Source organism: Nocardia sp. NPDC004654, from assembly GCF_040609595.1.
In the GTDB taxonomy this organism is placed as follows: Bacteria; Actinomycetota; Actinomycetes; order Mycobacteriales; family Mycobacteriaceae; genus Nocardia.
In genome coordinates, this window is record NZ_JBEXKI010000009.1 from 56,515 (window position 1) to 171,857 (window position 115,343).

Below are 115,343 nucleotides of genomic sequence, written 5' to 3' on the forward strand. Positions count from 1 at the left end.
ACCCGCGCGGTGCTGGCCCTGCTGCTGGCCGCCATCGGCCGCAGCAAGGTCTACAACGAACTGCAAGTGCCCGAGCTGATCGTGCAGGTGCGCGAACCGGAAGCGGTGGCGGCCGACGGCGAAGTACTCGGCGAAGCGCGCCGCCTGCGCTTCTCGGTGGCGGGCCAGGTCGCCGCCTACCGCCGCGACGAAGACAACCCCCGCTGGGCCGCCCGCCCCCGCCCCCACCACCGCCGCCCTTTCCGCCGCTGGATTCGATCCGCAACGTAAACGAAGGCGATGCACAGCCTGGAGCAAGCGCCGACCATCGGTCCCTGCCGGAAGCCCGAGATCACCGTCGCCGATTGGGAACTCGGCTCGATCATCCCCCGAGACCGACCGTACGGGTTACGACATGCACGACGTTCTGCTGCGCGTCTTCGACGACGGTGAAGTCCACGAGACCCGTTCCGCCGCCGCGTCCAACGCGATCACCAGCTTCAGTGCGGCGAAGGACTCAGCGTCGGAGCGGTGGCCAATCGACCGATCCGTCGCCGCCCCGTGGATCGCCGCTGAACGCGGCCGGTCCGCTTTCTCCGCGACACCGAAGCAACCACAGACCCAAACCCCGCAAATACAGTCTCGCCCCCCCGTATGAACGCCCGCCGTGCGTTGGTGCAAACACCGTTCACGCACCGTGCTGACCGCGTCCTGCCACCTCGCCGCGCACGAACTGCACACTCTGCGCCGCACAACGGTGGTGACGGTGGCCCTCTGTCGATCACCCGATTGTTGACACGGCCGCGACGCGTAGGTGAAGATATCTCAGCGGCACAGCTGTGCCTTGCCCCGAAGAGGGGACATTTTCAGTGGGGGTTCCCGCCAATCGGAGCTGCTCGGCAGCTAACCCCACCCTACGTTCGCACTGTTCCGTGCATTAGCTTCCAGTTCGACCGGAACGGCGAACCCGAGCCACGGCCAGACCTCGGACGCGGATGACACCTGCCTTCCTGCGGACAGACTTCCGTCGCAAAACGCTCAAAACGAACGACAGCAGCGCCGGGACTGGATTCCGCGCTCCCGCTCTTTTGACGAGGCGGCTTGAAACTACGCCCCGGCCAATCGGCCAGACGTCTTGCGGCGCTGTCCGCTATATCGAGAGGTCCAATCATGTTAGGCCCCGAACTTCCCGACTATTCCTGGGTCGCGGAGCGAGCAGAATGGTTCAGATCAGTCAGCCTTGGTCCCGATACCGCGAGACCGCGTGAAGAAGACCGGCTTCCGAGTGCCGATACGAGGATTTACAACTACCACGGAATGACGCCGAGAACGTCCGCGCAGATGGTCGAGCGCATAGAAGCGCGGAATTCGATGATCGAGGCAGCGCGGCGCACCCTCGCCACATCCGTCCCGTCGAACCGCGCTGTCGGTATCGAGGCCACGTCGGTGCCACCGACCTCCACCAACCAACCGTCGATCCGGTTCATTGATAGTCCCCTCGATCCTCGACTACCACCCGAAGTACATCCGAAGGAACGTGCACGCCAGAACAAACTCCAAGCGGAGGAAGAGAAGCGCAAGGGCGCGCCGCCACAAGAGCCAGAGCTGGTTATACCACCCACTTCGCAGGTGCCCGTTTCCCTGCCACCGGCCTCTGCTCCCGTTGGCCTACCGTCAGCTACACCTTCAGCATCGGCCAACCCTCCGCGCGACCTGTCCGGCGGGACTGTCCTGCCCGCAACGAACCTGCCTGTTGACGGTGGCGGCCGGGATGTCCAACAACAACTCGGGCCTATTACGAATAACCGTGTTCTCCAACAGATATACAACCTCGACGGCGCTGCCACAGCCACGCCGACGCCCCAAGTAGTCAGATCCCTGCCTCATGAAAGCCCGCAGCCCGAGGACGCAGTGGCCGTTAGCCGAACTGTAATCGGCCAAGTAGTTCTAGGTCTAACGCCCGCCGGAGAAATGCAAATGCCAGCACATGATCCGAGCGTCGACCCATTGAGTATTTTGGCACCGGGCTCGACCGTTCCCTCAGGTCTGCAGCAGGGTGAGCTGGCACCCGAAGGTAGCCTGATCGACATCCTGAGCCGTGCCGGTATGGAAGCGCCCGCACATGATGCTGCCGCAGCGGAGGAAAACACCGAACCCAGCCTGGTAGGCAAGGTCTGGGGCGCAGCGACTAGCCTCGGGCGCGGCGCGATCGATTTCGTCACGTCACCCTTCGAGGGCGTCGGCACAACGTTCGATCAGGCTTCGTCGGTTCGCGCGGGCCGCGATGGAATAGGTCCGACCGCTCCGCCAAGAGACGAATCGGCGACCAGCCGGGCTGTCATCGACACCGGTACATCGGTCATCGGTTGGGTAGGTGACCTCGCGTCGGGGCTGAACCCTTACCCTGAAACTCGCGCCGCATTTGATCCCATGAATCCGACTAAACGGGCTGGATCTTTGGAAGATCAGCAACGCTTCACGGATGCGATCGACAGCGCGGCCGACTTGACAGTGGTGCCGGTCGGCCGGGCAGGCGTTGTTCTATTGGATACAGCCTACAACGGGCTGCAATTCGACAACATCATGGAAGGCTTACACACCAAGCCGGGGCCGGATGGCACTTTATATACTCCCGATTTTCAGACCCGTCCCCAGCATCATCCGCTCGAAGTCGCATTCTCAGCAGTCGTAGTGGCGTCGCTCGCATTTCCTGCCGCAAGTGCCATCGAGCGCGTCGGCGCAGCAGCGGCGGGACGTCAGGCAGTCCAAAGGGCAGCCGCCCAAGGCGCTACCCGCGAAGAAGCAATTGCGGCGGGCGAACGGGCCGTTCGAGACTACTTGCTCGGTCCGTTTTCCGCGCATCGCGGAAATCCGCTCGGCCCCCCCAACAACTCAACTCAGACGGTTGGTGAGGCTACTCTAGAAGGCGAAATTGGAGCAGTCCTAGATTTTCCGTGGTATCGAGAGAATCCGAGAACATTCGACTTTCCATCAGGGAATGTCCTGCCTGGCATGGGTGCGCCCCGGGCGCCGCTTGGACAGTCGATGGCACCAACTCGCCTACCTCAGTTCCGGCCGACTGCCAATTCGTTCGAGTTGCCCAAAGCTAGCTCATTTACCGGCGACCCTCTTCCGCTCAACGAGGTGCAGATGCGTCAGTTGGCGGCGGCGGACAGGCGCCTCCGAAATGCAGGTATGGAGGTGGACGATATCTACGGCACAGCGTGGCCCACTCATCCGGGTCGACTGCGCCTCGCGAAGGTGATGCAAGACACGCGGTTCGGTTCGAAGATCGCGCCAGTTCTGGATTCCAGGGCGTTCAGGTTCGCATTGGAAAACGGGGGATACCGTAATCCGCGTGAGTTCGCAGACCTGTTCGAATACTACTCTGCGCGCTTCCATATCGTAAAAAAAGAGGCGCAGGAAAATGCCGCCTCTTATCCAAATAGGTCTCTAGATGCGGTGGCTGTCGAGAATATGGACGACTCATTGATATCCGCCGATCTCGCTCGCGACATTGCATACGTCGAGTCGGGTGTTCGACAGCCCGCTTTTCTTTCGCCAACGCTAGACGGCGCGGCTTTGGAGAAAGCGGTCCGGCAACTAGAGTACATCGGTTTCGGTAGACCGGCAACCGCAGCATATCATCCTTACAAACACTACAAAGAGATACCGCCGGAAGATGCCCTCGGTGTGTCGATTCTCGACGAATACTTCGACAGCGCGGCAAAGACGGTGCGGGAAGGTACGCTCGGCAACCTGTACGTCCAGAGCAATGGCAGCCGTACGCTGATTTTCCAGCGCACTTTTGTGGATAGCGACGGAAACGACCGCGTCGTCCAAGCTATAGTTAATGTCGACGCCAATGGCAGGGCAATACTGGCGACCTATGGTCGAGCGAAGAGCAGGAAGTAGACTGTGATCATCAATTTTCCTTCGTCCCAGCAATGCATGGTCAACGTGCTGGCTGGCCTCCGTCGTGACCTGGAGCACTCGGCCTCTGGCGCTGCGAATGCCATACGCCGGACCGCAGGATTTGCGGACACGATGGCCGCGCTGGTCGGCGTGCACGCGGGGCTCTGTGGTGACGATGCGCCTACGCCGCAAGAATTGGCCGATTTCGAAATCGCAGTAGCAGCACTGCTCCAAGAGGACCAGCCCGCGCTCTCGCTCTACATCGGCGAAACCCTCACGGAAACGTTCCGCGCACGCAGCGGCGGTTGGTTCGAACCCAGCCTGCGGCGATCGGCGCTCCAGTTGCTGTGCGACCAATACCCGGGCGTGGCAAACCGGCTCAGCGAAGACAACAGGGAAGATCTTGCCGAGATCGACCAGACGCTTCGTGAGGTTGCCCCGGATATCGAACCTTTGGCAGAAGAAGAAATTCCAACCGGACTGCCCGAAAGTCACTGGTGGTGGCGGCTTCCCAGTGGAAACTCCGCCGACGTCGAAGAGTGGGAAATGTGGGATGAGCTCTAATAGTGCTCAGCGGCTTACGTGTTCACCGCTTCGGCGAGGCGAGGGAGTTGGCGGAGGGGGTTGTGGCGTTCGATTTCCATGCGTTGGTCGGCGTCGAAGATGTTGCTGAGGCCGGGAGCGGGGTCGTGGTCGCCGGTTTGGGGGAGGGTGGCGGCGCTGAAGGGCCAGTCGGAGCCGAAGACGATGTGGTCGCGAGTGGTGACGGTGAGAACGCTGGCCATCGCGGCGGGGTAGCCGCTCAGCGCGGTGTCGTAGTAGAAGCGCGAGATCAGGTTCTGGATGTCGAGGATGGAGGGCTTGGGCAGGTCCTGCGGCCACAGGTCACCGAGTACCGTCTGCGACGCCACGCCGATGCGGTGCGACAGGAACGGCAGGGTGCCGCCCGCGTGCGAGAGCTGGAACCGGATGTCCGGGTAGCGCTGGGTCATGCCGGTGACCATCATCATGGTCGCGGCGCGCGTGGTGTCGAAGGTGAACTCTTCCATGAAATCAGGGAGGGGGAGTTCGGGTTTCGCGTCGGCGAGGATGGCCGCGGGATGCACGAAGACGAACGCGCGGCGCTGGTTCAACGCGATCATCAGCGGTTCGTAGCGTGGGTCGCCGAGGTAGACGCCGTCATAGGCCGAGAGCAGCACCACACCGTCGAGGCGCAGGGTCTCCAGCGCGTAGATCGCCTCCTCGATGGACGCGGCGATGTCCGGCATCGGCAGTACCGCGAACGCGCCGAAGCGGGTGCGGTGGGTCTTGATCAACTGGGCGGCGTAATCGTTGCAGTAGCGGGCCAGATCGTTGGCCTCCTTGCCGTGCAGGAACGACACACCGGGATCGGAGACCGAAAGTGCCTGCGCCTGAATGCCGTAGTAGTCCATGAAGGCGAGGGCGTCCTCCGGTGACCATGTGGGCGTCGGGTAGCCGCCGATGGTGAAGTGGCCGTGCGCGAGCAGCGCCGCGCGGTAGTCCGGCGGCAGGAAATGCGCGTGCAGGTCGATGCGGTAGGTGCCGCTCGGGGCGGGCTGCCTGCGGATGGGTGCGGCTTGCGCACGCGCGGTGGAGAATTCCGGCGCGGCCCCGAGCGCGGCGACACCAAGGGTGCCCGCGGCGACGCCACCGAGCATGCGCCGACGAGACAGGGTGGACTCGGTCATGAGACTCGCTTTCTGGAGGATTGGTCAGGCGGGCGCTCGGTCATGGCGGCGCTCGAGGCCCACGGTGCGATGAAGCAGGCCGCTAGCCGCGGCCGGTGAGATCGAGGGCGATATCGATGATCATGTCTTCCTGCCCCCCGACCAGTCCGCGCCGTCCCGCCTCGGTGAGCAGGGTGCGAACGTCGATTCCATAAGCGGCGGACGCCGTTTCGGCGTGCCGCAGGAAGCTGGAGTACACCCCGGCGTAGCCGAGGGCCAGCGTTTCCCTATCGACCTGCACGGGCCGGTCCATGAGCGGACGGACGAGATCGTCGGCGGCATCGGTGAGGGCGTCGAGATCGGCGCCGTGGTTCCATCCGGTCAGGTCGGCGACCGCGACGAACGCCTCCAACGGCGTGTTGCCCGCGCCGGCGCCGAGTCCGGCCAGCGAGGCGTCGACCCGGGTGACGCCTTCCTCTACGGCGATGACGCTGTTGGCGACGGCCAGCGACAGATTCTGGTGCGCGTGGATGCCGATCTCGGTGCTCGAATCGAGCACGGCGCGGTAGGCCCGCACCCGTTGGCGCACACCGCTCATGGTGAGTCGCCCGCCGGAATCGGTGACATACACGCAGTGCGCGCCGTAGGACTCCATCAGCCGCGCCTGCTCGGCCAGCCCCGCCGGGCTGTTCATGTGGCTCATCATCAGGAATCCGGAGACGTCCATGCCGAGCTCGCGGGCGTAGCCGATGTGCTGCGCGGCGATGTCGGCCTCGGTGCAGTGGGTCGCCACCCGCACCGAGCGCACGCCGAGCTCGTAGGCGCGCCGCAGGTCCTCGATGGTGCCGATGCCGGGCAGCAGCAGCGTGGTCAGCCGAGCGGTGGTCAGCACTTCGGCCGTCGCGGCGAGCCACTCCCAGTCGGTGTTGCTGCCCGGTCCGTAGGTGAGGCTGCCGCCGGACAGGCCGTCGCCGTGCGCGACCTCGATCGCGTCGACGCCCGCCGCGTCGAGAGCGGCGGCGATGTCGGCGACGATCTGCGGGGTGATGCGGTGGCGCAGCGCGTGCATGCCGTCCCGCAAAGTGACGTCCTGGAGGAAAACCTCGGTCATCGCACTGCCTCCCTGGCTCCTCGGGCGATCTGTTCGGCGACGCGCAGCGCCGCGGAGGTCATGATGTCGAGATTCCCGGCGTACGCCGGCAGATAGTGCGCGGCGCCTTCGACTTCCAGGAACACCGACACCTGATGCGTCACCGGCCGGTCGCCGACGAGCGTGCGCACCGGGGCGTCCCGCGGCACCGGTGTGATCTGGATGTCCTGCTCGAGCCGATAGCCGGGAACGTACGCCGCGACGGATTCGATCATGGCCCGGATGGATTCGCGCACCGCGTCCCCGGCGCGCCGCGCCGGATCGTCGATGAGCGCGAGCACCGTGTCGCGCATGATCAGCGGTGGTTCGGCGGGGTTGAGCACGATGAGGGCACGACCCCGCTCGGCGCCGCCGACGGCGGTGATCGCCGCGCCGGTGGTCTCGGTGAACTCGTCGATGTTGGCGCGGGTGCCGGGACCCGCCGATTTCGAGGCGATCGCCGCGACGATCTCGGCGTACGGAACCGGCGTGACGCGCGAGATGGCCGCGACGATCGGAATGGTGGCCTGCCCGCCGCAGGTGACCATGTTGACGTTGTCCGCGTCCAGATGCGCGTCGAGGTTGACGGCGGGGACCACGAACGGACCGATCGCGGCCGGTGTCAGGTCGACGAGCCGCTTCCCATGCGGGGCAAGGGCTTCGGCATTGGCCAGGTGCGCGCGGGCCGAGGTGGCGTCGAACACGATATCGATCTCGGCGAAATCGGGCATGGCGATGAGGCCCCGCACGCCGTCCGCGGTGGTGGGCACCCCGAGCCGCGCCGCCCGCGCCAAGCCGTCGGAAGCGGGATCGATGCCGACCATCGCGGCCATTTCCAGGGTGTCCGAGAGGCGGAGCACCTTGATCATCAAGTCGGTGCCGATATTGCCCGAGCCGATCACAGCGACCTTGGTGCGGGTCATGCGGTTTCCTCCATGCTGAAGCCGACGGTTGCGAGCGTCGCTACGCCGTAACGGATTTCGGAGTGCACGCGCGCGCCGGGCCGCAGCGGCGCCATCGGGCCGAGCGCGCCGGAGAGCACGATCTCGCCCGCACGCAGCGGGTCGCCGAGGCCGCGGGCGGTGCGCGCGAGCCAAGCCAGCGCGTTGAGCGGATCGCCGAGGCAGGCGGAACCGGTTCCGGTGGAGACGATCTCGCCGTCCAGCCGCATACTCATGCTGACTTCGCGCGGCTCGAAATCCGCCAGCGACAGCCGCTGCTCCCCGAGCGCGAACCACCCGCTGGATGCGTTGTCGGCGACGGTATCGCCGAAAGTGATGTCCCAGTCCGCGATTCGGCTGTCGACGATCTCCAGCGCCGCGACGGCGTAGTCCACCGCGTGCCGCACACTGCGGGCGTCGATCTCTTCGGTGTCGAGATCGGCGGACAGCACGAAGGCCAGTTCCGCCTCGATCTTCGGTTGCAGCAGTCGCGGCCGGTCGGCCAGTGGGATGCGAATGTCCATGTCGGCGAACAGGACTCCGAAGTCCGGCTGGTCGACGCCCAGCTGCTGCTGCACGGCGGGCGAGGTGAGGCCGATCTTGCGGCCGACCACCCGCGCGCCGGATTCGACGCGCGCGCGGACACCGAGCCGCTGCACGGCGTAGGCGACGGCGACGTCGTCGCTGCCGATGAGGTCGCGCACGGGCGCGGCGGGCACGCCGGTGTCCGCGGCCTCGGCGAGCCGTTGCGCGGCGGCCAAGACCGCCGGGCTCTCGGTGACGGTCGAGGTCATCGGGACTCCTCGTAGTCGGGGGTGATCAGGTGCTCGGTGATGCGCTCGGGGAGCGGCGCGTGGCCGGTGGGCAGGCGAAGCTGCCGCGTCAATTCCGCGACGAGCGGCGCGGTTTCGCCGCGCGGCGCGACGCCGAACACGAACCGGTCGGGACGCAGCACCACCACTCCGCCGCGGCGGACTCCGGCCTTGCCGAACCAGCGCACCAGCGCGCCGGTGTGGTCTTCGATGTCGGCCACCGCGTCGCCGCCGCCCCGACCGTCGCCGGGCTTGCCCTGGGGGCGGCTGCCGAGGGGATAGACCGTGACGAAGTGACTGCCGAGCCCGTCCAGCACGGCCAGATCCTCGGCGGAGCACGCCGTGCGCGGGTCGACGCCGTAGCCGAGCACGGCGAAGCCGAGGCCGAGCACGTCGTCGAGGCGGCGATGCCTGCCGTCGTAGGTGCGCACCTCCGGTTGCGGAGCGAGGGTGCCCTCGACCCCGCGCAGCCCGCGCCGGGGCAGACCCAGGTAGGCGTCGCGGCGGAACCGGGGCTCCGGCTTCATTTTCGCCCCGCGGATCCAGCCGCCGAGCCCCGGCACCCGCAGCGCGGTGGTCAGCGCGACGTCACGGAATCGTGCAGCCACCGGGTTGTCCACCGAGACAAGGTTCTTCATCCACACCGACATGGTGATGATGGCTTTGGCGTGCGGGCGGCGCTCGGACTCGTAGCTGTCCAAGATCGCCGGGTCGGCGCCGTGGCGCAGGATCGCGGTCAGCTTCCAGGACAGGTTGTCGGCGTCGCGCACACCGGAGTTCATGCCCTGGCCGATGAACTGGGGCGTCATGTGCGCGGCGTCGCCCGCCAGCAGGATGCGCCCATCGCGCCAGCTGTCCGCCACGACGGCGTTGAAGGTGTAGACGAGCTTGCGCAGCACCTCGACCTCGTCCGGGTCGACGAACCGGGAGATGTGCGCGCGGACGTTGTCGGGGTCCTCCATCTCCTCCTTGGTCTGAGACTCGCGCAGCATGAACTCGAAACGGTGATGTCCGCCCGGCTGCGGACAGGACACGATCGGCAGCTCGGGCTCGCAGACGAAGTTGAAGTACGGCAGGTGCCGGAACGCGTCCACGCCGTCTTTGGCCTTCAGGTCCACCACGAGCCAGCGCTCCGGGAAGCTGGTGCCGGTCATGTCGATGCCCAGCTGGGTGCGCACCACGCTGCGGCCGCCGTCGCAGCCGACCAGGAACTGCGCTCGCACCCGTTCGGAGGTCCGGAGATCGGTCTCGGGTTCCCGTTTGCCGTAGCCGGTGCCCACGCAGGCGGCGTGCTCGACCCCGACACTCGTGGCGTCCTGATCGAAGCCGACGACCTCGCGGCCGCGCCGCACGGTGACGTGCGGGTAGCTGTCCAGCGCCCGCTCGAGGGAGTTCTCCAGATACGGCTGGTAGAGGAAGTTGACCACCGGCCAGCCGAGGGGACGCTCGATCTGGTTGAACTGCGCGAGCAGCGACCCGTCGGCGCGGACCCACTGGACGGTGGAGTCGATGTTCATGTCCGCGGCCAATTCGTCTGCCGCACCGGCTGTTTGGAAGATCCGCATGCCTTCGTCGTCGGTGTAGACGGCGCGGGCCAGACCGTAGTACTCCGGTTCGCGCTCCAGCACGAGCACCCGCACGCCGCGGCGGCCGAGCAGGTTGGCCAGGGTGAGCCCGGTCGGTCCGAGCCCGACGACCACGACGTCGTAGTCGAATTCGCTCATCGAGAAAGTCCTCCCGACAGTTCCGGCACCGTGATCTCCGGCGTGCGTACGGTTTCCAGGGCGCGGCGGAATTGGGCGAATTTGTCCAGCACCGTCTGCCCGACGGTGGTGTGGCCCCAGATGCTGATGCCCTGATAGGTGCTCGGTTCCCAGGTCGCCTCGCGTTCCGGCGTGATGACGATCGGGTTCCAGCCGACCTCGAGTTCGAAGCCGGACGGTGTCACGCAGTAGTAGGACAGCTCACGGTCGTTGGTGTGCTGGCCGACCGACCACGCCATCCGGAACCCGAGATCGGTGACGCGCTGGAACGACGCGAGCATGTCGTCCAACGTCGCGGACTGAATGTTGATGTGCTGCACCCGGGTTCGGATCGGGTCGATCTTCACCCCGCGCACGTTGGCGATCGCGATCGAGTGATGGCGCTCGTTGACCCGCAGGAAGCGGATCTTCATCATCAGCCCGGAGACGTTCTCGTCGATGTAATCCGACAGGCGGGAATCGAATACGGTGTGGTAGTAGCCGCGCAGCGACTCCGGCTCCCTGGACACGATCGCGACGTGACCCATACCCGCCTCGCCGGTGACCCAGCCCGAGCTGAGCATTCGCAACGGTTCGGGTGTGGTCACCAGGGCCGTGAAGATCTCGGTGGCGATACCTTTGGGCCCGGGGAAACGCCAGAGCCGCTCCACGCCGCGCAGGGCGGCTTCGTCGGCTGTGCCCTCCTCGATCGGAACCCCGCGATCGGCGACCCTGGCGATGATCCGGTCGAACGTCTCGTGATCGTCGATCTGCCAGCCGAGGGCGGTCACGTCCTCGACCGGGCCGCGCTCGATCAGGAATCGGCACGACCGGTCGTCGAGCCGGAAACGCAGGGTGTCGGCGTCGAGCCGGTCGACGTGCATGCCGATCGCCAAGGCGCCGAAGCGGTCCCAGTCGGTCAGTCGCTGGGACTGCACCGCGATGTAGCCCAGATGTACCGCTCCGAACACCGAACCGTCGGTGTTCGGGCGCAGGAAATAGTTCACGACTTCGCCTCCAGAAACGCGGTCGCGAGTGCGTTGAACATGTCCGCGCGCTCCCACTGCACCCAGTGGCCGGTCTTGGCGGCCAGGAACAGGTCGCAGTTGGGCATGCGCTCGGCGAGCATGCGGCCGCCCTCGGGTCGGTTGACCCCATCTTCGGCGCCCCAGATCACCAGCGTGCGATGGTTCACCTTGCCGAGCCGGGGGTCACGGGTGAAGTCCATCCGCCACACCGTCCGCAGCCCAGAAGGCCTGCGCAGCGGCGGATTCGCGACCACGTCGGGATCCAGGCTGGCCCGATACCGCTCGTCGATCAGCTCCTCGGTGATCGCGCTCGCGTCGTAGACCAGGTGGTCGCGCACGAACGTGGCGAGTTTCTCCCGGCTCGGGCCGTCGCCGCCGTAGTACGCGAGCAGGGACTGCAAGCCTTTCGTCGGCAGCGCACGGGTGGTGCCGACGCCGCCCGGACCCATCAGGATCAGCCTGCCGACCTTCTCGGGGCGGTCCATCGCCAACCGCAGCGCCGCGGCGCCGCCGTAGGAATTGCCGACCAGGTGCGCGCTCGGCAGGTCCAGCGCGTCGAGCAGTCCGCCGACCGAAGCGGCGAGATCGCCGAACGGGTCGGACTGATCGATCCGCTTGGTCGAGCGGCCGTAGCCGGGCATGTCCGGGACGATGACCCGGAAGCGCCGCGCCAGCGCCTCGATGTTGCGCGAGTAGTTCGAGAGCCCGGACGCGCCGGGGCCACCGCCGTGCAACAGCACCACCGCCGGGCCCGAGCCGAACTCGGTCAAGAAGATGTCGCGGTCGCCGACTCGAACCGTCCGCCCGGCGTCGACCCCCTTGTCGATGCTTGTCACAAGCCACCTCCACAGTTCAGATGATGAAATCATCAGTTGCGAGGAAACTCTTTGTCAAGAGTAAATGATGAGAACATCAGAAAAGATGGTCGGATCAACAGGATGGATCGACGTCGCGCGCACGGCTGCGCGCCGCGCCGAGAATCGTCTCTGATCGTTTCCTCAGTTACGATTCTCGGGACGATTCCGAGTGGGAGAGGGCCGATGACCACCGAACCCGTAGTGCGCAACCGCGTCGATCGGCGACGTGAGCGCACCCGCAACGCACTGCTCGGCGCGGCGCGCAAGTTCCTCTCGGAGGGGCGTTCGGCCGTCAGCATCCAGGAGATCACCGACGCCGCCGACGTCGGATTCGGTTCCTTCTATAACCATTTCGAGTCCAAGGAGCAGCTGTTCGACGAGGCGGTGCGCTCGGCGCTGCAGGTCTACAGCGAGATGCGCGACGCGATCGTGGCGCTCTACGACGACCCGGCCGAGGTGTTCGCCGTCAGCTTCCGCCTGACCGGACGGTTGCAACGGCAGATCCCCGAGATGGTGAAGGTCGTGCTGAACTCGGGTATGTCGATCATGCTGCGGGACGAGGGTCTCGCGCCGCGCGCCCGCCGCGACATCATCGCCGCACAGGAGGCGGGCCGCTTCGAACCGATGGACCCCGACCTGGCCGTGATGGCCGCGGGCGGTTCGCTGCTCGGCCTGCTGCAACTGCTCGACGCAAAGCCGGACGCCGACGCCGACGCGCTGTCGGACGAGATGGCCTTCCAAATGCTGCGCATGTTCGGCATGAACAAGCGCGCCGCGCAGAAACTCACCTCCACCGAGCTGCCGCCGCTGCCGCAGCTCTGATCGTCAGGGCCGGAAGGCGCGCAGGGTGAGGTCGACGAGCGAGTCGGCGTAGTCGGGAGTGAGCGGGCCCGAGCGGTGCAACCACCGCTGGAACAGCGGGCCGTAGAGCACCTCCAGCACCAGGTCGAGGTCGGCGTCCGTGGCTAGCTGACCGGCTTGCTGCGCGCTGCGCAGGCGGGCCTTCTTGGCGTCGTCCATCGGGCCCGCCAGCTTCTCGCGGTATTGGGCGGCGAGCTCGGGATCATTGGCGATCTCGGTGTTCAGGGCGCGGATCGGCCGCTCGAAGTCCGGATCGGCGAACTCGGCGACTGTTGCCCGCATGACCAGCTTCAGATCTGCCTCCAGGTCGCCGGTGTCGGGAAGATTCAAGCCCTGCCCGTCCGCGTCCTCGCTGAGCGCGAGGAAGGAGTCGAAGATGACGGCGCCCTTCGACGGCCACCACCGGTAGATCGTCTGCTTGCCGACGCCCGCCCGCGCCGCGATGGCCTCGATCGAGACCTTGCCGTACCCGACCTCGGAGATCAGCTCGCGGGTCGCCGCGAGGATCGCCTGGCGTGAGCGTTCGCTGCGCCGGGAACGGTCCGGCTGGGGGGCATTCGACATGCGTCGAGACTAGCAGGCCAACGAGACGGAACGGTTCGTGTTGACAGAAGGGACCCGAGCGTGCAGACTTTGAGCGAACCGAGACGTATCGTCTCGACTAGAGGAGGTGGCTTTTCCATGACGACCGCCAAAGTGTGGTTCATCACCGGCGCTTCGCGTGGCCTCGGCCGGGCGTTCACCGAGGCGGCGCTCGCGGCGGGGGATCGCGTGGTGGCCGCCGCGCGTAATATCGCGCCGCTCGACGATCTGGTCGCCGAATATCCGGACCACTTGGCTCCGCTCGTGCTGGACGTCTCCGATCGCCTAGCCGTGTTCGACGGCGTCGAGCGTGCGGTGGCGGCGTTCGGCAGGCTCGACGTGGTGGTCAACAACGCGGGCGGGCTGCTGTACGGCATGGTCGAGGAGGCCACCGAGGAGCAGATCCGCGCGCACCTCGACGTGAACTTCTTCGGCGCGGTGTGGGTGGTTCAGGCTGTGCTTCCGCACCTGCGCGCGCAGGGATCCGGGCGGATCTTGCAGATCACCTCGATGGGCAGCAGCGGCGGCATGGCGTCCGTCGGCTTCTACGGCGCGGGCAAGGTGGCGCTGGACTCGCTCAGTGAGGCGCTGGCGATGGAGGTCGAGCGGTTCGGCGTCCAGGTCGTCATCGTGGAGATGGGCGGCTACTCGACCGGGCTCTTCACCGCGGGGACCACGGCGACCGAACCCCTCCCGCACTACGAGACGTTGCGCGCCGAACTCGCCGAGATGTGGGGTGACGAATCCGGACCCGACCCGAGCAACGCGGCCCCGGTGATCATGGAACTGGCCGCCCTGCCGAATCCGCCCCGGCGACTCATCGTCGGCAGCCAGTCCTACGACCAGGTTCTGGAAATCGACCGCGCCCGCGCCGAGTTGTACCGGGAATGGGAACAGCTCAGCCGGAAGGCCGCGGGCTGAGCCCGGCGAGCCCGATACTGCCCGCGAGGTCGGCGAGGGTGGCGTCGAACAGCGCGTCGGGGTCGCTGACGGGCATCGGGTAGTTGCCGAACACTTCGAGGGTGACATGCCCGTACAGCCGCGCCCAGAGCGTCATCATCAGATAGGCCACGCCCAAGTCGAGCTTCTCGGCGGGGAACTTCTGACTCGATTCGGCGAGCATGGCGAGCAATTCGGTCTGGAAACCGATCAGATCCTCGCGCAACGCGTCGGGAATCGTGTCGGTCGGCGGGGTCACCAGGTCGTAGGTGGTGAGCAACCGGCCCGCCGCGCCCAGGAAGACGCGGCCGAACGGTTCGTCGAATTGCCTTATCCCGCCGGGGTTCTCGCCATTCGGCGAGGCGAACACGAGGGTGAACTCGTGCGGGTGGGCGAGAGCCCAGCGCCGAAAGCCCTTGCAGATGGCGAACAGTTGCACGACGCCGTCGTCAGGCAACTCGGCGACCTGCCCCGCGAGCTCGTCCGCCAAGTCCACGCAGATGTCGCGGCGCAGCGCGGCGACCAAGTCCTCGCGCGAGGCGTAATGGCGGTACAGCGCGGGCGCGGTGATGCCGAGATCGCGCGCGATGGCGCGCAGGGTCAGCGCCTCGGGCCCCTGGTCGGCCAGCACCGTCCTGGCCACCCGCCGGATGTCCGCGTCGTGTATCGCGGGCATCCGGCCCCGTCGTGCGGGTTGTGTCATTCGTATGCGACCTGCCAGCTCTTGATGCCGTTCAACCAGCCCGAGCGTAGCCGGACCGGCTCGGAGACCTCACGCAGGTTCGGCATCACATCCGCGATGGCGTTGAAGATCAGGTCGAGTTGCAGCCGCGCCAGGTTCGCGCCGACGCAGAAGTGCGTGCCGGTGCCGCCGAAACCCACGTGCGGGTTGGGGTTACGGGTGACATCGAATTCGAAGGGCTTCTCGAAGCGCTCCTCGTCGAAGTTGGCCGAGGCGTAGAACAGTCCGACGCGCTGGCCCTTGCTGATGGCCTGGCCGCCGATCTCGGTGTCCTGCAACGCCGTACGCTGGAAGGCGATCACCGGCGTCGCCCACCGGACGATCTCGTCGGGCGCGGTGCGCGGCCGCTCCGCCTTGTACAGCTCCCACTGCTCGGGGAAGTCGATGAACGCCTTCATGCCGTGCGTGGTGGCGTTGCGGGTGGTCTCGTTGCCCGCGACCGCCAAAAGGATGACGAACCAGGCGAATTCGTCCGATCCGAGCGCCTCGCCGTCGAGGTCGGCGGTGACGAGCTGGCTGACGATGTCGTCGGCCGGGCACTTGCGGCGCTCCTCGGCGAGGTTCCACGAGTAGCCCATGATCTCGGCGGTGGCCAGCTTGTGGTTGCCGTCGAAGTCCGGATCGTCGTAGCCCATCATCTGATTCGACCAGTCGAACAGCTTGCCGCGGTCGGACTGCGGCACGCCGAGCAGCTCGGCGATGGCCTGCAACGGCAGCTCGCACGCCACCTGCTGGACGAAGTCGCCGCCGCCGGTCTTCTTGGCCTCGTGGACGATTCGCTCGGCGCGTTCGTGCAGCGCGTCGCGCAGGCTTTGCACGGCGCGCGGGGTGAAGCCGCGGGAGATGATCCGCCGCAGCTTGTCGTGGATGGGCGGATCGGTGTTGACCAGCATGGCGCGCTGGATGTCGATCTCGTCCCGGGTGATGTCGCCGTTGAAGCGGATCACCGCGGTGTTGGCGTTGGTGGAGAACACCTCGGAGTTCTTGGAGATCTCCTTGATGTGGTCGAGCTTGCTGACCACCCAGTACCCGCCGTCGTCGAAGCCGCTGACGCCGTTGGGCTGGTCGACCCACCAGACCGGGGCGGTCCGGCGCAGCTCGGCCCACTCCTCGACGGGCAGACGGCTGGCGAGCAGGTCGGGATCGGTGAAATCGAAATCGTGCGAGATGGATGGCGCGGACACGGTACCTCCTTTGGAACACGTTCCACAGGAGTGAACCACACCACACTCTATTTGTGAACACCATTTAGTAAATCGGGTTCACTTGATCTTCGGATCAGTCCGACGGTGGTCCGGCGAGGATGGCGGTGACGACGTCGACGAGTTCGCTCATCACCTGCTCGGGGCTGAGCTGGACGCCGGAGATGGCGAGCAGATCTTGGGTCTGATGGACATCGCCGAGGACTTGGAAGGTCAAGGTCATGGCCTGCGCCAAGCGGAATCGGATGGTGTGGCGGGGGAGGTCGGGGAAGGCGCGGCTCAGCAGGGTCATGAAACGGCGAGCTTGGTCGGCGAACCCCTCGGCGACGGTCGACAGCGCGGGATGGCCGCTGCCGAGAACGCTCGCGATGAACTTGACCCAGGATCCGCCCTCGCCGGTCGCCATCTCCCACACCGGCAGCACGAACGCCTCCGCCAAGCCGCGGGCGCCGACGACGCCCGACTGCTCCACCTCGTCGAGCAGGGCGGCCCGCCGGGTCGCGACCGCGTCGCTGCGCTGCCGGATCAGCGCCTCGATCAAGGCTTCCTTGGACCCGAAGTGGTAGTGCACCGCGGCGACATTCGCGCCCGCGGCCGACATCACGGCGCGCAGCGACACCGCGTCGATACCGCGTTCGGCGAACAGTCGCTCGGCCGCGAGAATCAGGCGCCGGTCGGTCGGCATGGCTAGTTCTTCTTCGCTGATTCGAAGCTCGGCACGGTCCGCTGCGCTGGTCACCTGCTGCATTGTAATGACCGTTCGCCCAGCGCAGACGTTATCTCTATCAACTGATGCAATCACTTGATAGAGTGCCGTTCGTGAGTACGACCACCGTTCCCGCCCACGACTTCTCGGGACTGACCGCCCTGGTGGCGGGCGATCCATCCGACACCGTTCCGGTCGTGGAGGTCTTCACCGGAACGGTCGTCGCGCGACTGCCGCAGTCCTCGCCCGCCGATGTCGCCGCGGCGTTCGACCGCGCCCGCGCTGTCCAGGCCGAATGGGCGCGCTGGCCGGTGCGCCGCAGGCTGGCCGTCTTCGAGCGCTTCCACCGCCTGGTCCTGGAGAACCACCGGACGATCACCGATCTGATCCAGATCGAGACGGGCAAGGCGCGCCGCATGGCCTTCGAGGAGCTGTGCGACATCCCGATGGTCATCGGCCACTATCTGAAGCGCGCGCCGCGACTGTTGCGTCCCGTTCGGCATCCCGGCGCGATACCACTGGTCAGCACCTCCACCGAGATCCGCAAGCCGCGCGGGGTCGTCGGCGTGATCGCGCCGTGGAACTTCCCGTTCGCGATCGGCTACTGCGACGCGATCCCCGCGCTGATGGCCGGAAACGGAATCGTGCTCAAGCCGGACAACCGGACTCCGCTCAGTCCGGCGTTCGGTTTGCGGCTGCTGCTCGAGGCTGGGCTTCCGGAGGGACTCGTTCAGATCGTCTGCGGCGACGGGCCGGTGGTGGGTCCCGCGGTCGTGGACGGCGCGGACTTCGTGATGTTCACCGGATCGGAGGCGACCGGTCGGCTGGTGGCCAAGCAGGCGGGGGAGCGCCTCGTCGAATCGTGCCTGGAATTGGGCGGCAAGAACCCGATGATCGTCTTGGCCGACGCGGATCTGCCCGCGGCGGTGCACAGCGCGATCTCCGGGGTCTTCGACAACACCGGTCAGCTGTGTTTGCACATCGAGCGGATCTACGTGCACGAATCGGTGTATGCGGCTTTCCGCGACGAGTTCACCGCGCGCGTCGCGGCGCTGCGGGTCGGGCCCGGCTACGACTTCGACATCGAGATGGGCGCTTTGGTCTCGGCCGATCAGTGCGCCCGCGTGGCGGAGCAGGTCGAGCAGGCGAAAGCCGGTGGCGCGCGGGCGCTCACCGGCGGTCACGTCATGCCGGAGCTCGGGCCGACGTTCTACGCGCCGACGGTGCTCGAGGGCGTCACCGCGGAGATGGACGTCTTCGGGGCGGAGACCTTCGGTCCTGTCGTCGCGCTGTATCCGTTCTCGTCCGTCGACGAGGCGGTCGAGCTCGCGAACGACACACGGTACGGGTTGAGCGCGAGCGTCTGGGGGCGCGATCTGTCGGCGGCGCGCGCGGTCGGTGCGCGGCTGGCGGCCGGACACGTGAATGTCAACGACTCCGCCGCGCTCGCCTACGCCGGAAAGAGCGCGCCCTCAGGCGGATTCAAGGCGTCGGGGATGGGAGTCCGCAACGGCGACGCCGGTCTGCTGAAATTCACCGAGTCGACGAACGTGGCGACGCTCAAGCGGCAGGTGCTCGGCCCGCGACCGGATCAGTCGTACGACGCCTACCTCGACCGCACCCTCACGACGCTGTCGCTGCTGCGCCGCTACCGCATCCGCTGACAGGCGAAACCGGCTGTCCGCCAGCCGGTTTCGCCTTGTTCGTCAGAGGTCGAGCCGCTCCGCGGCCAGGGCGCGCACGGCCTTCTTGTCGGGCTTGCCGAGACCGGTGAGCGGCAGCTCGTCGATGACGAGGACGTGCTTGGGCACCTGCACCGAACCCTTGCGCTGCCGGACGGTCTCCTGAATCTCCGCGATCATCGTCTCCACGGCGGTCGCGTCGTTCGGCGCGGCGGGATCGAGCACGACGACCGCGGTGACCGCCTCACCCCAGCGCGGATCGGGCACCCCGACGACCGCGACGTGCGAGACCGACGGATGCTCGGCGACGACATCTTCGACCTCGCGGGGAAAGACGTTGAAACCGCCGGTGACCACCATGTCCTTGCTGCGGCCGACGATGTGCAGGAACCCGTCTTCGTCCTGGCGGGCCAGATCGCCGGTGCGCAGCCAGCCGTCGCGGAAGGTCTCCGCGGTGGCCTCCGGCTTGTTCAGGTAACCCGCCGCGACCAGCGGTCCGGAGACGCAGATCTCGCCGACCTCGCCGGGCGCGGCGACCTTGTCGTCGGTATCCAGCAGCGCGACGCGCAGCGCCGCCGAGGGACGACCGCACGAGGTGAGCCGCGCCGAATCGTGTTCGCGCTTACCGAGATAGCTGATGGCCATCGGCGCCTCCGACTGCCCGAAGTACTGCGCGAAGATCGGCCCGAAACGCTCGATCGCCTGGGTCAACCGGGTCGGGTCGATGGCCGAGGCGCCGTAGTACACCGTCTCCAGCGACGACACGTCGCGGGTCGCGAGATCCGGGTGGTCGAGCAGGGCGTAGAGCATCGACGGCACCAGCATGGTCGCGGTGATCTTGTGCTCCTCGATGGCGCGCAGCACCTCGCCCGGTTCGAAGCGGGGAAGCACCACGCACTGACCGCCGAGCAGGACGACCGGGAGGAAGAAGGCCGCGCCCGCGTGCGAGAGCGGCGTGCAGATCAGGAATCTCGGCCGCTGCGGCCATTCCCATTCCGACAGCTGGATCTGGGTCATCGTCGCCATGGTGCTCGCGGTTCCGATGACGCCCTTGGGTTTTCCCGTGGTGCCGCCGGTGTAGCTGATCGAGATGACGGCGTCGGGCGGCAGGTCGGTGGCCTCGATCGGCTCCGCGTCGAACGCCGCAGCGGCGGCCGTCAGATCGACGCCGACATCGGCCAGTTCCGGCGGCACGGCGCCGAGCACGAGGACCCGCTTCAGCTCCGGCACCCGGTCGACCAGTTCGCGGGCTCGCTGCACGAAGGCGGGCACCGGGTCGAGCACCAGGGTGGTGATGCCCGCGTCGGCGAGCACGTAGGCGTGATCGTCCAGCCCGCCCATCGGGTGCAGCGCGGTGCGCCGATGACCGCGCACCTGCCCGGCGCCGATGGTGAACAGCACCTCGGGCCGGTTGAGCGCGAGGACGCCGACCGGCGTGCCGGTGTCGACTCCGTTGGCCGCGAACGCGGCGACGTAGCGGCTGATCGCCTCCAGCACATCGGCGCCGGTGAGGACCGTGTCACCGAGGGTGAGCACCGGATCGTGGCGGTGCCTGCGCAGCCCGGCGAGCAGGCTGTGACCGTTGTGCACCGGCAGGCGCAGGTGGGCGTCGAGATCGATTGTCGTCATAGGTGTTTCAGCTCCGAGCACTCGTCGTTGACCGTCGTTGGGCACGTGGGTGCCTGCGCCTCGCTGACGCTCGGCTCCGGCATGCGCGAAGCGCGCTGCAACACGATTCGCTCACTCCGTTCGCTCATGCCTGCGCCTCGCTGACGCTCGGCTCCGGCATGCGCGAAGCGCGCTGCGACACGATTCGCTCACTACGTTCGCTCATGACGGCCCCGCGTACAGTGTGACGACGCAAGCGCCGCCGAGGCCGAGATTGTGCGCCAAAGCGATGCGCGCGTCCGGCACTTGCCGATCCGCGGCGAGCCCGCGCAGCTGCCAGCAGAGTTCGGCCGTCTGCGCGAGTCCGGTAGCGCCGAGCGGGTGACCCTTCGAGATCAGTCCGCCGGACGGGTTGACCACCCAAGCGCCGCCGTAGGTGGTGGCGCCGGACTCCACCAGCGCACCCGATTCGCCCTCCCCGCACAGACCGAGCGCCTCGTAGGTGATTAGCTCGTTGATCGAGAAGCAGTCGTGCAGTTCGATCACGTCGACCTGGTCGATGGTGATCCCCGCGGCCTCGAGGGCGCGACCGGACGCGGCGCGGGTCATCGGCGCTCCGACGACATCGATCATCGACCCCGTGGCGAACGCGGACTCGTCGTCGGTGACCAGCTCCTGGGCCAGGATCTCCACGGCCTGCCCCTCCAGACCGAGTTCGCGCACCACGTCCTCGCTCACCAGCACGGCGGCCGCGGCGCCGTCCGACATGGGCGAGCACTGCGAGCGGGTCAGCGGACCGTGCACCGGCACATCGGCGAGCACCTGCTCCAGCGTGTAGGCATTCTGAAACTGCGCCAAGGGATTACGCGTCGAGTGTTCGTGGTTCTTCACCGCGACGGCGGCCAGTTGTTCGGGCGTCGTGCCATAGCGCTTGCCGTGCTCGAGCGCGGCGTTGCCGAAGAACTGGGTGGTCATCGGCGCGGCGCCGAAGTCGTAGTGCGCGGACATGACTCGCAGGTGCCCGTCGACGGTGGTCGTCTTCGGCGGTGTCGCGGGGCCTGCCATGGCTTGCTTGGTCATCTGCTCGAACCCGACCGCCAGCGCCACGTCCGCGAGACCGGCGCCGATCCACTCGCGCGCCAGCACGAGCGCGGTGGAGCCGGTGGCGCAGTTGTTGTTGACGTTGACCACCGGAATGCCGGTCATGCCGACGTCGTACAGCGCGCGTTGCCCGGCCGCCGAGGGCTGGAAGACATAGCCGACCGCGGCACGCTGGACCCGGTCGTAGCCGATCCCCGCGTCGCCCAGCGCGCCGCGCACCGCCTCGCCGACCATCTCCGGGTAGGTCCACGGCTTGGACCCGATCTTGACGAACGGCGTCATCCCGACACCGACGACGTGCACCCGCCGCATCTTCGAACTCCTGTCTCGGTTCATCCCCGCCCTCGCACCGGCTCCGCGCGCCTCGCAGTGGTGGTGTCCCGTGCGAGGCGGGCGGAAGATCCGCGGGGAGCTGGCCTCACGTGTTCGGCCGTTCGTCGCCGACGACCCAGAGGGCGTGGAATTGGGATGCGCCGCCCATGGCGTGGCCGATGGCTCGGCGCGCGCCGGGGACTTGGTGCTCGCCCGCCATGCCGCGGACCTGTAGCGCGGCCTCTAGGAAGCGGACCAAGCCGGTGGCTCCGGTCGGATTGCCGGACAGCACGCCGCCGGACGGGTTGATCGGCAGCGACCCGCCGAATCGCGTCGTCCCGTCGTCGACCAGTTTCCAGCCTTGGTGCAGCGGAGCGAGGCCGATGTTCTCCAGCCACATCGGTTCGTACCAGCTGTACGGGATGTACAGCTCCGCCACGTCGACTTCCCTTGCCGGATCGACGATTCCGGCCTGCCGGTAGGCATCGGCGGCGCACTCCGCGCCCGCGCGCGGGTTGACCTCGTCGCGTCCGGCGAAGTGGCCGGTCTCGGTGCGGAACGACATGCCGTGGATCCAGGCGGGCGGGCGCGCTGTCTTCCCGACCTGCGCGGCCGCCGACAACACGATCGCGGCGGCGCCGTCGGAGGACGGGCACGATTCGAGGTAGCGGATCGGGTCCCACAGCATGCGGGACTCCTTGACCTTCTCGACGGTGATGTCGGGCATGTGCACGTGCGCGTACGGATTGCGCAGCGCGTTGAGCCGGTGATTGACCGCCACCTGCCAGCCGATGTGTTCCGGTGCGCCGGAGCGGCGGATGTACTCGCGGATGACCGGCGCGAAATGGCCGCCCGCGCCCGCGCCGAGTTTGGCGCTGAAGGGCAGTCCGCGGGAGAGCGCCCAGGTGAAATTGCCCTCGGACTCTTTGGAATACGCCGCGACGAGCACGCGCCGCGCCAACCCCGCCTCGATGAGGTGCGCGCCGTAGATGGCCGCGTGCCCGCCGACGCTGCCGCCGGTGAAGACTCGCGTCACCGGAAGCCCGCGGGCGCCGAGCGCGTCGGCGAGGTAGAGCTCCGGGTTCATCACCCCGTCGAACAGGTCCGGGGTCTTCGACAGCACGATCGCGTCGACCTCGCCCAGCTCCAGCTCGGCGTCGGCCATCGCGGCCGCGACCGCTTCGCGCACCATCGCGCCGATGGTCGTCTCGCGGCGCTTGGCCTGCTTGCCCTGACCGATGCCGATGACGGCGACGGGTTCAGTCATGCCGGGTCTCCTTCCAGCAGGCAGACCAGATTCTGTTGCAGCGCTTGGCCGTTGGTGGCGTGCGCGAGGGCTCGGCGGGCTCGGCCCGACCGAATGCCCTTGGCCGCCTCGGCGATACGGATCAGACCGGTCGCGGTGGTCGGCCTACCCGCCAGCGGCCCGCCCGACGGATTGATCGCCGTCGCCGCGCCGAGCCCGAGTTCGCGAACCAGAAGCGGTTCCTGCGCGGAGTATTCGACGTGCAGTTCGGCGATGTCGACCTCGCTCGCGGCGAAGCCCGCGGTCGCCGACGCCCGCGCGGCGGCGAGGTTCGCGGAGGGCGCCCTGGTCAGATCGCGCGACCCCGGGTAGTGCCCGTCCATCCGGTGGTCGATGCCGCGGATCCAGGCGGGACGTTCGCACAGCGATCTGGCCACGTCACCGGCGGCGAGCACGACGACGCTCGCGGCATCGCCGACCGGCGACACGTCGTGGCCACGCAAGGGCGCGGCCACATAGGGCGCGGCGAGCAGTTCGTCGACCTCGTACTCGCCCGCCATCTGTGCGTGCGGGTTGGCCTTGGCGTCCGCCAGGCTGCGCGCGACGATCCGCGCCATCTCGCGCTCCGTGGTCACCTCGGACTGGAGCAGCGCGCAGGCCTGAACGCCCGCGATCGCGTCGCGATGCGGGCGCAGCGGCGTGAGGTAGTAGGGGTCCAGCTGGGTGGGCACGACCTGGTCGAGGTCACGCGGCAGCGAACCGCGGCCGATCCCGTACACCAGCGCGATGTCGCCGTGCCCCAATTGCAGCCACGACCACGCCTCGTAGAACGCCCAGGCGGCGTCCATCTCCACGTGCGACTCCGCGATCGGCGGCCAGGCGCCGACGGCGTCGAGCGAGTCGATGTAGGCGAAGGTGCGTCCCTCGTGGAAGTCGTGACTGCCCGAACACACGAAATCGACTCGGTCGCGGTCGAGTTGGATGCCGGAGAGCGCTTCCCGGATCACCGGGAGCAGGATGCCCGCCATGTCGTCGCGGCGGTTCGCGGCGAGGCAGGCGGACTGTGCGGAGCCGACGACGGCGATCTCACGCATGCCGAACCTCCTCGGTCGCGACGGGGCGATAGTGGCGGATGCTCATCCACGACGGCTCGAGCTCGGCGCCCTCCTGCCAGACCGGCTCGACCTCCATGCCGATGTGCACCTCGGCGATGTCGACCTCGCGGATCAGGTGCATCAGCCGGGTGTCCGCGCCGTGCGGCTGGATGTAGGCCACCACGTACGGCGGCTCGATCTCCTGACCGGGGAACGGGAAGCTGACGACACAGAAGGTGGAAACGATTCCGCGCCCGTCGAGTTCGGTCGGCTCGTCGAGTTCGACGAGGCAGCGTGCGCAGAACTCCGGCGCGGGCAGATACACGTGGCGGCACGACGGGCAGGTGCTCGCCAGCAGGCGGCGCTCGGACAGGCCGCGCAGGAATCGCGAGCGACCGACACCGGCGACGAACGTGAACTCCATCCGCAGCGGCGTCGGCATCAGCGAAACCGGTTCCGGCAGTGTCCTATTCATCGTCGCCCTCCGGCTCGAAACAGCGGAGGTCGAACATCTCGCCGCGGCGTTCTTCCGCCCAGCGCGCCCGCACCCGCAGGCCTCGCCGAATCCGCGCCGGGTCGCCGCCGACGTCGAGGGCGTGGAAGAAGGTGCCCTCCGTACCGTCGACGGCGATGAGCGCCCACGCGAAATCGCCGTCGACCGGATCGCCCGGGCGGTGCCGAACCCAGGTCCAGGACTCGACGGCGCCGACCGGCTTCAGCTCGACCAGCTCGCTCAGCTCCTTGCCGGTCACCGGATCGAACTCGGGCGGCGGGCACACCACGGTGCCGCGCTCGGTCCGCGCGCCGAACAGCCGCTTCTCGCGCAGCCCGGCGAGGAACGTCCCGACGACCGGTCCCACCGTGCGCTCGAACGGGAACTCGATCTCATAGGGGGCCTGTAGGCCCTCGTCGACATCAGCGGACATCGGCAGCTCCTTTCACGGTCGGAGTCTGCCTCAATCACTTGATTGAATCAAGTGCTTGAGCCCGCGTGCGCGGGTCTCGTGCTGTCAGCGTCCGCGCGCGAGCAGCTCCGCCGCGCCGGAGCAGAGCTCGTCGATCACCTGCGCCACCGGGGTGACCGCGGTGATCATGCCGACCCCTTGCCCCGCGTCCACCGGCGCGGTTCGCGGATCGTCGGCGGCGATCGCGGCGGTCAACGCGGCCTGCGCCGCCTCGTCCGTGCGCAGCGCGTCCTCGTGACCCGTCCACCGGGCCGCGAAGTCGTTGCGCAGCACCCGGGCGGGAAACCTTGTCGGCCAAGGCAATCGCATCGCCACGTCGAACGCCGTGGTGGCGAGGGTTTCGGTGCCGTCGGCCGCGATCATCGCGCGGCGACTCGCCTCCGACAGCGACGACTCCGCGCACGCGGCGAGGTGCGTGCCGAGCCACGCCCCGCTGGCGCCCGCGGCGAGAACGGCCGCGAGACTCGCGGGTGACCCGATGCCGCCCGCGGCGAGCACCGGCACTGTCACGGCGTCGAGCACCGCGTCCAGCAGCGGCAGCGTCCCCATCTCCACCGCGCCGTGGCCGCCGCCCTCCGCGCCCCGCGCGACCAGGACATCGATACCGGCGTCCTCGGCCCGCCGCGCCTCGGTCGCGTTGTATACCTGTGTGGCCGTGCGTATTCCGTTGGATCGCACGCGTTCGATCCAGGATGGATCCGTCCCGAAGCTCACCGCGATCAGCGTCGGCGCCGCGGCGATGGCCACGTCGAGCAGTTCCGGTTCGGCGGCGACGACCCAGTCCACGACACCGATGCCGAACCGCCCGCCGAGGGACGTCGTGTGCGGAAGTTCCCGGCGCAGCGCGGCCGCGGATCCGGCGCTGCCCATACCGATCATCCCCAGCCCACCCGCCGCGGTGACCGCCGCGGCCATCCGCCCGCCCGCGACGCCACCCATCGGCGCGTTCACCACCGGCACGCGCAGGCCCATCGCCCGCGACCACTCCGTGGTCAGGAGCGGTCGATCTTCCGAAGAATGCGGTTCCCGTTGCGACACAGCCATCCCTCCATGCCAGCACAGCGGCGGGATTGAAGCGCGGCGGGGTGGGTAGACCGAAGCGACGACGAAGGAGGCCCCCATGTCACGCGCGAAAGACACCGACGACGAGAACAACGACAAGTCCAAGAGCGACAAGCCACCAGGCCCGACCGACCAGGGCCGCGACGCCGGAATGGCGACCAGGGAGGTCGCCCCGGAAATGGCCGCCACCGAGAACGCCCAGGAACCGCCGGACTGATCCCTCAGCGGCTCACCGCGCCGGGAGCTGACCCGCAGCACCGGTCAGCTCCCGCAACCTGACTTCCAATCCGTCGAGGACACGCTCGAGCGCGTAGCGGCAGTACTCCCGATGCGCGGTCTCGCGCGCCGCGTCGTCATCGATCGCGGCGGCGGAGGCGAGATCGCGCATCTGGTCCAGTCCGTCCGACGGTCGCGATTCGAGCATCCGCGCCAAGCCCGCCATGCCGGATTCCGCTGCGGCACCATGTCTTTCATCGCCGATGGCAGGCTTCTGGTCCCCGAGGGCGATCAGGCCGAGGCAGGTGTTGAACGCGACCGAATAGGCGTGCGCGGCTTCGTCCCCGAAGCCCGCGTCGACCATCCGGCGCATTCCCGCCTCCATGGTCGGCAGTAGTCGCTCGGTCTGCGGGCCGTTGCGCAACAGCCAGGCCGCGACGCCGGGATAGCGCACCAGATGGTCGATCATCGCGGACAAGATGTCGTACAGCCAACGCCGCCAATCGCTTTCGTCGAGCGACAACGACATCTCGGCGAAGATCTCGTCGATCACCGCGGCGTGCACACGGCCGCGATCGCCGACGTGGTGGTAGATCACCGACAGCGAGGTGTCGAGCCGCGCGGTGAGTTCGCGCATGCTCCACCCGTCGAGCCCACGCTCGGCGGTCAGTGCGACGGCCGCCTCGGTGATCGCCTGCCGTGAGAGCCCGGTGTGATACTCCCGCCTCGAACCTCTGGACACCGTGCCGACCCTACCGGTAGCCTCCGAAATTAGAACACTGATCTAAAATTGGGGTTGGTTATGACATCCGTTCTGGACCCTGTGCTTCCCGAGGTCGCGCCGCCGGTTCCGAAGAAATCGGGATTGGGTGTCTTGCTATCGCCCGTGCGCGGTCGGCTGGTGGTAGCGGGCGCGCTCCAGCTGCTCGGGGCGCTGGCCGCGCTCGCCCCGTACGTCGCCGTGGTCGAGATCGGCCGCGAACTCCTCGGCGGCGGCCCGGCCGACCGTGGCGCGGTCTGGCTGTGGGTCGCGCTCGGCGGCATCGGATTCGCCTCGCGCACAGCGTGTTCGGCGGCCGCGTACACGCTGAGCCACATCGCGGACGCCGATGTCGGCCTGTTGATTCGGCGCCGGATGGCAGACCGGTTGGGGCGGGTGCCACTGGGTTGGTTCACCGAGCGCAGCTCCGGACGGGTGAAGCGGGTGCTGTCCGACGACGTCGCGGCGGTCCATCACGCGGTCGCGCACGCGATCAACGATCTGGTGGCGGCGGTCGTCGTGCCCGTGGTGGCGCTGGGCTATCTGTTCGTCCTCGACTGGCGGCTGACGCTGATCTGTCTGGCGCCGATCGTCCTGTGGTTCGCCGCGGTGGCATGGATGATGCGCGACGGGTCCGCACGGATGACGCAGTGGAGCGCCGAACTGGACCGTGTCAACGCTGCCGTCGTCGAATTCGTCGACGGCATCGCGGTCGTGAAGGCTTTCGGGCAGGCGGGGCGCGCACGGGATCGCTACCGCCGCGCGGCCGACGATCTGGCGCGGTTCCTGAGCGAGTGGGCGGGTCCGATGCGGCGCATGGAAGCGCTGTCCACCGCCCTCGTCTCGCCGCCGGTCCTGCTGCTCGTGGCGCTCGGTGGTGGCGTCCTGCTCGCTGTGGAACCCGCCGAGCTCATCGCGTTCGTGATGCTGGCGGTCGGGCTCGGCGCGCCGATTCTGGCGCTCGGTTTCGGCGCGCAGGCGATGCAGGTGGCGACCGAGGCGGCGGGCCGCATCGCCGATCTGCTCGCCACTTCCGAGCTGGGCCGCGCCGCCGACCCGGTGGCGCCTGTCGACGGGCGGGTCGAATTCGACAGTGTGCGTTTCTCTTACGATGGGCAGACGACCGTGCTCGACGGCGTGGACATCGTGATGGCGCCGGGCACGGTCACCGCCCTGGTCGGCGCCTCCGGTTCCGGCAAGTCCACGCTGGCGCGGCTGCTCCCGCGCTTCTGGGACGTCGAGGGCGGCGCCGTGCGGATCGGCGGCGTCGACGTCCGCCGCATGTCCGAGCGCGAGCTGTACCGCCGTGTCGGCTTCGTCTTCCAAGAAACGGCGTTGCTGCGCACCAGCATTCGCGACAACATCGCCCTCGGCCGCCCCGACGCAAACGCGGCGGAGGTGGCTGCCGCGGCGCGGGCCGCCCAGATCCACGAACGCGTCGAGGCGCTGCCGCGCGGCTACGACAGCGTCGTCGGCGCGGACGCGCTCCTGTCCGGTGGTGAGGCACAGCGTATTTCGATCGCCCGCGCACTGCTGAGCGATACGCCCGTCCTGGTGCTCGATGAGGCGACGGCGTTCGCCGATCCCGAATCCGAGGCGGCGGTGCAGGACGCGTTGTCGCGGTTGGTGGCGGGGCGGACGCTGCTGGTGATCGCCCACCGCCTGCACACCATCCGGCACGCCGACCGCATCGTGGTCCTTTCTCGCGGCCGGGTCGTCGAGGCGGGCGGGCACGAGGAACTGGTCGCCGCCGACGGCGAGTACGCGCGAATGTGGCGGTCGCAGGTTGTCGTTCGGAAGGAAGCACGATGATACGCATGCTTTTTCGCATCGTGGACCCGGCGCATCGGACCAGGTTCACGCGGTGGATCGGGTTGATCGTCGCCTTCTCGGTGCTACAGGGCATCTGTGTGCTGCTGGTGGTTCCCGTGCTGCGCCCGCTGCTGGACGGCGATCGGGACGCCGCGATGCCCTGGCTCGCCGCACTCGCGATCGTCACGGCCGCGACTTCGGTGGTCTACTACGCGCAGGCGATGCACGGTCAGCAGATCGCCGACGACCTGTTGCTCGGCATGCACCATCGAGTCGGGGACCATCTTGCCCGGGTGCCGCTCGGCTGGTTCGGCGCCGATCGCACCGGCAGGCTGACGCATTCGATGTCGCAGGGCACGACGAACATCGTCAGCGTGCCCGCGCACCTGATGCAGCCGGTGATCAGTGGCGCGGTGACGCCCGCCGTCGTGGCCGCGGGCATGTTCTTGTTCGATCCGCGGCTCGGGGCGGCGCTGTTGATCGCGGGAGCGATGCTCCTCGCGACGCACCGCTGGGCTCAGGACGCCATCGCGCGCAGCTTCGGCGCGATCGATCGCGCCGCCGTCGAATCGGCGAGCCGGGTGGTGGAATTCGCGCAGCGCCAGCAGGTGCTGCGCGCGTTCGGCCGCATCGGCGAAGGCAACCGGCTGCTCGACGACGCCCTCGTGAGGCAGCGGCGCGCCTACGGCGAGATGAACCGGAACGCCGTTGCTGCGCTGGTCGCGTTCTCGGCCGCCGTGCAGGCCACGTTCGTCGCGCTGATCGCGATCGGTGTCGCGCTGGCGCTCGGCGGTTCACTCGACGCCGCCGAGTTGATCGCGCTGCTGGTGCTGGTCACGCGCTTCGCGGGACCGCTGATCGAGCTGGTGGACCACGCGGCCGGGTTGCGCATGGCCGCCGAGGACATCGACCGGATCGACGAGGTTCTCGCCGTTCGTCCGCTTCCCGAGGGCGACAAGCCCGTCACCTCGCCGGGCGCGGTGTCTTTCGAGAAGGTCGCCTTCGGCTACGGCGGAGCGCCGATCCTGCGGGACATCGGGTTCGACGCCCGGCCCGGCACCCTCACCGCGATCGTCGGACCGTCCGGGTCCGGGAAGACGACGCTGCTGCGCCTGATCGCGCGGTTCTGGGACGTGGACGCGGGCGCGGTGCGAGTCGGCGGCGTCGACGTGCGCGACCAGTCCACCGACACATTGATGAGCCAGGTGGCCATGGTGTTCCAGGACGTGTACCTGTTCGATGACACCATCGAAGCCAACATCCGGCTCGGCCGCCCCGACGCCACCGCCGAAGAGGTCCGTGCGGCTGCCCGATCGGCGCGCGTCGACGAGATCGTCGACCGGTTGCCCGACGGCTGGTACACGCGGGTAGGCGAAGGGGGAGTGAGCCTGTCCGGTGGTGAGCGCCAACGGGTCTCGATCGCGCGGGCGCTGCTGAAGCAGGCGCCGATCGTGCTCTTGGACGAAGCGACAGCCGCACTCGACCCGGACAACGAATCGGCGATCGCCGCGGCGCTGCGGGCGCTCGCGCGGCAGCGGACGGTGATCGTCGTCGCTCATCGGCTGCACACCGTCGCGTCCGCCGACCAGATTCTGGTGCTCGACGGCGGGCGCATCGCGCAGCGCGGCACGCACGAGGAACTGATCGACCAGCCGGGGAGATACCAGGACTTCTGGCGGGAGCGTGAGCGGGCGCGGGGCTGGCGGTTGACGGGCTGAGTTCAACGGAGATGTCTTACTACAGGTCGAGGTCCAAGGCGGGGTCGAGGTCCAGGGCGTGGCGGGTGCGCCAGGGTGGGGGAGTGAGCATGGCGGTGAGTTGGGGGCGGGTGAGTTGGGTGCGGAGGGCGGGGTTGGTGCGCAGGTGAGTCATGGTGGAGTACAGGGAGTTCGGGCGGACGCCCCACATGATCGGGGCGATCTTCCACGGGCCGTCCGGGCTGTCGGCGGGTGGGCGCAGGTGGGTTGGGGTCTTCCTCTGGGTCCGGCGGGTGGTCACCGCGTGGCGGGGACATCGGATCTCGATCGTCTCGGCGCCCTTGGGGTCGAAGCCCGCCGCGAAGTGCGCCGCGTCCCAGGGGAATTCCCAGTCGAAGTTGCGCGTGGTGATCCGGATGGCGTCCGGGGAGAAGGAAAGTCGTGCGGTGCGTCGGTAGGAGAGGGTCAAACCCGCCAAGAGGAGGAGCGCGACGAGGAGCGCGATCCCGCACAGCGTCGGCTCGAGCTCGCCTGTGACGATGCCGAGCCACAGCGCCGCCACCGCCACCGCGGCGAGCCCGGCGAGCACGGGAGCCAGGCGAACCGGAAGATAGCGCAGCACGAAGGTGTTCTCCGCATCGCCCGCGCGCACCTTGGGGCGATCCTCGATGCCCATGACGAAATAGGTGATCGCGGCGATCCCGCCGAGCAATAGCAGAAGCCCGCCGATCCCCACGACAGACCGGTCGCCGAACACCATTCCCACGACCGAACCCGCCGCCCCGCCGACCAGCGCGGCCAAGGACGCCACCGACCACCCGATGGCCCGAGACTCGGGCCACACGCACCGCCACGTATACCCGGGCGGCGCGCCGGGATGGCCGGGAACTGTAGGTATGCTCATCGCTTTCCGTTCAGGGATCGTCGTCGCACCGAACCCCGTCGTCCGGCACCGCCCTGAAAGTAGCCGGAGTCGCCGACCAACCCGAACACCAACACGGCCCGCGTCGGTCCGACATCGGTCGCGCCGGACATGAGCCCGGTCAGCGGCCACGCGTCGGCGCCGGAAGTTGTGCGCCGCTGTCGCAACAGCACTCGGTGATGGAAGTCGCGGGTATATCCACCGGCAATACATCCGGGCCATCGATCTTGAATTCGAGCGGGTTATATCGCTGGTGCGGCGCGTCCGCCGGCCCGCCGTAAGCGTTTTCTCGGCATTCTGAAAACACGCGCGCGAAGCTACGGGTAGACCGGTCGGTATCTGGCAAAGTGCCTGTGTATGAGTGATCAGGACACCGAACTGATCTACCTCGTAGAGATATCGCGACCCGGCCGGACGGAGGAGCTGTGGTGGCGGGTCGGCAACGTGGGCACACCGGCGCAGACGTCGGCGGCGCTCGCCGAACTCGCCAGGCGCGTCTGCCGGGATCTGCTCTCGCCCGAGCCGCGGCGATGCGATCGTGCGCGCCGCTGCTGGTATCACTGCCGAGTTTCCTGGCCGGACGGGGTGGTTCTGGATGAAGTCGAGGGACGCGTGCAGGCATTCTTGCTCGCCGTCGAGTTGTGGCGAGCCTCGGCGATAGCGGGATCCGCGATCAAAGACGTGGACACCTAGATCCCGAGCGTCCGATCCGACTTTTCGATTTTCGCGCACGCGCTACCGCGCACCCCTATCCTTGATGGGTCAGTTTCTCCAACACGGCTCGAAACCTGTCCTGTCGGAGCGGCAGCCGCCGCCCCGCCTAGAAGCTGGGAGAGAACCGAATGGATATTCAGGACATTCACGAGAAGTTCGACATGCTGGACATCGACGGCGACGGCTACATCGACCGCGAGGAATTCATCCAGCACTACGAGCGCCGGGGCCAGGACATCGACATCCTGATGACCCGCTTCGACGAAGTCGACATCGACGGCGACGGCCGGATCAGCAGGGAAGAATTCCTGTCCGCCGCTCGCGCGCCGCTCTGAATCGGCCTCGCTGGAGCGTCTTCGCTCCGAGCCGAAGAAGAGCGTTGCCGATCCATCGTTCCACCGGAACGAGCGAGGGCCCCTCCGCCGAGGGGCCCTCGTGTTCCCTTCCACCGCCGCCGGTTTCGTAGCGGCGGCGCATTCGCCGAGCGTTCACTCGGCGACTCCGAGGGCGCGCCATGTCGCGGCAAGAACCTGCCGACGGCGGGCGGGCGGCCACGGCGCGCCCTCGTCGAACCCGCCGACGACGAGGCCGTCCACGACGACGTTCAGCAGATCCGCGGCGCGCTCCAGCTCCGTGATTCCCGCCTGCGCCAACAGGTTTTCGAGCGCGGCGTCCCACCACTCGTTGAACGCGTCGAGCTCCGCGCGCAGGACCGGCTCGGTGGGCGCGCCGAGTACCAGCGCGAGCCAGAACCGGTGGGTCGCTTCGTCGGCGGTCAGCACGGCCCATTCGATCAGCGCGCGCAACCCGATCGCGCCGCGGCGGCTTGCCATGGCGTCCTCGGCTTGCGCGCGCCGCGCGTCGACCTCGCGTCGAACCGCCATGCGCAGCATCTCGTCTCGGCTGCCGACGTAGTGCGTCACCACCGAGGTCGACGCGCCGACGCGTTCGGCTACCGAACGGATGGTCACGGCGGCGAAACCGGTCTCCGTGGCGAGGCCGACGACGGCGTCGCTGACGGCCGTGAGGCGGGCGGTGCGATCGACGGTGCGCGGCATGGCCACAGCCTAGCATTTATGCAACACTTGTTTTACAACAAGCGTTGCATAAAGGAGCTGGCGATGGAACGAACGACGGTCGCGGTCATCGGCGCGGGATTCGCGGGACTCACCGCGGCCCGTGCCCTACGCGCGCACGGCATCGACGTACTCGTCCTGGAAGCGGCCGACCGCGTCGGCGGCCGCACCAGGACCGAGCGCTCGGCCGCGGACACCCCGGTGGATCTCGGCGGCCAGTGGATCGGCCACGACCACGCCCGGATGACCGCGCTCGCAGGCGAATTCGGTATGACACTGTTCCCGACGCCCAGCGTGGGCAAAGGCCTCGTGCTCGACGGCGGGCGACGCGTGCGGATCGGCCCGCTCACCGCCGCGGCAGCCGGATCGGCGCTGCTGCGGCTGGAGTTGCTGGCGCGCATGGGGGCGCGCCGCCGGTGGGACGAGGTGACGGTGTCGAACTGGGTCGGCCGGATCCCCGGGTCGCGAGCACGCCGGTTGGTCGAGGTGGTCCTGTCGGAAGCGCTGGCTTGCGATCTCGACGGTGTCTCCGTAGCGGCGCTCGCCGTGGGCATTCGCTCGGCGGGCGGTCTGCGCGTCATGCTCGGCACCGCGGGCGGTGCGCAGGAATCGCTGCTCTCGGGCGGAGCCGGTGCGCTGGCCGAAGCGCTCGCCGCCGAACTGGGCGACGCGGTGCATCTCACGCGGCCGGTCACCGCGATCACGCGATCGGCCGAGGGTGTCACCCTCACCACCCCCGCCGGTTCGGTGCACGCCGCGCGCGTGATCGTCACCGTCCCCGCGCCCGTCGCGGCGGAGATCCGGCACGATCCGCGCCTGCCCGCCGAACGCCGACGCCTCCAGGACAACCTCCGCATGGGCACGATCTACAAGGCGATCGCCGTCTACGACAGGCCGTTCTGGCGTGAGCGCGGACTCAGCGGCGAGATCGTCGCCTTGGACGGTCCGGTGCCCGCCTCGTTCGACATCTCACCGCCGACCGGCCCCGGCCACCTCTGTGTGCTCGTCCCAGGACGGGATGCCAGGGAACTGGATCGGCTCACCCCCGCCGACCGTCGGGACACCGTGCTGTCCGCCTTGGCCGATCATCTCGGTCCGGCCGTGCGGAACCCGCTCAGCTGGCACGAGAAGTCCTGGCATCACGATCCGTTCGTCGGCGGCGGGTACTCCGGGGTCCCACTTCCCGGCACGCTCGACGTCTTCACCGACGCCGCGAAGCCGAGCGGCCCGATCCACTGGGCGGGTACGGAGACCGCGCCGCGCTGGACCGGTTACCTCGAAGGCGCGGTCGTCTCCGGTGAGCGCGCCGCCGACGAGGTCGTGACGTCGTTGCGCTCGACTTGCCTTGGAGCGCACTCCAAGTCGTAGCGTTGTGGTCACGGGCTTGCCGATACACGAGGAGACCACACCATGGAACTCGGCTTTCACATTCCGATCTTCGACATCGACGGTGGACCCACCGCCATCGCGGGCGAACTGGCCAGGGTCGGCGCCGCGGCCGAAGCATCGGGTGCGACCTGGTTGTCCTTCATGGATCACTACTTCCAGATCGAGCCGACCGGCCTTCCCGCGGAAGCCAACATGCTGGAGGGCTACACCACGCTCGGCTTCCTCGCCGCGCACACCTCGACGATCGAGCTCGGCTTGCTCGTCACCGGCGTGACGTACCGGCATCCGGGTCTGCTCGCGAAGATCGTCACCACGCTCGACATCCTGTCGGGCGGGCGGGCCGCGCTCGGTATCGGCGCCGCGTGGTTCGAGCGCGAGCACCGGGGGCTCGGCGTGGAATACCCCTCGGTCGCCGAACGCTTCGAGCGACTCGAAGAGGCCTTGCGAATCTGCGAGCAGATGTGGGACCCGCAGAACAACGGACCGTTCGAGGGCAAGCACTACCAGTTGGCCGAGACGTTGTGTTCACCGCAGCCGATCCACCGCCCCAAGGTGCTGATCGGTGGCGGCGGGGAACGCAAGACGCTGCGGTTGGTCGCGCAGTACGGCGACGCGTGCAACCTGTTCGGCACCTCGCCGCAGGACGTCGAACACAAGCTCGACGTCCTGCGCAGGCACTGCGACGATCTCGGCCGCGACTACGACCGGATTCGCAAGACGATCATCGCGAACAACCCGCGCCCGACGCCGGACACCCGCGACGAATTCGTCCGTGAGATGGCCGATTACGCGAAGCTCGGCGTGCACACCGTCATCGTCGTGCCGACCACCGGTTCGCCTGCCGCATGGATCGACGGGCTCGCACCGGCCGTCCCGCAGCTCGCCGACCTCGGTTGACGACCGCCCCCGTTCTGATGGGGCGGGTCGAGGGCGGCTGCGTCGTTGACAACCCCACATCCCACTGTGGAATATGGTGGAACCAATCGGCGGTCCGCCGCCACCCCTCTGATCGAAAGAGCGGTCTATGCCCACGCTTCCGTGGACGACAGTCGGCATGCCAACTAAGCCCGAGGTCCAATGTATGGCCTCGCGCCTCGAGGTCGAGTCGCTGCGCAGCGCACCCGGCTTCCTGATCGCCTCGCTGGCGCTGTGGTGGCAGGCCCGCCGCTCGCCGGGAGTGCTGGGCGTGGCTTTGAAGGCAGAGATGCTGAAGGGCACATTCTGGACCTATTCGGCTTGGGAGGACAAGGCAGCCATCTACGCCTACGCGGGCTCCGAGCCGCACAAGTCGACTGTCGAGCGCAAGCGAAAGGTCATGCGAGACGCCACCTTCGTGTTCTTCAGCGCACCGGTGGACGAGTTGCCTTTGTCGTGGGGCGAGATCCGCCGCCGGATCGCCGAGCAACGCGACTCGACGCAATCAGGCCACCGGGCCGCCCAGTGACCGATTTCGACGTACCTCAGCTCGATCGGCGGAGGCGACGCCGGCGCTGAGCGGTGCGTCTGGAATCCGAACACCCGTCCACGCCAATCCGATCGGAGGCCGATGGGCTCCGCTCATGGCGCCTCGCGCTTCCGGCGCATCCAACACCGATGCGCCGGAAGCTGCTCACCGTGGCATCACGACGTCGGCGCGGGGCTGAACACGCAGAAGAAGTTGCCGGAGGTGTCGAGCAGGTCGGCCGACACCAGTCCGTCGTTGCTGGTGACCGGCGGCGTCACCACTTTGGCTCCCAATGCTTCGGCCGCCGCCAGCGTGGCCGCGACGTCCTCGACGACCACCAGGAAGGTGGCGTGGTTGGCCGAGGCCTCCGCGGTGTGCGCGATCCCGCCGCTCGGGCCCTCGCTGCCGGGGTAGTGGATCAGTTCGTAGCCCTGGTCACCGCTCGGGTACGGGCTGAAGGTCCAGCCGAACAGCTCGCCGTAGAACTTCTTCACCAGTTCGGGCTTGTCGCTGCCGACCTGGAACCAGGCGACGGTGTTGTAGGCGGGAGTGGTCATTCGATTTCGCTCCGGAATCTCGGGGTCGTTGACTTGCCGGATCACGATCTCCCGCCGTGGCGACAACCCCCTGTCGGTGTTTTCGAATCCGTTCAGAGCGCGACGATTCGGAGCCGATCGTCGGGGATGTCGAACGCGGGACCGTCGAACGCGCGGTGCGGCGCGGGCTGTTCGGTCGCGGCCGCCGAGGCGATCCGATCCAACCGGAAGCAGCGCGGATTGCCGCGTAGCCTGCACCATGCCGCCAGGTACCAGCCGTTCGTCCCGCTCACCAACGCGAACGGTTCGACGTAGCGTTCGGTACGCGCGCCGAACCGGTCGAGATAGCCGATCCGCAACACCCGCCCGACCTCGATGGCCCGTTCGATCACCGCGGGAATCTCGTTGATCTGTTGCGCGTCGAGCGGATCCATCACACGGATGCGCCCGGCGAGCTCGCGCGCGGCGGCCGCGTTGCGTTCCGGCAGCACCGCCAAGATCTTGCGCAGCGCGCTGTGACCCGCCTGCTCGAACGGGCCGCCGCGATGGCGGGCCAGCGCGACCGCCAGCGCGACGGTCTCCGCGGGCGTGAAGTTCAACGGCGGCAGGGACATGCTCTTCTCCAGCGCGTACCCCCCGCGCCTGCCCACGTCGGCGTAGATGGGGATACCGGCCTGCTGCAGCGCGGCGATGTCGCGTTCGATGGTCCGGACGCTCACCTCGTACCGCTGCGCCAACTCCCGCGCGGTGCGCAGCCGCGGGGAGATCGCCCGCAACTCCTCGACTATCGCGTACAGCCGATCCGTCCGGTTCACGCCGCCACCGTAGCGCCGCCCACCGACAATTCTCCGGGACGGAATCCCGGGCCATCGGCGCGAATTCGACAGGCGGTCAGACCCAGGTCGCCGTGGCGGGATCGATGCCGTTGGCGCGCGCGTTGGCGTCGATGATGTCGCGAATCCAGGCGCTCAGGCCGGTCTCGATGCCGTCGTAGAAGGCGGCGAATCCCGGGTCGGTGGCGTACTTGCGACCCAGGCAGACGTGCATCGAATGGGTGCAGTCGAAATACGCGCCGAGCGAGGCGCGGTGCCGCTCGGCCAGCGCGTTGGCCCGATCGCTTCCTGGAAGCACCGCGTCGCGATGGGCCGCGGCCAGTTCCGCGTTGAGCGCCTCGACGCTCTCGGCGATCTGTCGCCAGTGCTCGGCGGTCCGGCCCGCGGCGCGCTCGGCGTACTGCGCCCACTGGGCGGTGTCACCCCAGCGATCGCGTGCTTCCTCGGCCCAGGACGGCTGCCAGTGCTGGCCGAAGATCGCCACCTGTTCCTCGGCGGACAGCAGAATGCCGGATTCTCTCGCCTCGATCATGCGGTCGAGCGCGTCGCCCATCCGGCGCAGGTGGGCGACGCGCTCGCGCAACTGGTCCCGCTGTTCGCGCAGCGACGCGAGCGCGTCGGCCGCCCGCGCGTCCAGCAGCGCCGCGATGTCGCCGAGCGGCACGCCGAGTTCGCGGTAGACCAGCACCCGGTGAATGCGGGCCAGATCCGCCGCGGTGTAGCGCCGATAGCCCGCGGCGGTGCGCTCGGACGGGTGGACGAGCCCGATCGAATCCCAGTGGTGCAGCGTCCGGATCGTGACGCCCACCAGCGACGCGACGGCGCCGACGGTGCGACCGCCGTCTTCGTCCAAGGCTTGATTCGTCACGCCGACCAGTCTGGCAGTCGCGTCTCCGTCACCCTCGGGGCGGTTCGATCCCGATGGCGCGGAGCTGCTCGGCCTCCGGGCTGTCCGGATCGTACGGTCGGGCGGCGGTCATGATCACCCGGGTGTTCTCCGGTGTGCGAATCTCGAGTTCCACCGAATTCCACGGCATCTGTCGCGGCCCTGTCGTGCAGCCGGGCAGCAATTCGGTGCACTTGGCCTCGATCTGGTCGAGCTGGCTGAGCACGCAAGCGAAGCTCACGGTCAGCGGCGGTGCGTCGGCGGGCCGCTCGCCTTGCACGAGCAGGACGTCCTGGAACGCCCAGCGGCGCAGGTGGGTGAGCTGGCCGGGGATCGAGAACAGGTCGAAGAACCCGAGGCCACGGCTCCAGAAGTCGACCGACGCGGCCAGATCCGGCGTCGGCGCCGTGACGAACATCGGCATGCCGTACAGGCCGCGGAAGAGCTCCGGGGGTGTGGCGTCCAAGGCGGGAATGGGAACGGGGCTGATGTCGAAGGCGGGATATGTCTCGGTCATGACTTCATCGTCGAGCCTCACGCGACGTGAGGGTCAAGTCGTGCGCCGTCGTGCCTCGACGACCACCGAGGCACGACGGGGCGTTCGCTAGGCGATCGTGACGGTTTCCAGGTCGAGGTCGCGGAAGGGCGTGACGGTCACGTTCCGCAGCCGTTCCGACCAGCCCGTCTGCACGCCGGGGACCACCAGCGGCACCGCGGGCATGTCCTGGATGACCAGCCGTTCGGCCTGCTGGTAGAGGCTCCAGGACTCCTGTTCGTTCGCCGTGGCGTCGGCGCGCGCGAGCAGCGCGTCGACCTGCGGGTTGCTGTAGCGGCCGGTGTTGGACGAACCGCCGGTGCGGTAGAGCGGGTTCAGGAAGTTCTCGATCGACGGGTAATCGGCGACCCAGCCGGTGCGGTAGATCGTCCGCATCTGGTGAGCGTTGATCTGGCGACGGAACTCGCCGAGCGTCGAGACGGGCTGGAACCGGCATTCGCGGCCGAGCGCGGCGGTGATCGACGAGCACACCGCGGTCAGCCACTTCTCGTTGGCCGAATCGACGTTGGACGCGATCTCGATCGGACCCTGGAATCCCGTGCTGTCGAACAGTTCTCGCGCCTGCTGCGGTCGATGTTCGCACAGTGCCCCGCACTGGCCCTCGGTCGCGCCGCGCACGGTGGATGGCACGAGTCCCGGGGCCGGGATGCGATCACCGGTGAACACCGTATCGATGACGTGCTGTCGATCGATCGACATCGAAATCGCCTGGCGCACCCGGGGATCGGCGAAGCGTGGGTCGTAGAGCGGGAACGTGATCGACTGCAAACCCGTTCCGGCGCGGGTGAAGTGGCGGCCCGCGAGATCCTGCTTGTAGCGTCCGCCGACGAGCGCGTCGCCGGGCAGCACCTCGAGGAAGTCGAGGCGGTTGGCGACGACGTCGGCGTAGGCCGCCTCCAGCGTCTTGTTGAAGCGGAACTCCGCGCGTTCGATGGCGGGCTTCTGCTGGCCGGAGTAGTCGTCGTTGCGCTGGATGGTCAAGCTGGAACCCGCTGCGTGCGAGACGAACTCGAAGGGGCCGTTGCCGACCGGGTGCGCCAGATAACCCGCCCGGTCGGTGAAGAACTGCTTCGGCAGCGGCGCGTAGGCGAGGTAGCCGAGGCGGTTGACGAAGCTCGGCAGCGGCGCGGCGAGCGTGATGGTGAACCGGTGCTCGTCGACGACACGCAGTCCGCTCATCGTGCGCGCCGCGGGGCTGCCGGAACTCGCCGCGGGTGTGCCGCTCGGGTCGGGCGCGTTCACCGCGTCGAAACCCTCGATCACGGAAAGGAATCCGGCGCCCTGCTGCTGGTTGGGCGCATACGCGGTGTAGTTCCACGCGTCGACGAAGCTGTGCGCGGTCACCGGTGTGCCGTCGTGGAAGGTCCAGCCGCGCTTCAGTGTGACGGTGAAGACTCGGGAGTCGGAGGTCTCGATGGATTCGGCGACGGCGTTGCGCGGCGCGGCCGTCTTCGGGTCGTAGTCGACCAGACCCTTGAACAGGGTACGAAGGATTTTCGAGCCACCGGCGTCGGTGGTGTCGCCGGGCACCAGGGGGTTCTCCGGCTCGGTCGTGTTGAGGGTGAGGTTCGCCGCTTGGGCGGGAGGGTTCGTGTCCGCGCCACAGCCGACCGCACCGAGGGCCGTGATACAGGCGGTGAGAACGCTGAGCGCTAGTCGAGATTTTCGCATCGGGTGCTGCCTTTCCTGCGTGATGCCGGGCGCGTCCGGCCGCGACGAGGATGTGGCCGGATGCCCCCCGAACCAGTGCAGCAGTGCCGTGCGTTGACCGTAATACGTTGAACGCCAGGACAATCAAAACCGGTCAATTGATCAGGACTGCGTCGCGGTGAAGCCGATCCACATCGCCGCCCACCAACAACTCTGGGAGACGAGAGCCGTCACGACGCCACGCAACACGAGCGGAAGGCCGAGGTGGGTCCCCGCCGCGGCCATCCGCCGTTCGAGCGCCATCGCCTGGACTCCGTTGACCATCAGAATCGCGACCAGCGCCAACTTCACGCGCGTGGCGAGGACCTCGAATTCGGGTTCGAGCAGCATCCCGCTGCCCACCAACCCCGCGAGGCCGACCCAGATTGGCAGGTGCAACCGGCCGATGTCGTGCAGCAGCTGTGCCGTCGTCACCCGCCTCGTCAGCCAGAGCAGCGCCGCGTAGTCGCCGACCAACACCGCGCCGAGGCCGACCACCAGCGCCGCCAGGTGGACGAACAGCGCGACGCGGTGCAGTTCCTCGCTCACGTCCAGGCGGCTGGACACCCAGATCGCTATCGCGAGAAACCCGCCCGCCGAAAGCGCCGCGAGCGCGGGCACGACCGTGCCGCCACGAGTTGCCGGTGTCACCTTCGCGACGTCGATGGACATGACGCCTCGTCCTCTCCCTGGGGCGGATCCCATGCGACTGCCAGTGGACCAGGCGCGCGCGTTGACCTCCGCTTGTTCGGTCAACCGTCCATCAATCGACCCGGCGCCAGCCCTGCACTTCCGCACCCGCGGAGGAGACCGCCGGCGGACTTCCGGACCTCGCCGGCGTCCATCGGTAGCTCTCGGTTCGCCACGGATTCGGCGCCGGAGGATTCGCCCGCTCGGTGCGGGGTACGCGGCGAAGATGGATGCCTCGAACACCCGGACCGGCATCACCCTCCGCGTCGATGGTGAACAGCGGTCTCTTCGGGTCGACAACCGCACCACGCTGCTCGACGCGCTGCGCGAGCAGCTCGGCGTGACGTCGCCGAAGAAAGGTTGCGATCACGGACAGTGCGGGTCGTGCACCGTGCTGCTGGACGGTCGCCGAGCCACCACCTGCCTCACCTTCGCCGTCGCCCAGGACGGCGCCGATATCGTCACCGCGGCTGGGCTGGGCGAGGGTGACGAGCTGCACCCGATGCAGGAAGCGTTCCTGGATCGCGACGGGTTCCAGTGCGGCTACTGCACGCCTGGGCAGGTGTGTTCCGCCGTCGGGATGCTCGACGAAGCGAAGGCCGGTCACCCCAGCCACGTCACCGCCGATCTCACCGCGGAGCCGGAACTGACCGACGACGAGATCAGGGAACGGATGAGCGGCAACCTCTGCCGCTGCGCCGCCTACCCCAACATCCTCGCCGCGATCCGAGCGGCGGCGGCGCCGTGATCCCGTTCGAGTACCGCCGCGCCGCCACCGCCGAGGATGCCGTGGCGACGGTGTCGGCTCGCCCGGATGCCGCGTACCTGGGCGGCGGGACGAACCTCGTCGATCACATGAAGCTGGGCGTGCGCGAGCCGCGCCTGCTGGTGGACGTCAGCAGGCTCCCGCTCGCCGAGGTCGAGGAGACCGCCGACGGCGGTCTGCGGATCGGCGCGGCCGTGCGCAACAGCGATCTCGCCGCGCACCCGCTCGTGCGCACTCGCTATCCCGCGCTGTCCAGGGCGCTGCTCGCCGGCGCGTCCGGGCAGTTGCGCAACTTGGCGACCACGGCGGGAAATCTGTTGCAGCGCACCCGTTGTCCGTACTTCCAGGACGTCACCACGCCGTGCAACAAACGTGAACCGGGCGCCGGATGTTCGGCGATCGGCGGATACGTCCGCTACCACGCCATTCTCGGCGCCTCACAGCAGTGCGTGGCGACGCACCCGTCGGATATGGCGGTGGCAATGACCATGCTCGACGCCCGCGTGGTGGTGCAGGACGTCGACGGAACGAAACGGATCCCGGTCGCGGATTTCTATCGCCTGCCGGGCGATCGGCCCGATCTGGACACCGTGCTGAGTCACGGGCAACTGATCACCGCTGTCGAGCTGCCCGCACCGCCTTCCGGTGCGCGCTCGACCTACCGCAAGGTGCGCGATCGCGCCTCCTACGCCTTCGCGCTCGTTTCGATCGCCGCCGAGATCGTCCTCGAATCCGGCGGGATCGCTTCCGCGCGAATAGCTCTCGGTGGCGTCGCGCACAAGCCGTGGCGGGCCAGGCAGGCGGAAGCGGCGCTGGAAGGCGCCGAGGCGGACGTCGAGTCGTTCGGCCGCGCGGCACAGGCCGAACTGGCGCAGGCACGGCCGCTCGACGGCAACGAGTTCAAAGTCGAACTGGCCCAACGAACTCTGGTCGCGACCTTGCGCACCCTCACTGAAGAGGCGCGGCGATGACACTGATTCCAGCGAAATCGATGGGTGCGCCGCTCACTCGGCTCGACGGTCCCGCGAAGGTGACCGGCAGGGCGCCTTACGCATTCGAGCACCGAGTGGAGCGACCCACCTATCTACATCCCATTCAGGCGACCATCGCGCACGGGCGGGTCGTCGCGATGGACACCTCCGCCGCCGAGACGCTGGACGGTGTGGTCACCGTGTTGACCGTCTTCGACGCTCCGAAGCTCGCGGATACCTCGGACGGCGAACTGAGCATCCTGCAAGACGATCGGGTGCACTTCCGCGGACAGCTGATCGGCGCGGTCGTCGCGGAGTCGGCCGAAATCGCTCGGCAGGCCGCCGATTCGGTGCGCGTCGACTATCGAGCCGAGCCGCACGACACCGAGCTGCGCACAGACCACCCCGAGCTGTACGCGCCGGAGAAGCTGCTCGAGACCGAGCCCGCCGATACCGACGATGGCGACGTCGACGCCGCGCTGGCCGCCGCCGCGGTGACGGTCGACCAGACCTACACCACCCCGATCGAACACAACAATCCGATGGAACCGCACGCGTCCATCGCGCTGTGGGACGAGACCTCGGGGCGCACCCGGGTGACGCTCTACGACTCGACACAGGGCGTGCATCCGGTGCGCAAGACGCTCGCGCCGTTGTTCGGCCTCGAGACCGAACAATTGCGGGTCATCGCTCCGCACGTCGGCGGCGGGTTCGGTTCGAAGGGCGCCCCGCACGCCCACAATGTGCTCGCCGTCATGGCCGCGCAGCGCAGCGGTGGCCGCCCGGTGAAGTTCGCCGTCACCCGTCAGCAGATGTTCGCCCTCGTCGGCTACCGCACCCCGACGATCCAGCGGATCAGGCTCGGCGCCGACCGCGACGGCACAGTGACGGCGCTGTCGCACGAAGTCGTCGAATCGACCTCGAAGGTCAAGGAATTCGCGGAGCAGACCGCGCTGGTGTCGCGAATGATGTACGCCGCGCCGAACCGCCGGACCTCGCATCGCCTCGCGCCGCTGGACGTTCCGGTGCCGTTCTGGATGCGCGCGCCCGGCGAGTGTCCCGGGATGTTCGCCGCGGAGGTCGCGATGGACGAACTCGCGGCCGCCTGCGGCATCGACCCGATCGAATTGCGCGTGCGCAACGAACCCGATTCCGAACCCGCGTCGGGCAATCCGTGGTCGGGGCGGCATCTGATCGAATGTCTGCGCACCGGCGCAGAACGGTTCGGCTGGGCCGAACGCGTTCCGGCGCCTCGAAGCTGTCGGCAGGGCGAGTGGTTACTCGGTACCGGCGTCGCCGCCGCGACCTACCCCGCCTCGTCCATGCCGGGCAACGTCGCCCGCATCGTCTACTGCTCCGACGGCCGGTATACGGTCCAGATCGGCGCGGCCGACCTCGGCACCGGCACCTGGACCGCGCTGACCCAGATCGCCGCCGACGCGCTCGGCTGCGATACCGCGACGGTCGATCTCCAGATCGGCGACACCGACCTGCCCGCCGCCTCGGTCGCCGGTGGGTCGTCGGGCATCAGCTCATGGGGCACGGCGATCGTCGCCGCGGCGCGCGCCTTTCGCGAGGAACACGGCGAAAAGCCTTCCGCCGGAGCGCAAACCACTACGGAAATGCCGGAGAATCCCGACGCCGACAAGTTCGCCATGCATTCCTTCGGCGCCCACTTCGTCGAAGTCGCCGTCGACCGGGACACCGGCGAAATCCGCGTCCCCCGAATGCTCGGCGTCTTCTCGATCGGCCGCGCCATCAACGCCCGCACCCTGCGCTCCCAGCTGATCGGCGGAATGACCATGGGCTTGTCGATGGCGTTGCACGAGGAAAGCGTGCGCGACCACCGCTTCGGCCACGTCGTCACCCAAGACCTCGCCACCTATCACGTCAGCGCCCACGCCGACGTCCGTGACATCGATGCGATCTGGCTCGACGAAGTCGACGAACACGCCAACCCCATGGGGTCCAGGGGCGCCGGTGAGATCGGAATAGTCGGCGCCGCGGCCGCCGTCGCCAACGCCGTCTACCACGCCACCGGCGTGCGCGTCCGCGACCTCCCGATCACCCCCGACAAGCTCTTGGGCTGACCATCATCGAAAGCCCAACTCGGACAACCCAGGCCCTGGGCGCTTGTGCATGCGGCTGTTGGAAGAGATCGAGCGGTGCCGGGGCTCAGCGGTGTTGCTGGGAGGCCGCGGCGTCGGCGCTGAGGTCGGAGAGAGACAAGGGGTGGGAGGGGGGACGGTCGAGGATGAGGGTGCGGTGGATCTGGAGGTTGTGGTCGATGTGGAGGAGTTCGCCCGAGGGGAGGAGGTTCCAGTCGGGGTCGTCGTCCATCTCCTCGCTGGCCACGACGACGGTGGGGACGCGGGCCGGGTCGGTCGATCGGACTCGGACGGTGCCCGCGGTGCCGCTGTGTTCGAGGTGTTCGCCGGGTTCGCGGTCCAACACGTAGAGGTCGTGGGTGGCGGGGTAACGGAGCGCCCACAGCTCGGTGGCGGTGGTGAGCAGCATGTTGATCGCGAAGATCGGCAACCGGTCGGCGATCCAGTGCGTCGCCGCGGTGATGCCCGCGGTGACGTCCCCGTTGTGGGCGTCGATGTGTTTGGTGATCAGGGCGAAGAAACGTTCCGAATCGGTGTCGCCCTCGACCAGTTCGCGGTATCGGCCGAGTTCCTCGTCGAGGCGGGGAAGTTCCTCGATGACGCCGTTGTGCGCGAAGATTCGCCCGTCCTGGGTGAAGGGGTGGGTGTTCTTCGTGCTGAGGTCGCCGGTAGAGGCGTGCCGGATGTGGGCGAGGAATGTGGCCGACTCGCGGTGCTTGGCTTCCACGGCGAACTGCCGGTCCTCGTACGCGGCAAGCGGCTGTTTCTCGACCAGCGGCCGCCCCGCGGTGTCGAAGGTGCCGAGCCCGGTTCCGTCGGGATTCGCCTCGCTCTGGCGGTCCAGGCTGTCGGCCGCGTCCAGTAGCCAGAAGCTTGCTTTGACTCGTCGCGGAGCGGCGGTCAGTCCGAAGAGTCGACACATAGTGGCATCACCCCTGCGCCGGTCGCACCGAATGATCTTGCCCGGTCCGAGCCTATCGCGCGTTCACTCCGCGGACCGGTGACTCGGCAAAGGTCCGCGGAAACGCCGACGCGCGCCGGAATCCTATCGATTCCGGCGCGCGTCGCCGCTATACCGGTCCGCCGAAAATCGGCGGGACGCCTCCCCGAATCTGGCGATTCAGCACTCGAGCCCGACGGTTACCGCGAGCGCCGATCAACGCTGAGCGAGTCCGACCAGCCGTTGACGCAACCAGGTGAGCGGGGTCGCGCCCCCGGCGATCCGGTAGGACGGGTAGCTCTGGTGGGCGCCGGAGGCCAGGAAGTCATCGATCTGCTTCTTGCGCTCCTCGTAGGCGGAATTGTTGAGCTGGTCGTGCAGGAGTCCGAAGCCTCCCGCGGCCATGGCGTCGTTGATGAGCTCGCCCGCCTGCTGCTGATACTTGTCGAACAGGGCGGGGTCCGGGTTGGAGACCTGCGCGAAGAATCCGGCGATCCGGGCGGCGTAGTCACCGTCCGGGGTAGCGCAGTACAGGTCGCCGGGGACGCAGAACGTGAAGGTGTGCGGGCTCAGCCAGCCGAATCCACCCAGGCGCGGGCCGCCCGCTCCCGCGCCCGGCACCGGCGGGCCGATCAGGGTGTCGGTGGGGGAGCGGCGCGGGTCGGCGATCAGACCGACCAGTCCGACCCGGTCGGGCGAGACCACGCCCAGCCCGGTGCCGATCTCGGCGGCGAGATCGCCCGCGGCGTCCGCGCCTTGGCTGTAGCCGAGCAACGCGAATCGCGTCGTCGCGCAGCGCTGGGCCGTGTCCGCGATGAGCGCGCGGGCGGTGTCGATGGCTTCGCGCTTGGACCGGCCGTACACCTCGCCTTCCCAAGGGAACGCGGTCGCGGTGTAGGCGACGTAGTCGGTCCAGACGTCGCCGGGCAGGTCGTCGGCGACGGCGGCCAACATCCCCTTGCCCGGTTCGGTTTTCGAGGTCTCCCAGGTCCCCGGAACCGCCACGACGTGGACGTCGGGGCAGTGCGGTGGACTGGCGTGTGCGGGGGTGGAAGCGGCGGCGGGTGACAGGACTGCGGCGAGGGTCGCCACCGCGCAGGCGGCTGTGTTCGTCCATCGAGTAAACATCGCGTACTCCGTGTGTTCGCTGTGGGCGAGGACGACGGCTCTCGGGCGAGCGCCGGTGTCGATGTCTTTCAGGTAGGCACGAGTGCGTCGGAAATCGTCCGGGGGGACAGACAATATTGTGGCGGAAAGTTTCGTTTGTGCACGGTGATGCTCGAGGATTGCTCCACCCGTGTCGGTTCGAGCGCCTGAGCGGCGGTGCCCACCGGCGGTCGGCGGTGCTCCGGCACGGTGAGGTTTCGGGCAGACTGGGCGCGGGGATCCACCACAGCGATCCTCGGACCACGCCCGGCTGACACGATCGCGAACAGGAGTGCCCGCGATGACCGACGTGCGTATCGGCGAGCGTCCGGCGCCGGTCGTCTCCGCGCGCGGCTTGCCGCCGGTCGGCGGGTGGTCGCGGCGGGCACGCGCGGCGCTGACCTCGTCCACTCCGCGCGCCGTTGTCCTCTTGGCCTGCTGTCTCGTCGTGGCGCAGGTGGCGCTGCGCGGTTGGATCGCCGGTCGCGGCTATTTCTATTGGGACGACCTCGTTCTGGTCGGGCGCGCCGGTCGCTACGAGTTGTTGTCCGCGGACCTGCTGCTCTACGACCACGACGGTCATTTCATGCCGCTGGCCTTCGGCGCGGCGTGGCTCGTGACCAGGGCGGCGCCGCTGGAGTGGGCGGGTCCGGTGATCTCGCTGATCCTGCTGCAACTCGCGGCCTCGCTCGCGGTGCTGCGCATGCTGATCGTCGTGCTGGGCAGACGCCGGGCGATGCTGGTGCCGCTCGTGCTCTACCTGGTGTGTCCGCTGACGCTGCCCGCGTTCGCGTGGTGGGCGGCGGCGTTGAACGCGCTGCCGTTGCAGTTCGCCCTCGCCTGGGTGATCGGTGACGCGGTGTTGCTGGTGCGGACCGGGCGGCGCCGGTACGCGGTGTCCGGGATCGTCGTCTTGGTCCTGGCGCTGCTGTCCTTCGAGAAGTCGGTGGTCGTTCCGTTCGTGGCGTTCGCGGCCGCCGCCTCGACGCACCACGTGGACGGTCACACCGGTGTCATCCGGACGGTCGCCCGTCGCGGGGCGATGCTGTGGGTGGGTTGCGGTGTGGCTCTGGTGGCGTGGCTCGGCGTCTATCTCAGCGTCGTCGACGTCGCCGCCGTGCACGGCAACGGGCACGATGTCGGGGAGCTGCTGCGCACCGCCACGTCGCTGGGTGTCGTGCCCGCGTTGTCGGGCGGGCCGTGGGTGTGGGAACGGTGGTTGCCCGCCACGCCGTGGGCAGCGCCGCCGGACTGGGCGGTCGCTTTCGCTTGGGTGGTGCTCGGTCTGCTCGCTGTGGCCGCCGTCTTCCTGCGTCGGCGGGTGACGGCGGTCTTGGTGACGGTCGCGGTCTACGTCGTGGTGGCGCAGCTGCCGCTCGCGCTGATTCGCAGTGGACCGCACACCGCCACCGAGATCATGCAATCCCTCCGGTACCTGGCCGACGTCGCGGTGCTGATGGCGCTCGCCGGTGCGCTGGTGCTTCGGGCGCGTCCCCGCGAATCCGAGCTGTGGGCGCGGCTGGGCAGGCGGCGGTTCGTCGCGCCCGCCCTGGTGGGGCTCACGGCGGCGTTCGTGGTGAGCAGCCTGTGGTCCTCGTGGACCTTCGCACGCGCGTGGGCGATCGGCCCGACCCGCACCTACCTCACCAACGTCACGGCCGCGCTCGGCGAACAGGACGCGCCGCTGCTGGAACAGGAAGTGCCGTGGGCGGTCCTGGCGCCTTACGCCTATCCGCAAAACCTCGCCGAGAACGTGCTCGCACCGGTCGCGCCGCCCAGCGCGTTCGCCGACTCGACGCCGCGGTTGCGCATGATCACCGACACGGGCGAGATCGTGGACGCCGTCGTCTGGTGGAACCGGCACATCCGCCCTGGTCCCGATCCCGGCTGCGACCACCGGATCGCGGGCACGGCACCGGTCGCGGTTCCGCTGGACGGGCCGATGCTCGACAACAACTGGACCGCCCAGCTGAACTACGTCGCCGATCGGGACGGGCAGCTCACGGTCGGCCTCGAGCGCGGGCGACCGGTCGTCGTCCCGGTCCGCTCCGGGACGCACACGGTGTACGTGCGGGTGGTCGGTGGCGGATCTTTCCTTCGAATCGGTTCCTACACAACGGGTCTCACGTTGTGTGTCGGTGTGGGTCCGGTCGGCGTCGCCTCCTACGACCGCTGAGTGCTCGGGTGGTCTCCCCGCTGACTCGCACGAAGTTGCTTGAACTTTTAGCTTGCTTCGGCCATTCGACAGGAAGAATTCGCTGCGAATCTCCGAAGTTCTGTCGATCGCGCCGGTGGCCAGCGGTAAACTGGGCGGGACGCTTGCCGCGGCGCCGAAGGGGTCTGTCCTCGTTCGTCCGCCCGCGCGTTCGGACCCGTTCGAAAAGCCGTGCCGCGGACGGAAGTCGACGCCTGATGATCTCGCACCGGTCAGTTGCCGTTCCGGCACGGTGATTCGCCGCGTGGTCGTCGTAGTGGCCAAGGGTCGCAGCGCCGTGGCCCCCCGGATTCCGCGGATTTGTGAAAACGCGTGGCGGGCAACCACATAAGGGCTCGTGTGTCCCCGGATCGGTCACCGGCCACGGGCGGACGGGCCATTCAACAGCTCTGTCGTGGAGGTGGCCGATGGCCGAAAAGTTCGAGGGACGCGTCGAATTCGATATCCGCGATTCGGTGCCCGACTGGGGACCGTACGCGGAGCCGACGGCCCCGAAAAACGCGCCGAACGTGCTGTACTTGGTGTGGGACGACATCGGCATCGGGACCTGGGACTGCTACGGCGGTCTGGTCGAGATGCCGACCATGTCCCGCATCGCCGAGCGCGGCGTGCGGCTGACGCAGTTCCACACCACCGCCCTGTGCTCACCCACCCGCGCCGCGCTGTTGACCGGACGGAACGCGACCTCGGTCGGCATGGCGACCATCGAGGAGATCAGCGACGGCTTCCCCAATATGTGCGGACGGATACCCGCCGACACCGCCCTGCTGTCGGAGGCGCTGTCCGAGCGCGGGTGGAATACGTACGCGGTCGGCAAGTGGCATATGACGCCGCTGGAGGAAGAGAATTTGGCCGCGTCGAAACGGCATTGGCCGCTGGGACGTGGGTTCGAGCGGTTCTACGGATTCCTCGGCGGGGAGGCGGATCAGTGGTATCCGAATCTGGTGTACGACAATCACCAAGTCGCGCCGCCGTATTCACCCGAGGACGGGTATCACCTGTCGAAAGACCTGGCGGACAAGTCGATCGAGTTCATCCGGGACGCGAAAGTGATCGCCCCCGACAAGCCGTGGTTCCTTTATCTGTGTCCCGGCTGCGGGCATGCGCCGCATCACGTGCCGCGGGAGTGGGCCGACAGATACCGCGGACGTTTCGACATGGGCTACGAGAAGTACCGCGAGGTCGTGCTGGAGAATCAGAAGCGCATGGGTCTGCTGCCGGAAGGCACCGAGCTCTCGCCCGTCAATCCCTACGCGCACGCCACCAGCGCGGACGGCAAGCCGTGGCCCATGCTGGACACGGTACGGCCGTGGGATTCGTTGTCGGAAGACGAGAAGCGGCTGTTCCGTCGGCAGACGGAGGTGTTCGCCGGATTCCTGTCCTACACCGACGCGCAAATCGGCAGGCTGCTGGACTATCTCGAGGAGAGCGGCCAATTGGACAACACGATCATCGTCGCGTTCTCGGACAACGGAGCCAGCGGCGAAGGCGGTCCGAACGGCACGTCCAACGAGATGAAATTCTTCAACGGCTACCTCGACACGATCGAGGAGAACTTGGCCAAGCTCGACGAGCTCGGTTCGCCGAGCACCTACAACCACTACAGCATCGGTTGGGCGATGGCGTTCAACACTCCGTACAAGCTGTACAAGCGGTATGCCTCGCACGAAGGCGGCATCGCCGATCCGTGCGTGGTGTCGTGGCCCGCCGGGATGTCGGCCCGTGGTGAGTTGCGCCACCAGTACGTCAACGTCTGTGACGTCACCCCGACCATCTACGACCTGATCGGCATCGCGCCGCCGGACATCGTGAAGCATGTGCCGCAGCGACCTTTGGAGGGCAGCACTTTTCGCGCACTGCTCGACGACGCGAACGCGGATACCGGCAAACACACGCAGTTCTATTCGATGTTGGGGACGCGCGGGATCTGGCATCGCGGGTGGTTCGCCGACGCCATCCACGCGGCATGCCCCTCCGGCTGGGGACATTTCGACCAGGACCGCTGGGAACTGTTCGATCTCGAGCACGACCGCAGCCAGGTGCACGATCTCGCCGACAGTTATCCCGAGAAGCTGGAAGAGCTGAAGGCGCTGTGGTTCTCGGAGGCGGAGAAGTACCAGGGATTGCCGCTCAACGACCTCGACATCGTCTCGGCCATGACCCGATACCGTCCGACGTACGCCGCCAAGCGCGACAGGTCGGTCTACTATCCCGGCGGCGCCGAAGTGGGACCCGGTGCGGCACTGGAGATTCGGGGCCGATCCTTCGCCCTGCTCGCCGAGACGACGATCGAAAGGCCGGACGCGAAGGGCGTGTTGTTCGCCCACGGTGGACGGCTCGGCGGGCACACCCTGTTCATCGAAGACGAGCACCTGTACTACATCTACAACTTCCTCGGCGAGGAGGAACAGATGATCGTCTCCGATCGTCCGGTACCACTCGGCGACCACATCCTCGGAATCCGCTACGAACGCCACGGAACCCGCCCCGACAACTTCACCCCCACCGGCGAGGCCGTGCTGTACATCGACGAGACCCCGGTCGGCTCCCTCGGCGACATGCGCACCCAGCCGGTGACGTTCTCCGGTGTGGGCGAAGGAGTTTGCGTCGGCCGCGACAACGGCCAATCCGTCTCCACCCGCTACCCTGCACCGTTCCCCCTCACCGGCGGAACCGCACACCAGGTGGTCGCCGACGTGAGCGGAAAGCCATACCAGGATTTGGCAATCGCCGCGGCAGCGGCGTTCTCACGGGATTGAGGGGCCGAGTTGCGTTGGCATCTGGGGCTCGGTGAACTACCGGAATCGGGCTTCGGATCGAGAGCGGTAGCCGCTGGCTGATCGAGAACGAGTAGGGTCATTTGGTCGAGCTGGATCCGCAACCGCTGCTCGAGCAGCGCGGGCCAGGGTGTGAAACCGGCGGAATGCTGACCGCGAGCCTCGAGCGAACGCCGACCGGTTGGCGTCTCGAGGCACGGCAGGAAGTGCATCCTGAAATGTTTCCGGAGATCGGCGAGCTGATGCGCTGGCTGTACCGGCGGGTGGACTTCGGCATGGTCCGACTCGATGGTTCCGTCGAGCTCGGTCGGCTTCGCGGGTATGAGGACGAGAACTCGGAACCGCTCGTTGTTCGAGATGATCACGTCTTCTGGCCGAGGTAGGCGAAGCATTCGGCGTGGTCGGCGGCGTAATCGGGGTGGAGCGAGGATGATGGGGAATCGTGTCCGAGAATCAGAAGGTTTCCGATCTCAAGCCGCGTAGCCGCGACGTCACCGATGGACTGGAGAGGGCCGCCGCGCGCGGGATGTTGCGTGCGGTCGGTATGGGGGATGCGGACTGGGAGAAGCCGCAGATCGGCGTGGCCTCGTCGTGGAACGAGATCACGCCGTGCAATCTGTCGCTGGACCGGCTCGCCCAGGGATGCAAAGACGGTGTCTTCTCCGGTGGCGGTTACCCGATGCAGTTCGGCACCATCTCGGTGTCCGACGGCATTTCCATGGGACACGAGGGAATGCATTTCTCCCTGGTCTCCCGGGAGGTGATCGCCGACAGCGTCGAGACGGTGATGCAAGCCGAGCGGCTCGACGGCTCGGTGCTGCTCGCGGGCTGCGACAAGTCGCTGCCGGGGATGCTGATGGCGGCGGCCAGGCTGAATCTGTCCAGCGTGTTCCTGTACGCCGGTTCGATCCTGCCCGGCATCGCGAAACTCTCCGACGGCAGCGAGCGCGAGGTGACGATCATCGACGCGTTCGAAGCGGTCGGCGCCTGCGCGCGCGGGCTGATGAGCCGCGAGGACGTCGACGCCATCGAGCGGGCCATCTGTCCGGGTGAAGGCGCCTGCGGCGGTATGTACACCGCCAACACCATGGCCAGCGCGGCCGAGGCGCTCGGCATGTCGCTGCCGGGGAGTGCCGCGCCGCCCGCGACAGACCGCCGCCGCGACGGTTACGCCCGGCGCAGTGGCGAGGCGGTGGTGGAGTTGATCCGCCAGGGCATCACCGCCTCCGACATCCTGACCAAACCCGCGTTCGAGAACGCGATCGCGGTCGTCATGGCTTTCGGCGGTTCGACCAACGCCGTGCTGCATCTGCTCGCCATCGCGCACGAGGCGAACGTCGATCTGTCGCTGGACGATTTCGCGCGGATCGGTCGCAGGGTGCCGCACCTGGCCGACGTCAAACCCTTCGGCAAGCACGTGATGACCGACGTGGACCGCATCGGTGGCGTGCCGGTGATGATGAAGGCGCTGCTCGACGCCGGTTTGCTGAACGGCGACTGCCTGACCGTGACGGGCCGGACGGTGGCGGAGAACCTGGCCGAGATCACCCCACCCGACCCCGACGGCAAGGTGATCCGCGCGATGGCCTCGCCGATCCATCCCACCGGCGGTATCACCATCCTCACCGGGACCCTGGCGCCGGAGGGCGCCGTGGTCAAGTCGGCGGGCTTCGACTCCGATGTATTCACCGGCACGGCAAGGGTTTTCGACCGCGAGCGCGCCGCGATGGACGCACTCGAGGACGGCACGATCACCGCGGGCGACGTGGTCGTCATCCGGTACGAGGGCCCGAAGGGCGGTCCGGGGATGCGCGAGATGCTGGCCATCACCGCGGCCATCAAGGGCGCGGGCCTGGGCAAGGACGTGCTGCTGCTCACCGACGGACGGTTCTCCGGCGGCACCACCGGATTGTGCGTCGGGCACGTCGCCCCGGAAGCCGTCGACGGCGGCCCGATCGCGTTCGTGCGCGACGGCGACCGCATCCGCCTCGACGTCGCCGCGGGCAAGCTCGATGTGATGGTCGACGAAAGCGAACTCGTGCAACGCCGCGAGGGCTGGAAACCCTTGCCGCCCCGCTACACCCGCGGTGTGCTGGCCAAGTACACGAAGCTGGTCGGCTCGGCGTCCGGCGGCGCTGTCTGCGATTGACAACGCGCGCTACGAACGAGTCGCAGCCTGTAGCGCGGAGATCATCGCCTCCGTGCCCGACCTGTCGGCGACGCACCCCTGCCCGAGGCGCCGTGGCACGAGCCGGGCGCCACGCGGAGCGTGCGCCGGGTGCTTCTGCACGTCATCGTCGAGACCGCCCAGCATGCCGGGCACGCGGACATCTTGCGCGAAACGCTGGACGGGCAGAAGTCGAGCTAGAAGGAAACGGACGGTCGCGGGTCAGCCCGCGGCCGCCTCCCGGCGACACACCACGCTCGCCGCGTCCACCCGGCGAACAGTTGTCGGACCGCCAAGGCGCCGGTGCGCGTGGCCGTCACCTGGCGCAGCGAACGAGTCCACGCCGAATTCGTTGGCCCCCGGCCACTTCGGCATGCCACAGTGCCTCCCATGGGACATGACGATGCCGATGCGCTCCGTCGCATGGCGAGTCTGGCGACGCCGATGGCTCTGCGGGTCGCGGTGACCCTGGGGCTGCCGGACCGGCTCGTCGGCAACGGCGCCGACGCCGCTGAACTCGCGGTCGAACTCGACGTCGCACCGGTCCCGCTCGATCTGCTGCTGGGCCACCTCACCACACTCGGGGTCGTGGAACGGACAGCCACCGGCTACCGCACCACCGAGTTCGGAGCGAACCTGTGCGCCGACGCGGGCAACGGCTTCACCAACATCCTGCTGCGCTTGGATTCCGCTGCCGGTCGCGCCGAACTGGCCATCGTCGAACTCGCCCACAGCATCACCACCGGCCAAGCGGCCTACCCGCGCCGCTACGGACAGGACTTCTGGGCCGACCTAGCCGAAAACCACTCTCTCCGTGCGTCGTTCGATCGGCAGATGACCCTGCGCTTCCGAGAGCAGATCCCGCGACTCGTCGCCGGTTTCGATTGGTCCCGATTCACCACGATCGTCGATGTCGGTGGCGGCCGGGGAACCCTGCTCGCCGCGATCCTGAAAGCCCATCCCCGGATGCACGGCCATCTCGTCGATCTCACACCCACCGCGACCGAGGCCCGCCAAACCTTCCGCGCTCACGACCTCGACGACCGGACCGAAGTGACGGTTCGGGGCCGAGCTATTCGTACCGTCGCATCAGTTTCCATGAGCCACGCTCGTCTGCAGCGCCACCTTTTCGCCTGCCCGGCTACGACAATGTGATGGCGTCACTCGAAGGCACGCTGCCAGCGGTAAGCCTATCGATGCTGTGGGTGCGGGAGGATGGGCTCATGGGTATTTCGCTGCATCAGGCCGGGGCGGTGATCTCGGCCGCTCGTAAGGTTGCAGCCGAGTTGGGGGAGGTCGTCTCGCTTGCGGTCGTGGAGGCCGGGGGCGAACTGGTGGCCTTCACGCGTATGGACGGTGCGGCCTCGTATACGGCCGAACTCGCAAAACGCAAGGCAGATATCGCCGTTGCTCTGGGATTCGACACCGTGCACATGACCACTGCCGCGTCTCAGGGACAGCCGATCGTTGGCGGCCCGCGGCAATCGGGTACACACTCGCTGGTACCCAATGGTGGTGGCGTGATCATCCGGGTCGGCGGCGCGATCATCGGCGCGCTGGGTGTATCCGGTGCGGCCTCCTCGATCACAGACCACAAGATCGGCACAGCTGCTGTCGCCCAGGTGGATTGACCGTTCACTGACACACCACGTCGAGCGGTGTTGCCGTCCCATCGTAGGTGTGCGGCAACGCCATAACCGACCTACCGGACCGGTCTCGGGGGTGGTCGTTGTCGGGGCTATTGGCGACGGGGCGCTGACGGCGATTCGACGGTCGGGCGGGTGGCCTCCGAGGTAGTGGCGGTATCGGTGGAGACCGAAGCCGGTGCGCGCCAGCGGAACAGCCGGGATACGGGGGCCAGGACCAAAGCATCGGGTACCGCGCGGGCACTGACGTCGCGCGCGGCTGCGCGCCACCGGGAGTTGGGCATGTTGTTGCCGGTGGCTAGGCGCGACATCCACGACACTGTCCGCACCCGTCGCCGCCGCGCCTTCGAATACGCGCGCAGATCGGGCGCGTGGGCCGCGAGCGTCACCGCGTCCTCGAGGGCCATGGCGGCGCCCAGCCCGAGTTCCGGACGCATCGCGTGCGCCGAGTCACCCACCAACGCGACCTTTCCGAGGGCGAGTGTCGCGGGCACCGGCACCTCGAGGAACTCTCCCCGCAGAATCCGTGCCGGATCGGCCGCCGCGAGGATTTCGGGCACCGGAGACGCCCACTCGGCGAAATGGTCGAGACTGTCGAAGCCGGGTTGGGCGGCCGCGAAGAAGTAAGTGCGTCCACCCGGCATCGGTAGCACGCCGAATTCCGCGTGCACGCCCAATATGCCACCGGCGAAAGGTGCGGGGGTGTCGAGCACGCCTCGCCAGGCGGTGATCCCGGTGTGGCGCACGGCGGTGTCGCCCGGCCACAGGCCCTGTCGGATCGCGCTGTGCACTCCGTCGGCGCCGACGATCAGATCGTGGCGCACCGTCTCGCCGCCGACACGCAGGGTGCCATCGAGTGCGACGTCCTCGACCGTGCTGCCCGGCCGCAGGCAGTCGCTCGGCACTGCTTGGACGAGAAGCGCGATCAGGTCCGCGCGGTGCAGCACCGTGAATCCGCCCGGCAGCGGTTTCGCCCAGCGGGTGAACAGAACCCGCCCCGCGGCATTACGAATTTCACCGGGCCCCTCGCCGATCCCCGTGGCCCGGATGGCGGCGCCCAGACCGAGCGCATCCAATGCGGTGATCGCGTTGGGGAACAACGAGATTCCCGCGCCTACTTCGGTGAACTCCGGCGCCTGCTCGTAGACGGTGACCTGCCATCCGGCGCTACGCAGCGCGATCGCGGCGGCGAGCCCGCCGATCCCGCCACCCACGATTCCCGCGCTGCGTGCCTGCGAATGTGGCATGCTCTGCCCCCCTTGGCATCTCGATGGACGATCCGAACCCGTTGTTACTGGACAGTAACAACGGTTCGACAAGGTTGTCCAGAGTCGATATCGGGCACCGGATTCGGCGTGCGAACCCGACCGGTGCCGCTGTGTCCGGCCTGCTACGCCGAGCGAGACACGTTGCCGCACAACCCATCGAGGCGGAATTGATGTCACACTCGACCCGCCGGAGCAGAGCTGGTTGCACGAGCCGGTCGTCTCTGTGCTCGCATCCCCGACGGGCGTTCCCTGCTGCCTGCACGCTCTGCTATTCCTCTCCGGAGCCGGAGCCGGAGCCGGAGCCGGAGCCGGAGCCGGAGCCGGAGCCGGAGCCGGAGCCGGAGCCGGAGCCGGAGCCGGAGCCGGAGCCGGAGCCCGAGTCGGAGTCGGAGCCGGTCGTGAAGAGTTCGACGAAGGCGGGGTCGTCGTGCAGACCACGCAGGTCCCCGTCCTCGCGGATCGACGCGAAATCGACGTACCCGTGCTGCTTCGCGGCGCGTACGAATTCCAAGGCGCGCTTGTGGTCGCCGGTGCGGGCCGCGACGCAGGCGGCGTTGTGGAAGATGTGCGGGGCGCGCGGGGCGTGTTCGAGGGCGGTCGGCAGCAGAGCCTCGGCGCGGTCGAGGTGGTCGTGCCGCAGGTAGGCGTAGATCAGCCGGTTGTACGCCTCGGCGGGCGCGTCGCCCGGGAAGCCGGTGACGAACTCCAGGGCGGTGACACTCTCCGAACTCGCCGCGGGATGGGCGGCGTTGGTGAGCAGACCGAGCAGCCACGCGAAGTCGTCGGGATCGGCGCGCCACTGGTCGGCCCAGTCGCCGCCGTGTCGGCGGCTGAGCTGATCGAGAAGTTCCTCGGCCTGCTCGCGGGCGGTGGGGCCGAGGAAGCGTTGCGGGTCAACGAGACGGGTCAGCCAGGCCGATGTGGCGCGGTGGTCGGTGAAACCGCCGGGAAGCTCGTCGTAGGTCAGCTGCCAGACCTGGCCGGGTGTGGGCCACCAGGTCGACGTGTGATGCCAGCCGCCGGTCTCGAGCGGCAGCAGGTACCGGCCGATCTCGGCCAGGGCAGAAGGAAACTCACCGCGGTGCACATCGCCGAGGGAAGGGCGCTCGCCCGCCCGGATGACGACCCCGCCACCTTGCGCGCGGGTCACGGTGATGCCGGGGGTGGTGAAGGTCGGCAGTGCGGTGCCCGAGAGGTGTGTGACGAATGCGGGGCCGAGGACGGTCAGCCAGCCGGCGCCCACCACGCGTTCGGTCGCCGCTTCGAGCCAGCCGTCGACCTGTCCGACGTCGAGGGCGAAAAAGCGACGGCACCAAGAGAACACGTGCTGGTACGGGTCCTTGGCGGAGTCGCGGTCCCAGACGTACGCGCTGTATCCGCCGTGGCCCGACCGTACCGGCAGCAGCTCGGTCAACTCGGTCGCCAGCCGTGCGAGCCGCTCCGGGTCCTCGTCGACAGGGACGATGACCTCGCAGAACGAGGCGCGCGGGCGGCCGTCGTCGGTGGGCGGGATGCCGCGGACGTTGAGGGTGTAGGAGCGCTCGGCGGTGGCCCCGGCCCGCACCGAGATGCGGATGCCGAAGTGACCGCCGACATCGACGCGCATCTGCTCGGCCCACGACTCGTCGTCGGGGTGTTCGGCGTCCTCGGGAAAGCCGCCGAACGCGTTCGGCACGGCCCAGACCATGGCGCCGTCGACGGGGAAATGGCGACGGAAGGCCCGGAAGCAGCCGATCACCTCATCCGGTGCGGGATAGGAGCCGAGGTACAGCACCAGCGCGAGCATCACCGACGCCTTGGGATTCTTCTTGCCTACCCTCAGCTCGCCGGGCTCGACGGCAGCAGGCATCGGGTCGTGCGCCGGTGGCACCGCGGCAGCCGGGACCGCCGCGCGAGGTGAGGTCGCGGCACGGCGCAGTTCCTCGACGAGCCGCGCTTCCTTGGCGGCGCGATGTGCCGGGGTCCAGTCGGCGCGCGCGGCCTCCTCGCACTGCGACAGCTGCTCCAGATAGGACTCCACCGCGGCGAGCCTGTCGGCCAGGAAGGCCGCGAAGCCGGGATACCGAGCTCGCTCCTCGTACAGAAAGTCGACCACCTCGCCGGTGCCGAGCAGCAGGACCAGGGAAGGATCGTTGCCGGAGGCGCCCACGATCACGGCGTCCATCAGTTCCTCCGGCGCCTCGCAGTCCTCCAGCGTCTCCTCGTAGTACGGGTAGGTCTCGTCGTCGGTCAGCTCGCTCGTGCCGAAGAGTGTGATGCCCCAAGGGAATTCCGGCCAGCCGTCGTGCAGGTGCAGGAAGTCGAGATACTCCGGCGAGAAATCACCGCCCCGTGCCCGCCGGGCGTCGGCGACGGCGGGCGCCGACGCGGGCGGGCGCGGTCCCGGATCCGGCTCGTCCCCCTCGCGCTCGGCGATCTCGGACAGCACGGTCAGGATGCGAGAGATCGTTGCCTCGAGCATCAGCCGCGACCCCGGCCGAACCACAGACAGCCGTGCTCCCGCAGCTCGTCTGGCCCGTTCGCGGTATCGGAAAGCTGCACGTCGTTCTCCAGGTCGTTGTCGACACGGCCCCAATGGATTCGGGTGTCAACGGCATCGTAGAGGCGGCCTCCGACTGAAGAAGCGCGCCGGGCGTCGCGATGCCTGCGGGACGATCACGGTGAAGCCGGGCCAGCGGCTCAGCTATCAGCGGCATCAGCGCAGGGCCGAGCACTGGTTCATCGTGGCCGGCGAGGGCATCGTCACCCTCGACGGCATCGAGCACAAGGTTCAGGCCGTTGGTGAGGACGACATCGAGCGTCTCGCCGACGACTACGGACGCGCCGGCTGAGGCGACATGAGGTCACCGGTTGGGGGGACTCAGGCTCGGCAGAAGGGGATAGCTGGATGACCGACGGTTTGCGAGGGCCGCTCGCTAGCGGGACATGCGGTGTTCCCGGGCGAGGGACTCGAGCAGTTCGACCGGGGCGGGCAGCGGGATCGCGCCCTCTTCGCCGGGGGCGGTGAGGCGGGATTGCGCGACTCGCTCGTGCAGGTGCTCCATGCGCATGTCGAGGCGGTTCGCGGCGTCCGCGGCGTCGGTCAGTTCGGCGAGCAACTCGTCCGGGATCTCGCCGCCGTACTTGTAGTAGATCTTGTGTTCCAGGCTCGCCCAGAAGTCCATGGCGATGGTGCGGATCTGCAGTTCGGCAGGCACGTGCTCGACGCGGTCGCTCATGAAGACCGGCAGCTCGAGCAGAATGTGCAGGCTCTTGTAGCCGTTGGGCTTGGGGTTGGCGATGTAGTCGCGCACCTCGTTGACGGTGACGTCGGACTGGCTGGTCAGCATGTCCGCGATCCGGTAGGTGTCCTGGATGAAGCTGCAGGTGATGCGCACACCCGCGATGTCGACGATGTTCTTCCTGATGTCGGGCAGTGTGACCGGGATGTTCTTGCGCCGCAGCTTGTGCAGAATGCTCTCCGGCGACTTCAGGCGGGATCGGACGTGCTCGATCGGGCTGTACTTGTGGATGTAGGTGAACTCGTCCTTCAGGATGTTGATCTTGGTCATCAACTCCGAGGTGACGAACTGGTACGACATCATGAATCGGGCGAATTCGGTGCGAAAGTGTGCCAGGTCGTCGTCGCGCACGGTGTTCGGTGAATCCATCAATCTCGCTATCCCGCCAATCCGGATCTGCCGTGTCCAGCCAGTCTGCCACCGCGGGCTGAGACGTTGCTGAGGTGTCAGGCCGCGGTGCCGTCCTGGGGCGCCGCGTCGAGCGACGGCAGCGGTCGGCGGCAGATCTCGGTGGCCTCGTCGGCGGGCAGACCGAACATGCGCAGCAGGTCCTCGGCCACCTGATCGGCGGCCTCGGCGTCGTCGCGCTCGGGGTGGTCGTGCAGGAGCCTGCCGAGGCACAACGCGGCGCCCGCGACGATGGTCATCGCCAGTTCCGAGTCGCGGACCTGGAACCGTCCCGCGCGGGCCGCCGCTTCGATATCGCGACGGGCGCGGGGTGCGAGTCCTCGCTCGGAGCTCACGAGACCGAGGCCGTCGGCGAGCAGGACCTTGCTGAGCGTGGGGTTGCGGCGGTGCAGGCGGCCGGTGAGGCGGAAGCTCTGGGCGAACACCTGGGCGGGGTCGTCCAGGTCCTCGCACAGCAAATCGAGGACCGCGCCGTGTCGGTCGAGCGCTTCTTCGACCGCGGCTTGGAACAGTTCCTCCCGGCTCTGGAAGTGGTTGTAGAACGAGCCCATGCCGACGTCCGCGGCCTGGGTGATCTCCAGGATCGGCACGTTGAGCCTGCCCTCGGCCAGCAGCGACTGGGCCGCGCCCACCAGCGCGGCGCGCGTGCGCGCCTTGCGGCGCTCCAAGCGGTTGGGTTCCGAACCGGTCATCGCAGTCCACCTCTCCTGACGTCTTCGCACGTCATAGTAGCGCGCGGGTCAGTAGTGACGAATTTGTCAGAAACACTTGACTGAATACTTGGTCGTGAGTGACGATATCGTCAGTACTTCGAAAGGGAGTGGTCGATGAGCGGCCAGCACGATGTGCACAGCGGTCTGCACAGCGAGCGCGGCGCGTTGGCGGGTGAACATCCGGGCCGAGCGCGCAATCCGGTGGTGAAGGTGCTCGATCTGGCGTGGCTGGAGTTCGAGAAGCCGGATCTCGAGCGTGCCGAGACCTTCGCGCATGCTTTCGGGTTCACGACGGCGCACCGCACGGCCGACGAGGTGCGGTTGCGCGGAACCGACGTGGGCTCGCCGTGCGCGCTGATCCGCCGCGGCGCGCGGTCGCGCTTCGTCGGTCCGGCGTTCCAGGCCACCGACGCCGCCGATCTACTGAGATTGGCGTCCGCGACGGACTCGAAGGTGGTGCCGCTGCCGGAATCGCTCGGCGGGTCGACCGTCGATCTGGTCGATCCGAGCGGACTGCGCGTCCGGGTCGTCGCCGAGACGCACCGGCTTCCCGCCCTGCCCGTGCAGCAGCCGCATGTGCTGAATCTCGGACATGACGTGGTGCGCGTGAACGCCACGCAGCGGCCGCCTCGGGTGCCCGCGCGGGTGCAGCGGCTCGGGCACGTCGTGGTCCAGTCGACCAGGTATCGGGAGACGCTGGATTGGTACCTGAGCAATCTCGGCATGATCGTCAGCGACTTCCTGTACTACCCGGGCCAACGCGAGCGCGGGCCGGTGATGAGCTTCATCCGCTGCGATCTGGGTTCGACTCCGGCCGATCACCACACGCTCGCGCTGACCTTGGGGCCGTCCAACCGGTATGTGCACTCGGCGTATCAGGTCGCCGATCTGGACGCGCTGGCCGCAGGTGGTGAGTATCTGCGCGAGCGCGGTTACCACCGGTCGTGGGGGATCGGCCGCCATATCCAAGGCAGCCAGATCTTCGACTACTGGCGTGATCCGGACGGTTTCATGGTCGAGCATTTCAGCGACGGCGACATGTTCGACTGCAGTTTGGAGCCGGGCTGGGCGCCGATGAGCGCGTCGGGTCTGGCGCAGTGGGGTCCGCCCGCCACCAAGGATTTCCTTGGCATCTCGCCGGGCGCTGAGTCGCTGCGGGAGTTGCGCGCGGTCGTCGACGCGCTGCGTGAGGACAACGAATTCGATCTCCGCCGTTTGGGCGGCCTGTTGAAAGTAGCCAAGTCATGAGTGTTTCCGTTCTCCGTACCGCCGACGCTTGGTGGGTGCGCACACCCGCCGGTGCGGCCCGTATCGATACCGCCGCGACGACGACGCGGGAACTGCTGGCCGACCGTGCGGCGATCGCCGCGGCCGCTGTCAGCGCGGATGTGGTTGCGGTGGAGAGCCTTTCGCTTGTCTCGCCGGTGACCGCGCCGTGCCGGGTGGTGGCGCAGATGACGAACTTCGCCTCGCACGTGAAGGACTCGGGCATGGATCCGGAGACCGTGCCGCTGACGTTCTTCCGCAAGGCTTCCGGCTCGATCAGCGGCCCGCACGACGATGTCGTCCGGCCCGCCCACGTGAATCTGCTCGATTACGAAGTGGAGATCGGTCTGGTCTTCGGCCGCGAGATGCCGGTCGGCTCGGAGATCGACGCGGAGAACCTGGCCGACTACATCGCGGGTCTCGTCGTCACCAACGACATCTCCGCACGAGATGTGCAGTTGCCGAAAACGCAGTTCTACGAGGCGAAGTCGTATCCGACGTTCACCCCGGTCGGTCCGGCGCTGGTGCTGCTGGAAGCCGACGAGTTGAAGCGGTTCACCGATCTGCGGTTGCGGTTGTGGGTCAACGGCGAGGTGCGCCAGGACATGACGGTGGCGGACATGATCTACCGGCCGGTGCAGGCGCTGCGTGAGTTGACCCGGTTCCAGCGGATGGACGCCGGTGATCTGCTGCTCACCGGGACACCGGTGGGTACCGCGATCAGCGCCCCGCCCAAGCCGGTGGAGATCATCGGGTCGCTGTTGCCGCCGAAGGTCAAGTGGAAGATGTTCTTCAAGGGCCAGGCCAAGAATCCGAAGTACCTGAAAGACGGCGACGTGGTCGAGGCGGCGATCGGCACCGATGACGGCGTCCTGGACCTGGGTCGCCAGCGCACGGTCGTGAGGTACGCCCGGTGACCGAGACGACGCTCGCGGCCTCCGCCGAAGATCTGCTCTGGCCTCGCTACGCCGAGCCGGAGGATTTGGCCGCCATCGAATCCGTGCCCCTGGCGGCGCGCGGTCTGCCCGAATCCACCTACGCGCTGCTCGTTCGTGCCGCGGCGCGGTGGCCGCGACGCGAGGCGATCACCGTGCTGCCCGAGGCCGCGCGCTGGCGAGAACCGTTGCGCCGCAGCTACGCCGAACTGCTCGCCGATGTGCACCGGCACGCGAATCTGCTGCACGAACTCGGGGTTCGCCGCGGCGACGCGGTCGCGCTCATCGCACCCAATTGCGCCGAGTTGATCCCCGCCACCCTCGCGGCCCAGCTCGCCGGGATCGCCGCACCGATCAACGGCGGTCTCTCGCGTGATCACATCGCCAAGCTGCTGGGCCGATCCGGGGCTCGAATCCTGATCGTCGCCGGGCCCGAATTCGGCGCCGAGAGTTTGGCGTGCGCAGGTGAGCTGGCCGCGCGGGGTCTCGTGGACGCCCTGCTCGTGCTGCGCCCCACCGCCGCGGCGGAGCAAGCGCCCGAGCTGCCCGCGATCGACGGTGTGCACGTCGGCTATCTCGATGACCTTGCGGCCGACCAGGATTCGTCGCGCTTCGTCGGAGTGCCGCCCGCGGCCTCGGATCTGGCGGCCCTGTTCCACACCGGCGGCACCACCGGTGTGCCGAAGCTGGCCGCGCACCGGCATTCCGGTGAAGTGGCCAACGCGTGGATGATCGCCGCCAACTCCCTGCTCGACGAGGACGCGGTCGTCTTCGCCGCGCTGCCGCTGTTCCACGTCAACGCGCTCGTCGTCACCCTGCTCGCGCCGTTGTTCCGCGGCCAATCGGTGGTGTGGGCCGGACCGCTGGGCTACCGCGACTTCACCCTGTACGCGGAGTTCTGGAACATCGTGGCGCACTACGAGATCGCCGCGATGAGCGCGGTGCCGACCGTGTACGCCGTGCTCGCGCAAAGCCCGATCAACGCCGACATCTCCAGCCTGCGCTACGCGATGGTCGGCGCGTCACCGCTGCCGCCCGCCGTGCGCGAGAACTTCCAGACACATACCGGCGTGACCCTGGTGGAGGGCTACGGCCTCACCGAAGCGACCTGCGCGACGGCGCGCAGCTTCCCGGATCGGCCTCGACCGGGTGCGGTCGGGCAGCGCATGCCCTACCAGCGCGTCGCGGTCGTCCGCCTCGCCGGAGACGGTACGTGGGAGAGGTTGCCGGTGGGCGAGACCGGCGTCCTTATCATTAGCGGCCCAACGGTTTTCGCCGGATATGTGACAGGCCGTGCGGTGGGCGGTCACCTCGTCGACGGTCTCGGCACACTGGTCGCCGGCTGGCTGAACACCGGCGATCTGGCCCACATCGACGACGACGGCTTCATCCATCTGCACGGCCGAGCCAAGGACCTGATCATCCGCGGCGGCCACAACATCGACCCGGCCGCCATCGAAGACGCCCTGCTGGAGCACCCACGGGTCTGTGCGGCGGGCGCGGTCGGTCGCCCGGACGCGCACTCCGGCGAGGTGCCCGTGGCCTATGTCGCTTTGACCGCGGGCGCGGACATCTCCGAGGACGAGCTGGTCGCCTGGGCCGCCGAGCGGGTGCAGGAGCGCGCCGCTGCCCCGAAGACGGTCACCGTGCTCGACGCGCTGCCGGTCACCGACGTCGGCAAGCCGTACAAGCTGGGACTGCGCGCCGACGCGACCCGCCGCGAATTGCTCGAGGCCCTTGGCGGCAATGCCGGAGTGCGCGCCATCACGGCGGTGGTCGAAGACGGTGCGGTCGTCGCGACGGTCGAACTCGATCCCGCCATCGACGAGCGGGAAGTCGAGGCGATCCTCGGCCGCTACGCGATCGCCTGGAAAGTCGTGGTGGCGCAATGACAATCGTTTCGACTGTGCTCGGCGGCGTGCTGGCGGCCGTGACCGGCCTCGCCACCGCCGCGTACGTGCTCACACTGGGCGGAGCCCTCCCGTGACCACGCGCACGATCCCGGTCGTGCTCGTCGGAGCGGGCCCGGCCGGACTCACCGCGGCGACCTTGCTGGCGCAATACGGTATCGAATGCCTCGTACTGGAACGGTGGGACGGCGTCTATCCGCAGCCGCGAGCCGTCCACCTGGACGGCGAAATCCGCCGCATCCTCGGGCATCTCGGCGTCGGTGACGAGTTCGACGCCATCTCTCGCCCGGTGCTCGGTCTGCGCTTGCTCGATCCCGGCCTGCGGGTGCTCGCGCAATTCGATCGCGACCCGGTAGGCACGCGCAGCGGGCATCCGGAGGCGAACCTGTTCGACCAGCCGGAGCTGGAAGCGATCCTGCGCGCGAACCTCCCGCGACATCCCGCCGCGACCCTGCGCGGCAACGCCGAAGTCACAGCCGTGACCGAGGAGAGCGGTTGCGTCCGTGTCGATTTCACCGACCGGACGACAGGCCGCGCGGAATGCGTCCGCGCGCGATACGTCCTCGGTTGCGACGGCGCCAACAGCCTCGTCCGCGGTGCGGTGGGCGCGCGCATGCGCGATCTACGGTTCGAGCAGCGCTGGCTGGTCGTGGACATCGCCACGACCGCCGACCTCGGACACTGGGACGGGGTACACCAGGTCTGCGATCCGGCCCGGGCCGCGACCTACATGCGTATCGGAAAGACGCGGTACCGCTGGGAGTTCCGGCTTCGCTCCGGCGAGACCGCCGACGACTACCCGGATATCGCTATGCTGCGTCCACTGATCGCCCCGTGGACGGCGGACGTCCCCGACGAAGACCTCGAACTCGTGCGGGTCGCCGCGTACACCTTCCGCGCCCAGCTCGCCGACCACTGGCGCGACGGCCGGATCTTCCTGCTCGGGGACGCCGCTCACCTCACACCGCCGTTCATCGGTCAGGGCATGGGCGCGGGGTTGCGCGACGCCGCCAACCTCTCCTGGAAATTGGCCGGTGTGTTGCGCGGCGAGCTGCCCGAGCGTGTGCTCGACACTTACGAGACCGAGCGAAAGCCGCACGCGCGAGCCATGATTCGACTGGCCAAGCTCACCGGCGTGATGATGACCCAGGGTGGCGAGCTGGGCAATCGCCTGCGCGGCCTTGTCGCACCGCGGCTCCATCGCCTCCCCGGCTTCACCCGCATGCTCACCAGTGGTGAATCCCCGCCCCTGCGCCGCTCCGGTCTGGTCGACGCTTCGCTGTTTCGACGCGGTCCGGTCGGTCGGCTGACGCCGAACGATCGGCTTCCCGATGGGCGAGCGATCGACGAGATCGTCGGCGGACGGTTCGCGATCGTCACCACGGTCGACCTGGCGCCCGAGGACCGGGCGCGGGTCGAAGAACGCGGAGGTGTCGTGCTCGCCGCGGCGCCGGGAACGGACCTGCACCGCTGGCTGTGCCGCGGTCGCGTGGCCGCCGCCCTCGTCCGACCGGACGGCGCCGTGCAACGCTGCGGAAGAAACCCGTCGGTCCTCTGCGCGGCGCTGCCACGGTTCGCGCCCAGCGCCCGGCCCTCCCGCGTCGCCGAATGATTGCTGACCATTGGTGCGTTTATGAGGAAATCATCACTTGACGTGCTATCGTACGGGCATTGCGCGTTGCGTGTCGTCGCTGTGTGCTCTGGTGACTCCGTGAGAGGACCCGCATGTCTCGGTATCTGTTCGCCCTAGGCCAGGTCGTAGCCCGTCGCCGCTGGTGGGTCCTGGCGATCTGGATCGTGTTGCTCGGCGCCGCGATCGCGTTCGCCGCGGGAACCGGTGGGAAGACGAACGACAACTTCACGGTCCCCGGCACCGAATCGCAGGATGCCGTGTCGTTGCTGCAACAGCGGATGCCCGCGTTCAGCGGCGCGCAGATGCAGGTCGTCTTCGCGACGCCCGGCATGGCCGAGGTGACCGATCCGCAGGTGACCGGTGAGATCGAGCAGGTGATGGCCGGGTTGAAAGGGCTGCCGCAGGTCGCCGCGGTCGTCGATCCGTTCCAAGCCAAGGCGGTGTCGCCGGATCAGCGCGTCGCACTCGGCAGCGTGCAGTTCTCGGTGTCGGCGGGAGAGGTCGAGGAGCACACCCTCGACGAGGTGAACCGCGTCGCCGACCCGGCGCGGGAAGCGGGCCTCGATGTGGAGTTCTCCGGCGCGGTGTATCCGGGTTTCACGGCCGAGATCCCGCACACCCCTGAACTTCTCGGCGTCGCCGTGGCATTGATCATCCTGTTGATCACCTTCGGCGCGGCGGTCGCCGCGGGCCTGCCCATCGTCACGGCATTGGTCGGTGTCGGTATCGGTATCACCGGAATCCTCGGTGTCGCAGCGTTCGTCGATGTGCCGTCGGCGGCGACGTCACTGGCATTGATGCTCGGACTGTCCTGCGGCATCGACTACGCGCTGTTCGTCCTGTCCCGGCATCGGCACAACATCGTGCTGGGAATGACGGCGGCGGAATCGATTCCGCTCGCGGTCGGGACCGCGGGCAGTTCGGTGGTGTTCGCGGCGGTCACCGTGATCATCGCGTCGTGCGGCTTGGCGGTGGCGGGCATTCCGTTCCTCACCGTCATGGGTCTGACCGCGGCGGGCGCGGTGCTGGTCGCCATGCTCGTCGCGCTGACCTTGCTGCCCGCGCTGCTGGGGTTCGCCGGTGATCTGGTCGCCAAGTTCATCTCGCCGCCGCTGCACCCCGGACGACCGCAGGAGGTGGCGCGCATCGCCGCCTACGAGCCCGAACGCACCTTCGGGCACGCGTGGGGACGCTTCGTCACCCGGTTCCGGATTCCGCTGCTGATCCTCGGTATCGCGATCCTCGCGGTGCTGGCGATTCCGGCCACGCGTATGGAGCTCGGACTGCCCAGCGGGGCGACGCAGCCGGATTCGAGCACCGCCCACAAGGCCTACGACCTGGTGGAGGAGTCGTTCGGTCCCGGTTTCAACGGGCCGCTGCTCGTCGTGACCGACCTGTCCGGTGCCACCGGCCCGGACGTGGCGCAGACGGTGATGGGTCGGCTACAACAGGAACCCGACGTCGTCGCCGTGCAGCCCGCGGGCACGGGAAACGGACTGCTGCTGATTCAGGTCGTGCCCAAGACCGGACCCGACGATCCCGCGACCGCCGACCTCGTCAACCGACTGCGGGACGACCGTGAGCGCATCGTGAACGGCACCGGCGCAACGTATCTGGTCGGCGGCACCACCGCGGCCAATATCGACACCTCGCGGCGGCTCGCCGAGGCGCTGCCGATCTTCCTCGCGGTCGTCGTCGGGTTGGCGCTGGTACTGCTGACCATCGCCTTCCGCACCATCCTGGTCCCGCTGTCGTCGATCGTCGGATTCATCCTCTCGGTCTTCGCCGCGCTCGGGGCGCAGGTCGCGGTGTTCCAATGGGGATGGGGCGCCGAGCTTTTCGACGTCACGAAGGCCCAGACGCTGAGCTTCCTTCCGATCATCACCTTGGCCATCATCTTCGGCCTCTCCAGCGACTACCAGATCTTCGTCGTCTCCCGGATCAAGGAGGAGCACACCCGCACCGCCGACGCGACGGTCTCGGTGCAGAACGGTGTCGGTCACTCCGCGCGCGTCGTCACCGCCGCCGCGCTGATCATGTTCGGTGTCTTCGTCGCCTTCACCACCGTCGACAATCCGATCGTCAAACCCTTGGCGTTCACCCTCGCCGTCGGCGTCCTGCTCGACGCGTTCATCGTCCGCCTGACCTTGGTGCCCGCCGTCATGGCTCTCGTCGGCAACCGCATGTGGTACCACCCGCGCTGGTTCGCCCGCTACGTCCCCGACCTCGACATCGAGGGCGCCGAACTCGAACGCCGCATCACCCACGAGACGGAAAAAGAGGTGTCACCGGGCACCGCTCGGCCTCGAGTCGAACACGAAATCTGATTCTGGACAACGGCGTATCACCGCCAGTCCGCGAAGGCGGTCAGGGTTCGTTCGCCGCCCGGGCCGCCGTCGGTCGCGGGGACCAGCACCACCTCGTCGAGACCCGCTGCGGTGTAGGCCTTCAGCTTCTCCCGCACGAGTGCGGCGTCGCCGACCAAGCCGACCTGGTCCTCGGCGAACAGCGCACGCACCGCCGCCGCGCTCTCGGCCATCGCGCTCACGGGCCTGCTGCGCGAACGCCCGTGCACCCCTTCGACCATTCGCACGCTCGAGGTGCCCAGTGCCACCCCGACCGGTCTGCCGACCAGCGCCGCCGTCGACGCGGCCGCGCGTGCGATCGAGGCGGGGTCGCGCACCGAAACGGGAATCGGTCCCACAGTCAGCGCGGCCCGGGTGGTTCGCAGGCCGATCGCCGTGGCAAGGGCGAACGCGTCCCAGATCCACCCTTCCCCGACCCAGATGTCGCGATACCCGAGCCGGTCGGCCGCGATGCCGGTCGCCACGTCCTGCTCGGGCGAGACATTGGGGCGCGAAGCGACGACGACGCTGAGTTCCATACCTGTCCTCTCCGGGGTGGCGGGCCGAATGTCGCGGTCAACGCCTCCAATCGCCCGTGGATTCCTCGGCGGATGTCGGACGCGGAGTGGCTATCGAATTAGCCATGCGATAGCGACTTCGCTGCTCAGAGAAACAAGCCTGAGTAGTGCGGCCGCCTGTGCTCGCCTTCCACGACCGATCCGCTGTTGCCGCCCGTGCGCTGGTCTGCGGGCGATACCCTGGATCGGGGAGGTTTCGCGGAAAGGAGTCACCGTGGGGCAACTACCGCAAGGCCGCATCGCGCACATTCGCGCGATCGCCCGAGGCTGATTTCGGACCACCGATGCACGAGCCGCTCGACGTGGTCGACTCCGCCGAACGAACCCGCACGGCACTGGCCACGGCCGTCGCGTTGTTCTCCGAGGCTTGGGAGTCCGGTTCACCACCCGACCTGGCGACGTACCTACCGAGCGAACCCGCCGCGCGGCGCATGGTGCTGATCGAACTGATCAAGATCGATCTCGAATACCGGTTCCTGCGCCATCGCATCCCGAAACGACTGACCGAATACCGCGCGGAGTTCCCCGAGCTGCGCGACGGACCGATGCCCGACGAGCTCGTCTACGAGGAATTCCACGCCCTGCGCCGCAGCGCGCTCGCGGCCGGTGCGACTCCACGCACGGTCGCCGCCGACACGGCGATCACCCCCGAGACCGCCCAGGCGAGCGACTACCACAGCACGATGGTCGCCCGCCCGAACGCGCAAGTGCGGCTCGACGCCTTCGACGTCGGCGACCACGTCGACGACTTCGACCTGCTGATGCGGATCGGCGCGGGCGCGTTCGCCCAGGTGTATTTGGCGCGGCAGCAATCGATGCAGCGCCTGGTCGCGGTCAAGATCTCGCACAACCACGGCAGCGAGCCGCAGACCCTGGCCCAGTTGGACCACGAGTACATCGTGCGGATCTTCGACCAGCGACTCATCGCCGACGGCGAGCTGAAGCTGCTCTACATGCAGTACCTCCCCGGCGGAACGCTGCTCGACGTGCTGCGCTTGCGGCGCTCGACGCCCGAGGGACAGCACAGCGGGCAACTCCTGCTCGACGCGGTCGACACCGTGCTCGCCGAGAAGGGCGAGGTGCGGCCCGCCGAATCGGCGATCCGAGAACGGACCGCCGCGCTGACCTGGCCGGAGACGGTCGCCTGGCTGGGCCGCCGACTCGCGGACGCACTGCAGCACGCGTCCGAACGCGGGGTGTTGCACCGCGACATCAAACCGGCGAACGTGCTGCTCAGTGCGGAGGGAATTCCGAAGCTGGCCGATTTCAACGTCAGCTTCAGCAAGCGCGTGAAGGGCACGAGTCCGCTGGCGTACTTCGGCGGATCGCTGTCGTACATGTCGCCCGAACAGCTCGCGGCCTGTCATCCCGAGCTGCCCGCGACCGCCGCCGACCTGGACACGCGCAGCGACATCTTCGCGCTGGCCGTCATGCTGTGGGAACTGCTGACCGGGCGGCGTCCCTTCGAGGACGAGTCCTTCGCGGGCGAGTCGGAGACGTCGCTGGCCCGCATGCTCGAACTGCGCCGCCGACCCGTCGACTCGAAGTTCCTGTCCGATCTACCGCCGGACTGCCCGCCCGCCCTGTGCCGGGTCCTGCTGAAGTGCCTGTCGCCCGACCCCGCGGACCGCTACTCGAACGGTTCGGAATTGGCGCAGCAGCTCGATCTGTGCCTCGAGGCTCGGGCCCGCGACCTCGTCTATCCGCCGCCGAACAGCTGGCGGGCGCGTCTTTCGCGGTGGCCGACCCCGATCCTCTGGTTGTCGTCGCTGTTCGGCATCGGCCTTGCGACGGCCTACCTGGCTGTACACGCCCAGAAACTGATCAGGGAGCGCGTGCCCGACGCTGTCAACGCGCAGATGGACCGGGGCGTGATCGCTTGCGTCCTCGGTGTCTTGCCGTTGGCCGTCGCCATCTACGTCTACATCTCGCGCGAGATGCTCGCGGTCCTGCGCGGCTTGCGCGAGGGCAGGCGCTACGACGAGGCCACGCTCGCGCGAGTACGGTCGCGAACGCTGCTGTGGGGCGACCTGTGCGCGCTGAACACCCTGCTCGGCGCGCTGATCGCCACGGTGACGGGCGTGCTGATGGTGCGCTGGATGACCGACCTCCCGTTGCGGTTGCAGATCCATGCCGCGATGACGGTGCTGGTGGCGGGCACCATCTCCGTCGCCTACACGTTCTTTCTCTCCACTTTCTACATCGTCCGCTGCGTCTATCCGCTCCACCTGCGCCACGGCCGGAGCACCGCGCGCGACTCCGCCGGTCTGCACTCGCTGCGCCGCAGGACCACGGTCTACCTCGCGATAACGGCGTCGGTCCCGGTGCTCGGCGTCCTGGCCGGATTCAGCGCCCTCGAATCCGACGAGCTCTACCTCGTCCGCGACTCGGTCCTCGGCTTATGCGCGGGCGGCGGCCTCGCGTTCGTCGCCGCCTATTGGCTCTACCGAAAACTGGACGCCGACCTCCGCGCGCTGGACCGGGTGATCTGACGGGGCCCGTACGTCCGGGTGTTCGTGCGGCTCAGTGCAATATGTATCGGCTGGTGGGGACGACGTCGATGTCGCGGTCGGCGCCGAAAGTGGCCACGCTGGCCATCATGCTTTGGATGCGCCGGTTGAGTTCGGCGGGGTCGCCGCCGCTGCCGTAGAAGGCGTGCGGGTCGCGCAGGGCGGCCGGGGGGAACAGTTCCTCGACGACCGCGGCGATGTCCGGCGCCGTGTCGGTGACCGGCTCGAGGACGCGGTTCTGCACGTAACCGAAGGTGGCCTGGGTGGTGATGGCGACCTCGGTGTGGTGGGTGCGCCACCGGTCGAGCCATTCGTCGTACGGCAGGTCCGGCGGCCTGCGCAGGAACGCGACGTTGGCCAGGGCGGGGGTGCGCTCGCCGATCGCGACCGGTGGCGGCGTGAGCGGCGTCCTGACCTCGACTCGCCAGCCCTCGTGGCGCCCGGAAACGTGGCCGAGTGCGTCGAGCACGGCGCCGAGGTCGCAGCCGGACGGGGACGAGAGGGCGAGCACGGCTTCGATTGGTGTGTCGAAGGTCGTCAACCGCAGCATCGCGTCGGCCACGTCGGCGTCGGAGACGTTCAGCCGCACGCTTTCGGCGCCCGCCGCGACCAGCCGGTGGGCCAGTCGCGAGTCGTGCAGGTCGCCGACTCCCCAGAGCGCGAAGATCAGCTCCTCCGCCACACCGCCTCCTAGAACAGGTTCTAATACGGCGAGTCTAACCAGGGAACCGGCTGTGCGGAGGGGTCAGCGGCGCCGAAGGGTGATTCGGGCGTTGTCCGCCGGGCTGAGCCCGGTGTGGTACCGGCGCGGCGGTTCGACGGGTCCGGGGACGACGTCGATGCGGCGCTGTTCGAGGACGGTGCGGAACAGGATGCGGGCCTCGACCAAAGCGAACTGGGCGCCGAGGCAGCGGTGCGCACCCGCGCCGAAGGTCAGCCAGGTGTGGCTGTTCGGTCGCTCGTCGAGGAAGCGTTCAGGGCGGAAGACCATCGGATCCGGGTAGTGCCGCGGTGATTCGTGGATGAGCAGGATCGGGACGATGACGATGGCCCCCTTCGGAATTCGGACGCCGTTGACCACGGTGTCGCGGATCGCGCGCCGCCCGGTGAACGGGGACACCGGGCGCAGCCGCATCGTCTCGGCGACCACGGCGTCCAGGTAGGCGTCGAGCCGGGCGCCGTCGCCCGCGTCGGCGGCGGCATCCAGTTCGGCCATGGCCTCCGGGTGGGCCGCCAGCATGGCGGCGATCCAGCCGAGCGTGATCGCGGTGGTCTCGTACGCGCCCAACAGGACCCCGCGCATGTTGCGGGCGAGCGCCGCGTCGTCGTGCTGATCGAGGTCGGTGTCCACGTACCGGGACAGCACGTCTTTCCGCTGGCCTTCGCCCGGCGCGGCGCGGCGCGCGGCGATTTCCTCGAGGATGACGGCGTCGACCTCGGCCTGGCGGCGGGTGAGCGGCGGATAGGGCAGCGTGAGCCCGCCGACCAGCGGCGTGAGCAGCGTGACGGCGAGGAAACCGCGACTCTCGATCTCACCGAACCACGCGCTGATCGCCTGCTTCAGCCGTCCCCGCCGCGGCTCCGCCACATCACCGAAGACGACGCCGAGCAGCACGCCGATCGCCAAATCGTAACCGGCCTTCAGGAATTCGAACGGTTCACCGACCGGCCAGGTGGGCAGTTCGCGCTGCACCACCTCCACCATGAGCTCCTCGTAGGAACGCAGCGCCTTGCTCTGGAAGGGCGGAGCGAACAGCTTGCGCTCGCGACGGTGCTCCTCGCCGTCGAGGAAGATCAACGTCTGCTTGCCGAACATCACGTCGTGGCTGGAGAACCGGCTCAGCACCTGGCCGATCGAGAAGTCGTCGTGATTGGCGAAAAGCGCCCGCACGTCGTCCATCTCGTGGGTGACCAGCATGGTCGGAAAGCCCGGCGGCGACACGACGAATCGTTCCCCGAGTCCCAGCAGGGGCGAACGATGGGTGCCGGGGCGCATCAGTCCACCGATCTGCCCGAGGTGGCGGTTGCGGAGCCGGGGGAGTTCGCGCAGTGATATCGGGGCTTGTGACACGTGGCAATCCTCACCGCTGTCTCGACGACTCGCAAGCACGAAATGGCTGCGGCAGCAGCGTACTTCGCACGACGGCTGCCCCTATTTTTCGGGGCGCGGGACGGTTGCTCGCGTCCCGGCGAGGGGCGCGGTGGCGGCTATATTGTGGAGCGCTGTCAGTCACAACGCACGGCCTGCCACTCCTCGTGCCGCGGGGAAACCAGACCGGCTGAATCTCGGTTACCGGCAAGAGGAAGTAGTTCGTGCTCAAGTCTTTCGTCGACACACTGTTCGCTCAGGTCGAGAACCGACCCGCCGAGTTGGTGTATCGATTCTTGGCCAGTGGTGACGTCGACGGCGTCGTCCGCGAAATGTCCTACGCGGACCTGGGCGTTCGCGCCAGGGCGATCGCTGCGGCCTTGCAAGACGCGACGCCGGAACGGGCACTGTTGCTGTACCCGGCGGGACCCGAGTTCGCCGAGGCGTTCTTCGGCTGTCTGGCCGCGGGCGTGGTCGCCGTCCCGGCGCCACTGCCAGAATGGGAGAACCGGTCGCTGCGCAGGCTGCGGCGGATGGTGGCGCACGCGGAAGTCGGTGTGGTGCTGGCTCCGAGCCGGGTCGTCGCGGAGTCCGCCGCCCTGTGCGCCGAGATCCCGGAGCTGGCGGGTGTGCGCTGGCTGGCGACCGACGAGATACCCGGCGATCTCGCATCGTCGTGGCAGGAGCCGGATCTCGGACCGGATTCGGTCGCGTTCATCCAGTACACCTCCGGTTCGACGAGCGCGCCGCGCGGCGTGCTGCTCACGCACGGGAATCTGCTGCACAACCAGGACGCCATCGCCGCGGGCCTCGGTCACGACCGCGCACTGGTCGAATCCTGGGACGGCGCGCTGTTCGCCAGTTGGCTGCCGATGTACCACGACATGGGACTCATCGCGCCGCTGCTGCACACGGTCTACCTCGGCGCGCATTCGGTGCTGATGTCGCCGCTGCATTTCCTGCAGCGGCCCGAGCGCTGGCTGCAAGCGATCTCGACCTATCGCGCCCACACCAGCGGCGGTCCCAATTTCGCGTACGAGCTCTGTACCCGCCGAATCACGCCGGAACAGATCGATCGGTTCGATCTGAGCCACTGGCGGGTGGCGTTCAACGGCTCCGAACCGGTGCGGGCCGCGACGGTACGGCGGTTCACCGAGACCTTCGGCCGGGCGGGGTTCCGCGCCGAATCCCACCACCCGGTCTACGGTTTGGCCGAAGCGACCCTGATCGTGACCGCACCACCCGTCGCGGCGCCGCCGACCTTTCTGGACGTGCCGGGACGAAACGCTGTCGGAAACCGCGCTCGCGGTGCGGAGTTGGTCGGTGTCGGCGGTGCGGCCGAAGGAATGTCGATCGCGGTCGTCGATCCCGAGACCGGCGTCGAACGCGGCGACGGGGACGAAGGTGAGATCTGGGTCGCCGGAAACAGCGTGGCCACAGGCTATTTCCGAGACGAGCGGGCTACCGCCGAGATCTTCGGTGCGGCATTGCCCGACGACGATCGCCGTTTCCTCCGTACCGGTGACCTCGGATTCGTCGCCGACGGGGAGCTTTTCGTCACCGGCAGGCGCAAGGATCTGTTGATCGTCGACGGACGCAATCACTATCCACAGGACATCGAGCAGACCGTCGAGGCCGCGCACGACGGGATCCGGCCCGGATGTGTCGCGGCGTTCTCCGTGGACCTCGGGGCGGACGGCGAGCAGCCGGTCGTGGTGGCCGAGGTGCGCGGCGAGGAGCCCGGCGAGCTGGCCGAGATCGAGGGCGCGGTGCGCGCCGCGGTGGCGACCGACCACGGACTCACGCTCGCGGCGGTGCTGCTGATCCGGCCCGGCGCCATCTTCAAGACCAGCAGCGGGAAGATCCAGCGTTCGGCCTGCCGGGCGGCGTATCTGTCCGGCGAGCTGCTCGCCCTGTCGGCGGGGCCGGTTCGCTCGCCCGAAGACGAGCTGGACGACTACGAAACCGACTCGGAGAGCGCCGAATCCGCAGAGCATACCGGCGCGGAGCCGTCCGCCGCCGCGATCCGATCCTGGCTGGTGACGGCGATCGCACGGCAGGCGGCGCTGGATCCGGAACGCATCGACGTGCACCGGCCGATGGTCGAATTCGGTTTGGGCTCCGCGGATCTGGTCGAGATGGTGATCGACCTGTCGGATTTCGTCGGCCGTTTCCTCGACACCAATCTGCTGTTCGACCATCCCACGATCGACGGGGTGGCCACCGCGCTGGCCCCGACCGAAGCCGACGAGCCGGCGGTGTCCGGTGCCGAGGTTCTGGACTCGGCTCAGGACGACGAGGCCGACGACGACGCGATCGCCATCCTGTCGATGTCCTGCCGATTCCCCGGTGCGGTGGATTCACCCGAGGCGCTGTGGCGCCTCCTGGACAGCAACCGCGACGCCCTGACCGAGGTGCCCGCGGGCCGCTGGGATATCGAGGGCCTGTACGACCCCGATACCTCCGCGACCGGCAAGGCGTACACCTTCCGCGGCGGCTACGTCGACGGCATCGACCGTTTCGACGCCGCGTTCTTCGGCATCGGCCCGCGCGAGGCCGCGGTGATGGACCCGCAGCAGCGAATGATGTTGCAGCTCAGCTGGGAAGCGATCGAACGGTCGGGTCGCGATCCGCGCGCCCTGCACGGCAGCGCGACCGGTGTCTATCTCGGCGTCTACAGCACCGGCTATCTGGCCGATCCCGCGCCGGAGCAGTTGAACGGCCAGGTCGGCACCGGGTTGTCGCCGAGCGTCGCGTCCGGCCGGGTCGCCTACACGCTCGGATTGCACGGTTCGGCAGTCACTGTGGACACGGCGTGCTCCTCGTCGATCGTCGCGGTGCATCTGGCGACGCAGGCGCTGCGCGCGGGGGAGTGCGACCTCGCCTTGGCGGGCGGCGCGACGCTGCTGATGTCGCCGACCGCCCATATCGAGCTGTGCCGGTTGGGCGTGCTGTCGCCGACGGGCCGGTGCGCGCCGTTCTCGGCCGACGCCGACGGGACCGTGTGGGCCGAGGGCGCCGGTCTGCTGCTGCTGAAGCGACTCGGGGACGCGCGCCGCGATGGCGACAAGGTCCTCGCCGTCATTCGTGGTTCGGCCGTCAACCAGGACGGCCGCAGTCAGGGACTGAGTGCGCCGAACGGAGCGGCCCAGGAGCAGGTGCTGCGGTCGGCGCTGCGCGTCTCGGGTCTGGCGCCGCACGATATCGACTACGTCGAGGCGCACGGCACCGGCACGGCGCTCGGCGATCCGATCGAGGCACGCGCGCTGGGCCGGGTGTTCGGGCCCGACCGTGATCCGCGCCGGCCGCTCGGCATCGGATCGTTGAAATCCAACGTGGGCCACACCCAGGCCGCGGCGGGCGTGGGCAGCATCGTCAAGCTGGTGCTCGCGCTGCAACACGAGCGAATCCCCGCCACCCTCGGCACGAGTGAGCCGTCACCGCAGATCGACTGGGAGCGAAGCGGTTTGGTCGTGCGCTCCGAGCCGATGCCGTGGCCGAAGGGCGATCGGCCGCGCCGCGCGGGTGTGAGCGCCTTCGGTCTCAGCGGCACGAACGCGCACCTTGTCCTCGAGGAGGCCCCGGCCGAACCGACGGTGGCGCCGGACCCGACGGTCGAGGACCCGAGCGTGACGCTGCTGCCGATCTCGGCCCGCAGCCGGGAATCGCTGCACGGTCAGGCTCGACGGCTGCTGGACTTGGTGGTCGCCGATCCGCGATTGCGGCCCGGCCCGGTCTCGCGCGCGCTGGCATTGCAGCGCACCCAGTTCGAGCGTCGCGCGGTCGTGGTAGCGAGCGATCGAGACGAGATGATCGGCGCCCTGCGCGATCTGGTGGACGGACGGTCCTCGGCGAACGCCGTCGTCGGCGCCGGCCCGGTGCTCACCAACGCCAAGACCGCCTTCGTCTTCCCGGGCCAGGGCATGCAGTGGGTCGGCATGGCCCGCGACATGCTCGCCTCCTCGGCCGAGTTCCGGGCCGAATTCGCGCAGTGCGACAAGGCTTTCGGCGCGCACATCGAATGGTCGCTGGTGGACAGGCTGGCGACCATGACCGACGCCGATCTCGCCGACTTCCCGGTCGTGCAGCCGCTGCTTTTCGCGACCATGGCCGCGCTCGCGGCCACCTGGCGGGCGGCGGGCGTCACCCCGGACGCGGTCATCGGCCACAGTCAGGGCGAGATCGCCGCCGCCTACTGCGCCGGTGTCATCGAATTGGGTGACGCCGCACGGATCGTCCTCACGCGTAGCCGCCTGATGCAGGGCATCACCGAACCCGGGTCGATGGCGATGATCGGCCTGCCGGAGGCCGAGGTGAGCCAGCGGCTGGCGAAGTTCGAGGGCCGGGTGTCGATCGCGGCGGTCAATGTGCGTCGCTCGACGATCGTGGCGGGCGAGCAGGCCGCGGTGGCGGAACTGCTCGCCGAGATGGAGCGAGCGGGAATCTACACGCGGCTCGGCGCCACCGGTCCGGGCTTCGCCGGGCACTGCCGGTTGATCGAATCCATCCGCGATCCGCTGCTGGCCGAATTGGCGGACATGGCGGCGGATTCGCCGGTGACACAGTGGTATTCGACCGTCTCGGGCGACCCGATGACCGACGAACCGATCGGGCCCGACTACTGGTACCGGAACGCGCGCGAGACCGTGCGATTCGCCGCCGCGATCGAACGCATGATCGCCGACGGGTTCCGGTACTTCGTCGAACTCGGCGTGCACCCGTCGCTGACCGCGGCCGTCAAGACGGTGTCGGAGGAACTCGCGCGCGAGGTCGTGGCCGTCGGATCGCTGGTCAGGGACCAGGACGGACCGACCTGCTTGGCCAGGGCGCAGGCCGAACTGTACGTCTCGGGGCACGAACTCGACTGGACCAGGCTGGTTCCCGAATACGGCCGGGTGGATCTGCCCACCTACGCCTTCGACGAGCGGCGGTTCTGGACCGACTCCGCGAGCCGGAACACCGCCTCGCTCGGACTGACGGATGTCGCGCACCCCATCCTGGGCACCGCTGTGCCGCAGCCGGATTCGGGCGGAGTGACACTGACCGGCCGACTGTCGCGCGGGCAACAGCCGTGGGTGACCGATCACGCGGGACCGAACGCGGTGCTGTTGCCCGGTGCGGCGCTGGTCGACCTGGCGATTCGGGCCGGTGACGAGGTGGACGCTCCGGTGCTGCGCGAGCTCGTGCTGCGCGCTCCGCTGCTCGTCCCCGAGCGCGGATCCGCGCAGATCCAGACGGTGGTCGGCGGCCCGGACGCCGAGGACCGCCGGACGGTGCGCGTCTACGCTCGCGACGAACACGATCCGGATGCCCAGTGGACACTGCACGCCGAGGGTGTACTGGCCGAGGAGCCCGAACCGGCTCCCCCGCAATTGGATTCGACGGCGTGGCCGCCCGCCGGAGCGGTGCGCGTCGACGTCGAGGACCTGTACGCGAAGCTGTTCGCGCGCGGGCACCACTACGGTCCGCTGTTCCGGGCGATGCGGGCGGCATGGCGACGCGAGGACGAGATCTTCGCCGAGGTCGAGCTCCCCGAAGCCGCTCACGGTGACGCCGCGCGGTTCGGTATCCACCCGGCCTTGCTGGACGCCGCGTTGCACGCCACCGCGCTGTTCGCCGCCGACGGTGGGAACGCCCTGCTGCCCTTCGTGTGGACGGATGTCGCGCTGTGGGCCTCCGGCGCGACCGCGTTGCGCGTCCGGCTCACCAGGTCGGGCTCCGATGCCGTCACCATGTCCGCGACCGATCGGACCGGGCAGCCGGTGGTGTCCGTGGGTTCGGTCCTGTCGCGCCCGGTAGCCGCCGCGCAGTGGGACGCCGCCTCGCTCGCGCCCGCGTACCGTCGGCTGTTCCGGATGGAGTGGTCGCGGATATCGCTGTCCGTGCCGAACCGGACGATCACAGTGAGCGAGTGGAATCTCGGTGAGCCGGAGGTCGCCGACGCGATCGTTCTGCCGGTGCCCGGGGGTGATTCGCCGAGTGAGGTACACGACACGGCCCAGCGGACGCTCGCCGCGCTACAAAAGCTGTTGGCGGACAACCGCTTCGAGCAAGCCACGCTAGTGGTGCGTACCCGTGGGGCGGTGGCGCTTCCCGGTGTGGACAGCCCGAATCCGGCGGGCGCGGTCGTGTGGGGACTGGTCCGTTCGGCACAGTCGGAGAATCCGGGCCGGATCGTGCTGCTCGATACGGCCGACTCCGAAGTGGATGTCGCCGCGCTCCTGGCCGCGGGCGAACAACAGCTCGCGGTGCGCGACGGCGTGGCGTTCGTGCCGCGGCTGGTTCGGCTGCCGAAGACGGCAGGGCGCGCCCCGGAGGGCCGGGTGCCGCTGGGGGACGGAACGGTGTTGATCACCGGGGCCCCTGGTCGGCTGGGTTCGGCGCTGGCCCGTCATCTGGCCGACGCCTACGACGCCCGAGACCTGGTGCTGGTCAGCCGTCGCGGTATCGACGGACCCGGCGGCGCGGAGTTGCGCGACGACCTGGAAAGCCGTGGCGTGCGTGTGCGTTTCGCGCGTTGCGACATCACCGACCGATCCGCTCTGGCGCGATTGCTCGACGGTATGCCGCTCGCCGGTGTGGTCCACGCGGCGACGGTGCTCGAAGACAGCACACTTGGCGCGTTGACGCCCGACCGGCTCGCCGCCGCGCTGCGCCCGAAAGTCGATGCGGCACATCACCTGCACGAGCTGACGGCGGACCGGAACCTGTCGATGTTCGTGCTGTTCTCCGCGGCGGGCGGCCTGTTCGGCACACCGGGCCAAGCCAACTACGCGGCGGCCAACGCCTACCTCGACGCCCTGGCGCTGCATCGCCGGTCGCTCGGTCTGCCCGCGCAGTCGCTGGCCTGGGGCGCGTGGGAGGTCGACATGCACGACCACATGGCGCAGGCCGACATCCGGCGTATCACGCGAGCGGGCATCCGCGCGTTCTCGGTGTCCGAGGGCATGGCCTGTTTCGACGCCGCGCTGCGGCTCGGCGATCCGATGCTGGTTCCCCTGCTGCTCGACACCGACGTGCTGCGCCGCGCGTCGGCCGTCCCGCCGCTGCTGCGCGGGCTCGTGCGCCGCGCGCCCCGGCGAGCCGCAGCCGACCGCGCACCCGTCCACGCTGCGGCGGGATCACGCTTCGCCGAACAGCTTCGGGCGCTGCCGCGCGCGGAGGCGACCACCCTGGCGACGGCCGCGGTCACCGAGTGGACCGGGGAGGTGCTCGGCCACAGCGCCGCCGAAACGGTCGCGCCCGAGCAGACGTTCCAAAGCCTTGGCCTCGACTCCTTGATGGCGGTGGAACTGCGCAACAAGGTGCGCGAGCACACCGGAATCGCCGTGCCGCTCGGCACCATTCTCGCCGAGCGGAGCCTCGCCGACCTCGCCGACTATCTCGTCGAAGAAATGCTGAGCCAAGCCGATTCCGCCGGAACGGACGCGACCACCGAGGTGCCCGAGGTCGAAGTGCTACCGGTGACCAGGGACATGATGCGGCTGCTGCGGACCGAGCAACTCGGTATCCCGAGCGCCGCGCAGACCGGCGGCGTCGCCGTGCGACTGGCCACGCCGGTCACCCGGCAGGAGCTGGAGGAAGCGCTGGCGCGGCTGGCCCGCCGGCATGCCGCGCTGCGCACCACCATCCGGCCCAGCGCCGAGCACGGGCGCCAGCTCGAGGTTCATCGCGAGCCAGGGGAGCTGGCGGCGTGGCGCGATCTCGATCGACTCGACGACGCCGTACTGGAGCGGTGTTTTCGAGAACTGATGGCGCGGCCGTTCGACCTGGAGACGGGTCCGCTGTGGCGCTTCGAACTGCTGAACGCTGAAAATAGCGACCAGGCAGTGCTTTTCGGCGCGCATCACAGCATGAGCGATGTGCAGTCGATGCTGCTGGTCGCCGGTGAGCTCGCCGCGGAACTATCCGGCGTCGACCTCGGCGGCGGCGTGACGAACCGCGACATGCACCAGCTGCTGGCCGCACAGTCGAGCGGACGCGCCGACGCCGACCCCGCGATCGCTCGGTGGCGCGACGCGTTCTCCGGATCTCGCAGGCTCGAACTGACTTTCGCGCATCCGCGTTCGGCCCGGCGCAGCTACGGCGCGGAGTCGGTCGCGCTCGACATGCCCGCCGGACTGCACGACTGGGTCGCGGACCGGGCCCGAGACCTCGGCATCACCCCGGCCGCGGTCTTCCTCGGCGCGCTGACCATTCTGCTGGCACGTCGGCAGCAGGTGGATCGATTCGCGTTGGCGGTGCCGGTGGACACTCGCATGCACGCCGACGCGACCGATGCCGTCGGATATTTCGGTGTGCCCGTGCCCTTCCCGGCCTCCGCACCAGCGGGTGACCTCGTCACCGATGTGCTGCGGCGCACCGGCGAGCGGCTGCGGAACCTGCTCGCGCCCGGCGCGGGCTTCGCCGAAGTGCTCGCCGCGCTGGCCGCCGAGGGGCTGCACCGCGACAACGCGCCGATGATCGAGGTGTACTTCAACTACCTGCGCGCCAACTCGGCTGTCGCCCCCGCCGCGATCGTTCCGGTGAGCACGGGATACTCCGATCTCGATCTCATGGTCGCGGTGCTGCCCGACACCGGCCAGGTGTGGTTCACCTACAACAGCGACATCATCGACGCGCGGACCTGCGCCGAATTCGGCACGGACTATCTGGCGACGGTCGCGGCGGTCGTCACCGACCCCGGTGCGGCGGCTCGGCCGGAAATCGCTGGACAGCAGTCTGTTTCCGGCGTCCGTGCGGCGCTGGGCGCGACCTTCGCGCTCGGCAGGTTGCCCGAGCTGGTTCCCGCGGCCTCCGATGCCACGGCGATCACCGTCGTGGAGGCGCCGTATCACCATGTGCTGTCCTGCCTGCGGGACCCGTCCGGCGTTTTCGCGCAGCCGTCGACGGACTTGGGCATCGTGCTGCTACGCGCGGCCGACCTGGAACGTTTCGGCGAGATCTCCGACGACCTGCTGGCCGAACTGGCCGCCGAATACCCGGCGGCAGTCCTCGAGGTAGTCGAACGCACGCGTCGGCCGATCATCGTCGGCATCCTGCCTTCCGCCGGTTCGGCGGAGCGGTTGCTCGAATGGGAGCGGTCGGTCGCCGAACGCCTGCGCGATCGTCCCGGTGTCGCGGTGCTGGAAGCGGGCGAGTGGACGCGCCGCCACCCGGTGGACAACCCCTTCGACGGCCGGACCGAGATCCTGGCACACCTGCCCTTCACGCCCGAATTCCAGGCGGCGGTCGCGCTCACCCTGGTCGCCACCGCGACCGCCGTGACGGAGCCCGTGCCGAAGGTCATAGCGGTGGACGGTGACGACACCCTGTGGAGCGGTACAGCTGGCGAGATAGGCTCCGACGCAGTCGTTTTCGATGAACCGCGCCAAGCGCTGGCGCAGCGGTTGCTGCAATGGCGCGCCGCGGGAACACTGCTGGCGCTGGTGTCCAACAACGACGAGGACGTCGTCCGCGCGATCCTGGACCGGCCCGACAGCCCGCTGCGCCGCGAGCATTTCGCCGCCGTGTCCGCGGGCTGGGACGGCAAGCCAGAGCGGCTGGAGCGGATCGCACGCACACTGCGGCTCGGGCTCGACAGCTTCTGCTACCTCGACGACAACCCGGTCGAGGTTGCGCGGATGCGCGCGTCGCTGCCCGAGGTGCTGTCGGTGACGTGCCCGCCCGCCGCGGAACTGGAGTCGTTCCTGTCGCGACTGTGGCCGATGGTTCCGGTCGCGGCGACGGCCGAGGATCGGGCACGGGCGGACTTCTATCGGCAAGAGAACGAACGCGACAGCGCTCGCGCCGCAACGGAATTCGCGGAATTCCTCGCGGGGTTGAACCTCGAGGTCGATATCGAGCCGCTGAGCGACGCCACCCTGGCGCGTGCTCGGCAACTCGTCCTGCGGACCAATCAGTTCACCCTCGCCGAGGTGACCACCGACGATCTCGACACATGGCGCGCCGAGGGCGAGGTGTGGACGGCATCGGCGCATGACCGCTTCGGCGACTACGGCCTGATCTCGGTGCTCGCACTGCGGGCGGACACGGACGAGCTGCGGATTCGCGGCTGGCAGCTCAGCTGCCGCGCCCTCGGTCGCGGCGTCGAGGAGCGGCTGCTGGCTTGGGTGGCGGATCGGGCCGACGCCCTCGGCCGCTCGACGGTACGCATGTCCGTCGAGCACACCGCCCGGAACGAACCCGCTCGGCGGTTGGCCGCACGGCTGGTCGGAGGACCCGCCGACCAGCGGCTGGATGTGTCGGTGACTTCCCAGCGCCTGCGGGCGTTCCGGTCCTGGGAGACCGAGGCACAAGGAGAGGACGTGGCCCGGTGACCGATTCCGACGAGCCGACGACGGTCCGCAATCCGGCTGTCGATCGTCGAGTGCACGGCGAAGCACTCGAACGGGGCGCTGGCGGGCTCGATGTCGCCGCTTTGCTAGCGCGTACCGGTGCTGCATCGGTTGCCGAAACATCGAGCGACGCAGCATCTTCGATAGTCCGAAGGTCAGGGAGCACTCGCACCACCGAGGCTCTCGGCCACTCGGTCGGAGGGATCGGTGACGTACCGACGGTCGACTCCGGATCCACCGCCGCGGCTCTCGGCGACTCGGCCCAGCGGATCGGTGGTACGCCACCGGTCGAACCTGGACCCGCCACGGCGCCCACCGACTCCGCCGCGCCGCCGGCTCATGCGGACGCGGTGATCGCGGCGGTGACCGCCCTGGCGAACCGGTTCACCGCGACAACCATGGACGCCGACACCGACTTCTTCGACGCGGGCGGCACCTCCATCGCGGCGGTGGAATTCGTCGCCGCGCTGGCACGTGAGCTGGACATCCACCTCGACCTCGACACGGTGTTCTTCGACGCGCGCCCGCGCAGGCTGGCCAACCGCTGGCTGGCCGACCACCCGGAAACCGCTGTACCGCAGCGGGATACCGAAGACGAGGCCGATACCGACGATCTGGCCCAGCTCTTCGCCGATCTCGCGGGCGTCGACCGACTGCCGCTGGTGGCGCCACCGGAGCGGGTCGCGCCGCGCCACATCCTGCTGACCGGCGCGACCGGCTTCCTCGGCAGTCACTTGCTGCTGGATCTGTTGCGGCACAGCGAGGCCCACGTGGTGTGTTTGGTTCGCGCCGCCGACGATCAGGCCGCCGCCGAACGGCTGGAGCACGCCGTGCGGCGCTTCATGCTGCCGTGGTCGCGGGAAGTGCTACGCCGCGTGACACCACTCGCCGGGGATTTGCGCGAACCACGGCTCGGTCTCTCCGACGAGCGCTGGGCAACTCTCGCCGCCGAGGTGGATTCGATCGTCAACGCCGGGGCCGCGGTGGACTTCCTGCGCGGCTACCCGTCGCTGCGCCGGACCAACGTCCTCGGCCCGCTGACCCTCGCCGAACTGGCCTGCACCGGCAAGCCCAAACCGGTGCATCACATCTCCTCGCTGGCGGTGTTCAACGGAACCGACGCCACCGCGTTGGGCGAGGACGATCCGACCGCCAACGTCGCCACGTTGCCCATCGGCTACGACCGATCGAAATGGGCCGCCGAGGCCGTGCTGCGCCGGGCGGGCGAACACGGACTCGTGGTGACCGTCCTCCGGCCGGGCGGCATCGGTAGCCACCCCGAGACCGGTGCGCACAACCCGCGCGACCTCAATGCCGGAATCACCGCGGCACTGATGCGTTTCCGCACCGCACCCGGATTCCGGTACCTCAACGCCGCACCGGTGGATTGGGTCAGCCGGGTGGCCGCCGAGATCGTCGGTACGCCGAGCGCCTGGGGGCACACCTATCACCTCACCGGCGCCCCCACCTCACTCGATCGGATCGTCGCCGAAACGACGTTGGGCGGCATCGGCATTCGTGTGCAGCACTGGGAGCAGTGGTGCGACGACGTGGTCCGCCGGATCAGGGAGGAACCGGTGCCGGAGCTGGAATCGCTCGCGCAGGTGTTGCAGAGTCCGGTCGCCCGTCGGCAGCTGGCGGCTATGGTCACCGCGCCGCCCGCATCGGCCACACGCACCGAGGCCTTCGTCTCCGCGAACGGCTTGCCCGCACCCGCCACACCCGGTCCGGCGGCGCGCGGCCGGATGCTCGCGGCCATGACCGGCCTCGGGCCGCAGGCGAGCGAACAGCCTTACCTGCGGTTCAACGAGACACTCGCCGGGATGGTCGGCCCGATCGGCGAGCCCGCCGAAATCCTCTGCGACCTACGCCTGACCCTGTCCGTCGCGAGCGGCGCGCAGGTGTTCACCGCGCGAACACTCGACGTCACCGGCGAACTCACCTGCACCGGTCTGCACGACGAGCCGCTCACCGTCGAGGGCGTCGCGACGGTGCGTCCGCACGACGGACTGCCGCTGCGCCACGAAGTGCGGCACCCGATCATGCATTACCGCCTCACGCTGCGCGACGCCTCCGGCGGCGAGTGGTGGCTGGAGGGATACAAGTTCGCCGCGGCGCGCAGACGCCTCGTGCGGCAGCTCGGAACACAGGTGATCGAGCTCGGCCGCGCCGGAGAGCCCGCGTCCTACACCGGCGAGGTCGCCGTGCCGATGCACACCTACCTACCCGACCAGATCGACGGCATCCAGATCGATCCCCGGCTGCCCGAACGGCAACGGCGCCTGGCGAAAATGCTGTGGCTCAGCTGGTTCGGCGGTCAGCTCGGCAAGAGCCTGGTGGAACCGATTCTGCGGGTCGGAACCGATCTGCTCGATCTGCGCCGAGCCATGCGGAAGGAACACCGCCGATGACAGACCTACGCGCGACACCGGAACTACCTGCCGTAGAGACGTTTTCCTTTCGTACGGCAGACGGCGTCGATCTGACGTTGCGCCGCGTGGGACCGGCCGACGCGCCCGCGGTGCTGCTGGTGCACGGGCACGGAGTGTCCTCGGAGATGTTCGCGCTGCCCGAGATTCGCGATATCACCGATGTGCTGGCCGATGCGGGGTACCAATCATGGCTGCTCGACTGGCGTGGCAGTTGCCGCCTGCCCTACAACGAATCCGGTCCCGCCTACACCTTCGACGACGTCGCGCTCTACGACATCCCGGAGGCGGTCGCGCGGATCAGGGAGCGGATCGGGGACCGTCCGCTGTACGTCGTCGCGCACTGCATCGGCGCCTTGGCGCTCTCGCTGAGTATGACGGCGGGACTGCTACCGGGACTGGCGGGCGTCGTCGCGCAGGGTGTCTTTCTGACGCCGAAGGTCAGCACGTCCGCGCGGGTGCGTGTGTTGCTCGGCAGTGAATTGCTCGGTTCGCGTGTCGGCCACATCGAATCCGACTTCCGCAAGGTCGGGCTCTGGTCCAAGCGCACCCTGCTGTACGCGACATTGTCGCGCAAAGGCGACTGCCCCGACCCCACCTGCCGCATGGTGCACCACGGGTGGGGGATGGGCGCCAAACTGTTCGAGCACGACCACCTGGACCCGCGCACCCACGACAGACTGGCCGAATTGTTCGGTGCGATACCGCTGTCGGTCCTGCCGCATCTGCGGCAGATGGAGTTGGCGCACGCCGCGGTCCGATGGAACGTCGACGACGACCGTTACGGCGCGCTGCCGGAGAACGCCCTCGACCACGCCGACCGCATCGACTGTCCGGTGCTGTTGCTGTCCGGCAGCCGCAACGAGGCGTGGCTCGATTCGAACAAGTTGTGCTACGAGGTGCTGTCGGCACGGAATCCGGGAATCGATGTCCGCTACACCGAGATTCCCTCCTACGGGCACCTGGACACGTTCATCGGCCGCGGCGCCGCGCTGGACGTGTTCGGGCACATCGTCGACTTTCTCGACGAGACCTCAGCTCGGCTGGCGTAGCGGCAGACCTGCGGAGCGGTAGATGGCATCGATGACGGTCATGGTCTGCACGGCGTCGTCCGGTGCTGTCGGCACCGGCTCGCCGCGCAGCACGGCGGACGCGAAGGCGTCGAGTTGATAGTCGTAGGAAGTCCTATTGCCGAAGCGCCGCATCCGCCTGCCGCTTTCCGAGCGGACCGTGAGCAGATGCCCGAGGTGCGGCAGCACCGGATTGACGAGCCGCATCCGGCCGCGTTCGCCGATGACGGTGGCGCCGACGCGCAGCACGTCGGCCGACCATATCGAGCACCGGATGCGGCCGGTGTGTCCGGACGGGAAGCGCAGTTCGGCGGCAATGGCCCGATCGATGTAATCGTCGCGCCGCTTCGCCTGCGCCGCTACGACTTCCGGGTTCTCGCCGCCGAGGACGCGGGCCATGTGCACGGCGTAGCAGCCAGCGTCCATCAGCGCGCCGCCCGCGAGGGCGTAGTCGTAGCGGAAGTCGGAGAACTTCGGCAGGGGAAAGCAGAACGCGGCCTCCACGCGCAGCGACGTTCCCAATTCGCCGGAGGCGATGATCTTCTCGGCTGCCGCGATCAGCGGGTGGTAGCGGTAGTGAAACGCTTCCATGACGACACGATCGGAAGCGCTTGCCAGATCGGCGATCTCGCGTGCTTCGGCGGCGTTGGCCGTGAACGGTTTCTCGCACAGCACATGCTTTCCGGCTTGGACGGCGGCGCGGGTCCAGCGGCCGTGCAAGCCGTTGGGCAGCGGGATGTAGACCGCGTCGAGATCGGGGTCGTCGATCAGCGCCTGGTAGCTGTCGTAGCTCCTCGGTATGCCGTGCTTGCGGGCGAACAGCTCCGCTCGCGACCCATCCCGGGCGGCCACCGCCGTGACGACGACCTCCGGATTGCGCCCGGCCGGTTGGATCACGGCCGCGGGCGCGATGCGGGCAGCCCCGAGAATCCCGATCCGGAGCCGCGTGTCTTCGGTCATCAGCAGACACTAACATCGGCATCGCGCCGCGGCCGGGCCGCTTCGAGGGCCGGACGAACACTCAGCGCGGGCGTATCTCGCCTGTGGACGAACAACGAATGGAAGTCGAGAGTATGCGAATCGCGTTGCTGACGGCGGGAACCCGGGGCGATCATCAGCCGTATCTCGCACTGGCCGACGAATTCGGTTCGCGCGGCCACCATGTCGAGATGACCGCCACCGAGAACTACGCCGACGTGGTGCGGCGCGCGGGGCTCGACCCGCACGTCATCCCGTTCAACTCCGCGGAACTGCTGGAATCGCCCGCGGCCAAGCGCGCGCTCTCCTCGGGGAAGACGCTGCCGTTCGTCCGGATCATGCTCGACACGGTCAAGATCATGGCGGGCGAGCGCGGCGATCGGATGCACGAAGTGCTCAGCGGCGCTTGCGAATCGGCCGACGTGATCGTCTCGTGCGCGTCGACGCTGCCCTGGGCGATGGAGCGCGCGGAGAAGACAGGTCAGACCGTCGTGGGCTGTCTGCCGTATCCGCTGGAGCGTACCGGCGAATTCCCGTCATCGTTCATGGTCAAGCGGATGATCTCCGCGCGGCGACTACGGCTGGCCAGCTACTCGGCCTTCGAAATGGCGTACGGCCTGGCGTATCACCGGGTGGACCGGCGGGTGCGCGAGCTGATGGAGTTGCCGGGGAAGCCGCGAAACCCGTTCCGGCGCATACGTGAGGACGGTATTCCGCTGGTGCACATGGTGAGTCCGGTGCTCCTGCCGAAACCGGCCGACTGGCCCGACCGCTCGACTGTCGTCGGCGCGCCGATCATGCCCGCGCGGATGCGCGAGGCATGGGGCGAGGCGGTGGTCGATCCGGCGCTGACCGAATGGCTCGACGAGGGCGAGCCGCCGATCTACTTCTGCATGACCGGAATGCCGATCCTCGATCCCGCCGGTTGCTGCGAACTCATCGCCGCCGTCTGCCGCAGGCTGGGCGCTCGCGCCCTGGTGACCGTGCGCGGCGACGGGTTCCCCCGTGGGGTCGGGTACGACCGAAAGCTGTTCGTCCTGGATTCGTTCGATTACGACCGGGTCCTACCGCGGTGTCGCGCGGTCGTCCATCACGGCGGCAGCGGCAACACCCACGACGTGCTGCGCGCCGGTATGCCCGCGGTGGTCATCGGCGTGCACAGCGACCAGTTCTTCTACGGCTGGCGGATATCGGAGCTGGGCATCGGGGCCGACTTCCCGTATCCGTCGCTGACCGAGGACCGGCTGCACGACGCCTTGGTTCGGACGCTGACACCCGAGGCGAGCAGGCGGGCGAAGGAACTCGGCCGCGCCGTCTCCGCCGAGAACGGCGTCCGTGCCACGGCCGACGCGGTGGAGCGTCTCGTCGTCTCGGCGTCGGCCTGAGCCGTGGTCGATTCCGTGCACGTCGCGATCTTCACCGACTTCCACCCGGACACCCTGGGCGGCGTCCAGACCGCGATGCGGTCGCTGTGTGACGGCCTGCGGCGGCTCGGCCATCGGGTGACCGTATTCTGCGCTCCCGCACCGGGAGACACGACGCCCGACGCCGATACGGTGATTCTGCGCGCGGTGCCGGTCTCGATGTCCAACGGGCTGCCCGTCGTGCTGCCGACCCGCGCCAACCGGCGCCTGATCGACGCCGCGTTCGCCGAGCGCGGCCCGATCGACATCGTGCACGCGCTGACCACCTACGGCTGCGGGATCTCCGGCGCGCGCGCCGCTCGCAGGCACGGCATCCCCGTGGTCCAAACCATGCAGAGCCGCGACGACACCGTCATCGAAAAGTACTCGCCCGCACCGTATCTGTCCGCGTTGACCATGCGGCTGATGCACGGCTGGTTCGTACCGTTGCGCGGACGCCCAGCGCACGATGGCGACAGCCGTATCGCCAGGCTGGCCTGGCGGCCGCTGATCGCGCAGGCCCAGGCGGCCGACCGGGTGATAGTCCCGACCCAGCACTTCGCCCGCCGCCTTGCCCGGCACGGCGTGGCTCGTCCGATTCACGTGGTGTCCAACGGAATCGATGACGAACTGCTCGACCGCGTCCGAGTCGCGGAGAGCACGACGGCGGATCCGGACGCACCGTTGCGGGCGCTGTGGTGTGGTCGCCTGTCGGCGGAGAAACGTCCGCTCGAGGCGATCGAGGTGGCGCGCCGCGTCGAAGACTGCACCCTGACCGTCTACGGCAGTGGACCGCTCGCCGATCAGGCCCGCTCGGCGGTCGCCGAGGCGAACCTCGGCCACCGCGTGCACCTGCACGGCGAGGTCGACCAGGCCGACTGCCTGCGCGCGATGCGCACCCACGACCTGCTGCTGCTCACTTCCGACTGCGACACCCAGGGCATGGTGCTCCTGGAAGCGATGGCGATGGGCCTCCCGGTGCTGTACTGCGATCCCGAACTCTCCGAAACCGTCCCGGACGAGGGCGGCATCCGCACCCCGGACCCATCGGTGGAATCGCTTGCCGCAGTGTTGGACTCCCTCACCCGAGACCGCGCCCGACTGCACGACATGCGCCGCGCACTCACGGCACACACCGACGTACCACGCCAATCGAGGCACACCAGCGGAATCCTGTCGGTCTACGCCGACGCCCTGGCTGCCTCGGTCGTGCGCGAATAGCACCGCCGCCCGAGGTCTACGGAGCTTGTAGTAGACACTGGGGTGTGACTACGAGGTTCATTTCCAAGCGTGCGGTCCTGCTGCTCGTCCTCACCGCGGTGGTGTGTGCCGTTCTGGGGGCGTGGCACTGGTCTCGGACGGAATCGGCGCTGGGCATCGATCAGAACATCGGCTACGTTCTGCTGTGGCCGCTGTTCGCGGGTTTCCTGATTTTCGCGGCGGTCCGGGCCCGGCGACTGGAACGGGAATCGATGCTCGCGCGTGACGAGAACCTCTGGGCCGCAGCGACTGTGCATCAGCCGCCGCTGCCATGGTCACGGCCGCCGAGCGCCGACGACATCGAGCTGGCCGCCTACAACCGGTACTTGGCTGACCTGAACGCCCGGGAACTGCGGCACAAGCTGCGTGCCGCGGGACTCGACATCAGCACCGATGTCGACCGCGCACCCTAGCCTCGTCGAGGGATCGATGAAGACGCCTCCGGTCAGCGGCGGACGTAGGTCGGTTGCGCTTCGATCCAGGCGGCCATCATTCGGGCGGTCATGTCGATCGCTTCCTTGCGTTGACAGCTGTCGAGTTCGATGGTCGATGCGCGCAGCACCGCAGCGAAACCGGTGTTGATCACCACGAAGGTCATGACGTCGTATTCGTGGTCGTTCCCGGGGCCCAGCAGCTGGATGATCATGACCTTGACCAGCAGCCGCAGCCGCGGTTCGAACTCGGGAATTCCGCTGCTGTAGAACTGCACACCCGCCACCAGTGCGCGAACCAGATCGGCTCGAGCGACCAGCTCGTCGGTGATCACCCCCAACACACCGCTCACCAACTGCTCCGCCGACGTCTGACTGACATCGAAAACCTGCTGGGTGAAGCGACGTTCGATGCTCACCAGCAACCGCTCGAGCAGCTCTTCCACGATTTCGGTGCGGTCGGAGAAGTACCGATACAAGGTGCCGATACTCAGCCCTGCCTCGGCAGCGATCCGATTCGTCGAGGTGTCGGCGATTCCCCGGTCCCCGAACAACCGCGCCGCGGTGTCGAGAATGTGTTCCCTGGTCGCCTTCGCCCGCTCCTGCGTCGGACGGCGCCGCTGGCCGACAACTCTCGACGGCATCACGCACTCCTGCCTTGCGAGTCTCGAAAATGAGCTTTGCTCACCTTAACCCGGCCGACGCGTGCGGGTACCCGGTCTTCGACGAGTGGGCACACCGGGGCGACCACGGGCGGTGCGTTCGGAAGCGGGCGCGTCCAAGAAATGAGCACCCGAGCATATTGGGCAGCGGAAAGGCTCCGCCGACCGACGGAGCGGGCAGTCGTTTCCGCAGGCAGACGCACCGAACCGGCTCGTGTCTCGCCGAGCGCGAAGCGAAGTAGAAGGTGAGCGCAAACTCGGCTTACCGTGCAGTGGCGGCTCTTCTACGACAGGGAGGTCACCAGTGACAAGCGAAACAATCGGCCGCCCCGAAGTGGTTTCCGGTGAGCGGCCTTCGCCGAACGAGGTGGCCAGGATGGCCCGAGACCTCATCGCCTACCTGCTGGACTCGGTCATGCCGTGCAAGACGTCGGGCGCGACGGCAGGCAGCGAGCTCACTTTCGTGGTGCGCACCTGCATGGAGTGGGTGATCGACCGGCTGAACGGACACCCTTCGCCCGAAGGCGTCGAGCGTATCCGGGTGGCCGCGGCGGGGTGGGCCCACGAGGGAATCCCGATCGACACCGTCTTGCACATCGTCCACGAGGGCTTCAAAGCCGGTATCGAAATGCTGCTTTCGAGGTCGCTCCCGCGGACGAACAGTGACGCCGTCGCGGCAGCCTTCACCGCTTTGGAGTTGTTGCGGTCGGTGACGGCCACCATCGGCAAAGCCTATGTGCGCGAATGCAAATCCGTCGCGGCACAACACCACAGTGCGATCCACACCCTGACCTCGGCGCTGCTGGGCGGTCACGCCACCTCCGCGATGGCGCGCGAATGCGGGATACGGATCGCGGAGGAGTACTTCGTGCTCGCGGTGTCGGTGCCCGCCCATCCCGATGAGAGCCGGCCTGCCGTCGACGGGCGGGTCGTCGCGCGACGCAAACTCCGTCGGCTGCAGGCAGCCCTCGCGCACCTGTTCGGTGACCAGGCACTGGCGCTGCTGTCGGTGGATGGCGGCACCGTTCTGGTCGCCACCACCCTGTGCCGCGACGAGGAGCTCGTCGGCGTCGTGGAAACCTTGTCCGAAGCCGCGCGGGTGCCGATCACCGCGGCCGTTGTCGTCGCCGGGCCCGACGAGGTGTCCGCGGCGGCCGATCGAGCACACGAATTGCTCGACACCGCAGCACATCTCGGCCTCGAACCCGGGCTCTATCGGTTCACCGACCTCGCTCTGCAACACCAGCTGAATCGCCCCGGCCTCGGCCGCGATGTCCTCGCCGACAAGCTCGCCGTCTTGGACGAACACCCGGATCTGCTGGAGACCTTGGAAATCTTCATCGCCAACGATCTCAGCCGCCAGAAGGCGGCTCGACGACTGCGAGTGCATGCCAACACCGTCGACTATCGGCTACGGCGTATCGGGCAGCTCACCGGATTCGATCCCGGCGATGCCCGCGGGTTGTGGCAATTGCGCTCGGCGTTGGTCGCCCGCGCCGACGGGGTTCGGCCGCCGCGCACGGCAGCTTCGGTCGGCATTCGCACACCGGCCTGATTTCAATTCCGCTGGCGCGTCCTGTTTCGCCACCGCGCCGTCTCCCGGCCGATGTCCGTGCTCGCTGGTTCGTCGTAGAGCCATTCCCGTGCGATCCGATGCCAATTGTTGGTCGCGTCGAGCTGGCCGATGGCGGCGAAGGTGAACAGGTCCGCACGCCGCGAGAAAACGTGCTCCGGCGGCAGGGATTGGCGTCGCATACCCCGAAACTCGGCGGCGCGGGGATCCATGGCGAGTACCACTGCTCCGGTCGCGAGCTCGGGCGTGATCGTGAGCTCCTCGTCGACCAAGTGCCAGCCCGCGGCTGCCCAGACGTAGTCGAGGCATTCCCGCGCGGTGACGCCCGCGTCCGGGTCGATGATGCCGCGACCTACCCACGCCTGGTAGAGGTCGTCGGCTCGGTGCTCGCCCGCGGCGCGGAGGCAGTCGCGCTCGAAGGCGACATGCGCCGGGTCCATGTTGTGGTACAGGCCGAAATCGACGAACGCGACGCGGCCGTCGGTGGTGAGCAGGATGTTGCCGGGGTGCGGATCGCCGCAGAATTCGTGATCGGAGAACAGGGGATTGATGTAGAAGCGGTAGACGAGTTCGCCGATCCGATCGCGCTCGCTGTCCGGCAGCGTTCGCAATCGCCGAAACGCCAGCCCGTCGACGAACTCCGTCACCAGCACGTGGTGTCCACAGTATTCGGCGATGCTGTCGGGGACCGCGATGAAGGGATGGTCGCGGAAGCGCAGGGCGACTCGGTGCTGGGTTCGCGCTTCCCGCAGGTAGTCGAGCTCACCGGCGATATTGCGCGCGATCTCGTCGAGCACCGCCTCGTCGGCGGCGCTGGGCAGCATCGATTTCCACAGCCTGCTCAGCATCGCGAGATTACGCATATCGGATTCGACGGAGTCGTCCACGCCGGGGTACTTCACTTTGACCGCGACCGCACGCCCATCGTGTAGCCGCGCGCGATACACCTGGCCGATCGACGCGGCGGCAACCGGAGTCTCGTCGAAATCGCCGAAGATCCGCGCCAACGGTCCCAGGTCGTTCTCGATCACCTTCCGCATGTCGGAGAATTCGACCGCGGGCGCATTGTCGCGCAATTCGGCAAGCTTGACTCGGAACATTTCCCGATGCGGTTCGGGAACGAGATCCACGTCGAGGACGGACAACATCTGCCCGAGTTTCATCGCCGCGCCCTTCATACCGCCCAGCACCGTGACGATCTGCTGCGCGGTTTGCAGCGTGGACCGTTCGGCCAGAATTCGCCGGGCTTCCTCGGTCCTGCCCACCATCGACAGCCGGGTTCCCACTCCACGCACGGCTTGCTCGGCCGCCAACCGGCCCAGCCGGCTCCCTCGCGCGAAGCGACCCTGCGGTACCCGACCGGCCACCATGTACCTCCCTCGGCACGTCACAGCGAGTGCCGCGGGCCACATTACCGTCGCGATCGCCTCGGCAGTCGGCTCCGCGGTGCCGCACTGCAGGTTTCGCGCCGACACCGAAGGGCTACAACAGTTCCGCGTACAAACCCCCGTCCAAGACGCCGAATTCGATCTGGCGCGGGAACATTGGCGTCTCCCCGGCGGAGAGGCAGGCGTGGTGCTGGGCGATCACGTCGATCGCCCAGTCGTGCAATGCCGTCGGGAGCAGGAAGACGCGCGCGTCTGTGCACTGAATGTAGGGTCGTATGGGTTCCTCGCCGATTGCCAGCGGGTTGACCAGTCCGACGGCAGCTACGTCGAGAACGAGTCCGGTTCGATTCGGTGCAGCCACAACCGGCGGATCCAGCTCCACGTTGTCCATGCCTGGGTACGGTAGCTCGGAATGTGCCGTGGCGTGACCGAGATCGCGAACTCCGCTCGAAGATCGCTGACAGCGGTCAGCTCGTGGCCGCGGTGGTGGCCGATGCGCGGGGCCGCACCGTCGATCCGGACATGACGTCGGCCCACCAGGAGCTGAGGGGGCTGGGGTCGGGCCAGACGACCGGATCGAAGTCCTGGTCGTCGCCGCTTCGCACAGTGGGATTGTCCATCACGATGTCTTTCCTCCGCGATACAACGGCCATGCGAAGGGGCGCTCGCGGCGTGTGCTTGTCGCCGACCATGCGTGTGCCCCTTCGCGGTTGGTCTCAGGTCCGACCGCGCTGTCGGTCCGATACGCCGGGCGGGTACCACCGCGCGGGCGAATCAAACGCGGTGGCGGAAGCACTGATCGGGCTCTTGCCGAGCAGCGGCCCGCCGCCTATGACGGCGTGCGCACCATGGCCGCGGTGAGCCTGCGGACCAGCGGGAGCATCAGCAGGAGGGTGGGGAAGGCGATCGGCCAGGACACCGCCCACGCGCGCAGCCATTGGCCGACCGCGAGGCCGTCGCTGATCACTGTGCTGATCAGCGAGACCACGCAGGTCATCAGAATCGACAGCAGCATGGGCAGCAGCACCGCGGCGTAACGTGCGGGCAGCTTGCGGACTGGGCGAGGGGCGGTTGTCGTCTCGGACATGGGACGCTCCGTAAGGTCGTCAAGGGCAACGATCCACCGGTCGGTGAGATCGGTGCGTTGATTGACGTGAACGCTTACGGCGACGAGTCGCGGCGTCGAGCATAGAGACGACGGTATCCGCGGCGCAAGCCCGGCCATCCAACTCGGCCGCGCTCGAAGAGGTCGGACGAGTCAGGCCCGACGATAGCGCCGGGCCTGACTCTCGATACGAAAGTCTGCCCATTCCGGTGCGGAGCTTCCGATCGAATTGCTTTGTCGTGCCGGGAAATTACTTCGCGGGAGCGGCCTGGTTCGGCATCGGGGAGTTGATGGTGCTGAAGTACTGGACGGCGGCCAGGACGGCGACCGGCGCGGTGATGAAGATCTGGCCAGCCAGGGTGCCGAGGAAGCCGACGGCGGCGGCACCCGCGATGCAGCCCGCGATCGGGCCCGCGCCGAAGAGCGTCAGCAGCGCACCGGTCAGTGCGGCGCCGGCGACGGCGCCCGCGGCGCAGCCGAGCGCCGCGCCACCGATGCCGCCCGCCAGGGTGGCGATGGAGGCGCCGAGGGAGATGGTGCTGGTCATGCGGCTCCAGGCCGCGACCTCACGGTCGTACTCGGACTTCCACGGCGCCTTGTCCTCGTACGGCAGGCCGACCGGCTTGTAGATGGCGTGCGCGATGTCGAACAGCGGGGTCAGGACGGCCTTGCGGTCGGAGATCTCGGCGGCGATCGGGAACTCGAATTCGTCTACGCGGAACTTCAATTCGGCGCCCGCGACGGTGGCGCCGTTGTCGGCCTTGATCTTGAAGACGCCGTCCTCGACAACCATGGCGCCCGCGTCGGTCTCGATGGCCAGGTTCTTGTCGGTGCGGTCGGCGGTGTAGTTGATCGCGGCCGGTTCGGCTTGCGGTTCGGCATGACTCGCGCCCGCGGTGACGCCCAGTGCGGTGCTGAGTCCGGCGGCCAACAGAGCGACCTTGGTGAGTTTCACGGGTGGTGACCTTTCTCTGTTCCCTCATACGGCATGCGCCGTCCACCCCGCCACGTCGCTGATGAATAGCTGTGTGGGGCAACTGGATACGGCTCTCGTCCGGGTGGCATCCAAGGGATGCCGATGTCCTCGCCGCAGCTGAGTGCTAGCTGAGAAACCGGACAGCACGACACGCTAGGCTAGGCAAACCTAAGTTTCAAGACCTACGCATAGCTAAGCTTCTCGGACCCCGGCGAGCGTGCCCGTCGGACGAGCCGAAACGGCGCGAGACACCGTAGAGGAAACGAATCTGATGGATAGCAAGCCCAAGCGGCTACAACCCTGGTCGGGGTGGTTATCGATAGTGGTACTGCTGGCCGTGGCCGGCCTGCTCAGCCTGATCGTCGGCACCAAATCGATTCCGGTCGCCGAGGTCTGGTCCGCGTTGTGGAACAGTGACGGTTCGCCCGACGATATGGTCGTCACCGAGTATCGGGTGCCTCGAACTTTGCTGGGCCTGCTCGCGGGTATCGCGCTCGGCGTGGCGGGTTGCCTCATGCAGGGACTCACCCGCAACCCGCTGGCAGATCCCGGCCTGCTCGGAATCAACGCCGGAGCGGCCTTCGCCATCACCTTGGCGGTCGCCTTCCTCGGTGCGACCGAGATCACTTCGTATGTGTGGTTCGGCTTCGCGGGCGCGGCCCTGGTCTCCATCGTGGTATATCGACTGGGTACCGCGGGCAGGCAAGGCGCCGACCCGATTCGGCTGACCTTGGCCGGTGTCGCGGTGACCGCCGTGCTGACCGGCGCCACCAAAGGCCTGATCCTGTTGCACGCCAGCGCCTTCGACGCCATGCGCCAGTGGGACTCGGGTTCGCTGACCGGTCGCGGCTACGACATCATCGGCGGGGCAGCGCCTTTCATCGCCGTGGGGCTGGTCGCCGCCGTGATCGCCGCGCGCTCGCTGAACGCCGTCGCACTCGGCGACGACATGGCGCATGCGCTCGGGGTGAATGTCGGCCGCACCCGGCTGCTCACCGCGGGGGCGCTCACCTTGCTGTGCGGCACCGCGACCGCGGCGGTCGGCCCGATCACTTTCGTCGGCCTCGCGGTGCCGCATATCGCCAAATGGCTCGTCGGCCCGGACCAGCGCTGGATCGTCGCCTATTCGATGGTGCTCGCGCCCGCCCTAGTGCTGAGCTCGGATGTGCTCGGCCGCGTGATACTGCCCGGCGACGAGGTTCCGGCCGGTCTGGTGACCGCCTTCCTCGGCGCGCCGGTGCTGATCTGGCTGGCCCGCCGCGCGAAGGCGAGTGCCGCGTGACCGCCGGGATCGACTTCGGCCGCCGTACGCTGGTCGTGCGCCATCGCGTTCTCACCGCGCGGATCGGCCTCCGCACGGCCGTGGTATGCGCGGTGCTGCTGACGCTGGCCCTCGCGGTGGCCGTCTTGGCGCTCGGCACCGGCGATTACGCGATTCCGCCGGATCGGGTGGTGCGTGCGCTGTTCGTCGGCGATCAGCGATTCGACCGACTCGTGGTGTGGGAGTGGCGTTTCCCGCGCGTGGTGCTGGCACTGGCACTCGGCGCGGCGCTCGGGGTGAGCGGCGCGATCTTGCAGTCGGTGACGCGAAACCCGCTGGGCAGTCCGGATATCGTCGGCTTCAACACCGGCGCCTACACTGGCGCGCTGATCGTCATCCTGACCCTCGGCGGCGGTGGCCACTTCCCGACCGCGGCGGGTGCGCTGATCGGCGGTCTCGCCACGGCGCTGGCCATCCAGCTGCTGGCGTTCCGTCACCAGGTCAGCGGATTCCGGCTGATCATCGTCGGTATCGGCGTGAGCGCGATGCTGGCCTCGGTCAACACCTGGCTGGTCCTGCGCGCCGATCTGCACGCGGCCATGTCGGCCGCCGCGTGGGGCGCGGGTTCGCTCAACGGTCTGTCCTGGCCGCAGGTCGCACCCGCGCTCGTCGTGCTGGCGATCCTGGGCATCCTGGTGGTCCCGTTCGCGCCCAAGCTGCACATCCTGGAACTGGGCGACGATCTGGCGCACGCCTTCGGCCTTCGCGTCGGCCGCAGCCGGACGGTGCTCATCGTGCTGAGCGTGGCCCTCACGGCGGCGGCCACCGCGGTCGCCGGACCGATCGCCTTCATCGCGCTCGCCGCACCACAATTGGGCCGTCGACTGGCTCGCAGCCCGTCCATCGCCCTGGTGCCCGCCGCGGCCATGGGCGCGCTACTGCTGGTGTCCTGCGACTGGATCGCCCAGCGCGCATTCGCCCCGACCACCCTCCCGGTCGGCGTGGTCACCGTTTCGATCGGCGGGCTGTACCTGGCCTATCTGCTGGTCGTCGAGGCCCGAAGGAACTAGAGGAAGCGATGAACGACAACGACGCGCCCGTCCCGGTGACGGCGAAAAGCGCACGGCTGCGCGCGGATTCGGTACGCCTCGGCTACCGCGGCCGAACCATCAGTGAACAGCTGTCGGTGGATGTGCCCGACGGGGCCTTCACGGTGATCATCGGCCCGAACGCCTGCGGCAAATCCACCCTGCTGCGCGCGCTGGCCCGCCTGCTGACCCCCGAGTCCGGTGCGGTGCTGCTGGACGGCAAGGCGATCGGCTCGTATCCGGCCAAGGAGGCGGCACGCCGAATCGGGTTGCTGCCACAGACTTCCACCGCCCCGGACGGTATTCGGGTCGCGGATCTGGTGGCACGCGGCCGTTTTCCGCACCAGTCGCTGCTGCGGCAGTGGTCGCGGGCCGACGCCGACGCGGTGGCTGCCGCCATGGCCGCCACCGGCGTCGCGGAACTGTCGGCCCGCTTGGTGGACGAGCTCTCTGGCGGCCAGCGCCAGCGAGTGTGGATCGCCATGGTGCTCGCCCAGGACACCCCGGTGATCCTGCTCGACGAGCCGACCACCTATCTCGATATCGCCCACCAGATCCAGTTGCTGGATCTCTGCCGATCCTTGCAGCGAGACTCGGGCCGCACCGTGGTCGCGGTACTGCACGACCTGAATCACGCGTTCCGCTACGCCGATCACCTCATCGCCATGCGGGACGGCCGGGTGGTAGCGGCGGGTTCGCCGAAGGCGATCGTCACCGCCGAACTCGTGCGCGAGGTCTTCTCGCTCGGCGCGCGGATCATCGACGACCCGGAAACCGGGGCGCCGATGGTCGTTCCGCTGGCCGAACAGACCGTGCCGGCGCACTGAAAGCGCAGGTAGCGGCGGGTGGCGAAGGTAGCTCCCCACAAATCGGCGCGCTTAGGCTAGCCTACCCTTGCTGCTCTTTCGCGGGAGTCTCGCGGAGTCCTCAGGGGCGGAAGAGGGGCCGAATGTCGTTGCGGTGAGAGGAGTTGCGGTGGTTTCGGTGGAGCGGGACAAGCCTAGGACCGACAATTCCGAGCTACCTCTCACTGGGGCGCAACTCGGTATCTGGAACGCCCAGCGGCTCGATCCCGAATCGCTGAGCTACCTGGTCGGCGAGGTGCTGGAGATCTCGGGGCCCGAGCCCATCGATGTGGCGCTGCTGGACAACGCGATTCGGCGCACCATCGCCGAAACCGACACCATGCGACTGCGTTTCATCGAAACGCCGGACGGCCCGCGCCAGTGGATGACCGACGCGGCCCCGGAACTGCGCCCGCTGGTCGACCTGCGGAAGGAAGCCGACCCGGTCGCCGCCGCGCATCGGCTGGTCACCGCGGAACGCGAACGGGCGGCGCGCTTTTGCCGGGGCATGGTGGACCGGCAGCTGTTCACCTACACGCTGCTGCGACTATCCGATCGCGATGTGTGGTGCGTCCAGCTCTACCACCACCTGATCATCGACGGCTACAGCGCCGCGTTGGTGTCGCGCCGGGTCGCCGCGCACTACACAGCACTGGGCACCGGCGGCGCGGTTCCTCCGCTGCGGTGGGGGTCGGTGGCGACGCTGGTCGCCGAGGACATCGAGTACCGCGCGAGCGAGGCGTACACCCGCGACCAGGACTACTGGCGCGACCTGCTCACACCGCTGCCGCCGCTGGACGGGCGCGGTCGCGCGCACGAGGGACCGGCGACGCACACCCATGAGGCGCGCGCTGTCCTCGACGCCGACCTGGTGGTGCGGATCAAAGCGGTGGCGGAAGCGGCGGGCGCCACCTGGGCGGACGTAATCGTCGGCTGCTACGCGGGATTTGTGCACCGGCTGCTCGGTGAGACCGATGTGGTCATCGCGTTGCCGGTGATGGCGCGCGTCGGCAAGACCGCCCTCACCACGCCCTCGATGGCGGTCAACGTGCTGCCGCTGCGGATCTCGGTGTGCAGTCACGACCGGCTCGGTGAGCTGAGCAAGCGGGTCGCCGACGCGCTGCGGGATGTCCGCGCCCACCAGCGCTTTCGCGGTGAGGAGCTGGCGCGTGCCTTCGGTGGCGCGCAGACCGGAGCGCTGCTGCACGGTATCGGCATCAACCTCAAGGCATTCGACTTCGCACTCGATTTCGCCGGTGCGACAGGGACTTTGCGCAATGTCGCCGGTGGACCACCGGAAGACCTCGGCCTGACCGTCACTCCGCTGGCGCAGGACCGGATCCAGCTCGGTTTCGAGGTCGATACGCGTTCGCTCGACGCCGAGACGGTGCGGCGGCGGCTGGACGCGCTGGTCCGGATGATCACCGAACTGGTCGACGGAGAGGACCGGCCGATCGGCAGAGTCGCGCCTTATCCACCGGAAATCGGTGCGCGTATCACCGCGGAGCGGGCGAGCGCGGCCCTTCCCGGTCATCCAGAGGACCCGACGGCGGTATTCGACCGTCTCGTCGCGACACAGCCGGATGCCGTGCTGCTCGTCAGCGGCGCGGACCGGCTCACCGCTGCCGAGCTGGGGGCGCGGGTCCACCGCTTGGCCAGGTATCTGCGCGGCAAGGGCGTCGGGCCCGAAGACATCGTCGGCATCGCGCTGCCGCGCACCGCGGACATCGTGATCGCGATCCTCGCCGTCCAGCACGCGGGCGCGGCCTACCTGGTGCTCGATACCGAGCACCCCGCACAGCGACTGAACGACATCGTCGACGACGCGGCGCCGGTGGCGATCCTGACATCCGGCGTGGCGGGGGACGAGCTCTTCGCCGACCGCACGGACAAGCTGATCCGATTGTCCTCCAGAGCTATTCGTGAGGCGATCGACGGGCTCGCGAGCGGACCGTTGGACGCGACCGAACTCGCCGCGCCGCGTTCGCCCGGCCAGCTCGCCTATGTGGTGTACACCTCGGGCTCCACCGGACGGCCGAAGGGCGTGCAGGTGTCCTGCGGTGCGGCGGCGCGACTGCTGCACCACCACCGGTCGACCATCTACGCCGAGGCCGCCGAGCGCGCGGGCGACCGGCAACTGCACACCGCGCACACCGCGTCGTTCGCCTTCGACGCCGCGCTGGACCAGCTGCTGTGGCTGCTGTGCGGCCACCGGGTGCACCTCTACGACACCGACGTGCAGAAGGACGCCGCGGCACAGGTCGCCGCGTTCGTTGCCGACGGCATCGACGTCGTCGACACCACCCCGTCGATGGCCGCGGCGCTGATCGACAACGGCCTGCTCGGCGCGCGGCACCGGCCCGAACTGCTGCTCATCGGCGGCGAGGCCACCCCGCCCGCGCTGTGGTCGGCGATCGTCGGCTCCGGTGTGCCCGCCCGGAACATGTACGGCCCGACCGAAGCGACCGTCGACGCGCTGAGCGCGCCGGTGACGGGCGCGGTCCCGCACGTGGGCGGTCCGCTGGCCGGTACCCGCGCCTATCTGCTCGACAGCGCGCTGCAACCGGTCCCCGACGGCGAGATCGGTGAGTTGTATTTGGCCGGACCGCAATTGGCGCGCGGCTACCTGGGCCGCGTGGCGGTGACGGCCGAGCGATTCGTCGCCGATCCGTTCGGCGCGGGGGAGCGGATGTACCGCACCGGCGACCGCGCCCGCTGGCTGCCCGGTCACGGCTACGAATTCCTCGGTCGCGGCGACCAGCAGATCAAGGTGCGTGGTTACCGCGTGGAACTCGGCGAGGTCGAGGCCGTGCTCGGCGCCCTGCCCGGTGTCGCCGCGGCGGCCGCGGTGATCAGGAAGGTCGCCGACAGCACCCAGTTGGTGGGCTATCTGGTGCCCGCGGCGGGCGTCGCGCTCGCCTCCGCCGACGAGCTGCGGCACTGGCTCGCGAAAACCGTTCCGGACCACCTGGTTCCGTCGGCGATCGTGGTGCTGGACGCGTTGCCCACCACGGTGAACGGCAAGCTCGATCGCGCGGCACTGCCCGCGCCCCAGCTCGTTTCGACCGGACGACCGCCGCGCACCGAGCCGGAGCGGGCGCTGTGCGCCGTGGTCGCCGAGGTGCTCGGCGTGTCGCGAGTGAGCGCGACGGACGACTTCTTCGGACTCGGCGGCGACAGCATCACCGCGATCAGCGTCACCAGCAGGCTGCGCGCACACGGTCTGCTCGTCCAGCCGAAAGCGCTACTGGGACAGCGCGATCTGGCCACCATCGCGGCTGCTGCCGAGCGGGTGGACGACGCGGCGGGCAGCGTGGCGCCGGACGAGGCGACCGGTGTCGTTCCCATCCCGCCTCTCGTCGCCGCGCTGCTCGAAGCGAATCCGAGCCCGACGGCGATCGCCGGGTACGCCCAGTGGACCGCGCTCGAACTGCACGAGGATCTCGCCCTCGACCACCTGGTCGCGGGCATGCAGACGCTGCTCGACCGACACGACGCACTGCGGCTGGTACTCGACGGTGCGGACGCCGAGCCCCGGCTCGTGGTGGCCGAAGCGGGCGCGGTGCGCGCGGGCGAGTTGGTCGTCGAGACGGTACTGCCGACAGCGAACAATACTGATCAGCAAGCGGATTCCGTGGTGGCGTCGGTTCCGATCGGGTTGGAGGTCGAACGGACAGCGGCCGCGCTGGCTGCCGAGTTGGACCCCGCCCGAGGCGTCGAGATCCGCGGCGCGCTGGTCCGTACCGCGCCGGGTACGGCCGATCGTTTGGTCCTGGTCGCCAACCACCTTGTCGTGGACGGTGTTTCGTGGCGCATCCTGGTTCCCGAGCTCTACGAGGCGTGTGCGGCGGCGCGCGACGAACGCCCGGCTCGGTTGCCCGCGAAGGGCAGCTCGTGGCGTCGGTACGCCACCATGCTTGCCGATGCCGGCGTCGCGGGCGGCTATCGATCGGAACTGGAGTCCTGGCAGCGCGCACTCGGCGACGGCACCGTGGCTCCGGTGGGGGAGCGGCGGCTCGACCGTGCTCGTGATGTCGTCGAAACCGGCCGCCGCAGTCGGACTTTCGCTAGTCCCGAGGTTTCCGAGGCGATTCTGTCCACCCTGCCCGCCGCCTACCGCGCGCGCACCGACGAGGTGTTGCTCGCGGCCCTGATGCTCGCGGTCAACGGGTGGCGGCACGACCGCGGCGAGGCGCTGGAGTCGGGACGTCCAGTGACTGTCGAGGGACACGGGCGCGACCCGCTGTCGCCGGATACCGACTTCGCGGGCACCATCGGCTGGTTCACCAGCGAGTACCCGGTCTGGACGCCCGCGACAGGTATCGACCACATCGATGGTCTGGCCGATGCGCTGGCGGGCGGAGCCGCCGCCGGACGGCTGCTGCGCGCGGTCAAGGAGGCCAAGCGCGCGGTCCCCGGCAACGGCGTCGGATACGGCGTGCTCCGCAGGCTCGATCCCGACACCGCACCGGTGCTCGCGGCACAGCGTTCGCCGGAGTTGCTGATCAACTACCTCGGCCGCTTCAACGGTGGGACCGATATCGGCTGGCGGTTGCCGGAACAGGACGCGTTCTCGGTGTTGGAGCCGCCGGAAAAGGCGCTGACGGAGGTACTTTCGCTCAACGTCTTCGTCCACGAAGCCAGCCCCTCGGCCGGTCCGCGTATCGCGGTGGAGTGGACGGCGGCGAGCCGGATCCTCGGCGCGGCCACCGTCGCGCAACTACAGCGGCACTGGGAACTCGCGCTGGAGGCATTCGCGGCGCACGCGGTGCTGTTCCCCGGCGGCCTCACCCCGTCGGACTGCCAGGGCGTGTCCGTACCCCAGGATGCGATCGACGCGCTCGAGGCCGCGCACGGTCCGCTCGCCGAACTGCTGCCGCTCTCGCCATTGCAGGAGGGGTTGCTGTTCCACGCGATTCGCGACGGCGCCGCGGACGTGTACACCTTGACCGCCCGTGTCGATCTGACCGGACCGCTCGACGAGCGGCGGTTGTCGGCGGCCTTCGACACGGTGGTCGCCCGGCATCCCAATATGTGTGCCGCCTTCCACTACGAAAGGCTGGATCAGCCACTGCAAGCGGTACCGCGCTCGGTCCGGATGCCGTGGCGACAGGTCGACCTCTCCGGCTTGCCTGTGCGCGCCGCGGTCACCGCCGCCGACCGGCTGGAAGCCGAAGCGGCCGAGCACCGCTTCTCGGTGGATGAGTCGCCGATGTTGCGCGCCACGCTGATTCGAATGCCGGGGCAGCAGTACCGGCTAGTGCTCAACGCACACCATCTGATCATCGACGGCTGGTCGACGCCGATCGTCCTGCGGGAACTGCTCGCGACCTATCACGGCGACGAACTGCCGACACCGGCCCGGTACAGCGACTACCTGACCTGGATCGCGGCTCGCGATCACGACACCGTCCGTGCGGCGTGGGCGCGGCGGTTGGCGGGGGTCACCGCGCCGACACTGCTCCGTGCGGATACCGGGCGCGAACGGGAGTTCCTGCGGCGGCAGGTGCCGCTGACCGATTCGCTCGCAACGGCGCTCACCGAACTCGGCCGCCGCCGCGGCCTGACGATGAACACCCTGGTACAGGGCGCGTGGGCGACGGTGCTCGCCGCACTCACCGGACGCCGGGATGTGGTGTTCGGCGCGACCGTCTCCGGCAGGCCCGCCGAACTGCCCGGCGTCGAGGGGATGGTCGGCCTGTTCACCAATACCGTTCCGGTGCGCTGCCTCCTCGACCCCGACCGCGCACTGCTCGATCAGCTGGCCGAACTGCAAGAGGACCAGTTCGCCATGCAGGAATTCGACCACGCCGGGCTGGCCGAGATCGAGCGGATCGCCGGTATCGGGCAGCTGTTCGACACCCTGGTCGTCTTCGAGAACTTCCCGAATTCCGGTGCTCGGCAACCGGACTCGCACGAGCTCCGCGTCGGCGCCTTCCACAATCACGGAGCGACGCACTATCCGCTGACTCTGGTCGCGCCGCCGGGCGACCGGCTGGAACTGCTGATCGGCTACGACCGCAGCGCCGTCGCCGACACCACACTCGACTGGATCGCCGACCGGCTCCGCGCCATCCTGTCCGCGGTCACCGGCACCGAGGATGTGCACGCCGCCGCGCTGCTGAATCCTCCCGGACCGCTGACGGAGCCGGTAGCGAGCACACGCGCCATCGAACGCACCGCGAACAGCGCACAGCCGATCGACGTGCCGGACCTGCACGGTGAAACCCTCGCCGACTGGGGAACAACGGTCGACCCCGACTCACCCGCCATCACGGCCGACGGGCTGACGATTACCTACCGAGAGTTCGATGCGCGCGCGAACAGACTTGCCCGCTGGTTGATTACGCAGGGCATCGGTCCCGAGACGGTGGTGGCGGTCGGCATGCCCCGCACCATCGACTCGGTGATCACCGCGCACGCGATCAGCCGCAGCGGCGGTGTCTACCTGCCGGTGGATCTCGACCAGCCCGCCCAGCGGATCGAGCGCATCTTCGAAATAGCCGCTCCGGCACTGGTTCTGCGCACCCTCGACGACGTGGATACCGGCGGCTTCGCCGACACCGAGATCACCGACGCCGAACGGCTAGCGCCGCTGCGGCCAGGCAATTCCGCCTATCTGCTGTTCACCTCCGGCTCCACCGGTGTGCCGAAGGGCGTGACGGTCTCGCACGCGGCGATCGTGAACACCTTCGAAACCCTCTGGCGGATGCAGCGATTCGGCCCGGACGACACGGTGCTGTACCGCACGCCACCCGTCTTCGACGCCTCGTTGCTCGAGCTCTACCTGCCGCTGCACGTCGGCGCGCGCATCGTGCTGACCAGGGCGAACGGGCATCGCGACCCCTACTACCAGGCTCAGCTCATGCGCGAGGAGCGGGTAACCACCATCCAGATGACGACCTCCATGCTCACCGTGCTCGCCGAGGAGGCCGATCTGTCCGGGTGCACGAATCTGCGTTGCGTCATCACCGGCGGTGAAGCGCTGCCACCGGCGACCGCGCATCGGGTGCGCGCACTCACCGGAGCGAAGGTGAACAACCTGTACGGCCCCACCGAGGCCGCGGTGTCGATCACCTACCACGAGACCGTCGATGCCGACGTCGTGATCGTTCCGATCGGCAGACCTGCCGACGGTTCCGGTGTGCGCGTCCTCGACGACAGCCTGCGGCCGGTCGCCGCCGGGGTCATCGGTGATCTGTACTTGACCGGGACGCAGCTGGCCCGCGGCTATCTGGCCCGTCCCGATCTGACCGCCGCCGCCTTCGTGGCCGATCCGCACGGGCACGGCGAACGGATGTATCGGACCGGCGATCTGGTGAAGTGGAATCCGGACGGCGAACTCGAATACGTCGGCCGCGGTGACAGCCAGGTGAAGTTGCGCGGACAGCGCATCGAACTCGGTGACATCGAATCCGCGCTGCTCACCTGCGCGGGTGTCGCCCAAGCGATCGTCCTGCTGCGCGAGGACGAGCCGGGCGACCAGCGTCTGGCCGCCTACCTGATCGCACGGTCGGGCACCGAGTTGGACACCGCCGCGGTGCGCGCGCACCTGCGAAAGGCGCTGCCCGCGCACATGATTCCCGCGGCCTTCGTGGTGCTGGACCGAATTCCTCGAACGGCCAGCGAGAAGATCGACCGCCGAGCGCTGCCGGTGCCGGAGTACGAGTCGGGACCGGCCGCGCCCCAGCGGACATCGACCGAGAGCCGCGGCAACGGACCGGTCGACACCATTCGGGAAGCCATGGCGGCGGTGCTCTCGGCACCCGAAATCGGTTCGGACGACGACTTCTTCGCGGCGGGCGGCCATTCGCTCACCGCGGTCCGGCTGATCGGCCGACTCGGGCGCGCGGGCATCCCGGCCGTCCTCGACGACGTGTTCGCGGCCCCCACACCGCGGGGGCTCGCGGCGCGCCTGGGTACGGCGGAAGCGGCGCCGATCGCCGTCGACGGTCTCGCCATGCTGGGTCGACGCCTCGATCACGTTCTGGAGCTGCGCACCGGCGGGTCCGCCGCGCCGCTGTTCTGCGTCCACCCGGTGGGCGGCACGGCATGGCAGTTCGGGCCACTGGCCCGCCTGCTGCGCGCGGACCGGCCGATCATCGGCTTGCAGCTGCCCACATTGAGCGACAACGCTTTCCACGCGCGAACCCTCGACGACTTGGCGCGCCACTACTTGGCCACCATCCGCCGCATCCAGCCGCAGGGTCCGTACCACCTACTCGGCTATTCGCTGGGCGGCAATATCGTGCACGCCGTGGCGGCCGCGTTGGAAGCGGCCGGGGAGCCGGTCGCCTACGTGGGTCTCGTCGATTCCCACCCCCTGGTGGATCTCACCGAACGGGCCGCTCGGAGTCTCGCGGAGCCCGCCGAACTCGACCGGCTGCTGCCCGAAATCCCCGAGGACGCACCGGAACTCGCGGCGTCCATCCGCGACGCCGCGACCGCGCTGCTGCGCATGGTCACCGAGTCCGACTCACCGCGCTACCACGGCGTCATGTCCCTGTTCGCCGGTGACACCGGAACCGAACCCGAACGCGCCGAGGCCCAGCTGACCGGCTGGCGGTCCGTGGGCGCGCGGCTGGTGGTCCGCCGACTTCCCTACTCGCACTTCGACATCGTGTCCCCGAGGGGCTGGACCGAGGTTGCGGCGCTGCTCGACGCGGATCCCGTCATCCGCGCGTGAATCTTTGCCCAACAAGAAGAAAGAACGCCTGTCCATGTCGCTGTACCGAATGACGGCGCGCCTGCGCGCCGCCGTCGCCCTACTGATCCTCGCGCTGGTCGCGGTGGTGGCCGGTTGTAGTAGCTCGTCCTCGGACGAGACGAGCAAGTCCGGCACCCGCGAGGTGCAGACCGCCCGCGGCGCCGTCACCGTGCCCGCCGATCCGCAGCGCATCGTGGTCGTGAACGGCTCGCTCGCCGGGTACCTCTACGACCTCGGCGCGAAAGTCGAGGCGGCCGATCCGCGGGTGCTCGGCGTCGCGCTGAAGCCCGGTGAGTTCCCCGCCGCCTGGGCCGAGGACGCCAAGAAACAGGGCACCGAGGTGCTGCCCTCCGGCGACAACATCAATTTCGAGTTCATCGCCGCCCAGCAGCCGGATCTGATCATCGGCGGCGGACAGGGCTTCCCCGGCCAGCAGTCCATCGACAACTACGACAAGCTCGCCGCCATCGCCCCCACCGCCCTGGTGCCCTCCAACAGCCCGAACTGGCAGGACCAGCTGAAGGCGGTGGCGGAGTTCGTGAACCAGTCCGCGAAGGTGGACGGCCTGATCGCCGCGTACGACCAGAAGGTCGCGAAGGTCCGGAGCGGCATCGAGCTGCCGCAGGGCGCTGTGTCGGTCTTCCAGTCGCGCAAGGATCTGAAGCCCTCGGTGATCGCGCCGGGCACCCCGCTGGCCACGCTGCTTACCGCGGTCGGTTTCACCATCGACGACAAGGTCGAGGTCAAGGCGGGTAACCCGACGCGCGCGGCGGCCGCCGACTGGGTCGCCTTCAGTCCCGAACTGCTGAACACCGTCGTCGACGCCCCGGCGCTGTTCGTCGTGCAGCTCGAGGGTGGGCGCACCATCGCGCAGCTGAAGGACGATCCGGTGATCGGTCAGCTCCCGGCCTTCAAGGCGGGCCAGGTCTACGAGCTGCCCGCCACCAGCCAGCGGCCCGACTACCGTAACGTCATGGCCACCCTCGACCTGCTGGGGGAGCGCTTCAAGTGACAGCTGTCGGCGGCCTGCTCATCGATACCTCGCCGCTGCGCGCCAGCCGGGAGTTCCGCAATGCCTTCGCGGCCCGGCTGGTATCGGTGCTGGGGATCGGCCTGCTCATGGTGGCCCTGCCCGTGCAGGTCTACCAGCTCACCGGATCCTCGCTGCATGTCGCCGGCGTGACCACGGTCACCGCGGTCGCCCTGTTCGTCGGAAGCCTGGCGGGCGGGGTGATCGCGGACCGGTACGACCGGCGCGATGTCATCCAATGGTCGCGTAGCGCGGCGGGTTTCGGCTTCCTCGTGCTCGGACTGAACGCGCTGCTGTCCGACCCCTTCCTGGCGGTGATCTACGCCGCGGGTGTGCTGGACGGCCTGGCCGGAGGCGTCAGCAGTTCGGCGCTCATGGCGCTGATCCCCATGCTCGTCGGACGGGACAAGGTGGCGGCGGCCGGTGCGCTGACCTCGCTCACCACCGATCTGGGCACCATGATCACACCGGCGCTGGCCGGTCTGCTCATCGCCAAAACCGGTGCGGAGCTGGCCTTTTTCCTTTCGGCGGGCGCCACCGCGGCCACCGTGGGGCTGATCCGGTCGATCGGACCGCAGCCGCCGCCGAAACGCGATGTCGGGCATCCACTGCGTGAACTGGCGATCGGGATCGAGTTCGCCGCGCGGCACAGGATCATTCGCGCCGCACTGGTGACCGGGCTGATCGCCATGCTGGTCAGCGGGCCGCTGGTGCTGTTGCCCGCCCTCGCCGAACACGAACTCCGCGCCGGGGCAACGACTCTCGGCGTGCTCTACGCGGCTCCCGGCGCCGGTGCGGTGCTCGGGTCGCTGACCAGCGGCTGGATCGGCCGCAGCCGCCGCAACGGCCGCGCGTTGCTGATCTCGCTGGCCGCCATGCCGCTCGGTGTGATCGTGGCGGGACTCTTCCCGCACACCGCTCCGGTGTTCCTCGGCTTGGCCGGATTCGGCCTGGCTCGCGCGGTGAACATGGTGCTGCGCTACACGATTCTGCAACAGCAGGCCCCCGAGGAGCTGCGCGGCCGGATCTCCGGCCTGCTCATGGTGCAGTCCGTCACGGGGACGGCGGTCGGTTCCATGGTGGCCGGTGTGGTCGGTCAATTCTTCGCGCCCGGAACCGCTCTCGTGGTTTACGGGCTGTCCGTACTGGTACTCGGCGCGCTGACGGCACTGGCCGCCGCGCCGCTCTTGGGAAAGGAGAAGCTCTGATGGATCGTGCCGCCTACGCCGAACGCATCGTCGAGGTGCTGTCGGGTGAGCACGGAGCCAAGGTCGGCTATCCGATCGGACTGTGCGAGGTGGAGGTGATCCGCACCGAGCAGGTGGGCTCCGGGCTGCTGCGCATCACCTTCGGCGGAGCGGATCTCGCCGGATTCCACAGCTACGTGCCGGACGAGCATGTGCGCCTGATCTTTCCGGACGAGGAAGGGGTGTTGCGGCTGCCGGAGAAGGACGGACTGTCCCTGTCGTGGGGCAAGCCGCGACCGGTCTCGCGGGAGTACACGGTGCGCCACTTCAGCGCCGAGGACCGCGAACTGAGCATCGACTTCGCCATCCACCCCGGCGGCCTGGCCTCGGAGTGGGCACTGAAGGTGGTGCCGGGCACCAAGATTCACATCGCGGGCCCGCCCGGCGGTGTCGTGGTGCCCAAGACCTACGACAAGTACCTGCTCGCCGGTGACATCACCGCCCTGCCCGCCATCGCCCGCTGGCTGGAATGGCTGCCGCGCGAGGCATCCGGTTGGGCGTTCATCGAGGTGAGCGGACCCGACGAGGAGATTCCGCTCGATCCGCCCGCCGGTGTCGAGGTGCGCTGGGTGCATCGCGGTGCGGCCGAACCCGGGACGAGCGACCGCTTCGAAAAGGCGGTGCGCACCGTCGAAGTGTCCGCCGGAGAGCGCGTGTACGTCTGGCTGGCCGGTGAGGCGGGCGTGCTGAAACCGCTGCGCCGCTGGGTGCGCACGGACCTCGGGGTGGACCCGAAGGACTACCTGATCGCCGGGTACTGGAAGCGCGGCGTCGCCGACTACGACCGAGACGAGTGAGGAACCATGACCAACGAGAACACCGCGGTGGCCGACCGCGAGCGCGTAATCGGCGACGTGGCAGCGGCTCTGGGCGTGCGCCCGGACGAGCTGACCCACGAGACCAACCTCCTCGACGCCGGACTGGATTCGGTGCGCATCATGTCGCTGGTGGAGAAGTGGCGAGCGGCTGGGCATGCGCACATCGACTTTCCCACTCTCGCAGCGGATCCCGTGCTCGGGTCCTGGCTCGAAGCCCTGTCGTGAGGACCGGTGGCGCGGCTCGCACCGCGCCACCGTCGGCGTCACTTCGCGTGCGTGCCCTCGGCGAGCAACTGTCGCAGCTCCTTGCGGCTGGTCTTACCCACCCCCGTCTCCGGGAACCGGTCGACCACCACCACGGAGTCCGGCATCTTCCACGCCGCCACCCCGCGCTCGCGCACGAAGGCGCGGACGGTGGCGAGGGTCGGCTGGTGCTCCGGATCGGCGGCCTGCACGAACGCGGAAATGCGCTGTCCGAGTATCCGGTCCGGGGTGCCGACCACGACGGCGTCACGGATGCCGGGATGGGCGAGCAGGTGCTCCTCCAACTCCTCGGCCGACACCTTCTCGCCGCCGCGGTTGACCCAGTCACCGGCGCGGCCGAGCACCACCAGGTTGCCGTCGGGTCGCACCCGCACCATGTCGCCGGTGCGATACCAGCCCTCGGCGGTGAAGCTGCGGGCGTTGGCCTCGGGATTGTCGTAGTAGCCGCGAATCGTATACGGCCCCTGCGTGATCAGGTTGCCGTCACCGCCCGGCGGCACCTCGGCACCGTCGTCGTCCACGACCTCGAGTCGGTCGTGCTCCGACATCGGCCGACCCTGGGTGGCGATCACCGCGTCGATCGGATCGTCGAGGCGGGTGTAGCAGACCAACCCCTCGGCCATGCCGAACACCTGTTGCAGGGTGACCCCCAGCGCCGGTCCGATGCGCCGCGCCAATTCCTCCTGACAGCGCGCGCCACCCACCTGCACCACCCGGAGAGTGGACAGGTCCGGCGTCGAACCGGCCTCGGCTCGCTCCACCCAGAGCCGGGCCAGCGGCGGCACCAGACCGGTGATGGTCACACCGAACTTCTCGATCGCCGAAAACGCCGTCGCCGGAGTGGGATCCGGAGTCATGGCCACAGTGCCGCCCGCCCACAGCGCGCCAAGGATGCCCGGCGAACTCATCGGGAAGTTGTGCGCGATGGGCAGCGTCGCCAGGTACACGGTGTCGCTGTCGAGTTCGCAGATCTCCGCGCTGCGGCGCACGCTGTACAGGTAGTCGTCGTGGGTGCGTGGGATGAGTTTCGGGATGCCCGTGCTGCCGCCGGAGAGTTGCAGGAAGGCAACGTCACTCGCGTCCACCGGCGGCAGTTCGCCCGGCTCGTCGCGGAATTCGTCGATACGGCGCGCACTCTGGGGCAGCCGCTGTTCCGGATCGTCGGCCACGACGAGGACGTGCCGCAGCGTCGGCGACTGTGCACGAATCGAATCGGCGAGCGCCGCATAGTCGAAACGCTGATGTACACCGGTGGTGATCATGGCCGTCGCGGCGCTCGCCGTGGCGATCGGGACGAGTTCCGCCTGCCGGTGGGCGGGCAGACAGAAGACCGGCAGCGCGCCGAGGCGGAACAGGGCGAAGATCACTTCGACGAATTCCGCGCGA

91 protein-coding genes (2 of these 91 only partly in view) are annotated in these 115,343 nt (G+C 68.5%); 46 read left to right on the forward strand and 45 right to left on the reverse strand.

The annotated features are described in order from the left end of the window. Positions 1–270, forward strand: partial view of a phosphatase PAP2 family protein gene (locus ABZV58_RS27920; protein WP_355003145.1) — the 3' end only. The gene continues 1,290 nt to the left of window position 1, outside the view; 270 of the gene's 1,560 nt are visible here — the last part of the coding sequence; the start codon falls outside the window, past its left edge; its stop codon occupies positions 268–270. Positions 271–1,286: 1,016 nt separating this feature from the next. Here the strand turns inward: ABZV58_RS27920 and ABZV58_RS27925 are convergent. After that, a complete protein-coding gene (locus ABZV58_RS27925) occupies positions 1,287–1,466 on the reverse strand; it encodes a hypothetical protein (protein ID WP_355003146.1) in 180 nt (59 codons plus the stop codon). A 490-nt stretch (positions 1,467–1,956) separates the two neighbouring features. On the opposite strand from ABZV58_RS27925, the gene ABZV58_RS27930 reads away from it, so the two are divergent. Further along, positions 1,957–3,894, forward strand: a complete 1,938-nt coding sequence (locus tag ABZV58_RS27930) for a hypothetical protein (RefSeq protein ID WP_355003147.1) — start codon at positions 1,957–1,959, stop codon at positions 3,892–3,894. A 3-nt stretch (positions 3,895–3,897) separates the two neighbouring features. Beyond that, positions 3,898–4,458 carry a hypothetical protein gene (locus ABZV58_RS27935; RefSeq protein WP_355003148.1) on the forward strand — a complete coding sequence of 187 codons (561 nt, stop codon included), beginning with the start codon at positions 3,898–3,900 and terminating at the stop codon, positions 4,456–4,458. A 14-nt stretch (positions 4,459–4,472) separates the two neighbouring features. Here ABZV58_RS27935 and ABZV58_RS27940 read toward each other — a convergent pair whose 3' ends face one another. The 7 genes from ABZV58_RS27940 to ABZV58_RS27970 all read right to left on the reverse strand — a co-directional run bounded on the left by ABZV58_RS27940 (position 4,473) and on the right by ABZV58_RS27970 (position 12,070). Further along, complete coding sequence (locus tag ABZV58_RS27940; protein ID WP_355003149.1) at positions 4,473–5,603, reverse strand: amidohydrolase family protein; 1,131 nt, start codon at positions 5,601–5,603, stop codon at positions 4,473–4,475. Between the two features lie 82 nt (positions 5,604–5,685). Beyond that, positions 5,686–6,693 (reverse strand): 4-hydroxy-2-oxovalerate aldolase, encoded by a 1,008-nt coding sequence (gene dmpG, locus ABZV58_RS27945; RefSeq protein ID WP_355003150.1) that lies wholly within the window; start codon positions 6,691–6,693, stop codon positions 5,686–5,688. Further along, on the reverse strand, positions 6,690–7,634 hold the full coding sequence (locus ABZV58_RS27950; RefSeq protein ID WP_355003151.1) for an acetaldehyde dehydrogenase (acetylating): 945 nt from the start codon (positions 7,632–7,634) through the stop codon (positions 6,690–6,692). The genes dmpG and ABZV58_RS27950 overlap by 4 nt, the downstream gene beginning before the upstream one ends. Beyond that, positions 7,631–8,446 (reverse strand): fumarylacetoacetate hydrolase family protein, encoded by an 816-nt coding sequence (locus tag ABZV58_RS27955; protein WP_355003152.1) that lies wholly within the window; start codon positions 8,444–8,446, stop codon positions 7,631–7,633. Before ABZV58_RS27955 ends, ABZV58_RS27950 begins: the two co-directional genes overlap by 4 nt. Continuing rightward, on the reverse strand, positions 8,443–10,188 hold the full coding sequence (locus tag ABZV58_RS27960) for a bifunctional 3-(3-hydroxy-phenyl)propionate/3-hydroxycinnamic acid hydroxylase (RefSeq protein WP_355003153.1): 1,746 nt from the start codon (positions 10,186–10,188) through the stop codon (positions 8,443–8,445). Before ABZV58_RS27960 ends, ABZV58_RS27955 begins: the two co-directional genes overlap by 4 nt. Beyond that, on the reverse strand, positions 10,185–11,213 hold the full coding sequence (locus ABZV58_RS27965; RefSeq protein ID WP_355003154.1) for a VOC family protein: 1,029 nt from the start codon (positions 11,211–11,213) through the stop codon (positions 10,185–10,187). The genes ABZV58_RS27960 and ABZV58_RS27965 overlap by 4 nt, the downstream gene beginning before the upstream one ends. Continuing rightward, entirely contained in the window at positions 11,210–12,070 is an 861-nt protein-coding gene (locus ABZV58_RS27970; protein WP_355003155.1) for an alpha/beta fold hydrolase, read from the reverse strand. The genes ABZV58_RS27965 and ABZV58_RS27970 overlap by 4 nt, the downstream gene beginning before the upstream one ends. 204 nt (positions 12,071–12,274) lie before the next feature. Here ABZV58_RS27970 and ABZV58_RS27975 point away from each other — a divergent pair, with 204 nt between their 5' ends. Further along, positions 12,275–12,913 carry a helix-turn-helix domain-containing protein gene (locus tag ABZV58_RS27975; RefSeq protein ID WP_355003156.1) on the forward strand — a complete coding sequence of 213 codons (639 nt, stop codon included), beginning with the start codon at positions 12,275–12,277 and terminating at the stop codon, positions 12,911–12,913. 3 nt (positions 12,914–12,916) lie between these two features. Here the strand turns inward: ABZV58_RS27975 and ABZV58_RS27980 are convergent, their stop codons facing one another. Beyond that, positions 12,917–13,516, reverse strand: coding sequence for a TetR/AcrR family transcriptional regulator (locus ABZV58_RS27980; protein WP_355003157.1), 600 nt, complete (start codon positions 13,514–13,516; stop codon positions 12,917–12,919). Between the two features lie 117 nt (positions 13,517–13,633). Between ABZV58_RS27980 and ABZV58_RS27985 the strand changes: the two genes are divergently transcribed. After that, the gene (locus ABZV58_RS27985) at positions 13,634–14,455 is read left to right on the forward strand and encodes an SDR family NAD(P)-dependent oxidoreductase (RefSeq protein ID WP_355003158.1); all 822 of its coding nucleotides are present in this window, start codon (positions 13,634–13,636) and stop codon (positions 14,453–14,455) included. Here the strand turns inward: ABZV58_RS27985 and ABZV58_RS27990 are convergent. The 3 genes from ABZV58_RS27990 to ABZV58_RS28000 form a co-directional block, all read right to left on the reverse strand. Continuing rightward, the gene (locus tag ABZV58_RS27990; RefSeq protein ID WP_355003159.1) at positions 14,433–15,176 is read right to left on the reverse strand and encodes a TetR/AcrR family transcriptional regulator; all 744 of its coding nucleotides are present in this window, start codon (positions 15,174–15,176) and stop codon (positions 14,433–14,435) included. The two genes, ABZV58_RS27985 and ABZV58_RS27990, sit on opposite strands and share 23 nt — an antisense overlap. Next, positions 15,173–16,399, reverse strand: coding sequence for a cytochrome P450 (locus ABZV58_RS27995; RefSeq protein WP_355003160.1), 1,227 nt, complete (start codon positions 16,397–16,399; stop codon positions 15,173–15,175). The genes ABZV58_RS27990 and ABZV58_RS27995 overlap by 4 nt, the downstream gene beginning before the upstream one ends. 94 nt (positions 16,400–16,493) lie before the next feature. Continuing rightward, on the reverse strand, positions 16,494–17,102 hold the full coding sequence (locus ABZV58_RS28000; protein ID WP_355003460.1) for a TetR/AcrR family transcriptional regulator: 609 nt from the start codon (positions 17,100–17,102) through the stop codon (positions 16,494–16,496). A gap of 134 nt (positions 17,103–17,236) precedes the next feature. Between ABZV58_RS28000 and ABZV58_RS28005 the strand changes: the two genes are divergently transcribed. Further along, entirely contained in the window at positions 17,237–18,787 is a 1,551-nt protein-coding gene (locus ABZV58_RS28005) for a succinic semialdehyde dehydrogenase (protein WP_355003161.1), read from the forward strand. 42 nt (positions 18,788–18,829) lie between these two features. On the opposite strand, the gene fadD8 is transcribed toward ABZV58_RS28005, so the two are convergent. The 7 genes from fadD8 to ABZV58_RS28040 form a co-directional block, all read right to left on the reverse strand. Then, the gene (gene fadD8, locus ABZV58_RS28010) at positions 18,830–20,434 is read right to left on the reverse strand and encodes a fatty-acid--CoA ligase FadD8 (protein ID WP_355003162.1); all 1,605 of its coding nucleotides are present in this window, start codon (positions 20,432–20,434) and stop codon (positions 18,830–18,832) included. Positions 20,435–20,635: 201 nt separating this feature from the next. After that, complete coding sequence (locus tag ABZV58_RS28015) at positions 20,636–21,826, reverse strand: beta-ketoacyl synthase N-terminal-like domain-containing protein (protein WP_355003163.1); 1,191 nt, start codon at positions 21,824–21,826, stop codon at positions 20,636–20,638. Between the two features lie 106 nt (positions 21,827–21,932). Beyond that, a complete protein-coding gene (locus tag ABZV58_RS28020; protein WP_355003164.1) occupies positions 21,933–23,093 on the reverse strand; it encodes a thiolase domain-containing protein in 1,161 nt (386 codons plus the stop codon). Then, positions 23,090–24,166: a lipid-transfer protein gene (locus tag ABZV58_RS28025; protein ID WP_355003165.1), complete on the reverse strand. Its 1,077-nt coding sequence runs from the start codon at positions 24,164–24,166 to the stop codon at positions 23,090–23,092. The genes ABZV58_RS28020 and ABZV58_RS28025 overlap by 4 nt, the downstream gene beginning before the upstream one ends. Next, the gene (locus tag ABZV58_RS28030; protein WP_355003166.1) at positions 24,159–24,641 is read right to left on the reverse strand and encodes a Zn-ribbon domain-containing OB-fold protein; all 483 of its coding nucleotides are present in this window, start codon (positions 24,639–24,641) and stop codon (positions 24,159–24,161) included. Before ABZV58_RS28030 ends, ABZV58_RS28025 begins: the two co-directional genes overlap by 8 nt. Next, positions 24,634–25,092 carry an OB-fold domain-containing protein gene (locus ABZV58_RS28035; RefSeq protein WP_355003167.1) on the reverse strand — a complete coding sequence of 153 codons (459 nt, stop codon included), beginning with the start codon at positions 25,090–25,092 and terminating at the stop codon, positions 24,634–24,636. The genes ABZV58_RS28030 and ABZV58_RS28035 overlap by 8 nt, the downstream gene beginning before the upstream one ends. A gap of 84 nt (positions 25,093–25,176) precedes the next feature. Then, positions 25,177–26,103, reverse strand: coding sequence for a nitronate monooxygenase (locus tag ABZV58_RS28040; RefSeq protein WP_355003461.1), 927 nt, complete (start codon positions 26,101–26,103; stop codon positions 25,177–25,179). A gap of 148 nt (positions 26,104–26,251) precedes the next feature. Between ABZV58_RS28040 and ABZV58_RS28045 the strand changes: the two genes are divergently transcribed. Continuing rightward, complete coding sequence (locus ABZV58_RS28045; protein WP_355003168.1) at positions 26,252–26,410, forward strand: hypothetical protein; 159 nt, start codon at positions 26,252–26,254, stop codon at positions 26,408–26,410. A gap of 12 nt (positions 26,411–26,422) precedes the next feature. Here ABZV58_RS28045 and ABZV58_RS28050 read toward each other — a convergent pair whose 3' ends face one another. Beyond that, complete coding sequence (locus tag ABZV58_RS28050) at positions 26,423–27,151, reverse strand: TetR family transcriptional regulator (protein WP_355003169.1); 729 nt, start codon at positions 27,149–27,151, stop codon at positions 26,423–26,425. A 60-nt stretch (positions 27,152–27,211) separates the two neighbouring features. On the opposite strand from ABZV58_RS28050, the gene ABZV58_RS28055 reads away from it, so the two are divergent. Both ABZV58_RS28055 and ABZV58_RS28060 read left to right on the forward strand, forming a co-directional pair. Further along, entirely contained in the window at positions 27,212–28,981 is a 1,770-nt protein-coding gene (locus ABZV58_RS28055; RefSeq protein ID WP_355003170.1) for an ABC transporter ATP-binding protein, read from the forward strand. 5 nt (positions 28,982–28,986) lie between these two features. After that, positions 28,987–30,699, forward strand: coding sequence for an ABC transporter ATP-binding protein (locus ABZV58_RS28060; protein ID WP_355003171.1), 1,713 nt, complete (start codon positions 28,987–28,989; stop codon positions 30,697–30,699). Positions 30,700–30,718: 19 nt separating this feature from the next. On the opposite strand, the gene ABZV58_RS28065 is transcribed toward ABZV58_RS28060, so the two are convergent. Beyond that, a complete protein-coding gene (locus ABZV58_RS28065; RefSeq protein ID WP_355003172.1) occupies positions 30,719–31,489 on the reverse strand; it encodes a hypothetical protein in 771 nt (256 codons plus the stop codon). Between the two features lie 468 nt (positions 31,490–31,957). Here ABZV58_RS28065 and ABZV58_RS28070 point away from each other — a divergent pair, with 468 nt between their 5' ends. Together ABZV58_RS28070 and ABZV58_RS28075 are read left to right on the forward strand one after the other, a co-directional pair. Then, a complete protein-coding gene (locus ABZV58_RS28070) occupies positions 31,958–32,293 on the forward strand; it encodes a hypothetical protein (protein ID WP_355003173.1) in 336 nt (111 codons plus the stop codon). Positions 32,294–32,442: 149 nt separating this feature from the next. After that, complete coding sequence (locus ABZV58_RS28075; RefSeq protein WP_355003174.1) at positions 32,443–32,649, forward strand: EF-hand domain-containing protein; 207 nt, start codon at positions 32,443–32,445, stop codon at positions 32,647–32,649. A gap of 153 nt (positions 32,650–32,802) precedes the next feature. On the opposite strand, the gene ABZV58_RS28080 is transcribed toward ABZV58_RS28075, so the two are convergent. Beyond that, positions 32,803–33,372, reverse strand: a complete 570-nt coding sequence (locus ABZV58_RS28080) for a TetR family transcriptional regulator C-terminal domain-containing protein (protein WP_355003175.1) — start codon at positions 33,370–33,372, stop codon at positions 32,803–32,805. Positions 33,373–33,435: 63 nt separating this feature from the next. Between ABZV58_RS28080 and ABZV58_RS28085 the strand changes: the two genes are divergently transcribed. From ABZV58_RS28085 to ABZV58_RS28095, 3 genes are all read left to right on the forward strand, one after another. Next, positions 33,436–34,758, forward strand: a complete 1,323-nt coding sequence (locus tag ABZV58_RS28085) for an FAD-dependent oxidoreductase (RefSeq protein WP_355003176.1) — start codon at positions 33,436–33,438, stop codon at positions 34,756–34,758. Positions 34,759–34,800: 42 nt separating this feature from the next. Beyond that, positions 34,801–35,676, forward strand: a complete 876-nt coding sequence (locus tag ABZV58_RS28090; protein ID WP_355003177.1) for an LLM class F420-dependent oxidoreductase — start codon at positions 34,801–34,803, stop codon at positions 35,674–35,676. 184 nt (positions 35,677–35,860) lie between these two features. Continuing rightward, positions 35,861–36,223 (forward strand): hypothetical protein, encoded by a 363-nt coding sequence (locus ABZV58_RS28095; RefSeq protein WP_355003178.1) that lies wholly within the window; start codon positions 35,861–35,863, stop codon positions 36,221–36,223. Positions 36,224–36,399: 176 nt separating this feature from the next. On the opposite strand, the gene ABZV58_RS28100 is transcribed toward ABZV58_RS28095, so the two are convergent. From ABZV58_RS28100 to ABZV58_RS28125, 6 genes are all read right to left on the reverse strand, one after another. Further along, positions 36,400–36,780 (reverse strand): VOC family protein, encoded by a 381-nt coding sequence (locus ABZV58_RS28100; protein WP_355003179.1) that lies wholly within the window; start codon positions 36,778–36,780, stop codon positions 36,400–36,402. A 92-nt stretch (positions 36,781–36,872) separates the two neighbouring features. Next, positions 36,873–37,574: a YafY family protein gene (locus tag ABZV58_RS28105; protein ID WP_355003180.1), complete on the reverse strand. Its 702-nt coding sequence runs from the start codon at positions 37,572–37,574 to the stop codon at positions 36,873–36,875. Between the two features lie 76 nt (positions 37,575–37,650). Further along, on the reverse strand, positions 37,651–38,460 hold the full coding sequence (locus tag ABZV58_RS28110; protein WP_355003181.1) for a MerR family transcriptional regulator: 810 nt from the start codon (positions 38,458–38,460) through the stop codon (positions 37,651–37,653). 28 nt (positions 38,461–38,488) lie between these two features. Further along, positions 38,489–38,995 carry a VOC family protein gene (locus ABZV58_RS28115; RefSeq protein ID WP_355003182.1) on the reverse strand — a complete coding sequence of 169 codons (507 nt, stop codon included), beginning with the start codon at positions 38,993–38,995 and terminating at the stop codon, positions 38,489–38,491. 87 nt (positions 38,996–39,082) lie between these two features. Beyond that, positions 39,083–40,705, reverse strand: a complete 1,623-nt coding sequence (locus ABZV58_RS28120) for an ABC transporter substrate-binding protein (RefSeq protein WP_355003183.1) — start codon at positions 40,703–40,705, stop codon at positions 39,083–39,085. A 141-nt stretch (positions 40,706–40,846) separates the two neighbouring features. Further along, complete coding sequence (locus ABZV58_RS28125; protein WP_355003184.1) at positions 40,847–41,395, reverse strand: hypothetical protein; 549 nt, start codon at positions 41,393–41,395, stop codon at positions 40,847–40,849. A 244-nt stretch (positions 41,396–41,639) separates the two neighbouring features. Between ABZV58_RS28125 and ABZV58_RS28130 the strand changes: the two genes are divergently transcribed. From ABZV58_RS28130 to ABZV58_RS28140, 3 genes are read left to right on the forward strand one after another with little or no spacing between them, the layout of a single operon-like run. Further along, positions 41,640–42,161 carry a 2Fe-2S iron-sulfur cluster-binding protein gene (locus ABZV58_RS28130; protein WP_355003185.1) on the forward strand — a complete coding sequence of 174 codons (522 nt, stop codon included), beginning with the start codon at positions 41,640–41,642 and terminating at the stop codon, positions 42,159–42,161. Then, positions 42,158–43,150 carry a xanthine dehydrogenase family protein subunit M gene (locus tag ABZV58_RS28135; protein ID WP_355003186.1) on the forward strand — a complete coding sequence of 331 codons (993 nt, stop codon included), beginning with the start codon at positions 42,158–42,160 and terminating at the stop codon, positions 43,148–43,150. Before ABZV58_RS28130 ends, ABZV58_RS28135 begins: the two co-directional genes overlap by 4 nt. Continuing rightward, entirely contained in the window at positions 43,147–45,240 is a 2,094-nt protein-coding gene (locus ABZV58_RS28140; protein ID WP_355003187.1) for a xanthine dehydrogenase family protein molybdopterin-binding subunit, read from the forward strand. Before ABZV58_RS28135 ends, ABZV58_RS28140 begins: the two co-directional genes overlap by 4 nt. An 85-nt stretch (positions 45,241–45,325) precedes the next feature. Here the strand turns inward: ABZV58_RS28140 and ABZV58_RS28145 are convergent, their stop codons facing one another. Next, entirely contained in the window at positions 45,326–46,180 is an 855-nt protein-coding gene (locus ABZV58_RS28145) for a class II glutamine amidotransferase (RefSeq protein ID WP_355003188.1), read from the reverse strand. Positions 46,181–46,414: 234 nt separating this feature from the next. Then, on the reverse strand, positions 46,415–47,326 hold the full coding sequence (locus ABZV58_RS28150) for a cutinase family protein (RefSeq protein ID WP_355003189.1): 912 nt from the start codon (positions 47,324–47,326) through the stop codon (positions 46,415–46,417). Between the two features lie 319 nt (positions 47,327–47,645). Between ABZV58_RS28150 and ABZV58_RS28155 the strand changes: the two genes are divergently transcribed. The 7 genes from ABZV58_RS28155 to ABZV58_RS28185 all read left to right on the forward strand — a co-directional run bounded on the left by ABZV58_RS28155 (position 47,646) and on the right by ABZV58_RS28185 (position 56,134). Continuing rightward, entirely contained in the window at positions 47,646–49,520 is a 1,875-nt protein-coding gene (locus ABZV58_RS28155) for a hypothetical protein (protein WP_355003190.1), read from the forward strand. A gap of 446 nt (positions 49,521–49,966) precedes the next feature. Further along, positions 49,967–52,318 (forward strand): arylsulfatase, encoded by a 2,352-nt coding sequence (locus ABZV58_RS28160; protein WP_355003191.1) that lies wholly within the window; start codon positions 49,967–49,969, stop codon positions 52,316–52,318. Between the two features lie 101 nt (positions 52,319–52,419). Further along, complete coding sequence (locus ABZV58_RS28165) at positions 52,420–52,719, forward strand: hypothetical protein (protein ID WP_355003192.1); 300 nt, start codon at positions 52,420–52,422, stop codon at positions 52,717–52,719. A 59-nt stretch (positions 52,720–52,778) separates the two neighbouring features. Beyond that, positions 52,779–54,485 carry a dihydroxy-acid dehydratase gene (gene ilvD / locus ABZV58_RS28170; protein ID WP_355003193.1) on the forward strand — a complete coding sequence of 569 codons (1,707 nt, stop codon included), beginning with the start codon at positions 52,779–52,781 and terminating at the stop codon, positions 54,483–54,485. Positions 54,486–54,614: 129 nt separating this feature from the next. After that, positions 54,615–54,704: a DUF664 domain-containing protein gene (locus tag ABZV58_RS28175; RefSeq protein ID WP_355003194.1), complete on the forward strand. Its 90-nt coding sequence runs from the start codon at positions 54,615–54,617 to the stop codon at positions 54,702–54,704. A 189-nt stretch (positions 54,705–54,893) separates the two neighbouring features. Beyond that, complete coding sequence (locus ABZV58_RS28180; RefSeq protein ID WP_355003195.1) at positions 54,894–55,658, forward strand: methyltransferase; 765 nt, start codon at positions 54,894–54,896, stop codon at positions 55,656–55,658. A gap of 68 nt (positions 55,659–55,726) precedes the next feature. Further along, the gene (locus ABZV58_RS28185; protein ID WP_355003196.1) at positions 55,727–56,134 is read left to right on the forward strand and encodes a heme-binding protein; all 408 of its coding nucleotides are present in this window, start codon (positions 55,727–55,729) and stop codon (positions 56,132–56,134) included. A 107-nt stretch (positions 56,135–56,241) separates the two neighbouring features. On the opposite strand, the gene ABZV58_RS28190 is transcribed toward ABZV58_RS28185, so the two are convergent. Both ABZV58_RS28190 and ABZV58_RS28195 read right to left on the reverse strand, forming a co-directional pair. After that, entirely contained in the window at positions 56,242–57,396 is a 1,155-nt protein-coding gene (locus ABZV58_RS28190) for an FAD-dependent monooxygenase (protein WP_355003197.1), read from the reverse strand. A gap of 289 nt (positions 57,397–57,685) precedes the next feature. Beyond that, positions 57,686–59,878 carry a type VI immunity family protein gene (locus ABZV58_RS28195; RefSeq protein WP_355003198.1) on the reverse strand — a complete coding sequence of 731 codons (2,193 nt, stop codon included), beginning with the start codon at positions 59,876–59,878 and terminating at the stop codon, positions 57,686–57,688. Here ABZV58_RS28195 and ABZV58_RS28200 point away from each other — a divergent pair. Continuing rightward, positions 59,853–60,248: a hypothetical protein gene (locus ABZV58_RS28200; RefSeq protein WP_355003199.1), complete on the forward strand. Its 396-nt coding sequence runs from the start codon at positions 59,853–59,855 to the stop codon at positions 60,246–60,248. The two genes, ABZV58_RS28195 and ABZV58_RS28200, sit on opposite strands and share 26 nt — an antisense overlap. Positions 60,249–60,332: 84 nt before the next feature. Here ABZV58_RS28200 and ABZV58_RS28205 read toward each other — a convergent pair whose 3' ends face one another. Both ABZV58_RS28205 and ABZV58_RS28210 read right to left on the reverse strand, forming a co-directional pair. Then, entirely contained in the window at positions 60,333–61,067 is a 735-nt protein-coding gene (locus ABZV58_RS28205; protein WP_355003200.1) for a GTP pyrophosphokinase family protein, read from the reverse strand. 77 nt (positions 61,068–61,144) lie between these two features. Next, complete coding sequence (locus ABZV58_RS28210) at positions 61,145–61,798, reverse strand: TetR/AcrR family transcriptional regulator (protein ID WP_355003201.1); 654 nt, start codon at positions 61,796–61,798, stop codon at positions 61,145–61,147. A gap of 135 nt (positions 61,799–61,933) precedes the next feature. On the opposite strand from ABZV58_RS28210, the gene ABZV58_RS28215 reads away from it, so the two are divergent. The 5 genes from ABZV58_RS28215 to ABZV58_RS28235 all read left to right on the forward strand — a co-directional run bounded on the left by ABZV58_RS28215 (position 61,934) and on the right by ABZV58_RS28235 (position 69,890). Next, positions 61,934–63,067, forward strand: coding sequence for a VOC family protein (locus ABZV58_RS28215; protein ID WP_355003202.1), 1,134 nt, complete (start codon positions 61,934–61,936; stop codon positions 63,065–63,067). After that, positions 63,064–64,002: a fumarylacetoacetate hydrolase family protein gene (locus tag ABZV58_RS28220; protein ID WP_355003203.1), complete on the forward strand. Its 939-nt coding sequence runs from the start codon at positions 63,064–63,066 to the stop codon at positions 64,000–64,002. The genes ABZV58_RS28215 and ABZV58_RS28220 overlap by 4 nt, the downstream gene beginning before the upstream one ends. Continuing rightward, positions 63,999–65,912: an acyl-CoA synthetase gene (locus ABZV58_RS28225; protein WP_355003204.1), complete on the forward strand. Its 1,914-nt coding sequence runs from the start codon at positions 63,999–64,001 to the stop codon at positions 65,910–65,912. Before ABZV58_RS28220 ends, ABZV58_RS28225 begins: the two co-directional genes overlap by 4 nt. 91 nt (positions 65,913–66,003) lie before the next feature. Next, complete coding sequence (locus tag ABZV58_RS28230) at positions 66,004–67,542, forward strand: bifunctional 3-(3-hydroxy-phenyl)propionate/3-hydroxycinnamic acid hydroxylase (RefSeq protein WP_355003205.1); 1,539 nt, start codon at positions 66,004–66,006, stop codon at positions 67,540–67,542. Between the two features lie 113 nt (positions 67,543–67,655). Beyond that, positions 67,656–69,890: an MMPL family transporter gene (locus ABZV58_RS28235; protein WP_355003206.1), complete on the forward strand. Its 2,235-nt coding sequence runs from the start codon at positions 67,656–67,658 to the stop codon at positions 69,888–69,890. A 17-nt stretch (positions 69,891–69,907) separates the two neighbouring features. On the opposite strand, the gene ABZV58_RS28240 is transcribed toward ABZV58_RS28235, so the two are convergent. Continuing rightward, positions 69,908–70,447 (reverse strand): LLM class flavin-dependent oxidoreductase, encoded by a 540-nt coding sequence (locus ABZV58_RS28240; RefSeq protein WP_355003207.1) that lies wholly within the window; start codon positions 70,445–70,447, stop codon positions 69,908–69,910. A 323-nt stretch (positions 70,448–70,770) separates the two neighbouring features. Here ABZV58_RS28240 and ABZV58_RS28245 point away from each other — a divergent pair, with 323 nt between their 5' ends. Continuing rightward, entirely contained in the window at positions 70,771–72,978 is a 2,208-nt protein-coding gene (locus ABZV58_RS28245) for a serine/threonine-protein kinase (protein WP_355003208.1), read from the forward strand. A gap of 31 nt (positions 72,979–73,009) precedes the next feature. Here ABZV58_RS28245 and ABZV58_RS28250 read toward each other — a convergent pair whose 3' ends face one another. Together ABZV58_RS28250 and ABZV58_RS28255 are read right to left on the reverse strand one after the other, a co-directional pair. Further along, entirely contained in the window at positions 73,010–73,678 is a 669-nt protein-coding gene (locus tag ABZV58_RS28250) for a hypothetical protein (RefSeq protein WP_355003209.1), read from the reverse strand. A 63-nt stretch (positions 73,679–73,741) separates the two neighbouring features. Beyond that, on the reverse strand, positions 73,742–75,067 hold the full coding sequence (locus tag ABZV58_RS28255; RefSeq protein WP_355003210.1) for a cytochrome P450: 1,326 nt from the start codon (positions 75,065–75,067) through the stop codon (positions 73,742–73,744). Positions 75,068–75,309: 242 nt separating this feature from the next. Between ABZV58_RS28255 and ABZV58_RS28260 the strand changes: the two genes are divergently transcribed. From ABZV58_RS28260 to ABZV58_RS28270, 3 genes are all read left to right on the forward strand, one after another. Then, positions 75,310–85,404 carry an HAD-IIIC family phosphatase gene (locus ABZV58_RS28260; protein WP_355003211.1) on the forward strand — a complete coding sequence of 3,365 codons (10,095 nt, stop codon included), beginning with the start codon at positions 75,310–75,312 and terminating at the stop codon, positions 85,402–85,404. 380 nt (positions 85,405–85,784) lie between these two features. Beyond that, the gene (locus ABZV58_RS28265; RefSeq protein WP_355003212.1) at positions 85,785–87,833 is read left to right on the forward strand and encodes a thioester reductase domain-containing protein; all 2,049 of its coding nucleotides are present in this window, start codon (positions 85,785–85,787) and stop codon (positions 87,831–87,833) included. Next, positions 87,830–88,903, forward strand: a complete 1,074-nt coding sequence (locus tag ABZV58_RS28270; RefSeq protein ID WP_355003213.1) for an alpha/beta fold hydrolase — start codon at positions 87,830–87,832, stop codon at positions 88,901–88,903. Before ABZV58_RS28265 ends, ABZV58_RS28270 begins: the two co-directional genes overlap by 4 nt. Here ABZV58_RS28270 and ABZV58_RS28275 read toward each other — a convergent pair. Further along, positions 88,886–89,881 (reverse strand): Gfo/Idh/MocA family oxidoreductase, encoded by a 996-nt coding sequence (locus ABZV58_RS28275; protein ID WP_355003214.1) that lies wholly within the window; start codon positions 89,879–89,881, stop codon positions 88,886–88,888. The genes ABZV58_RS28270 and ABZV58_RS28275 overlap by 18 nt on opposite strands. A 98-nt stretch (positions 89,882–89,979) precedes the next feature. Between ABZV58_RS28275 and ABZV58_RS28280 the strand changes: the two genes are divergently transcribed. From ABZV58_RS28280 to ABZV58_RS28290, 3 genes are read left to right on the forward strand one after another with little or no spacing between them, the layout of a single operon-like run. Then, the gene (locus ABZV58_RS28280) at positions 89,980–91,284 is read left to right on the forward strand and encodes a glycosyltransferase (RefSeq protein ID WP_355003215.1); all 1,305 of its coding nucleotides are present in this window, start codon (positions 89,980–89,982) and stop codon (positions 91,282–91,284) included. A 3-nt stretch (positions 91,285–91,287) separates the two neighbouring features. Continuing rightward, entirely contained in the window at positions 91,288–92,523 is a 1,236-nt protein-coding gene (locus tag ABZV58_RS28285; protein ID WP_355003216.1) for a glycosyltransferase, read from the forward strand. A gap of 44 nt (positions 92,524–92,567) precedes the next feature. Then, a complete protein-coding gene (locus ABZV58_RS28290; protein ID WP_355003217.1) occupies positions 92,568–92,975 on the forward strand; it encodes a transcriptional regulator in 408 nt (135 codons plus the stop codon). A 32-nt stretch (positions 92,976–93,007) separates the two neighbouring features. On the opposite strand, the gene ABZV58_RS28295 is transcribed toward ABZV58_RS28290, so the two are convergent. Then, a complete protein-coding gene (locus ABZV58_RS28295) occupies positions 93,008–93,637 on the reverse strand; it encodes a TetR/AcrR family transcriptional regulator (RefSeq protein WP_355003218.1) in 630 nt (209 codons plus the stop codon). 322 nt (positions 93,638–93,959) lie between these two features. Between ABZV58_RS28295 and ABZV58_RS28300 the strand changes: the two genes are divergently transcribed. Further along, positions 93,960–95,210, forward strand: coding sequence for a helix-turn-helix domain-containing protein (locus ABZV58_RS28300; RefSeq protein WP_355003219.1), 1,251 nt, complete (start codon positions 93,960–93,962; stop codon positions 95,208–95,210). Positions 95,211–95,212: 2 nt separating this feature from the next. Here ABZV58_RS28300 and ABZV58_RS28305 read toward each other — a convergent pair whose 3' ends face one another. From ABZV58_RS28305 to ABZV58_RS28325, 5 genes are all read right to left on the reverse strand, one after another. Continuing rightward, complete coding sequence (locus tag ABZV58_RS28305) at positions 95,213–96,598, reverse strand: AarF/ABC1/UbiB kinase family protein (RefSeq protein ID WP_355003220.1); 1,386 nt, start codon at positions 96,596–96,598, stop codon at positions 95,213–95,215. A 112-nt stretch (positions 96,599–96,710) separates the two neighbouring features. Beyond that, positions 96,711–97,007, reverse strand: a complete 297-nt coding sequence (locus tag ABZV58_RS28310) for a hypothetical protein (protein ID WP_355003221.1) — start codon at positions 97,005–97,007, stop codon at positions 96,711–96,713. A 76-nt stretch (positions 97,008–97,083) separates the two neighbouring features. Next, positions 97,084–97,236, reverse strand: a complete 153-nt coding sequence (locus ABZV58_RS28315; RefSeq protein ID WP_355003222.1) for a hypothetical protein — start codon at positions 97,234–97,236, stop codon at positions 97,084–97,086. Positions 97,237–97,445: 209 nt separating this feature from the next. Next, positions 97,446–97,703 (reverse strand): DUF2798 domain-containing protein, encoded by a 258-nt coding sequence (locus ABZV58_RS28320; protein ID WP_355003223.1) that lies wholly within the window; start codon positions 97,701–97,703, stop codon positions 97,446–97,448. Positions 97,704–97,971: 268 nt separating this feature from the next. Continuing rightward, positions 97,972–98,676: a hypothetical protein gene (locus tag ABZV58_RS28325; protein ID WP_355003224.1), complete on the reverse strand. Its 705-nt coding sequence runs from the start codon at positions 98,674–98,676 to the stop codon at positions 97,972–97,974. A gap of 292 nt (positions 98,677–98,968) precedes the next feature. Here ABZV58_RS28325 and ABZV58_RS28330 point away from each other — a divergent pair, with 292 nt between their 5' ends. The 8 genes from ABZV58_RS28330 to ABZV58_RS28365 all read left to right on the forward strand — a co-directional run bounded on the left by ABZV58_RS28330 (position 98,969) and on the right by ABZV58_RS28365 (position 113,918). Beyond that, positions 98,969–99,979 (forward strand): iron chelate uptake ABC transporter family permease subunit, encoded by a 1,011-nt coding sequence (locus ABZV58_RS28330; protein WP_355003225.1) that lies wholly within the window; start codon positions 98,969–98,971, stop codon positions 99,977–99,979. Then, positions 99,976–101,028, forward strand: a complete 1,053-nt coding sequence (locus tag ABZV58_RS28335; RefSeq protein ID WP_355003226.1) for an iron chelate uptake ABC transporter family permease subunit — start codon at positions 99,976–99,978, stop codon at positions 101,026–101,028. Before ABZV58_RS28330 ends, ABZV58_RS28335 begins: the two co-directional genes overlap by 4 nt. Positions 101,029–101,036: 8 nt before the next feature. Then, positions 101,037–101,873 (forward strand): ABC transporter ATP-binding protein, encoded by an 837-nt coding sequence (locus ABZV58_RS28340; RefSeq protein WP_355003227.1) that lies wholly within the window; start codon positions 101,037–101,039, stop codon positions 101,871–101,873. A 148-nt stretch (positions 101,874–102,021) separates the two neighbouring features. Beyond that, positions 102,022–110,577 (forward strand): amino acid adenylation domain-containing protein, encoded by an 8,556-nt coding sequence (locus ABZV58_RS28345; protein WP_355003228.1) that lies wholly within the window; start codon positions 102,022–102,024, stop codon positions 110,575–110,577. Positions 110,578–110,611: 34 nt separating this feature from the next. Next, positions 110,612–111,610 carry an ABC transporter substrate-binding protein gene (locus ABZV58_RS28350; RefSeq protein WP_355003229.1) on the forward strand — a complete coding sequence of 333 codons (999 nt, stop codon included), beginning with the start codon at positions 110,612–110,614 and terminating at the stop codon, positions 111,608–111,610. Next, positions 111,607–112,836 (forward strand): enterobactin transporter EntS, encoded by a 1,230-nt coding sequence (gene entS / locus ABZV58_RS28355; protein ID WP_355003230.1) that lies wholly within the window; start codon positions 111,607–111,609, stop codon positions 112,834–112,836. The genes ABZV58_RS28350 and entS overlap by 4 nt, the downstream gene beginning before the upstream one ends. Then, on the forward strand, positions 112,836–113,672 hold the full coding sequence (locus tag ABZV58_RS28360; protein WP_355003231.1) for a siderophore-interacting protein: 837 nt from the start codon (positions 112,836–112,838) through the stop codon (positions 113,670–113,672). Before entS ends, ABZV58_RS28360 begins: the two co-directional genes overlap by 1 nt. Before the next feature lie 6 nt (positions 113,673–113,678). Next, a complete protein-coding gene (locus ABZV58_RS28365; protein ID WP_355003232.1) occupies positions 113,679–113,918 on the forward strand; it encodes a phosphopantetheine-binding protein in 240 nt (79 codons plus the stop codon). 38 nt (positions 113,919–113,956) lie between these two features. On the opposite strand, the gene ABZV58_RS28370 is transcribed toward ABZV58_RS28365, so the two are convergent. Next, positions 113,957–115,343, reverse strand: partial view of an AMP-binding protein gene (locus tag ABZV58_RS28370; RefSeq protein WP_355003233.1) — the 3' portion only. Its footprint extends 263 nt past the window's final position; 1,387 of the gene's 1,650 nt are visible here — the last part of the coding sequence; its start codon lies off the right edge, out of view; its stop codon occupies positions 113,957–113,959.

What these genes read in the sequence shown, in the direction of transcription:
- ABZV58_RS28045 (WP_355003168.1), top strand. Translation starts at nt 26,252, where the DNA reads ATGTCACGCGCGAAAGACACCGACGACGAGAACAACGACAAGTCCAAG.
- ABZV58_RS28310 (WP_355003221.1), bottom strand. Translation starts at nt 97,007, where the DNA reads ATGGACAACGTGGAGCTGGATCCGCCGGTTGTGGCTGCACCGAATCGA.
- ABZV58_RS28075 (WP_355003174.1), top strand. Translation starts at nt 32,443, where the DNA reads ATGGATATTCAGGACATTCACGAGAAGTTCGACATGCTGGACATCGAC.
- ABZV58_RS28160 (WP_355003191.1), top strand. Translation starts at nt 49,967, where the DNA reads ATGGCCGAAAAGTTCGAGGGACGCGTCGAATTCGATATCCGCGATTCG.
- ABZV58_RS28215 (WP_355003202.1), top strand. Translation starts at nt 61,934, where the DNA reads ATGAGCGGCCAGCACGATGTGCACAGCGGTCTGCACAGCGAGCGCGGC.
- ABZV58_RS28195 (WP_355003198.1), bottom strand. Translation starts at nt 59,878, where the DNA reads ATGCTCGAGGCAACGATCTCTCGCATCCTGACCGTGCTGTCCGAGATC.
- ABZV58_RS27960 (WP_355003153.1), bottom strand. Translation starts at nt 10,188, where the DNA reads ATGAGCGAATTCGACTACGACGTCGTGGTCGTCGGGCTCGGACCGACC.
- ABZV58_RS28150 (WP_355003189.1), bottom strand. Translation starts at nt 47,326, where the DNA reads ATGTTTACTCGATGGACGAACACAGCCGCCTGCGCGGTGGCGACCCTC.
- ABZV58_RS28025 (WP_355003165.1), bottom strand. Translation starts at nt 24,166, where the DNA reads ATGCGTGAGATCGCCGTCGTCGGCTCCGCACAGTCCGCCTGCCTCGCC.
- ABZV58_RS28140 (WP_355003187.1), top strand. Translation starts at nt 43,147, where the DNA reads ATGACACTGATTCCAGCGAAATCGATGGGTGCGCCGCTCACTCGGCTC.
- ABZV58_RS28235 (WP_355003206.1), top strand. Translation starts at nt 67,656, where the DNA reads ATGTCTCGGTATCTGTTCGCCCTAGGCCAGGTCGTAGCCCGTCGCCGC.
- ABZV58_RS28185 (WP_355003196.1), top strand. Translation starts at nt 55,727, where the DNA reads ATGGGTATTTCGCTGCATCAGGCCGGGGCGGTGATCTCGGCCGCTCGT.
- ABZV58_RS27955 (WP_355003152.1), bottom strand. Translation starts at nt 8,446, where the DNA reads ATGACCTCGACCGTCACCGAGAGCCCGGCGGTCTTGGCCGCCGCGCAA.
- ABZV58_RS28275 (WP_355003214.1), bottom strand. Translation starts at nt 89,881, where the DNA reads ATGACCGAAGACACGCGGCTCCGGATCGGGATTCTCGGGGCTGCCCGC.
- ABZV58_RS28000 (WP_355003460.1), bottom strand. Translation starts at nt 17,102, where the DNA reads ATGCCGACCGACCGGCGCCTGATTCTCGCGGCCGAGCGACTGTTCGCC.
- ABZV58_RS28280 (WP_355003215.1), top strand. Translation starts at nt 89,980, where the DNA reads ATGGAAGTCGAGAGTATGCGAATCGCGTTGCTGACGGCGGGAACCCGG.
- ABZV58_RS27980 (WP_355003157.1), bottom strand. Translation starts at nt 13,516, where the DNA reads ATGTCGAATGCCCCCCAGCCGGACCGTTCCCGGCGCAGCGAACGCTCA.
- fadD8 (WP_355003162.1), bottom strand. Translation starts at nt 20,434, where the DNA reads ATGACGACAATCGATCTCGACGCCCACCTGCGCCTGCCGGTGCACAAC.
- ABZV58_RS28245 (WP_355003208.1), top strand. Translation starts at nt 70,771, where the DNA reads ATGCACGAGCCGCTCGACGTGGTCGACTCCGCCGAACGAACCCGCACG.
- ABZV58_RS28295 (WP_355003218.1), bottom strand. Translation starts at nt 93,637, where the DNA reads ATGCCGTCGAGAGTTGTCGGCCAGCGGCGCCGTCCGACGCAGGAGCGG.
- ABZV58_RS28360 (WP_355003231.1), top strand. Translation starts at nt 112,836, where the DNA reads ATGGATCGTGCCGCCTACGCCGAACGCATCGTCGAGGTGCTGTCGGGT.
- ABZV58_RS28125 (WP_355003184.1), bottom strand. Translation starts at nt 41,395, where the DNA reads ATGTCCATCGACGTCGCGAAGGTGACACCGGCAACTCGTGGCGGCACG.
- ABZV58_RS28315 (WP_355003222.1), bottom strand. Translation starts at nt 97,236, where the DNA reads ATGGACAATCCCACTGTGCGAAGCGGCGACGACCAGGACTTCGATCCG.
- ABZV58_RS28205 (WP_355003200.1), bottom strand. Translation starts at nt 61,067, where the DNA reads ATGGATTCACCGAACACCGTGCGCGACGACGACCTGGCACACTTTCGC.
- ABZV58_RS27930 (WP_355003147.1), top strand. Translation starts at nt 1,957, where the DNA reads ATGCCAGCACATGATCCGAGCGTCGACCCATTGAGTATTTTGGCACCG.
- ABZV58_RS28190 (WP_355003197.1), bottom strand. Translation starts at nt 57,396, where the DNA reads ATGCCACATTCGCAGGCACGCAGCGCGGGAATCGTGGGTGGCGGGATC.
- ABZV58_RS28155 (WP_355003190.1), top strand. Translation starts at nt 47,646, where the DNA reads ATGACCGACGTGCGTATCGGCGAGCGTCCGGCGCCGGTCGTCTCCGCG.
- ABZV58_RS28200 (WP_355003199.1), top strand. Translation starts at nt 59,853, where the DNA reads ATGCGAGAGATCGTTGCCTCGAGCATCAGCCGCGACCCCGGCCGAACC.
- ABZV58_RS27990 (WP_355003159.1), bottom strand. Translation starts at nt 15,176, where the DNA reads ATGACACAACCCGCACGACGGGGCCGGATGCCCGCGATACACGACGCG.
- ABZV58_RS27985 (WP_355003158.1), top strand. Translation starts at nt 13,634, where the DNA reads ATGACGACCGCCAAAGTGTGGTTCATCACCGGCGCTTCGCGTGGCCTC.
- ABZV58_RS28350 (WP_355003229.1), top strand. Translation starts at nt 110,612, where the DNA reads ATGTCGCTGTACCGAATGACGGCGCGCCTGCGCGCCGCCGTCGCCCTA.
- ABZV58_RS28015 (WP_355003163.1), bottom strand. Translation starts at nt 21,826, where the DNA reads ATGCGGCGGGTGCACGTCGTCGGTGTCGGGATGACGCCGTTCGTCAAG.
- ABZV58_RS28220 (WP_355003203.1), top strand. Translation starts at nt 63,064, where the DNA reads ATGAGTGTTTCCGTTCTCCGTACCGCCGACGCTTGGTGGGTGCGCACA.
- ABZV58_RS28020 (WP_355003164.1), bottom strand. Translation starts at nt 23,093, where the DNA reads ATGACTGAACCCGTCGCCGTCATCGGCATCGGTCAGGGCAAGCAGGCC.
- ABZV58_RS28030 (WP_355003166.1), bottom strand. Translation starts at nt 24,641, where the DNA reads ATGAATAGGACACTGCCGGAACCGGTTTCGCTGATGCCGACGCCGCTG.
- ABZV58_RS28270 (WP_355003213.1), top strand. Translation starts at nt 87,830, where the DNA reads ATGACAGACCTACGCGCGACACCGGAACTACCTGCCGTAGAGACGTTT.
- ABZV58_RS28130 (WP_355003185.1), top strand. Translation starts at nt 41,640, where the DNA reads ATGGATGCCTCGAACACCCGGACCGGCATCACCCTCCGCGTCGATGGT.
- ABZV58_RS27925 (WP_355003146.1), bottom strand. Translation starts at nt 1,466, where the DNA reads ATGAACCGGATCGACGGTTGGTTGGTGGAGGTCGGTGGCACCGACGTG.
- ABZV58_RS28180 (WP_355003195.1), top strand. Translation starts at nt 54,894, where the DNA reads ATGGGACATGACGATGCCGATGCGCTCCGTCGCATGGCGAGTCTGGCG.
- ABZV58_RS28080 (WP_355003175.1), bottom strand. Translation starts at nt 33,372, where the DNA reads ATGCCGCGCACCGTCGATCGCACCGCCCGCCTCACGGCCGTCAGCGAC.
- ABZV58_RS28060 (WP_355003171.1), top strand. Translation starts at nt 28,987, where the DNA reads ATGCTTTTTCGCATCGTGGACCCGGCGCATCGGACCAGGTTCACGCGG.
- ABZV58_RS28240 (WP_355003207.1), bottom strand. Translation starts at nt 70,447, where the DNA reads ATGGAACTCAGCGTCGTCGTCGCTTCGCGCCCCAATGTCTCGCCCGAG.
- ABZV58_RS27940 (WP_355003149.1), bottom strand. Translation starts at nt 5,603, where the DNA reads ATGACCGAGTCCACCCTGTCTCGTCGGCGCATGCTCGGTGGCGTCGCC.
- dmpG (WP_355003150.1), bottom strand. Translation starts at nt 6,693, where the DNA reads ATGACCGAGGTTTTCCTCCAGGACGTCACTTTGCGGGACGGCATGCAC.
- ABZV58_RS28115 (WP_355003182.1), bottom strand. Translation starts at nt 38,995, where the DNA reads ATGACCGAGACATATCCCGCCTTCGACATCAGCCCCGTTCCCATTCCC.
- ABZV58_RS28120 (WP_355003183.1), bottom strand. Translation starts at nt 40,705, where the DNA reads ATGCGAAAATCTCGACTAGCGCTCAGCGTTCTCACCGCCTGTATCACG.
- ABZV58_RS28040 (WP_355003461.1), bottom strand. Translation starts at nt 26,103, where the DNA reads ATGGGCCTGCGCGTGCCGGTGGTGAACGCGCCGATGGGTGGCGTCGCG.
- ABZV58_RS28055 (WP_355003170.1), top strand. Translation starts at nt 27,212, where the DNA reads ATGACATCCGTTCTGGACCCTGTGCTTCCCGAGGTCGCGCCGCCGGTT.
- ABZV58_RS28070 (WP_355003173.1), top strand. Translation starts at nt 31,958, where the DNA reads ATGAGTGATCAGGACACCGAACTGATCTACCTCGTAGAGATATCGCGA.
- ABZV58_RS28320 (WP_355003223.1), bottom strand. Translation starts at nt 97,703, where the DNA reads ATGTCCGAGACGACAACCGCCCCTCGCCCAGTCCGCAAGCTGCCCGCA.
- ABZV58_RS28090 (WP_355003177.1), top strand. Translation starts at nt 34,801, where the DNA reads ATGGAACTCGGCTTTCACATTCCGATCTTCGACATCGACGGTGGACCC.
- ABZV58_RS28210 (WP_355003201.1), bottom strand. Translation starts at nt 61,798, where the DNA reads ATGACCGGTTCGGAACCCAACCGCTTGGAGCGCCGCAAGGCGCGCACG.
- ABZV58_RS28035 (WP_355003167.1), bottom strand. Translation starts at nt 25,092, where the DNA reads ATGTCCGCTGATGTCGACGAGGGCCTACAGGCCCCCTATGAGATCGAG.
- ABZV58_RS28100 (WP_355003179.1), bottom strand. Translation starts at nt 36,780, where the DNA reads ATGACCACTCCCGCCTACAACACCGTCGCCTGGTTCCAGGTCGGCAGC.
- ABZV58_RS28085 (WP_355003176.1), top strand. Translation starts at nt 33,436, where the DNA reads ATGGAACGAACGACGGTCGCGGTCATCGGCGCGGGATTCGCGGGACTC.
- ABZV58_RS28095 (WP_355003178.1), top strand. Translation starts at nt 35,861, where the DNA reads ATGGCCTCGCGCCTCGAGGTCGAGTCGCTGCGCAGCGCACCCGGCTTC.
- ABZV58_RS28340 (WP_355003227.1), top strand. Translation starts at nt 101,037, where the DNA reads ATGAACGACAACGACGCGCCCGTCCCGGTGACGGCGAAAAGCGCACGG.
- ABZV58_RS27950 (WP_355003151.1), bottom strand. Translation starts at nt 7,634, where the DNA reads ATGACCCGCACCAAGGTCGCTGTGATCGGCTCGGGCAATATCGGCACC.
- ABZV58_RS28305 (WP_355003220.1), bottom strand. Translation starts at nt 96,598, where the DNA reads ATGGTGGCCGGTCGGGTACCGCAGGGTCGCTTCGCGCGAGGGAGCCGG.
- ABZV58_RS28330 (WP_355003225.1), top strand. Translation starts at nt 98,969, where the DNA reads ATGGATAGCAAGCCCAAGCGGCTACAACCCTGGTCGGGGTGGTTATCG.
- ABZV58_RS27975 (WP_355003156.1), top strand. Translation starts at nt 12,275, where the DNA reads ATGACCACCGAACCCGTAGTGCGCAACCGCGTCGATCGGCGACGTGAG.
- ABZV58_RS28145 (WP_355003188.1), bottom strand. Translation starts at nt 46,180, where the DNA reads ATGTGTCGACTCTTCGGACTGACCGCCGCTCCGCGACGAGTCAAAGCA.
- ABZV58_RS28365 (WP_355003232.1), top strand. Translation starts at nt 113,679, where the DNA reads ATGACCAACGAGAACACCGCGGTGGCCGACCGCGAGCGCGTAATCGGC.